The following is a 114,503-nucleotide window of genomic DNA, read 5'->3' on the forward strand; positions in this document are numbered from 1 at the left end:
ACAGCGTCTTGGAGGCGATGTCCCCATCAGCATCCTTCACGGCAAATACAAAATTGTCCGTTCCGCCCACATGCGGCTTGGCCGTGTACACGTAGCTGCCGTCGGCGGCAATCACCAGCGTCCCGTACTGGCCCACGATGGTGTTCACCGCGCCATGGGTCAGCGTCTGATCCACGCCATTGACCGTCACCTTCGCACCGACCCCGGCACCATCATCCGCGCCGAAGCCGAAGTCGAAAGTCCCGCTCGCCGTCGCCGGCGTCGACTGGCCCGAAACGACGCTCAGGTCGCCGCCCACGCTGACGCTGGGGACGCCGTCCTGGATCGTGACCGTCAAATCGCCGCTTGCACTGCCGCTGTGATCATCGGACACCGTGATCGGCACGTCGAAGCCGAGCGCGCCATCGGTGCTGGAGCCCTGGACGCCATGATCGACCGGGCCAAGCAGCGTGACCGTGTAGTGCTGGGTGCCGTCGGAATCCAGGCTGCCCAAGATGATCTTGACGATCTCCTTCCCGCCGGCCGCCCCGACCAGCTCAGTCCCCGCTCCGTTCAGCGCCCACGTAATGTCCACGCCACCAGACTTCAAGCCGGGATCCTTGTCGCCCGACAGATCGCCCAACTTGATGGTCAGCGCGTCGCCGGCATCGGGATCGGTCGCCTTGAACGTACCCGACCAGGACGTCCCGGCATCGCCGGACAAATCGTTCTCAGCGACCAGGGCATTGCTGTCGCTCAGGTCCAGGACCGGCGCGTGATTGAGTTCCGGCAGGCCGATGGTGATCCGACCGACCGACGGATCGCCGTCGGCGTCGGTGACCGTGTAGGAGGCCGGCAGCGCATCCAGGTGGTCGCCGTTCGCATCGGTCAGGGATTTGTACTCGAAGAATTCCCACTTCCCGGTCGCGGGCGACAGGATCAGCTGGAAGGCCAACTCACCGTTGACCATCCCGTTCAGCACGGTACCGTTGCCATCCATCGTCGTCTGGACCGCCTGACCATCCGCATAGATCGTGCCCGCCGCCGGCGCATTCCACTGGGCGCCGCCGGCGCCGTCGGCGCCGTACTGGTAGTCAAGCTGACCCGTGCCGTAGGCCAGGGCCTGCGGCAGTTCGGAACCGCCGAAGGTGATGCTCTTGACGGCGAAGTCACTGTTGTCGCTGAAATTGGTGTTGCCGTTGCTGGTCGCCCGGAACACCAGCGTGTCGAAGCCGCCGAAGCCATTGGCGTTGAAATCCGCCGCGTAGTTGCCGGACCCGGCGTTGGAATCGAAGGCCTGCTCGCCGACCTTTTCACCGCCCCGCCAGAACTCCACGATTCCGGATTCGAGTTCGCCGCCGAACATGACGGAGAATTCCACATGGGCGCTGTAGGCGACCTTGCCGTCCTGCAGGGCGACGGTCAGGGTTTCGGAAGCGCTGCTGCCATCCGCAAAATTCCGGAAATCGACTTCGCCCGGCAGGGCGTGGTAGGGCTCGCCATTGCTCATGACGCCCAAGCCGTTCTCAGTCTGGAGCACATTGGCGCTCGTCAAGGTGGAATCCGTCGCCGTCGAGAAGCCCTGCCCCGTCACCGTGATGGCGCCATCATTGAAGCCCAGCAAGGTGCCAACGGAATCCCCCGTGAAGTCCACCTTCCCGACGTAGACGTCCGGAATGCCGGTCAGGCCGGCGGAGCCCTGCGCGTCGGGGGTGCTCACGTAGGGGCTGTCGTCCTCGACGCGCACGGTGATGGAGGAATCCACCACCCCACCATGGCCATCATCGACCGTGATCGGAACGTTCAGGTTCAGGACGTCTTCGGCCGCGTCGGTCGTGATCGGATGGTCGATGGCGCCCTTCAGCGTCACCGTGTAGTCGTAATGCCCATCGAGGCCGGGCGTCAGGTCGATCTGGATGATTTCACGATAATCGTCCTGGCCGGGCGTGCCGACATAGCCGGTCAGCGCATGGCCGCCAGCGTCGGCGGCCCACTGGATGTCCACGCCATGCGATTGCAGCGCACCGGCATAGCCGGCGGGATGCGTCGGGCTGGCCGCCGTCACGCCCGTACCCAGCGTCACGGTCGGCGTATCCCCATCCACGTCCGCGACGGTGAATGATCCTGACGCCGCGGGGTTGTCGGTCTGGTCGCCGCTGGGGAGATCATTGCCATGGCCGGCGATACCGTCGTCGTAGTTGCCGCCGGCCGCCGTCAGGCCTTCCTCGGAGACGGCCACGTGACCGCCATCCTGGCCGAACGTGATCGTGGGATCGTCGTTGGTGCCCTTGATGTGAATGGTCAGCGCGGCTTGCGACGTGTCGCCGTCATTGTCCGTCAGCGTGTACTTCAGGACGAAGTCCTTGACCTGGCCTTCAGCCAGCGCCTGCGTGGCCGGCTTGGAGCTGTCCAGCACGAAGGTCCAACCTCCGGCGGGACCCAGCACCAGCGTGCCGTACTGCGACAAATCGGCCTGCGTCGCCGCGTTGTCGCCGGCGTTCCAGGCGAAGCCGTCGAGCAGATCGTTCGGGCCGTCCGCGCCCCAGCCGGTGTCATTCAGGAGCACATTGCCCCCCAGGACCGCGGCATGGCCATGCGCGTCCTCGGTCACCGTGCCGCCGTTGTCATTGGCCGCCAGCGGGCTGTCGTCCTCGATGCTGACATTCAGATTGCCCGTGGTCGTGGTGTGGCCATCCGACACCAGGATCGGCACCCCCACATTCAGAGCGTCTTCGATACTCGTATTCGGATGATCGATCGGCGCCAGCAATTTTACGTCGTACGAATAGAAACCATCATGGTTGTCGTGCAGCGTGATCTTGATCACGTCCTCGCCAACCAGTTTGCCGCCCACCCGGCCTGTCAGCGTCTGGCCGTCGCTGGACAGCACCCAATGCACAGTCTGGTCGTTCGAGGTCAGGGTTTCGGACGGCGTACCCAGCTTCACCGTCAGCACATCGCCCGCGTCCGCATCGTGGACCGTGAACGTGCCGCCGTCCGTGGCGCTGTTGGTCGTGTCCGAGGTGCCGGTGCCATCCGGAATGCCATCGCCATGCGGCGGCAGCGGGAACGGGAACAGAGCCCCTCGCAGCCCTTCTTCCGAGACCGCCGCGTTCGCGTTGGCGCCGTTGTCGCCACCGAAGGTGATCGTCGGCACGTCGTTCGCGCCCTTGACGACGACCGTCAGGGTTGCCGTCGAGGTATCGCCGTCCGCATCGGTCAGCGTATAGGAGAAAACATCATTGGCGGTCTTGTCCTGCCCCAGGGCCTGCACGGCGGCATGGCGCTCGTCGGCCGGATCGCTGACCAGGGTATAGGTGTAGGAGCCATCTTCATTCAGGATCAGGTCGCCATAGGCGCCATGAATGACGGCGCCCACGCCACCGCTGACGTCCGCGCCCAGGCTGTCGCCGGCCTGGACTCCCGATACGGGGGTCGGGTCGACGCCCAGCGCATCGGCATTGTCTCCGGGCCCGGTATCGCCCGCTTCGCCATCGCCCTTGACGACGTTCCCCACGGCGACCAAGGCGGCATCCTCGGTCACGTTGGCCGTGTCGGAGACGGCGGCCGGCGCCGTATCCGTGATGGCCGCGACGATGTCGCTGATGACGGAACGGCCCAGGCTATCGACCACGGTGACGCCGATGGAATCGGGCAGGTACTCCCCGATGGACGGGTCCGTGGCCGCGCCCGTGTGATCCTGCCAGCCGTCGGACACGTAGCGATAGGTGACCGTGCCTGTGTCCTGGTTGTAGCCGGTCAAGGTCAGGACGCCCCGATCCGTATTGATGACGATGGGCGCGCCCGGCGTCGCCGCGACGAGTTCGGCCAGGGTCACCGTCAGGGAAGCGGCCGGGGGCGCGGCATCGCCGCCGGCCGTGCCGGTTTCGCCCGCGAAATTGAACACCAAGGCGGCCAGGCCGGCCGGCGCCGAAAAGGAAAAGACTCCCTCGACACCCGTGGTTGTGTCGGCTTCGCCGATGTTGAAGGTGCCCGGCACGATCGTCGGATCCTGGCCGTCACCGCCCGGATTGTCATTACGATCCGGGATGTCCAGCGTCGGCCCCGCCGGAACCAGTGGAGCCGTATCGTCCGCTATGGCGGCGACGCCGCCCAGTTGCACGAATTCAGGCGTCTCCACGCCCGGGCGCGGGTAGGCCAGGCCCAGGGGCGTAGTGGTTTCCGTGATGCTGGCCAGGCGCGTGAAGCTGTCGCCGCCGCCACCGCCGCCGGTCAGCACCGCCGCGGTCGGATCCAGGATGGCGAACGGGTCCTGGCCCGCATCCAGCGCGGCCAGCACCTGGTCGACCACCGGGTCGGCCGGGGGCGTCACGGCGTTGTCCGCCGGCTGCGGCTGCGCCGCGGCCAGGTCGTCGGTGACCAGTATGTCGGTGTTCTGGCCCACGATCACCGGCGGCACGCCGGTGGCCTGCAGGGTCACGCTGGCGCCCTCGTCCGTCATGATGTGCGCGTTGACAGGCACGCGCATGCCTTCGTGCAAGGCGACCATCGTGCCGTCGGATGCGCGCATCCAAGCCTTGCCGGTGACATGGGTGATCAGGACGGTATCGGTAGCCATGGTGGAGTCCCCAGTGGTGAATTCGGTGGCGCCGGCCGGCGCGGAAAGCGCGCAGCGACGGCGATCATGTGTCGGGATACTACGCGCGTGGCGGTGGACTTCGTATTGGCGGAAAAGACAACAAATATCAAGAAACCGCCTAGGGAAAACACGGAGGGTTCCCTAATGGCGAGGCAGAAAAATCCCGCCGTGGCGGGATGGGGAGGCCTACGGGGGAGTCGGCGAAGCCATGGATACGACCGGGCAGCGGTGCTTTGGCGCGGACGACCGGAGCATGGAAATATCTGTGAACGTACCAGAGCTGACGGACGGCTGGTTCCAGCACGCCGAACAGCATGACGGCGATCAGATCGTCCGACGCGGGCGGCCGAAATCAGCTGCGCCCAGCGTGTCCATCAGCCTGCGTATCCCCCCGGACGTGCTGGATCGCAGGAAAAGTTCCGGGCCTGGGTGGCAGACGCGCATGGTGGCATCGTTCAAGAGCCACGCGCCCAAAAGCAAGCACGCCTGACACGGCTGACAGCAGGGCGATCAGTCGCGGAAGACGTCTTCCAGCGTCGTGGCGTCCACGAAGTTCAGCGACCAGGTTTCCAGGTCGGCGGATTGGGCGGACTGGATACGTTGCGTGGTTTTGGCGTCCACCGGGCCGAAGCGGCGCTCGATCTGGCGCAGCAGGAGCTTGGCCTGGCCTTTGACCTCGCCCAGGGCTTCGCCCTTTTCCATCCCCAGACGCTCGATGACTAGCGTATAACCCATCTTTCGCTCCTGTTTGATGCGTTGCAGCGCCGCCGCATAGGCCGGTTCCACGTCCTTGGGCAGCCGCAGCATCCATTCGATCAGCCGCAGCAGCGACCGGATCTGGTCACGCGTATAGCCGTATTCGTACAGCAGCCGCGCCAGCGAAAGGGTCGGCCCGACCCGCTGCGCCCCGTGGTGCCGCAGGGCCTGCAGCTGCGCCATGATCACCACCGCAAACGGATTCGTGCGGGCCAGTGATGCCAGTGCCTTCCAGCGACCCAGCCACTGGGATAAGTGTACGATGGGAAAGGAAAAACTCACACCCTGACCGAGGAATTCGCGCCGGTATTCCAGGTGATCCGGCCCCGAACGGCTGGCGACCAGGATGCACAGGCTGAACAGGGCGGGCGGGGGCTGTCCGGCCTGGGCGCTGAGCATTTCGTGCCGGTCTTCGATACGCGTCCGGTAGCGGTACATGCGATGCGTGATCCGGGCGGTTGCCTGGGGGCCCGTGTCGCCGCCCTGCACCTCGACGTGAACCAGGACCCAGGCGTCGGCGCCGTCCCGGTGGCGGACCTGGACCAATTTGTCAGCATACAGACGGCCGTCGCCGGGGGGACCGTCCGGGACTTCGATCGCCTGCAGTTCCTTGTCCAGGAACACCGGGGCGGCCGTCCAGTCGATGACCGCGTACAGATCGGGGGCCAACAGGATCAGCGCCTCAGAAAAATAGCGCTCGAGCGCGTCCTTCCAGGGACTGTCGTGGTCGTCCTTGACCGGCGCAGCCGGCGATGAGGACGGTTCCGGTAGCAGCGCCTGACCGGGCTGCAGCGACAGCCGCTCTGTGTCAGGTCCGAGGGCACCGTCACACGGCAAGGCCGGGGCTACGGGCGCAACGGCGGATCGCTTGCGAATGGACATGGCGGGCTTCCGGATGCAGGAAGCCCCATTCTGGTGATGATGCGCCAGCCCCGCCAGACTGGAATCTACGGACGGATGGAAAGGTCACGCCAGGACTTTCCCACTCCCGTCAAAGCCCGCCGGCTATGCCGGATCCGTGGAAGCGGTGCTTTCCTGGCCCACGCCGCGCGGCGTCGCCTGCGCGGCGTGCTGGTCGATACCGTGCACCCGCAGGGCCAGCATCAGGCGGTCGGTGACGCCCAGCTTCTCGAAGATGGCGGAGATGTGCGCGCGCACGGTGCGCTCGGTGATGCCCAGGCTGTCGGCGATGGACTGGTTGGAATGGCCCAGGGCGACGTAGCGGGCCACGTCGCGCTCGCGCACGGTCAGGTCGCGCGCCCAATCCTGGCTGGACTCGGGCGAGGCCTGGCCGATCTGGCTGAGCATGCGCGACAGCATGCCCTTGCCCACCCAGATCTCGCCGCCCATGACGTGGCGCAGGACGCGGTCCAGGCCGGTGACCGGCATGTAGGCGTGCACGTAGCCGGCGGCCCCCGCGACCAGGGCGCGCTGGCCCTCGGGGTCTCCGGGGTGGGTGCTGGCGACGACGACCTGCAGGCCCGCCGGCACGTCCGGCACATCCGATCCGGCCTTGGGCAGCAGGCGGGCGTCCATGACGGCCAGCACGCCGCGCCGGCCCCAGGGCACCAGGTCGGACAGGCGGTGCCCGCGCGCGGGCGCCCAATTCATTCCGTCCAGCCCGGCCCAATGCCGGTACAGGGCATCGTCGGCGGTCAACAGCAGAACCGGTATCGTCATTGCGAGTCCTTTCAACGTTCGCGGAAGGCGTTGGAATGCGCGCGCAGCACGGGTTTCAACAGATACTGCATCAGCGTGCGCTTGCCCGTCAGGATGTGGACCTCGGCCATCATCCCGGGGATGATGGGCCGTTCGTCGCTGCCGACGTAGGCGGTTTCCGTGCGGACCTTCACGATGTAATAGGAATTTCCCTTTTCGTCGGTGATGGAATCGGCGCCGATTTCCTCGACGTGGCCCTGCAGGCCGCCGTAGATGGAGAAGTCGTAGGCCGTGAACTTGACTTCGGCCTTCTGACCGGGGTACAGGAAGCCGATGTCGCGCGGGTTGACCTTGACCTCCAGCAGCAGTGAATCGTCGGACGGCACGATTTCCATGATGTCCTTGCCGGGCTGGACCACGCCGCCCACCGTGTTGGCGGTCAGGGTCTTGACGGTGCCGTTGACCGGCGAGCGGATGTTGGACAGCGTCACGCGGTCGGCCAGGGCGACCTGGCTTTCCAGCAGGGCGGACAGCTTGGCGCGGGCGTCGGACAGGTCTGTGCGCGCCTGGTTGCGGAAGGTGACCTCGGTTTCCCTGAGCTTGGCCTCGGCTTCCTGGATGGAGGCCTGGATCTTGTCGATCTGGGCGGCGGCGGCCTTCTGCTCGCCGCAGAAGCGCGCCACGTCGCGCTGCAGGCGCAGCAGGTCCACCTGGGATACCGCGCCGCTGGAGAGCAGCGGCTTGGTCATGGAGTATTCGCGCGAGGCCAGGGCGCAGCTGGTGGCGGCCTGGTCGCGGTTGGCGATGGTGGAACGCAGTTCCTGCTGGCGCTGGTTGAGCTGTTCCTGGGCGACTTCCAGGTTGGCCCGCAGCTCGCGGGTGCGGGCCTGCCAGACGTTGCGTTCCTGTTCGGCCAGGGCCGGGGCCTGCGCCTGGACGTCCTCGGGCGCCTGGTAGGGCGTGTCGTTGGCGATGGCCTCCAGGCGGGCGACCTTGGCCTTCAGGGCCAGGGCTTCGGCGCGGTTTTCCCCCAGGGACGAGGAATAGCGCGTGGGGTCGATGCGCAGCAGGACCTGTTCCTTGACGACCTTGTCGCCGGGGCGCACCAGGATCTGCTGGACGACGCCGCCGTCCAGGCTCTGGATGACCTGGACCTGGCGCGAGGGCACGACCTTGCCCTCGCCGCGCACAACTTCGTCGATGTTGGCGGTCGAGGCCCAGGCGATCAGCACGCCTATCGTCAGCAGCGACATCCAGATCAACAAGCGCGAGCCGCGCGTGCGCTGCTGGCTGAGCGCCCAGGTGGCGTCGCCGATCATGTCGCCGCGCCCGCTCTCGTGCTTGGGGGCGAAAGAGCGCCGCAGGCCGGCGAGGAAATCTGGCAGCATTCCCATCGTCAGCTCCTGCGGGCGCCGCCGATGCGGCCCTGGCGCAAGGCCTCGACGACCTGGGCCTTGGGGCCGTCGGCGACGATGCGGCCGTGGTCGATGACCATCAGGCGGTCGACCAGGTCCAGCAGGGACGTGCGGTGCGTGACCAGGATCAGCGTCTTGCCCTGGCTGGCGGCCCGCAGGCGGGCCTTGAGCTGGGATTCGCTCTGGTGGTCCATGTTGCTGCTGGGCTCGTCCAGCAGCAGGATCTGGGGATCGTTGACCAGGGCGCGGGCGATGGCGATGGACTGGCGCTGGCCCCCGGACAGGGAATCGCCGCGCTCGCCGACGATCATGTCGTAGCCCTCGGGATGGCCGGCGGCGAATTCATCCACGCCCGCCAGAGTGGCGGCGGCCAGGACGTCCTCGTCCGTGGCGAACGGCGAGGCGATGGTCAGGTTGTGCTTGAGGGTGCCGTAGAACAGCACCGGATCCTGGGGCACGTAGCCGATGGCGCGGCGCACGTCGGCCGGGTCGATCTGGTTCAGGTCGATGCCGTCGATCAGGACGGAGCCCGAGGTCGGGGCGTAGAGCTTCAGGATGAGCTTTTCGAGGGTGGTCTTGCCCGAGCCGATGCGGCCGATGATGCCGACCTTCTCGCCGGGCTGGATGCGGAAGCTGATGTTGTCCAGCGCCGCGACGGAGCTGTTGGGATAGGCGAAGGTGACGCCCTGGAACTCGATGCCGCCCTTGAGGACGGGACGCGGCATGAAGGCGCGGTCCGCCGGGCGCTCGACCGGCATGCCCATGTAGTTGTCGATGGATTTCAGGGAAGCCTTGGCGTTGTGGTACTGCATCATCAGGCCCACGACCTGACCCAGCGGCGCGAGGCAGCGCCCGGAAATCATGGAGGCCGCGATGATGCCGCCCATGGTCATGCCTTCCTGGACCAGGTAGACGCCGATGACCACGACGGAGATGTTGACCAGTTGCTGGCAGGTCTGCACGAAGCTGACGGTGACCGACGAGGTGAGCTTGATGTGCGCGCCCAGTTCGGCGAGCCAGCGGGTGGATTCTTCCCACATGCGCTGGGAATGGCTCTGCGCGTTCAGCGCCTTGACGGTTTCCATGCCGTTCAGGGCCTCGATCAGGCCGGCGTTGCGCTGCGCCCCGGCCTGGAAGGATTCGAGGGTCATTTTCTCGACCCGGGCCAGGGAAAACAGCGACACGACCAGGATCACCACGATGGCCACCAGGGGCGGCAGCACCATCCAGGGCGAGATCCAGGCCAGCACGGCCAGGAACAGCAGCACGAAGGGCAGGTCCACCAGCGTGGTCAGGCTGGCCGAGGCGATGAAGTCGCGCACGGACTCGAAGGAGCGCAGGTTGGAGGCGAAGGAGCCCACGGACACCGGGCGGCTTTCCATGCGCAGGTCCAGGACCTGCTCCATGATGCGCGAGGATAGCTCCACGTCCACCCGTTTGCTGGCGATGTCCACGACGTAGGCGCGGATGCCGGTCAGCACCAGGTTGAACACCATGGCCAGGGCGATGCCGATGGTCAGCGCCCAGAGCGTCTCGACCGCGCTGTTGGGGATCACCCGGTCGTAGATGTTCATCGTGTACAGCGGCATGACCAGCGCGAAGATGTTGATCAGCACGGCGGCCGCCACGGCGTCCCGGTAGAGCTTCCAGTTGCCCAGCATCGCGGCCCAGAACCAGTGGCCGCTGCGCGCCCGCATGTGGGCGTCCTGGGTACGGTCTTCGGTCCTGTAGCGCGGCTGCACGAAACAGGCCAGGCCGGAATACTCGGCTTCCAGTTCGGCGCGCGGGACTTCGACGGGCTCGGCCGCTTCGGGGTAGTGGACCAGGTAATGATCGCCGCGTTCCTGGATCAGCACGCAGGCGCGCTGGTTCTTGAGGAGCAGGATGGCGGGCATGACGCTGCGCGACCAGTTGCCCAGGGCGCGGCGCACGATGCGGGCGCCGCACTGGGCACGGCCGGCGGCGCGGCCCAGCAGCGACGGCGTCAGGCGCTGGTCCACCAGGGGCAGGCCCGAGGACAGTTGCTGGGCGGTACAGGGCCGCCCCAGCAGCCGCGTGATCAGGACCAGGCTGGCCAGCAGCGAATCGTCGTGCAGCTGGTGCGGCGTGGCGCCCGGCAATTCCGGCGCCGGCGCGGCGCCGGCCGGATTGGGAATTTCGGGTTGAGCGGCCATGGCGGCAGCGGCCTCAGAGGATGGCATCGTCGTCGGAAATCAGGTTCAGGGCGCCCTGCAGGCGCTGGCGGGTGCGCTTGCGTTCAGCGAGCTTGGCCAGGGCCTGGGGCGGCAGGTCGGTCAGGCGCAGGGAACCGTTGGCGATCAATGCGTCGATCAGATCCTCCAGGACGCGGATGAATCCGGCGTCCAGGTCGGAGAGATCCTGTTTGAAGCGTTCCTGATCAGAGGCCATCGGCATTCCCCCAAGCTGCAGGGAAAGCCGGGGCGCCGCGACGGCGGCTGGCCTCCGGACCTTCACCTTCAGACCGGGCCGCGAGGCCCGGGTATTGCGTTAGTTTCAACGGTGGAGGATTAGTTCCAGCCGCTGGCTTTGCCGGACGAGGCGCCGGACGACTTGCCGGCGGGCGCCAGCACGGGCGGCTTGAGGCCGGACTGGTAATTGACTTGGACGGGCTGCAGGTTGCGGGTGTCCGGCAGCGGCGTCAGGCAGGCCTTGAGGACCTCGTCGGGGAACTCGAGCTTGGCGGCCTCGTCAGGCTGTTCCTGGTAGGGATCGGCCAGCCCCAGGGCCGGCAGCAGCTTGTGGGACAGGGCGAGCCAGCGGTATTCGGCCGTGCGCAGGTCGAAGATCCCGTTGGTGAGCGCCTGGCGGGCGTCGAACAGTTCGTTCTCGGTATCCAGCAGGTCCAGCAGGGTGCGCTGGCCGATCTTGAACTGCTGCATGTAGGCCACGCGCACCTGGGCGATGTCGCGTTCGTGCTGCTGCAGGAAGGGCATCTGCTGGCGCAGGCGCACGACGTTGTTCCAGGCGATGGAGAGTTCCTGCTGGACGTTGCGGCAGGTGTAGTCGCGCACGTCCCGGGCGGCGTAGGTCTGGGCCGCGGTCTGGCGCACGCGGGCCGCGTCCGCGCCGCCGCGGAACAGGTTGAACGTGGCCATCAGCTGGACGTTGGAGCTCTGGGTGGTCTCGTCGTTGATGTAGGGCGGGTCGGAGCGGTCGCGGCCCGTGGCGGCGCGCAGTTCGAGCGTGGGCGAGAAGCGGCCCTGCGCCGAGGCCTTGCCGCGCTCAGCCGCCTGGACCAGCGCCTGCTTCGCCAGCACGGAGGGATTGACGCGCACGGACGGGCTGAAGTCGGTCGGATCCTTCGGCAGTTCGGTTTCGATGCCGGGGGCCTCGGCCAGGGTCTCGGCCGGGACCTTGCCGACGATGCGCTGGTAGCGCTGAGTGACGTCGTTCAGGTTGCCCGATGCGGTCATGAGGTTGGTCTGGGCCAGGGCCAGGCGGGCCTGTGCCTGGACTTCGTCCACCCCGCGGCCGACGCCCGAGGAACTGCGTTCGGAGATCTGGCCCAGGATGTCCTTGTGCAGGTTGTAGTTCTGCTGCGCCAGGGCGACCTGCTCGCGGTAGCGCTGGACGTCCAGGTAGGCCTGGGTCGCCTGCTGGGCCAGGTCGTCGACCGTGGCCTTCAGCGTGTAATAGTCGGCCAGCTTTTCAAAGCCCAGCTGGCGCACGTCGTTGATCGTGGAGAAGCCGTCGAACAGCAGCTGGCGCAGGGACAGGCTGTAGCCGCTGCGCGACCAGTCCGTGGAACCGTTGGTGCTGGTGCTGCCGCGGTATTCGCGGCCCGTCCAGCCCTGCAGGTTGACTTCGGGCAGCAGGGCGCCGCGGCGGACCTTCTGGCCTTCGAGGCCGGACTGGAAGTTGTGGAACTGCGCCCCGACCTCGGGGTTGTTGAGGACTGCGGTCTCGACCGCCTGGGGCAGCGTGGCGTTTTCGGCGAAGGCCGAGGAGGTGAACGCGAGGGCGAGAGCCGCCCAGAGGACGGAAAGTGTTGTTTTTTTACTGGCCATGTTCGAATGCTCCTGAACTCGGAAACCAGGACGGCCGCAAGGACCATCGTGTCTTTATTGAAATTCATGCACCCGGAACCGCCTGAGATGGCCTGAGCCTGAACCAGGGACGGGTGCCGGCACCACGATCGGCGGACTGCGTCCGCGCCGGAGACCGGTGATGCCGTGCCTATGGGTAGGGACGGTGCAACCGCCTCGATCGCATCAGTATCGGGTACGCATGGGAGTAGACAGGGCTTTCACCCAGTGGCAAGTCGGAGCCCCCGGTTTCCGGCCGGAGTTCTTGAAGCATGAACTTGCGTCTTGGTACGTTCCAGAATCAAAACGTGTGGACATTGTACGAATCTAGCTCAACTGTGACTAGTGTTGACATAGATTAAAAGAGAATAATTGACATTGTTTAAGGGTAATTCCCATGACGATCGGCCCCAACCGCCGTCCGCGCGGCCTCCGAAGCCCCGCTCGCGCGCCCGGACGCGCCGCAAGCCACGTACAATCAGGCCAGCCCCGTCCAGGCCCTAGCCGCCCATGTCCGTCATCCCGCTCATCCTGCCCGATTTCCTGCTGATCGCCCTGGGCTGGGTCCTGCTGCACCGGCTGGGATTCGACCGGGCCTTCTTCGCCGGGGCGGAAAAGCTGGTCTATTTCATCCTGTTCCCCGCCCTGCTCTTCCATTCGATCACCCGCACGCCGCTGGACCTGGGCAACACCACGGTGCTGCTGGCCGCCACCGTCGGCGTGATGCTCGGCGGCATCGCCCTGGCCTGGCTGGGCCGCCTGGTGGCGCATCCGGATCCGGCGGCGCACGCCTCGGTCGCCCAGTGCGGCTTCCGCTTCAACACCTACCTGGCCCTGTCCCTGGCCGGCGGCCTGCCCTGGCCCGGCGCGCAGACGACCATGGCGGTGCTCGTGGGTTTCGCCGTGCCCATCAGCAACATCGGCGCGGTGCACGCCCTGGCCACCCGCCATGGCGGAAACGCCCTGCGGGAGATCGCGCGCAATCCCTTCATCCTGGCCACGCTGGCGGCGCTGGCCTGCAATTTCCTGCGGGTACCCATCCCCCACGTCCTCGACGTCGCCCTGGGGCGGCTGGGGTCCTGCGCCCTGGCCATCGGCCTGCTGTGCGTGGGCGCCACCCTGTCCCTGCGGGGCGGGCGCGCCCATGCGCCGCTGATGGCCTGGATGGTGGCGGCCAAGCTGGTCCTGCTGCCGCCGGTCGCGCTGGCACTGGCCTGGGCGCTGGACCTGTCGGCCGGCGAACGGCTGGTGCTGGTCCTGTTCAGCGCCCTGCCCACGGCTTCGTCGGCCCACGTGCTGGCCGCCCGCATGGGCGGCGACGGCCGGCTGGTGGCGGTCACCATGTCGATCGGCACGCTGCTTTCCGCCCTGACCCTGCCGCTATGGCTGGATGCCGTGACCTGACTTCCGAGGATCCCCCGATGACGACCCCGCTCCCCTCCCTGGAATGGCCCCTGCCGGACGAAGACGCCACCGTTGCCCTGGCGCAACGGCTGGCCGAGCTGGCCTGCGGCCGCGCCCCGGGCGGCCCCGCCGCCGGGGGACGCATCCATCTGCGCGGCGAACTGGGCGCGGGCAAGACCAGCCTGGCCCGGGCCCTGCTGCGGGCCGGCGGCGTGACCGGCCGGATCAAGAGTCCCAGCTACGCGCTTCTTGAAAGCTATAACGTTTCTAACTTATACTTCTATCACTTTGATTTCTATAGATTTAGCGATGCGCATGAATGGCGGGACGCGGGATTCGACGAACTGCTCGACGAACACGCGGTCGTCCTGATCGAATGGCCCGAGCAGGCGGGCACGCGCCTGCCGCCTCCCGACCTGGACATCCGCCTGGAATATGCCGGCCCCGGCCGGCACGCCCGCCTGACCGCCTGCAGTGAAAAAGGACAACAATGGCTGACGCATCTGGACCCGTCGCGCCGATGAGCGCCCCCGCCGCCCCCTTGCGGCGCAAGATGATCGCGAGCGGCGGCGCCCTGTTGCTGCTGCCCGTCGTGCCCCGCCTGGCGCGGGCCGCCACCATCCTGGCGGTGCGGACCTGGCCGGCCGACGAATACACGCGCGTGACCCTGGAGATGGACACCGAGCTGAAGGCCGAGCACTTCACGCTCGACAATCCGCACCGGCTGGTGGTGGACATCGAAGGCGTGCAGCTGAGTTCCGCCATCAACGACCTGGTTTCCAAGATCCGGCCCAACGACCCCTACATCAGCACCGTGCGCGCGGGGCAGAACCGCCCCAACGTGGTGCGCCTGGTGTTCGACCTGAAGCAGGACGTCGCCCCGCAGGTCTTCACCCTGAAGCCCATCGGCGAATACAAGTACCGCCTGGTGCTGGACCTGTATCCGAAGGTCGCGCAGGACCCCCTGATGGCCCTGCTGAAGGACTCGGAAAACGATCCGCTCGCCGGCATCCTGGAAAACCTCGCCCAGGACAGCCCCACCGAAGCGCCCATTCCCTCGGTCGAAGGGCAGAAGCTGCCGCCGGTCGCCCGCAAGCAGCCGGACGACACCCCGCCTCCGCAGCCGCGCGCGGCGCCGGGCGCGCCCCGGCCGGGCCGCCCGATCCTGATCGCGCTGGACCCCGGCCACGGCGGCGAGGATCCGGGCGCCATCGGCCAGCGCGGCACACGCGAGAAGGACATCGTCCTGCAGATCGCGCACCGCCTGAAGAAGCTGATCGACGCCCAGCCGAACATGCGCGCCTACCTGACCCGCGACCGGGATTATTTCGTGCCGCTGAATGTGCGGGTGCAGAAGGCCCGCCGCGTCCAGGCCGACCTGTTCATCTCGATCCACGCGGATGCCTGGATCAAGCCGTCGGCGCGCGGCTCGTCGGTCTGGGCGCTGTCGCAGCACGGCGCCACCAGCGCCGCCGCCCGCTGGCTGGCGAAAAAGGAAAACGACGCCGACCTGATCGGCGGGGTGAACCTGGGCGCGCACAACGCGCAGGTGGCCAAGGTGCTGCTGGACCTGTCCACCGGGGCGCAGATCAACGATTCCATCCGGGTCGGCACCCAGGTCCTGAACGAGATCGGCAAGATCAACCAGTTGCACAAGAGCCGCATCGAACGCGCCGGCTTCGCCGTGCTGAAGGCGCCGGACATCCCGTCGATCCTGATCGAGACCGCCTTCATCAGCAATCCCCAGGAAGAACAGCTGCTGCGCACGTCGGCGCACCAGCAGCGCATCGCCAACGCGGTGCTGAGCGGGATCCAGGACTACTTCTCGGCGCACCCCGCGCTGGCGCGGCGCGCTTAAGACGGAGTCGTCTTGCGGCCGCGCAGCAGCTTCCACAGCACGCCGCCGGCCGCCGGCACGGCGGCCGCCCCCACGCCGATCAGCACGATGGTGTTGAGGTGTTCCTTGATGAAGGGCACGTTGCCGAAGAAGTAGCCCAGGGTGATCAGGCCGGCGATCCAGGCCGCGGCGCCCAGGGCGTTGTAGAACTGGAAGGTCACCCAGCGCATGCCCGCGACCCCGGCCACGAAAGGCGCGAAGGTCCGGAACAGCGGCAGGAAGCGCGACAGCACGATGGTCTTGCCGCCGTGCCTTTCATAGAAGGCATGGGTCTTGATCAGGGCCTTGCGGTCCAGAAACCGGTAGTCGCGCGAGAAGACCTTGGGGCCGATGAAGCGCCCGACCTGGTAATTGACGGTGTTGCCCAGGATCGCGGCCGCGATCAGGATGCCGCCCAGCAGGACCGGGTCCAGCAGGCCCGAAGCGCCGAAGGCCCCGGCGATGAACAGCAGTGAATCCCCGGGCAGGAACGGCAGCACCACCAGCCCCGTTTCGCCGAAAATGATGAGCGCCAGGATCAGGTAGATCCAGGCGCCGTATTGCGCCACCCAGACCCCCAGGTACTGGTCGATGTGCAGGACGAGTTGGAACAGTTCAGCCATTTGGCCGCGAGACCTCGCAAAATGGGAAGGGACGCGCCCGGCGATCATGCCGGCGCGCGGAAATTCAGTCCGGTGCGACACGGGCACCCGACGACTTGCTCACTATAATCGTTTTCATGATGCGAACCATTGCCGCCCTGCCCGACGTCCTGATCAGCCAGATCGCCGCGGGCGAAGTCATCGAACGTCCCGCCTCCGTACTGAAGGAATTGCTGGAAAACGCCCTGGACGCCGGCGCCCGGGCCATCGAGATCCGCCTGGACGGCGGCGGCATCCGCCGCATCCTGGTGGCCGACGACGGCCACGGCATCCCGCCCGACCAGATGCCCCTGGCCCTGCAGCGCCACGCGACCAGCAAGATCGCGTCCCTGGCCGAGCTGGAGTCGGTGGCCACCCTGGGGTTCCGGGGCGAGGCGCTGGCCTCCATCGCCTCGGTCGCCCAGTTGACCCTGACCTCGCGCACCGCCGGGGACGCGCAGGCGTGGCAGCTCGCCGCCGGGCAGGCGGAGCCGACCCCCGCGGCGGGCGCCGTGGGCACGCGCGTGGACGTGCGCCAGCTGTTCGACCACATCCCCGCGCGGCGCAAGTTCCTGCGCAGCGAACAGACCGAATACGCCCATTGCCTGGACGCCGTGGAACGCATCGCGCTGGCGCACCCCCAGGTGGCCCTGCGCGTGTTCCACAACGACAAGCCGCAGCGCAACTGGCCGGCCACCGACATCCACGGCCGCATCCGCGACGTGCTGGGCGAGGAATTCACCACCCAGAGCCTGCCGGTGTCGGCCGAGCAGGGGCTGGTGGCGCTGGAAGGCTGCATCACGCGCCCGACCTTCGCCCGCAGCCGGGCCGATCGGCAATACCTGTACGTCAACGGCCGCTACGTGCGCGACCGCACGGTCTCCCACGCGGTGCGCCAGGCCTACGCCGACGTGCTGCACGGCGACCGCCAGCCGGCCTTCGTGCTGTTCCTGACGCTGGACCCGGCCGGGGTGGACGTGAACGTGCACCCGGCCAAGCACGAAGTCCGCTTCCGCGACAGCGGCGCGGTGCACCGCTACGTCGCCCAGGCGCTGGGCGAGGTCCTGGCGGGACGCGGCGGCGCCGCGGTGGACGGTCCGGCCGACGCGCCGCCCGCGCCGACGGATGGCGATGCCGGCGGATGGACGCCGGCCGCGCCGGCGGCCCGGACGGACCCGCCCGACACACCGCAAGGCGCATGGAAACCCGCCCGCCCCGCTTCCCCCTACCCCGCCCGGATCCCCGTCCAGCAGCGGTTTCCGCTGAACGACCGGATCCCGGCCCAGGACTGGCGCAAGCTGTATCAGCCGCTGGACGCCGCCGACGCCTCCATCCCGGGACGGGAGGGCGCGGCAGCGGATCGGCCGGCGCCGGGCGGATCGTCCCCGGACGCCGTTTCCATGCCGGACCTGGCGGCCGGTTCCGGACGGACCGGAAACGCCGGGAACGCCGATCCCCACGCCGTGGACCTGCCCCTGGGCATGGCCCTGGGACAGTTGCACGGCATCTACATCCTGGCCCAGAACGCGCGCGGCCTGGTCCTGGTGGACATGCATGCCGCGCACGAGCGCGTCGTCTACGAATCCCTGAAGCAGGCCCTGGACCAGGCGCCCCTGCCGGCGCAGGAGCTGCTGGTCCCGGTGGTGTTCACCGCCACGGAAATCCAGGTGGCCACCGCCCAGGCGCACCAGGACACGCTCGATGGCCTGGGCCTGCGGATCCGAGCCACCGGCCCGGCCTCGCTGGCTGTGCGCGCCGTACCGGCCCTGCTGGCCCGGGGCGACATCGAAGCCCTGGCGCGCGGCGTGCTGGCCGACGTCGAGCGCATCGGCCACTCGGCCCGTCTGACCGAGCAGCGCAACGAACTGCTGTCCACCATGGCCTGCCACGGCGCGGTGCGCGCCCACCGGCGGCTGACGCTGGACGAGATGAACGCCCTGCTGCGCCAGATGGAGCGCACCGAGCGCGCCGACCAGTGCAACCACGGCCGCCCGACCTGGTTCCAGTGGAGCATGGGCGACCTGGACAAGCTGTTCATGCGGGGGCAATAAGACGCCGCGCGCCCTGAATCGGCGCCGGGCCGCGTCCGGTGCCGCGCGCCGGCCCGGCGGTCGGCGATAATGCCCCCATGTCCACCCACGCCCCCGTCCTGATCTGCCTGGCCGGCCCGACGGCCTCCGGCAAGTCCGCCGCCGCCCTGGCCCTGGCCGAACGCTGGCCGATCGAGATCATCGTCATGGATTCGGCCACCATCTACCGGGGCATGGACCTCGGCACGGCCAAGCCCACGGCCGAGGAACGGGCGCGCGTGCCGCACCACCTACTGGACATCCGCGACCCGGCGCAGGCCTATTCCGCCGCCGAGTTCGCCCGGGACGCCGCCGCGCTGGCGCGGGACATCCGCGCGCGCGGCCGGATTCCCCTGCTGTGCGGCGGCACGATGCTGTACTGCAAGGCCCTGCGCGAAGGACTGAACGACCTGCCCGAGGCCGACCCGGCAATCCGCCGGCAACTGGACGAGGAGGCCCTGGAGCGCGGCTGGCCCGCCCTGCACGCCGAGCTGGCGCGCGTGGACCCCGCCACCGCCGCCCGCCTGGCGCCCAACGACAGCCAGCGCCTGCAACGCGCGCTGGAGGTCTGGCGCGGCAGTGGCCGGACCCTGAGCGACTGGCTGGCCGAGCCGCCGCGGCCCGCGCTGCCCGGCTGGCGCTTCGAGATCATCAGCCTGGAACCTTCGGACCGGTCCGTGCTGCACGCGCGCATCGCGCGGCGCTACCGGACCATGATCGACGCGGGCCTGCTGGACGAAGTCCGCGCCCTGCACGCGCGGCCGGACCTGCATCCGGGCCTGCCGTCGATCCGCTGCGTGGGCTACCGCCAGCTCTGGGACCACCTGGACGGCCGCGCGACCCTGGACGAGGCCATCGAACAGGCCATCGCGGCCACCCGCCAGCTGGCCAAGCGCCAGATCACCTGGCTGCGGTCCCTGCCGCAGCGGACCGGCGTGGATTGCCTGTCGGACCGGGCGGTGGCGGAAACAGCGCGGCACTTCGCCCGGATGCTGGGGGATTGAAGGCGCGCCCGAAGCCGGCATCCGGCTCCGGCGCCTAAAGGACGGGCGCAAGGCCCGCCCCGGATCAGCCCACGATCGTCTGCGCGCCGCCTTCGGCCCGGGCTTCGATCGCGCCCAGCGCGTAGACGGTTTCGCCCTGCGCGCGCAGGGTGGCGGCGATGGCGTCGGCCTGGGCCGGATCCACCACCAGCACCATGCCGATGCCGCAGTTGAACACGCGCGCCATTTCCTGGTCGGCCACGCCGCCCTGGGCCTGCAGCCACTGGAACAGCGCCGGCCACTGCCAGGCGTCGCGGTGCAGGCGGGCGCACAGGCCCGGCTTGAGGATGCGCGGCACGTTTTCCAGCAGTCCGCCGCCGGTGATGTGCGCCAGGCCCTTGATCCCCGCGCCGTGGGCCGCCAGGGCGGCCAGCACGGACTTGACGTAGATGCGGGTGGGTTCCATGACCACGTCGCCCAGGGGGCGGCCGCCCAGGTCCTGGTCGGGACGCGCGCCGGCATGATGCAGGATCTTGCGCACCAGGGAATAGCCGTTGGAATGCGCGCCGCTGGAAGCCAGGCCCAGCACCGCGTCGCCGGCCCGGATGCCGGCGCCGTCGATGATCGCGGATTTCTCGACCGCGCCCACGGCGAAGCCCGCCAGGTCGTATTCGCCGTCCGGGTACATGCCGGGCATTTCCGCCGTCTCGCCGCCGATCAGGGCGCAGCCGGCCAGCTCGCAGCCGCGCGCGATGCCGCCCACGACGCGGGCCGCCGTGTCCACAGACAGCTTGCCGCAGGCGAAGTAATCCAGGAAGTACAGGGGCTCGGCGCCCTGGACCAGGATGTCGTTGACGCTCATGGCGACCAGGTCGATGCCGACCGTGTCGTGGCGCTGCCATTCGAAGGCCAGACGCAGCTTGGTGCCCACGCCGTCGGTGCCGGACACCAGCACCGGCTCGCGCAGGTGGCGCGGGACTTCGAACAGGGCGCCGAAGCCGCCGATCCCCGCCATCACGCCGGGCCGCATCGTGCGGGCCGCCAGGGGCTTGATGCGGTCGACGAGCGCGTCGCCGGCATCGATGTCGACCCCGGCGTCGCGGTAGGTCATGGAGGGAGAGGTGCCTTGTGTCATGAGAAAAACCGCCGAATGTGCAAGAATTGCAGGTTTGGATATTCGCCTGATTTTACGATGAAGTTCCCCCCAGCATGACGCAAGACCGGATACCGCCTTCCACGCAGCCCCAGGCGCAGCAGTTGCTGCTCGACATCCTGCCGGGCACGATGCCGTCGCTGGACGGTTTCGTGGCCGGCGCGAACCAGGCCGCGCTGGAAGCCGTGCGGGGGCTTGCGCCCGGCCGCGCCGTGTACCTGTGGGGCGGCGTCGGCTCGGGACGCAGCCACCTGCTGCGCGCCCGGGCGCAGGGCGCGGGCTGCCATTACCTGGACGCGCGCTCCCCGGCGCAGCGGCTGCACGCCCTGGCCACCGACGAGGACCAGGCCCTGTCCCTGGTGGCGGTGGACGACGTCGCCGACCTGAACCCCGCCGCCCAGGCCGCGCTGTTCGCCCTGTTCAACCGCTGGCGCACCGCCGCCGGCACGCCGGGCGCCTTCGCCCTGCTGACGGCGGGCGACCGCGCGCCCCTGACCATGCCCCTGCGCGAGGACCTGCGCACCCGCCTGGGCTGGGACCTGGTCTACCGCCTGGAGCAGCTGTCCGACGAGGACCGCGCCCAGGCCCTGCGCGACCGCGCCCAGCAGCGCGGGCTGCAGCTGTCCGACGAGGTCCTGCGCTGGATCCTGACCCGCTGCGACCGCGACATGGAACGCCTGGCGGCGCTGGTCGACACCCTGGACCAGTATTCCCTGGCCCGCCACCGCCCCATCACCCTGCCCCTGCTGAAAGACCTGCTGGCCGACGCGCCGGCCACCCCGAGGAACCCATGACCCCGCCGACCCACCTGGCCCTGTTCGACCTGGATCACACCCTGCTGCCCTTCGACAGCGACTACCAATGGGCCGAATTCCTGGCGCGCACCGGCCGGGCCGGCGATCCGGAGCAGGCCCGCCGCCGCAACGACGACCTGATGCGCCGCTACAACGAGGGCACCCTGTCCGCCGAGGAGGCCGCCGATTTCATGCTGGGCTTGCTGCGCCTGGGCCCGCCCGAGGAGCTCGGCCGCTGGCATCTCGACTACATGGCCGAGGTCGTCGAGCCGGGCATCCTGCCCGCCGCGCGCGAACTGGTCGCGGAACACCGGGACCGCGGCGGGCTGTGCGCCATCGTCACGGCCACCAACGCCTTCGTCACCGCCCCCATCGCCCGGGCGCTGGGTGTCGAGCACCTGATCGCCACCATTCCGCAGCGCGACGCGCACGGCGGCTACACGGGCCGCATCGAAGGCACGCCCAGCTTCAAGGCGGGCAAGGTCCTGCGCGTGCGCCAATGGCTGCTGGACCAGGGGCGGCAACTGGAGGACTTCGACGAATCCTGGTTCTACAGCGACTCCATGAACGACCTGCCCCTGCTGGAGGCCGTGACCCACCCGGTGGCCACCAACCCCAGCCCGGCGCTGCGCGAAACCGCCGCCGGCCGGGGCTGGCGCATCCTCGATCTGTTCGGCGACCTGCGGGACACGAAATCCTGAGCGGGGACAGCGGCGATACAAAGCCTTAAAATACGCGCCATGCTCAAGCAGACCATCAAGAATTTCGTCTCGCGCCTGTTCGCGACCCCGCCCAGCGGCCCGGTGCGCCTGTCGCGCGACAAGCACGGCATCGACCGGCGCCTGGTGTCGCGGCACGCCATCAAAGTCTGCGAAGTCCTGAACCAGCACGGTTTCGACGCCTACATCGTGGGCGGCGCGGTGCGCGACCTGATCGTCGGCCTGGAACCCAAGGACTTCGACGTCGCCACCAACGCCACGCCCAACCAGGTGCGGCCGCTCTTCCGGCGCGCCCGGATCATCGGCCGGCGCTTCCAGCTGGTGCACGTGGTGTTCGGCCAGGAAATCATCGAAACCTCGACCTTCCGCGCGCCGTCCTCCGGCAACCAGGAAACCGACGAGCACGGCCGCATCCTGCGCGACAACGAATTCGGCACGCACGAGGAAGACGCCGCGCGCCGGGACTTCACCATCAACGCCCTGTACTACGACCCCCTGAAGGAAGAAGTCATCGACTTCCACCAGGGGGTGGCGGACCTGAAGAACCGCGTGGTGCGCATGATCGGCGACCCGGAAACACGCTTTCGCGAGGATCCGGTGCGCATGCTGCGGGCGCTGCGCTTCCAGGCCAAGCTGGGCGCGCGCATCGACCCGGCCACCGAAGCCCCGATCAGCCGGCTGGCGCCGCTCATCGAGCACGTTCCGGCCTCGCGCCTGTTCGACGAGACGCTGAAGCTGCTGACCTGCGGCCACGCCATGGACTGCCTGCGCGAACTGCGCCGCTCGGGCCTGATGAAGAGCCTGATCCCGCTGATCGACCGGATCTTCGAGGAAGACGGCGGCGAGGCCTTCGTGGAAATCGCCCTGTCGCGCACCGACGCCCGGGTGCGGGCGGGCAAGCCCGTCAGCCCCAGCTTCCTGTTCGCCGCCCTGCTGTGGCGGCTGGTGCAGAAACGCTGGTCCGCCCTGGTCGCCCAGGGCACGCAGCGCAACGAGGCCCTGATCCACGCCGCCGACTCGGTGATCGAGGAACAGATGGACAAGCTCGCCATCCAGCGCCGCCACCAGGCCGACATGCGCGAGATCTGGCTGATGCAGGCCCGCTTCGAGCGCGCCACGGTGCGCTCGATCTGGCGCATGATGGAACAGCCGCGCTTCCGCGCCGCCGTGGATTTCCTGCAGCTGCGGGCCGAGGCGCGCGAAGTCGACAGCGTCCTGGCTCAATGGTGGATGGACCTGTCCGACAGCAACGACGAGCGCCGTTCGCAGATGATCGACGCCTGGCAGGCGGGCCACGCGGGCGCCCGCCGCGCGGGCTCCGGCGCGACCCGCAAGCGCCGCCGCCGGCGCAGTCCGTCCGCGGGCGCGGACGGCCAGTCCGCGCAGGCCGCCTCGCCGGACGGCGGCGACGCCTGAACGGCCTTCATCGATCCGGCGCCCGGCATGCCGGCCGCGGCGCGCCAGCGACCATGAGCCCTTCCGTCCCACCCCTCGTCCTCACGCCCGTCCTGGCCTACGTCGGCCTGGGCGCCAACCTGGGCGAGGCCGCCGGCACCGTGCGCCGGGCGGCGGCCGAGCTGGCCGCCGTGCCGGGCGTGTCCGGCCTGCGGATGTCGCCCCTGTACGGCACCGCGCCGGTGGATTCCTCCGGTCCGGACTACGTCAACGCCGTGGCCGGACTGGAGACGACGCTGCCGCCGCTGGAGCTGCTGGCGGCGCTGCAGGCCATCGAACGGCGCCACGGCCGGGAACGCCCCTACCGCAACGCCCCGCGCACCCTGGACCTGGACCTGCTGCTGTATGGCGGCCAGGCCATCGACCTGCCCTCCCTGACGGTGCCCCACCCCCGCATGCACGAACGCGCCTTCGTCCTGCGCCCCCTGATGGACCTGGCGCCCGGCCTGGTGCTGGCCCAGGGCGGACTGGCCGGATTGCTGGCCCGCTGCGCGGACCAGGCGATCCGGCGGCTAGGGAGCCTCTGAGCAAGTCCTCGCCGCTGCGGCAGCCTGAAACCGCCGCTGCCGGACCCGCCGGCGCGCGTGGTTTACACTGGCGCGCATTGTCTTTACGGAGCCCCTCGCCATGCCGCCCCATCCCCCCATCCGCCTGGTCGTCGCCTACACCGACAACCGCGTGATCGGCCGCGACGGCGCCATGCCCTGGCGCCTGCCGGCCGACCTGGCGCACTTCAAGCGCAGCACCCTGGGCCATCCCATCGTCATGGGACGCAAGACCTGGCTGTCCCTGGGGCGCCCCCTGCCCGGCCGCCGGAACCTGGTGCTCAGCCGCGATCCGGCCTTCGCCGCGCCCGGCGCCGAATGCCACGCCACCCTGGAAGCCGCCCTGGACAGTTGCGCGCGGGCCGATCTCGTCTGCGTCATCGGCGGCGAGCAGATCTTCCGCCTGGCCCTGCCGCTGGCCGACGAGCTGATCGCCACGGAAATCCATGCCGACCTGGACGGCGATACCTGGTTCCCCGAATTGCCCGCCGGGCACTGGCGGGAAACCGAGCGCCTGCCGCAGCCGCCGGAAAACGGCCTGGCCTACGATTTCGTCACCTACCGGCGCGTCCCGGGGACCAAGGCCGCCTGAACGGCGAGCGCCCGCGTCGCGGCGTGCATGCCGCTCCGATTCACCGGATGCGGGCCGGTCCGCGGGGCCCGCGCCCCGCCCGGGGGCTCACTGCCCGGCCGCTTTGGCGCGCGCCCGGATCGTCGTCACCGTCTCGCCCGCGATCCCCCAGTTGTCGGTGTCGACTTCCTCGATCACCACGAAGGTGGTCTTGGGGTTCTTGCCCAGCACGTCCACCAGCAGCTGCGTGGCGCCCTCGATCAGGCGGGCCTTCTGCTCGGCGGTGGCGCCTTCGCGGGTGATCTTGATGTTGACGTAGGGCATGAGGCGGTCTCCGTGGCCATTGAATGAAAAGAGGTGATGCCGAACCATTCGTGCACATTGCGCGAAGCCCTGCACCACATAAGGAACGGTAGATTAGCTCTTTTTTCGAGCCGATTTGTCGTGCAGCGCGCATCGCGAGTCCGACGGCTCACCCGCCGCGTGACTATGGCCCACCCACCTTGTCGGCATGCACGCCGCGAGATTCGAGCTGCCGGCGCGTGTTCTCCAACTCTTTTTGCAACAGCTCCGCATCCGGCAGCACCGTGCGGTAGTTGGCCGCCATCACCTGAGTCGGCAAGCCATCCAGCGCATAACGTGCCAGGGCATGCCCCTTGTCCGCGCACAGGATCAATCCCACCGGCGGATTCTCATCCGGGTAGGCCCAATGCACCTTGGCATAGTTGCAGTACATGTGCATCTGGCCCACGTCGGCATGGGTCAGGCCGCCGAGCTTCAGGTCGACGATGACCAGGCAATGCAACTTGCGATGGAACAACAGCAGGTCCACCCGATACCATGTCTGGTCGATACGCAGACGGCGCTGACGGCCGACAAAGGCAAACCCGCCGGTCGAGCTGGCGCACGCTCCAGCCGCCGCGCAGGGCTTCGGCCTCGTAGAACTGGCGGGCATGGTCATCCTTGACCGACAGCAGCCGGACGTAAGCCGACCACGGCAGCGTGAACGCCTGGGCCAGCTCGGACAGGCTCAAATTCCCAGACACTGTCTGGGAAATCTGGGGCCAGGGGTATGCGAGGAAGAAACGCCGCATGCTTTCCAGGTTGTTGACGCCGAACCCGCGCCCGAATCGAGCCGTCAGATCGACAGACAACCGCTCCATCAACTGCTCGCCGTAGCCGGCCCGCCGCTTCCCTTTCTGCTCGGCCTCGACAATCCGACGACCGACCTCCCAATAGCTGGCCGTCATCAAGGCGTTGACGCTGCGCGCCGCCGCCTGGCGTGTAGCGTCGAGCAACGCGACGATGCCGCCATGGATGCCGACATAGCCGACCGGCAAGGCGGCGGGTTTTCCAGCCACTGAAGGCGTCTTCCTCGTCATGCGGTCATTCCTCCACGAAACGGGGTATCGACGATCATCGAGGCCAACTCGTCACCCGTCCAACCGCCTGGCGCACCAGGCCACCCCCGGCACGAACATAGCGCATGAACCCCACCGAGGTCTTGTGGAGTGAGACAAAAAAACCCGGCGATCCGCGCAATGCGGAACTCGCCGGGTGGGGCAATGCGATCGGCCCCAGCCTGTGAAGGCCGGGCCGGGAACGGCGGTCAGGCCGTGACGGGCTCGGCGGCGTAGGACTCCACCGGCGGGCAGGCGCAACTGAGGTTGCGGTCGCCCCAGGCGTTGTCCACCCGCGCGACCGGCGGCCAGTACTTGCGCGCCGCCATGCCGGGCAGCGGGAAGGCCGCCTGTTCGCGCGTGTACGGATGCTTCCAGTCCTGGACCAGCAGCGTGGCCGCCGGGTGCGGGGCGTTGACCAGCAGGTTGTCGTCGGCCGGCTGCTCGCCGCGCTCGACAGCGGCGATTTCCTGGCGGATGGCGATCATCGCGTCCACGAAGCGGTCCAGCTCGTCCAGGCCCTCGGACTCGGTCGGCTCGACCATCAGCGTGCCGGCCACCGGGAAGCTCATGGTGGGGGCGTGGAAGCCGTAGTCCATCAGGCGCTTGGCGATGTCCTCGGCGCCGATGCCGCTGGCGTCCTTGATCGGGCGGATGTCCAGGATGCACTCGTGCGCCACTCGGCCGTTGGCCCCGGCGTACAGGATCGGATAGTGCGGCGCCAGGCGCGCGGCCAGGTAGTTGGCGTTGAGGATGGCGACCTGGGTGGCGCGGCGCAGGCCTTCGGCCCCCATCATCATGATGTACAGGGTCGAGATCGGCAGGATGCTGGCCGAGCCGTAGGGCGCGGCCGACACCGGGCCGGACTGGCCGGCCGGCAGGCGGCCGTCCTCGCCCACCAGGCCGGGCAGGTAGGGAGCCAGGTGCGCGCGCACCGCCACCGGGCCGACGCCCGGACCGCCGCCGCCGTGCGGGATGCAGAAGGTCTTGTGCAGGTTCAGGTGCGACACGTCGGAGCCGAAGCGGCCCGGCTGGGCGACGCCCACCATCGCGTTCATGTTGGCACCGTCCAGGTAGACCTGGCCGCCGGCCTCGTGGACCAGGTCGCAGATTTCCGTGACCGTGGTCTCGAACACGCCGTGCGTGGACGGATAGGTGATCATCAGGGCGGCCAGCCGGTCGCCCACCTGGGCGATCTTCGCCCGCAGGTCGGCCATGTCGATGTTGCCGTTGTCGTCCGAGGCCACGACCACCACGTCCATGCCCGCCAGGTGGGCCGAGGCCGGGTTGGTGCCGTGCGCCGAGGCCGGGATCAGGCAGACGTTGCGCTGGTGCTCGCCGTTGGCCTGGTGGTAGCCGCGGATCGCCAGCAGGCCGGCGTATTCGCCCTGGGCGCCGGAATTGGGTTGCAGGCTGACGCGGTCGTAGCCGGTGATCTCGCACAGCGCGGCGCACAGGCGCTCGATCATTTCCTGGTAGCCCTGCGCCTGGCCGGCGGGAGCGAACGGATGCATGTGGCCGAATTCGGGCCAGGTCACCGGGATCATTTCCGCCGTGGCGTTGAGCTTCATGGTGCAGGAGCCCAGCGGGATCATGGTGCGGTCCAGGGCCAGGTCCTTGTCGGACAGGGCGCGCAGGTAGCGCAGCATGTCGGTTTCGGACTTCACGCGCGAGAAGGCCGGATGCGCCAGGATGGCGCCCTGGCGGCGCAGGGCCGCCGGGATGCCGTCGGTCCCGGCCGAGAAATCGGGCGCGACGCGCGCCACGCCCATGCCGGCCGCCAGCGCGCCGACCAGGGTCTCGATGTCCTGGGCGCCGACGGTCTCGTCCAGGGACAGGGCGACGTGGGTGTCGTCCACGCGACGCAGGTTCATGCCGCCGTCCACCGCCGCGTCCAGCACCGCCTGGGTGCGCGCGCCGGTTTCCAGGTGCAGGGTATCGAAGAAGGTGTCGTTGCAGACCTTCAGGCCCATGGCGCGCAGGGCGCCGGCCAGCTGGCCGGTGTGCGTGGCCACGCGCCGGGCGATGCGGGCGATGCCCTGGGGACCGTGCCACACGGCGTACATGGCGGCCATCACGGCCAGCAGCACCTGCGCGGTGCAGATGTTGGACGTGGCCTTTTCACGGCGGATGTGCTGTTCGCGGGTCTGCAGCGCCAGACGCAGGGCCGGTTCGCCGCGCGCGTCCTGGGACACGCCCACCAGGCGGCCGGGCAGGTTGCGCTTGTAGGCGTCCTTGCAGGCCATGAAGCCGGCGTGCGGACCGCCGTAGCCCATGGGCACGCCGAAGCGCTGGGCCGAGCCCACCGCGATGTCGGCGCCCCATTCGCCGGGAGGAGCCAGCAGCGCCAGGGCCAGCAGGTCCGTGGCCACGGCGACGATGGCGCCGGCGGCATGGGCCTGCTCGGCCAGGGCGCGATAGTCGGCCACGCCGCCCAGGCTGTGCGGATACTGCAGCAACACGCCGAAGCATTCGGGCAGACCGTCGGCCTCGTCGCCGATCACCAGTTCGATGCCCACCCCGGCCGCGCGCGTGCGCAGGACTTCCAGGGTCTGGGGATGGACGTGGACGGACACGAAGAAGCGGTCGGACTTGGCGCGCGAGACACGGCGCGCCAGGGTCATGGCTTCCGCCGCGGCCGTGGCCTCGTCGAGCAGCGACGAGTTGGCGATGTCCAGCCCCGTGAGATCGGTGATCATGGTCTGGAAGATCAGCAGGGCTTCCAGGCGGCCCTGGGAGATTTCCGGCTGGTACGGCGTGTAGGCGGTGTACCAGGCGGGGTTTTCCAGGATGTTGCGCAGGATCACGTGCGGCACGTAGGTGCCGTAGTAGCCCTGGCCGATGTAGCTGCGCAGGATCTGGTTGCGGCCGGCGACGGCCTTCAGGTCCGCCAGCGCCTCCACCTCGCTCATCGGACCGGGCAGGTCCAGGTACGGGGCTTCGGACAGGATGTTTTCCGGCACGACCTCGCCGATCAGGGCGTCCAGGCTGGATGCGCCGATGGCCGCCAGCATGGCGCGCTGGTCGGCTTCGGACGGCCCGATGTGGCGGGCGATGAATTCGGAATGCGTGGCGGAATCGCGCGGCATGGGGTTCTCCGGGGTGGATCCGAGTGAATCAGGGTGTGGCGGGGATCAGGACTGGGCCTCGTAGGCGGCGGCGTCCATCAGGGTGTCGGCGTCGGCGGCGTTGTCGGGCTTGATCTTGAAGATCCACTGGTCGTAGGCGGCTTCGTTGATCAGGGCGGGCTGGTCGTTCAGGGCCTCGTTGAAGGCGACGATCTCGCCGGCCACCGGCGCGTAGATGTCGGAGGCGGCCTTGACGGACTCGACCACGGCGGCGGTGTCGCCGGCGGCCAGATGCGCGCCGACCTGGACGTCGCCGACGAAGACCAGGTCGCCGAGCTGGTCCTGGGCGTCGTCGGTGATGCCGACCAGGAAGCAGTCGCCGTCGGCCTTGACCCATTCGTGGGAGGCCGTGTATTTGCGGTCGTTGGGAATGGACATGATGTACCCCGTTGTCAGTGGTGGAGAATCGGAAGGGAAAGGGATGGGACGGCGCTTGCGGTCAGACCAGGGCCTGGCCGTTGCGCACGAAGGGCGGGCGCACGATCTCGGCGGGCAGCCATTTGCCGCGGATCTCGACCTCGGCCCGGTCGCCCGGCGCCGAGCCGGCCGGCACGCGGGCCAGGCCGATGGAGAAGCCCAGCGTGGGCGCCATGGTGCCGCTGGTGAGCTCGCCTTCGCCCTGGGCGGTGCGGACCTTCATGTGGCTGCGCATGATGCCGCGCTCGAGCAACTTCAGGCCGACCAGCTCGCGGGCCTTCGAGGCGGATTCCAGGGCGGCGCGGCCGATGAAGCCGCGGGACTCGTCCTTGAACGAAACGGTCCAGGCCAGGCCGGATTCCAGGGGATGGACGGTCTCGTCCATGTCCTGGCCGTAGAGGTTCATGCCGGCTTCCAGGCGCAGGGTGTCGCGCGCGCCCAGGCCGCAGGGCCGCACGCCGGCCTGCGTCAGGGCGTCCCAGAAGGCCTTGACGGCGGTGGCGGACAGGACGATCTCGAAGCCGTCCTCGCCGGTGTAGCCGGTGCGCGCCACCAGGGTGTTCTCGTCGATGAGCGTGCCGGTGAAGGGCTTGAGGTCCTGGGTGGCGGGCTTCCAGTCGGGATGCACGGACCAGACGGCCTCGCGGGCGGCCGGGCCCTGGACGGCCACCATGGCCAGGTCGCGCCGGGGGGTGATCGTGACGCCGAAGGGCTCGGCCTGCTGGCGCATCCAGGCGAGGTCCTTGTCGGCCGTGCCGGCGTTGACGACGATACGCCAACGGTCGGAGGCGAAGAAATAGACGATCAGATCGTCGATGACGCCGCCATCGGGGCGCAGCATGCAGGAATACAGGGCCTTGCCCGGCGCGCCAGCGATCTTGGCCACGTCGTTGGCCAGCAAGTGGCGCAGGAAATCGGGGGCGGACGCGCCCGCGACGTCGACGTTGAGCATGTGGGAGACGTCGAACATGCCGGCGGCGCGGCGCACGGCGTGGTGCTCTTCGAGCTGCGAACCGTAGGCCAGAGGCATGTCCCAGCCGCCGAAATCGACGATCTTGGCGCCCAGGGCGACGTGGGTTTCGTACAGGGGGGTTTGCGCGGGCATGGAAACTCCGGACGAGGAAAAGGGGCGGCATGGGGATGCCGGCAGCGCCCTTCTGTCCTTTTGCCTGAGAGTTGCCCCGCACTGCAGGGGGTTCACCTTCGGCGCCCGCGCCCGGATCGGGGGGCGGGTCTCTCCAGAATGCTGCGATGCGATGACGGCATCATGCGGATGGTACGGGGTGCCTGAGCGATTCCGGGCGAATTGCGCCTTCGGCGGCCGCCCGATGCGCGGGGCGGCGCTCTCCCACCCGCATCGGGTGACAGCAAGGGTGAAGCATACTCTGAAACGGGGCGATTCAACAATCACCCGTTGGCACCCTGCCGACGCCGCGACAGCGCCCCCGGGACGCCCCGCCGGACCCTCAGATGAACCCCTGTTCCCGCCAGCGGGCGCGCGTGCCGGCGTCCACGCCCAGCCGCTCCAGCACCGCGTCGGTATGCTCGCCCAGGGCGGGCGCGCGCGACCGGACATCGCCCGGGGTGGCGGACAGCTTCGGCACGATCCCGGGCACCTGGCAGGGCGTGCCGTCGGGCAGCGGCTGGTCCAGGATCATGTCGCGCGCGCGGTAGTGCGGATCGGCGGCGATGTCGGCGATGTCGTAGATGCGCCCGGCCGGAATGCGCGCCGCGTTGAGGATTTCCAGGACCTCGTCCTGGGTGCGCGACGCGGCCCAGTCGCCGATGGCGCCGTCGATGCGGTCCACCTGGGCCACGCGCCCGGCATTGTGCGCCAGGTCCGGGTCGTTGCCCAGGTCCTCGCGGCCGATGGCCTGCATCAGGCGCCGGAAGATGCTGTCGCCGTTGCCGGCGATCAGCACGTAGCCGTCGCGGCAGGCGTAGGCGTTGCTGGGCGCGATGCCCGGCAGGCTGCTGCCGGCCGGCTGGCGGACCTCGCCGAACACGGCATATTCGGGCAGCAGGCTTTCCATCATGTTGAAGACCGACTCGTACAACGCCACGTCGACCATCTGGCCCACGCCGTCGCGGTCGCGCGCTCGCAGCGCCAGCAGCACGCCGATGACGCCGTGCAGGGCCGACAGGGAATCGCCGATGGACACGCCCACGCGCACCGGTGTGCGGCCCGGCTCGCCGCTGAGATGCCGCAGGCCGCCCATGGCCTCGGCCACCACGCCGAAGCCGGGCCGATCGCGGTAGGGGCCGGTCTGGCCGTAGCCCGAGACGCGCAGCATGACCAGGCGCGGGTTGACCGCGCGCAGGTCGTCCCAGCCCAGGCCCCAGGATTCCAGGGTGCCCGGCTTGAAGTTCTCGACCACCACGTCGCATTCGGCCGCCAGGCGGCGCACCCAGGCCTGGATTTCCGGCTGGCGCAGGTCCAGGGTCACGGACTGCTTGTTGCGCGACTGCACCTGCCACCAGACCGAGGTGCCCTCGTGCAGCAGCCGCCAGTTGCGCAGGGGGTCGCCCTGGCCCGGCGGCTCGATCTTGATGACCTCAGCACCGAATTCGCCCAGGATCTTGGCGGCAAACGGCCCGGCGATGAGCTGGCCCATTTCCAGCACCCGGATCCCTTCCAGGGGTTTGTGCATGTCTGTCCTCCTCGTGCGGGAACCATTCTATCGCCCCCGCGCCGCCCGCTCAGCCCGCCGCCAGCGCCCGCCCGCAGGCCACTCCCGAAGACCAGGCCCACTGGAAGTTGTAGCCGCCCAGCCAGCCGGTAACGTCCACCGCCTCGCCGATCACGTGCAGGCCCGGGCAGCGGCGCGATTCCAGGCTGCGCTGGTCGAGCTCGTCGGTGTCCACGCCGCCGCTCATGACTTCGGCTTTTTTATAGCCCGCGGTGCCCGTGGGCCACAGGGTCCAGCCATGGATGCGCGCGCCCAGGGCGCGCAGGCGGCGGTCGGGCGCGTCGGCCAGGCGCAGGCCGCCCAGGCCCGCCAGCTCGTCCGCGTCCACCCCGCCGCTTGCGGCCGCCCCCTCGCCCGCCGCGTCGGCGGTCCCCAGCCAGGCCTCGGCCAGCCGCCGGGGCCAGACCTGGGCCAGCGCGGCGGCCACGGTCTGGCGGCCGCCGGCCTTGGCGGCCACCAGGGCCTCGGCCATGTCGCGGCCGGGCGACAGGTCGACGCGGATCGGATCGCCGGGACGCCAATGACTGGAAATTTGCAGAATGCCCGGTCCCGACAGGCCGCGATGGGTGAACAGCAGATCCTCCAGGAACTCGGCGCGCATCGGGCGGCGGGACCGCTTCCCGCCCCCTCCGGGCGCGGCGGCCTCGTGCGACAGGCGCACTTCCAGGGACACGCCGGCCAGGGCCGCGTAGGGCCGCCACTGCTCCGCGTCGAAGGTCAGCGGCACCAGCGCCGGACGCGGCTCGACGATGCGCAGGCCGAACTGGCGCGCGATCCGCAGGCTGAAGTCGGTGGCGCCCAGCTGCGGGATCGCCATGCCGCCGGTCGCCAGCACCAGCCGCGCGGCCCGGATCGGCCCCGAGTCGGTGTCCAGCCGGAAGCCGTCCGCTTCCCGGGCCACGGCCCGGACCGCGCAGGGCATGCGCCACCGCACCCCGCCCGCCTCGCATTCGCGGCGCAGCACCTGAATGATGGATTCGCTGGAATCGTCGCAGAACAGCTGGCCCCGGTGCTTTTCATGCCAGGACACGCGATGCGCGCGCAGCAGGTCGAGGAAGTCGCCCGGCCCGTAGGCCCGCAGGGCGGAACGGCAGAAATCGGGGTTGCGCGACAGGAACTGCGTGGGGCTGGCGCCCAGGTTGGTGAAATTGCAGCGCCCGCCCCCGGAGATGCGGATCTTTTCCGCCAGCCGTTCGGCGTGGTCGATCAGGACCACCCGCAGGCCGCGTTGCGCCGCCACGGCGGCGGTCATCATGCCGGCCGCGCCGGCGCCCACGACCGCCGCGTCGAAACGTTCCCCCACGAAGATCAGGCGCCTTCGCGGATGCAGTCCACGTAGTAATGCCGCCGGCCCTGCTCGTCGGTCTCGTAGGCCAGCCCGTGGACGTCGGTCTCGAAGCCCGGGAACTGCTGGTTGAATTCCTGGGTGAACTTCAGGTAATCGACGATGTCGCGGTTGAAGCGCTCGCCCGGGATCAGCAGCGGGATGCCCGGCGGATAGGGCGTCAGCAGCACCCCGGTGACACGGCCTTCGAGCCGGTCGACCGGTACCCGCTCGACCTCGCGGTGGGCCATGCGCGCGTAGGCGTCGGCCGGGCGCATGGCCGGCACCATGTCGCTGAGATACACCCGCGTGGTCAGGCGCGCGAAATCGTAGTGGCGGTAGGCCTCGTGGATCCGCTGGCACAGGTCGCGCAGGCCCATGCGCTCGTAGCGCTTGTGGGCGCGGCTGAATTCGGGCAGCACGCGCCACAGGGGCTGGTTGCGGTCGTAGTCGTCCTTGAACTGCTGCAGGGCGGTCAGCAGCGTGTTCCAGCGGCCCTTGGTGATACCGATGGTGAACAGGATGAAGAAGGAATACAGGCCGGTCTTTTCCACCACCACGCCGTGCTCGACCAGGTAGCGCGAGACCAGCGCCGCCGGGATCCCGGAATCGGCGAAGGTGCCCGAGATGTCCAGCCCCGGCGTCACCACCGTGGCCTTGATCGGATCGAGCATGTTGAAGCCTTCGGCCAGGTCGCCGAAGCCGTGCCATTCGTCGCCCGAGCCCAGCACCCAGTCTTCTCGATTGCCGATGCCCTCGGGCACTAGGCGGTTGGGGCCCCAGACCTTGAACCACCAGTCGTTCTTGCCGAACTCGGACTCGACCTTGCGCATGGCGCGGCGGAAATCCAGGGCCTCGCGGATGGATTCCTCGACCAGGGCCGTGCCGCCCGGGGGTTCCATCATCGCCGCCGCCACGTCGCAGGACGCGATGATGGCGTACTGCGGCGAGGTCGAGGTGTGCATCAGGAACGCCTCGTTGAAGATGTTGCGGTCGAGCCGGCGCGATTCGCAGTCCTGCACCACGATCTGCGAGGCCTGCGACAGGCCCGCCAGCAGCTTGTGCGTGGAGTGCGTGGCGTAGATCATCGTGTCCTTGCTGCGCGGCCGGTTCGGGCCGATGGCGTGCATGTCCTCGTAGAACTCGTGGAAGGCGGCGTGCGGCAGCCAGGCCTCGTCGAAATGCAGGGTGTCGATTTCCGAGCCGAGCTTTTCCTTGATCATCTCGACGTTGTAGATCACACCGTCGTAGGTGCTCTGGGTCAGCGTCAGGATGCGCGGGCGCTTGTTGGCGGCCTCGCGCGCGAAGGGGTTGGCCTCGATCTTCCTGCGGATGTTCTCCGGATCGAATTCTTCCAGCGGGATCGGGCCGATGATGCCCAGGTGGTTGCGCGTGGGGCGCAGGAACACCGGGATGGCGCCGGTCATGGTGATGGCATGCAGGATCGACTTGTGGCAGTTGCGGTCCACCACCACCACGTCGCCCGCGGCCACGTTGGCGTGCCAGACGATCTTGTTGGACGTGGAGGTGCCGTTGGTGACGAAGAAGCAGTGATCGGCGTGGAAGATGCGCGCCGCGTTGCGCTCGGATTCGGCCACCGGGCCGGTGTGGTCCAGCAGTTGGCCCAGCTCGTCGACCGCGTTGCAGACGTCGGCGCGCAGCATGTTCTCGCCGAAGAACTGGTGAAACATCTGCCCCACGGGGCTCTTCAGGAAGGCCACCCCGCCCGAGTGCCCGGGGCAGTGCCAGGAATAGGAACCGTCGGAGGCGTATTCCAGCAGTTCGCGGAAGAACGGCGGCGGCAGGCTGTCCAGGTAGGCGCGGGCCTCGCGGATGATGTGGCGCGCGACGAATTCCGGCGTGTCCTCGAACATGTGGATGAAGCCGTGCAGTTCGCGCAGGATGTCGTTGGGGATGTGCTGCGAGGTGCGCGTTTCCCCGTACAGGTAGATGGGGATGTCCTCGTTGCGGAAGCGCAGCTCGCCGATGAAGGCGCGCAGGTTCTTGATCGCGTTGGCGACGTCTTCCGGGGAATCCTCGTCGAACTCCTCGTCGTCGATCGACAGGATGAAGGCGCTGGCGCGGCTTTGCTGCTGCGCGAAGGAGCTGAGGTCGCCGTAGCTGGTGACCCCCAGGACCTCGACGCCCTCGGCCTCGATGGCCGCCGCCAGGGCGCGGATGCCGAAGCCCGAGGCGTTCTCGGAGCGATAGTCTTCGTCGATGATGACGATGGGGAAACGAAATTTCATGATGGCTAGGTGCGCGGCAGCGTGACCCCTTGCTGGCCCTGGTACTTGCCGCCCCGGTCGGCGTAGGAGGTCTCGCAGACCTCGTCGCTTTCGAAGAACAGCATCTGGGCGCAGCCCTCGCCCGCGTAGATCTTCGCCGGCAGGGGGGTGGTGTTGGAGAATTCCAGCGTCACGTGGCCTTCCCATTCGGGTTCCAGCGGCGTGACGTTGACGATGATGCCGCAGCGGGCGTAGGTGCTTTTCCCCAGGCACACGGTCAGCACGGAACGCGGGATGCGGAAGTATTCGACCGTGCGTGCCAGGGCGAAGGAGTTGGGCGGGATGATGCACACGTCGCCCTGGAAATCCACGAAGGACTTCTCATCGAAGGCCTTGGGGTCGACGATGGTGGAGTTGATGTTCGTGAAGATCTTGAATTCATTGGCGCAGCGCACGTCGTAGCCGTAGCTGCTGGTGCCGTAGCTGACGATCCGCTGGCCGTCGACCGAGCGCACCTGGCCGGGCTCGAAGGGTTCGATCATGCCGGCCTGCGCGGCGCGCCGGATCCAGCGGTCGTTTTTGATGCTCATGGGCGCCCTCTGTTCAAAGTTGCGGTATTTTAAGGCACATCCACGGCACGCGGCGGGCCGGGGCGCCGATCAGTCCATCGAGAACCAGCGATAGACCAGCGCCAGGCCGCTGACGGTGCCCGTGGTCACCTCGGCCTGCAGGCCACGCATCAGTTTGTAGCTCAGCCGCGCCACGGTGCCAGTCTGCGCCAGGGCCTGCTCCAGGCTCAGCCTGAGGTCGTCGGTCAGGGTCTTGCCCGCCAGGACGAAACGCTGCTCGATGGGGCTGGCTCCCGCGTCCAGCCCACCGACCACGCTCTCGACCGGCAGGATGCTGCCGGTGCTGCCCAGCTCGCCCGAGCGCATGCTCAGCTCGTCCAGGCCGAAGCGCTTGTAGAACGGCTCGCCGCCCGACAGGAAGGAACTGCCCACCGAGAACAGCAGCGACATGTCCGCGCCGCCCTGGTCCGGACCGTGGCCCAGCAGCAGCCAGGACAGCTTTTCGGTTTCGCTGACTTCGGGAATCGACATCAGGTCGATGCGCGGGCGCCGGGCGGTGCCGGCCACCCGGACCCCGGCCTGGACCGCCACGTCGGTGCGCAGGGCCTGGATGTCGAGCACGGGGTTGGCCACGTCTCCCTGGAAGGTGATGGTGCCGCGACGCAGCTGCAGGTGCTGGCCGTAGGTGTTGATGGCGCCGCCGCGGGTGCGCAGCTGGCCCAGCGCCGTGAGCTTGCCGTCGCTCAGATGCAGATCCATGCTGCCGACCAGCCCCGAGTCCAGGCCGAAGCCGGTCAGGTAGAAGCGCGGCCCCAGGTCGACGGTCAGGTCGGCCCGCAGGTCCAGCGGCGGCGATGCGTCCAGGCACGGGCCGGCCGGCGTCCCGCGGTCCGCACGCGGCGGATCCGGGCGGGCGGCCGACGGGCGGGCGTCGGACGGGCCGGCGGGCGGCGGGGCGGCCGCACAATCCAGGGAAGCCGCCGTCTCCCCCGGCTTGAGGATCACCACGTCGCCGTCCAGGGACGGGATGGCGTTGAGCATGTCCAGGTCGAACCAGCCGGCGTCGGCCGTGATCTTGCCGCCGATGCGGATTTCCGGCAAGGTCGCCCGGACCTGGAGGCCGCCGCTGATCATGGCGTAGCGATCGGCGCGCTGCAGGATCGGATAGCGCCGGAAGGCGACGTCCGCCTGGCCTTCGCCCTCGATCAGGTCCCAGGCACCCGACAGGTCCAGGTCGCCGCCCTGGGCGTCCGGATTCTCCGCGATCCAGGTGGCGGTGCGCCATTCCTTGGGAACGACCCGGCGCACCGCCGGAAAGCGCAGGTGGTCCAGCAGCACCCGGGTGCCGTCGAAATGGGCCCGCAGGGTCCCGTCCAGCAGCCGCACGCCCTGGTCGGCGATCAGCAGGCGCAGGTCGTCGCCGCGCAGCGGGCCGGACAGCGTCCAGTGCCCATCCGGCCGGCTGCGGCCCTGGATGTCGGCCTGCAGGGTGCCGCCGATTTCCATTTCTCCGCCCAGCAGCAGGTTCACCCAGGCCAGGTCCTCGGACCGGGCCTCGAAGCGCAGGTGGCGCTCGTCCTGCGACCGCAAGGCCAGGCCGCCTCCCGGGGTGGCATGGATCGGCGTGTCGGCCCGCAGGCGCATGCTGCCCATCTCGCGCGTGCGCACCTGGAGGTCGGCGTCGGCGCGGCTGAGGCCGGCGCCGACGCGGCGGATGGCGATGTCCAGGCGGGCGTCTTCCAGGCCCAGTTCGATGGGCACGTCGCCGGGCACGGTCAGGTCGCCGCCCTGGCGGGCCAGGCGGATGTCGCCGCTCAGGGCGCCGTCGAACTTCAGGTTCCAGTCCAGGCTCGCGTCCAGGCGGCTGCGCCGCGCCTGTTCGGACAACTGGGTACGCACCCCGCCCTGCCGCGCGGCGGCGCGGCCCAGCCAGGCCTGCAGCCGGGTGATGCGTTCCGGCGTGACGGTCAGCGGATCGATGCGGCCGCGCGTTTCCCAGCGCCCCGGTCCGCCGGCCGAGGCCTGGTGATGCACGCTGAGCAGGGATTCCCCGTCCAGCGCCAGCCCGAGGTCCGCCTGGCCGACCTGCCAGCCGCCTTCGGCATCGAGCGCCAGCGGCACCGCCGCCTTGCTTTCCAGGACCAGGCCGGCGTGCTCGGCCCGCAGGGCGGTGAGCCGGCCGCGCCAGCCCTGCGCCTGCGTCCAGCCGCCCCCGAAAGCCAGGTCTAGGCTCATGGGGGCCCGGCCGGGAATGCCGTCGCGGGCGTCCGGCGGCGCATAGCGGGCTTTCAGGCGGCCCCGGTGATCAGCCAGGGGGCCGGAAACGTCGAGATCCAGCTCCGCCCCGCCCGGCAGGCCGGGCCACAGCGCCGCCAGGGCCGGCAGCCGGGCCTGCAGCGCCAGCCGGTTGGCGTCCGCCGCCGCGTCCCCGCCGGCGCGGATGCGGTCCGGCCCCAGGGTCAGGTCCACGTCCAGGCCCGCCGCCCGCAGGCCGAGCAGATCCGCCGGTCCCGCCGCGCGCGCGTCGAACAGCGCGCCGCCCGCCCGCGACAGGCGCTCCAGCCGGATCTTCCCCGACAGGGGCTGGCCGTTCCAGCGGTTGGGGCCGTCGAACACCAGATCCAGGCCCAGGTCCTGCAGCCGCTGCCCGGCATCCAGGCGCGCCCGCAGTTCGCCCTTCAGGTTGAGCAGCGCCGGCCCCAGGCCCGAGGGCAGCCAGGGATCCGGACGCAGCTGCCGCACGGACCATTGCGCGCGGACCGGCCGCAGGCCGTCCGCCCCCGGCGCTTCCGGACGGACGTCGAGCGTCACGCGGGTGTCGCCCGGCAGGCGCAGATCGGCCTGCGCCGCGCCCAGGGGGAAGGACTGGTTGGGCCGGATGTCGGCCTGGGCCTGCAGTTCCAGGCCTTCGCCCCGTCCGCTGGCCTGCAGGTGCAGGGCCTGCAAGGTCCCGGCCAGGCGCAGCTCCAGATCGATCCGGCAGTCCGCCCCGGGCGGTTCGCCGCCGGATTCCCCGCTGCCGGCTCCCAGCAGCCGCCGCAGGCAGACCGGCGACTGCGCGCTGCGGTCCTGGGCGGACCCGTGCAGATTGAGCTCGAAGGGCCAGGGCGCCGCCAGCCCGCGCAGGGCCAGGTTGCCGTCGAACTTCAGCAGCGTGTCCCGATGCGCGGCCTGCAGGTGATCCAGCGTCACGGTGGCCGTATGGGCATCCAGCGTCAGGGCGGTCGATACGGACAGCAGATCGACGGGCAGCGGCTCCCCGTCGATGCGCAGGCCCAGGCCCCCCAGCGCCAGCCGGTCCACCCGCAGGCCCAGCGGCAGCGCCGGCATCCGGAAAGGTTCATCGGAGGCGGGCTCGGCGGCGGACGGCGCGGTGCGCAAGGCCACGTCCACGCGCACGGCCGACAGGTCGTTGATGTGCAGGCGGCGGTCCAGCAGTTCCGGCCAGAGCGCCTTGAGGTGCAATCCGGTCACGCGCACATCCACGTCGGGCAGGGCGATCGACAGGCCTTCGACGTACAGCCCCCGGGCCAGGGTGCCGCGCACGCCATGGGCCTCGCCGCCCAGCTGGACGGCCGCCGTGCGCAACAGCCAGCGGGTGCCCGTGGCGCTGGAGACGCACCAGGCGGCGAAGCCCATGGCCAGCAGCAGCGCCAGCACGATGGGCGGCAGCCCCCAGAGTCCGAAGGCCCGCAGGCCGCGCCAGATACGCCCCCTCAAAACGCGATCCCCAGGGAGAACTGCAGCCGCAGGCGACGGTCCTTCTGCGCCCAGGCCAGGTCGACGAAGAACGGTCCGGCCGGGGTGCGCACCGCCAGGCCGGCCCCGTAGCCCAGGTGCCAGTCGAACTGGCCGAAGGATTCGGCCGCGTCCCCGGCGTCGACGAACAGGTTGGCGCCCAGGACGTCGGTGAAATAGTGCGTGTATTCGACGCTGGCCACGCCCAGCACGGGGGCGCCGATGACGGCGTCGCCGCGCTCCAGGCCGATGCTCTGGTAGCGATAGCCCCGGATGCTGCGCGATCCGCCGGTGCGCCAGGAGAAATCCTGCGGCAGGCGGTCGGTGCGCGACCAGACCTTGCCGACCTCGCCGCGCACGGTCAGCACGTCGCGCTCGCCAATCGGCCACCACCGCTGGGCGCGCAGGCTGCTGCGATAGAAGGCCTTGCCGTCATCCAGGGTCGTGCCCGCGCCCAGGCCGAATTCGATCAGGTTGCCTTCGCGCGGGTTGTATTTCGAGTCCACGTCGCGGCGCAGCCACTGCCAGGTGGCCGCCCAGCTGGGGACCTCGTAGCGCGAGTCGCCGGAAATGCGGGTCTTGTCATAGGACGCCAGCGCGCCCCAGCGGACCTCGTATTCGACGCGGCTGTCGCCGGCCGCCTTGCGCGTCTGGCTGCGCTTCCAGCCCACGCCCGCGCGGCTGGTTTCCAGGCCCTCGACGTCCGAATGGTCGTACAGCAGGCCGAAACTGTCCTCGCTGCCGTCCATGCCGGGCGGCAGGTGCACGTCGAAGAAAGCGCGCTGCCGCTTCGTGTCGACCCCGGCGCCGGTCTCGATCCAGACCGGCAGGCCGTAGACGACGTTCTGGCGGTACAGGCCTTCCACCCGCACGCCGTAGTCGCTGTCCACGCCCAGCGAGCCGCTGGCGTAGCGGGCGGGGCCTTCGGTCACCTGGACGCGCACGGGCAGCGTGACGGGACCGTCGCCCTCGGGGCGCGGAGGCTGCGCGGCGGCTTGCGGGGCCGTGTCGGAGCCGGCGGACGCCCCGGCCGGCGCGGCGTCCGTTCCCTGCGCCCGCTGCGTCCCGTCGGCCAGCGTGACGAAGGCGCCGCGGAAGAAGGTGGTGGACTGCAGGGCCTGCTGCCAGTCCTCCAGGCGCGTCTGGTCGTAGGCATCGCCCGGGTCATAGCGCACGTAGCGCCGGATCAGGGATTCGGGCACCCGCTTCAGGCCGACGATCTGCAGCTCGCCCAGGCGCACCGGCGGCCCGCTGTCGAGCGCGACGTCCAGGTCGGCCTTGGCGGCCTCGGGATCGACCGCCGCCCGGGTCTGCGCGTAGCGCGCGTAATAGAAGTCCTGCCGCGAGGCGGCGTCCAGCAGCTCGGTCTTGGCCCGGTTCCAGTCGTCGTTGATGAAGGGCATGCCCTGCTTGAGCAGCCAGGCGTCCCGCAGGGACTGGCGCCGGGACGCGTAGGCCTCCCCCGCGAGCGCGCCCTCGAAGCGCAGGCCGAGCTGGCGCACCCGGGCACGCTCGCCGGGGTCGATCGTGATGTCCCAGAACTCGCCGCCGTTCGCCGCGCCCGGCGTCACGTCCAGCGTGACGGTCGCCCCGAAGTAGCCCTGGGTCCGCAAGGCCGCCTGGGCCGCCTCCCAGGCCCGCCGCCGCAGCCGCGAGACCTCGCGCACGTCCTGGTCCTCGGTCAGGCGCGTGATGGCGCCGACCGCATCGGTAATGGCCTGTAACACCTTGGGCGGGGCGCCGCCGGGGTCGATGATGACTTCCGGGGGCACGGCCAGCGCGGGGGCGCAGATGAAGACCCCCAGGCCAAGCAGCGCCCGGCGCATCCCGGGAATGCTCCGAACGAACCGCCCGGCCGGCATCAGCTCGTGCGCGCCACGACCCGTGGCCGTGAGCCGGAATCGTCCAGCGGCTGCCCCGCCACGTGGATGGCCAGCTGGCGGGCGATGTCCTGGTAGCGGCGCGCGGCCTCGCCGTCGGGCGAAGCGACGACGCTGGGCCGGCCGGAGTCGGTTTCCTGGCGGATGTCGAGCTGCAGCGGCAGGGCCCCCAGCCAGGGCAGGTGATAGGTCGCCGCCAGCTGGCGGCCGCCGTCCTGGCCGAAGATCGGCTCGGCATGCCCGCAGTTGGAGCACACGTGGACGGACATGTTTTCAACGATCCCCAGCACCGGGACATCCACCTTCTGGAACATGATCAGGCCCTTGCGGGCGTCGGCCAGGGCCAGGTCCTGGGGGGTGGTGACGATGATCGCCCCCGTGAGCGGAACCTTCTGGGCCATGGTGAGGGCAATATCGCCCGTTCCCGGGGGCATGTCCACGATCAGGTAATCCAGATCGTTCCAATTCGTAAGCGACAGCAACTGGGTCAGGGCCTGCGTCACCATGGGGCCGCGCCAGATCGCCGGGCCGTCGTCGTCCATCAGGAAGCCGATGGAGTTGGCCTGCAGGCCGTGGCCGATCATGGGTTCCATGCTCTTGCCGTCGACGCTCTTGGGCTTGCCCGACAGGCCCAGCATGATGGGCACGCTGGGGCCGTAGATGTCGGCGTCCAGCAGGCCGACGCGCGCGCCCTGGCTGTGCAGCGCCAGGGCCAGGTTGACGGCCGTGGTGCTCTTGCCCACCCCGCCCTTGCCGGAGGCCACGGCGATGATGTTGCGCACGTTGTCCAGGGTGCGCAGCCCGCGCTGCACCGCGTGGGCGACGATCCGGGACTGGAATTCCAGCTTGCCGAGACGCGCCCCGGCCGCGTCCAGCGCGGCCCGGATGGCGGCGTCCAGGGCCTGCTCGCCATTGAACAAGGGATAGCCCAGGGTTACAGTGATGTCGAAGGCGTCGCCCGAGGCGGCGATCCGCAGGTCGGGTTCGGTCACCGCCAGCGTTTTCCGGGTATCGGGGTTGATGACCCTGGACAGGATCGTGCGGATGTCCTGTATCGTGGTAGCCATGATGAGAGATCGGGGTGAAAACAGTCGAAACCACAAGCATAGCGGATTCCCCTGGAAATCCGCCGATTGACCCCAATATGGATGTGATGGACGCGCCTCCCGGATCCGGCCGGCTGCCGCTTTCATCCGCCCGGCGCCCGACCGCGCCCCGCACGCAACCTTTTCCGGCTCCGGGAGTCCAAGCCTTATGAACCTGATCCAGCAAACCCTGCGCGCCGTCCTGTTTCTGATCCTCGCCTTCTTCGGCCTGGTGATGGCCTTCATCTTCATGGCCTCGACCGCCCTGGCGATCGGCGTGCTGTACATCGTCGCCCGGCTGCAAGGCCGGCCTTTTGGTGTGAAAGCCTACTGGGCGGAGCGCCGTCGGCCGTCCATGGCGCCGGGGGCCTGGTCCCGGACCGCCGGCCAGCCTGCGCGGGAGCGGGACGTGACGGATATCGAGATGCGCGAGATTCCGTGATTGACGGGCGCCTCCCTCGTCATTGCCTGTAGACGCCAAATTCAGAGGCTGAGACGAACGATCACTGTCGTGATCGAAACGGCCCCTTCAGAATGCTTCTGAAGGGGCCGTCGCATTCAGGGGCCGTGCCGCCAAAACGCGCCCACAGCCAAGTCGGCAGGAGGCTTACTTGTCGGAGCCCTGCTCTTTCTGGTCTTGCTTATTCTCGCCGGATTCGGAGTCTTGATCGGATATCTTTGGGGCCGTCCAGTCAAGCGGCGGCGCGACGATATCCTTCCAGGCGACACGTTTAGGTGTGGTCATGGTTTCCTCCAAAAGCAACGTGGCAGCACAGTGTGCGCCGCCACTGATGCTGTATAAAATACCAGTATCATTATATTATGTCAAATCGACGGGATAGATTGAGAGTGCAGCCGATAGCTGTCACCCCCCACGCGCAGGCTCAAGACAATCCACCGGCTGCACCGCCAACCTCAACCCCATCGCTTTCAAGATCGCCGTCAGGCTGCTCAGCGCCGGATTTCCCTTCGGGGACAGCGTCCGATAAAGCTGCGTCGGATTCAGATGCGCTTGCTCCGCCACCGCCTGCACGCCGCCAAACGCCTGCGCAAGCTGACGCAGCACCGTCAGCAGTTCCGCCTGATCGCCCTCTTCCAGGATGCCGTTGATCACCTCCAGCGCCAGCGCCGGATCGCTGCGATACAGCTCGGCCATCGCCTCGTCATGTCCTCTGCTTCTCATCGTCATTTCTCCATTGCCAGTCCCGCCAATAAGCTACAGCTCGATCGATGTCGGTGTCCTGTGTGCGCTTGTCGCCACCGCCAAGCAGCAGCACGATGCGCTGTCCCGCCCAGGCGTAGTACACGCGATAGCCTGGCCCGACATCGACACGCAATTCCCAGAAGCCATCCCGGCAGAATTTGTGGTCGCCAAAGTTGCCCTGCTCGATCCGGTTCACGCGCCGGATCACCGCCACCTTGGCCTGGAGGTCACGCACGCGACGAAGCCAGTTCAGATAAACATCGTCCTGCCCATCCGCCGTCAGGTAGTGTTCAATCCGGTAGGGAATCATTTTCGTTTATTGACGAATAAAAATCAATCGGATCATCGACCGGAGCAGTATGGACACAGAACATCAGCATCGCCAGGCGAGGTGCGCCATCCATGTCACACCCATCTTCATGGGGGACAGGACCTCATGACGAGCATCACGGACTGATAGAATCAATCCTTTGCCTTTTCCCCTCTTCCCTCCCCCATGTCGCGCACGATCTTCGTCACCACCGCCCTGCCCTACGCCAACGGTTCCTTCCACATCGGCCACATCATGGAATACATCCAGGCCGACACCTGGGTGCGCGCCATGCGCATGGCGGGCCACACCGTGCATTTCGTGGGGGCGGACGACGCCCACGGCGCGCCCATCATGCTCAAGGCCCAGGCCGAGGGCATCACGCCCCAGGAACTGGTGGGCCGCTACGCCGCCGAGCGGCCGAAGTACCTGGACGGTTTCCACATCCGCTTCGACCACTGGCACAGCACCGACACGCCGGAAAACGTCGAGCTGTCCCAGGACATCTACCGCGCGCTGAAGGCGGCCGGTTTCATCGACAGCCGCGAGATCGAGCAGTTCTACGATCCGGTCAAGGGCATGTTCCTGCCCGACCGCTACATCAAGGGCGAATGCCCGCGCTGCCACGCCAAGGACCAGTACGGCGATTCCTGCGAGTCCTGCGGCGCCGTCTACAGCCCGACCGAGCTGATCGAGCCCTATTCCACCCTGACCAAGGCGCGGCCGGTGCTGCGTACGTCCGAACACTTCTTCTTCCGCCTGTCGGACCCGCGCTGCGTGGCTTTCCTGCAGGAATGGACCACGGGGACGCGCGCCGACGGCACCGCCCGGCTGCAATCCGAGGTCCTCGCCAAGACGCGCGAATGGCTGGGCACGGCCGAGGGCGCCGAGGCCAACCTGGCCGACTGGGACATTTCCCGCGACGAACCCTACTTCGGCATCCCCATCCCGGACGCGCCGGGCAAGTACTTCTACGTCTGGCTGGACGCCCCGGTCGGCTACCTGGCCTCGCTGAAGGCCTACTGCCGCAAGAACGGCCTGGACTTCGACGCCCTGCTGGCGCCGGACGGCGACACCGAGCAGGTGCACTTCATCGGCAAGGACATCGTCTATTTCCACGCCCTGTTCTGGCCCGCGATGCTGAAGTTCTCCGGCCGCAAGATCCCCGACATGCTGCACGTGCACGGCTTCATCACCGTCAGCGGCGAAAAGATGTCCAAGAGCCGCGGCACGGGGATTTCCCCGCTGCGCTACCTGGACATCGGCATGGACGCCGAATGGCTGCGCTACTACATCGCCGCCAAGCTCAACGCCCACGTCGAGGACCTGGACTTCAATCCGGACGACTTCGTCGCCCGCGTCAACAGCGACCTGATCGGCAAGTACGTCAACATCGCCAGCCGGGCGGCCACCTTCATCACCCGCCACTTCGACGGCGCCCTGGCCTACTCTGGCGACACCGACACGATGCGCGCCGAACTGCGCGACTGCGCCGGACAGGTGCGGGCCGACTTCGAGGCGCGCGAATACGGCCGCGCCATCCGCCGGATCATGGCGCAGGCCGACAAGATCAACCAGGCCTTCGACGCGGCCCAGCCCTGGGTGCTGGCCAAGGGCATCGCCCAGGCCGAACCCGCGCAAAAGGCCGCGCTGCAGGACATCTGCTCGCGCGCCCTGGCCGGCTTCCAGGCCCTGTCGGTGATGCTGACGCCGGTGCTGCCGGCGCTCACCGAACGCGTCGCCCGCGAACTGTTCGGCCGCGACCGGACCTACGCCTGGGCCGACGCCGGCGAACTACCCGCGCGCATCGCCGCGTTCAAGCACCTGATGCAGCGCGTCGATCCGGCCCTGCTCGACGATCTGTTCGAGCCGCCCCAGGCGCCGGCCGCGATCCCGGGCGGCGAACCCATCGCCGACGTCATCGACATCAAGGACTTCGGCCGCATCGACCTGCGCATCGCGCGCATCGTCGAATGCGCGGAGGTCGAGGGCTCCGACAAGCTGCTGCGCCTGTCATTGGACGTGGGCGAAGGCCGGCTGCGGCAGGTGTTTTCCGGCATCAAGTCGGCCTACAAGCCCGAGGACCTGGCCGGCAAGCTGACCGTGCTGGTGGCCAACCTGGCGCCGCGCAAGATGCGCTTCGGCGTATCCGAGGGCATGGTGCTGGCAGCCAGCCACGCTGACGAGGGCGTGGACGCCGGGATCTACGTCCTGGAACCCTGGGAAGGCGCCCAGCCGGGCATGCGCATCCGCTGAGCGGGGACCCGGTCAGGCCGGGTCGGGCGTCTTCTCGCCGAACAGCAGGCGCGTGATCAGCGCCTCGTCGATGGATTCGCCGCTCAGGGTGCGAGCCAGGATCTCGCTGCCCAGCGCCTGCGGCGAGATCAGGATGTCGGGATTCACCCGCCGGATCTTGGCCAGGTGCTGGGGCGAGTTCGCCAGGGCGACCAACTTGGTGTCCGGACCGCCAGCCTCGCGGCCCGCCATGACGATGAAGGCGTTCTCCGCGTCGTCCTGGCGCAGGGCCAGCACGTAGCGGGCGTGCGCCGCGCCGGCCTGCAGCAGGACGCCGGTTTCCGAGGCGTCGCCCGCCAGCACGTCGGCGTCGGCCGGGTACGGATGGCCTTCGGCCGACGGGACGATGACCGTGACGTCGTGGCCGCGCTGGCGCAGCGCGCCGTACAGGCTCTGGGCCAGGGGGCCGAGCCCCGCCAGGATGATGTGGTTCTTTCGCATGGCGCGTGGTTTCCTTCCGTGCATCAGCCGGCGGATGTTGCCGCCGATCAAGGGTCCGACCACGGCGCTGATGGACGTGGCGAAGACCGTGATTCCCAGAATGATGATGGAAATCGTGAACAGGCGCGCCGCGTCGGTCTTCGGGCCGATGTCCCCATACCCCACCGTGGACATGGACACGATGGAGAAATACAGGGCCGTGACCGGGTCGCGCACGGGCGGCGAGAATTCCTCGCCCAGGTAGAGGACGCCGAACACCGCGTAGACCAGCAGGCTGACCACGCTGAGCGCGGCGAACAGGCTGCCCGCCGTCAGGCTGGCCCGGTCGAAATGGCGCCAGTAGCCGATCAGCGCCCCGGCCAGCACGGCCGTATAGGCCAGCAGGCCGAAATGCCCCTGGCCGTGCCACAGGGACACCGTACCCACCGCCGCGAGCAGCAGCAGGGTGATGGTCCAGGCGATGCGGGCGCGGTACAGCAGCCCGATCGCCATCACCTGCACGCCCAGGCCCAGCATCAGCCGCGACATCTGGGCGATGCCGCCCGAATCCAGGAAGGCCGCGACGCCGGCGCCGTCACGGATCTGCAGGGTCTGCAGCAGGCCCTGGCTGCCGATGGCCTGCCAGAGCGGCCGCAGGAACAGGTAGCCATCGGCCGCGACCAGCGCGGCGATCAGCCAATGCCAGGGAAATCGATGCACCAGGCGCGCGCCGCGCGCCAGGACGGAACGAAGAGGAAGCCGCATGCGGACCGCGATCCTGTATGGCCGACCGGGTTTTCAGTGTACCGCACGCATCCGCCATGACCGCCCGCCGTATACTTGCGGGCATGTCTTCCCCGCCCGATACCCGCGTCGAAACGCCGGACCGCCAGGCCGCCGCCCGGCGCAGCACCTGGGTCAGCGTCTGGGTGAACCTGCTGCTGACCGCCGTCCAGATGGCGGTCGGCCTGTTCGCGCAATCCCAGGCCCTGGTCGCCGACGCCATCCACTCCCTGTCGGACCTGGTGTCCGACGGCCTGGTGCTGTTCGCCAACAAGCACAGCGCCAAGGGCCCGGACGCCGACCACCCCTACGGGCACCTGCGCTTCGAGACGGCCGCCACGCTGGGCATCGGCGTGCTGCTGGCCGCCGTCGGCCTGGGCATGCTGTGGGGCAGCTTCCAGCGCCTGCAGGCGCCCGAGCTGATCCCCGTCGTCCATCCGGCCGCCTTCTACGTCGCCCTGCTGGCCCTGCTCTCCAAGGAAATGCTGTTCCGCTACCTGCTGCGCGTCGCGCGCCGCGTGCGCTCCACCCTGCTGGTGGCCAACGCCTGGCACGCCCGCTCGGACGCGGCCTCGTCGCTGGTGGTGGCGATGGGGGTGGGCGCCAACCTGGCGGGCCTGCCCCTGGCCGATCCCCTGGCCGCCCTGGTGGTGGGCCTGATGATCGTGCGCATGGGCTGGAAATTTTCCTGGCAGGCCTTCAACGACCTGGTGGACCGGGCCGCCGACACCGACACCGAGCGCGCCATCCGCGAACGCATCCTGGGCACGCCCGGCGTGCGCGGCATCCACGACCTGCGCACCCGTAAGATGGGCGACATGGTCTGGGTGGAGGTCGACATCGAAATGGACGGCCGGCTGACGATCGAGGCCGGCCACGCCATCGCCGTCGAGGCCCGGCGCCGCGTCATGGCGGACCTGCCGGTGCTGGATGTGATGACGCACTTCGATCCGGTCTAGGACGGGCCGGCATTCGGCCGTCTCATGATCAACCGATGTGCGTGTTGCGCGCGGGGCCGTCGGCCGTCTCCATGCGCGCCAGGCCCTGCACGATGCCGCAGGCGTCGACCGCCTGCTCGGCGCGGCACTGCTCCCGCAGCCCCACCAGTTGCCGCTGCAGGTCCTGCAGTTCGCGCAGGCGCACGTCGACGTGGGCGATGTGCTCATCCAGCAGGTGGTTGATCGGGCCGCAGTCGCGGGCGGGATGGTCGATCATGCCCAGCAGCGCCCGGATCTCGTCGTGCGCCATGTCCAGCCCCCGGCAGTTGCGGATGAAACGCAGGCGCTCCAGGTGCGCGGGGCCGTACTGCCGGTAGTTGCCCTCGCTGCGGGCGGGCGCGGGCAGCAGGCCGGCCTTTTCGTAGAAGCGGACGGTCTCGGTGGAACAACGGGCGGCGCGGGCCAGTTCGCCGATCTTCATGCGGGGTCCTCCGGAGGGAAACAGCGGCCGGGGGACCTTTTCAGAAGGGCGTCCCGGGCGCTTGACCTTGTAGCGGCTACAAGGTGTGTACTGCCATCATAGATCGCAGCACAGGAATCCGCCATGCCCCACGCACACTGCCACGACGCCCACGGACATCCCGCCGCCGGCCCCGATCACGGCCCCGATCACGGCCCCGATCACGGCCACACGCACGGCCACGATCACGGCCATGCCCGGGCGCCCGACCTGTGCGGCCATGGGTGCGGCGCGGCCGATCCCCGCCCGCACGGCCGGCCGGACGCCGCCCCGCTGGCGCCCTCCGTCGAACAGGGCGCCGACCTGCGGACCGAGCTGCGCATCCTGCAGATGGACTGCCCCACCGAGGAAGCGCTGATCCGCAAAGCGCTGTCCGCCCTGCCCGCCGTGCGCTCGCTGGAATTCAACCTGATGCGGCGCGTCCTGACCGTCGTCCATGCGCCGGACGCGCTCGAATCCATCCTGCGGGCGATCCGCGACCTGGGCTTCGCGCCGGAACAGGCCGACAAAGCCGCCGCGCCGGCCGGCATGACGCCCGAGGCACCCGGATCCTGGTGGCCGCTGGCGGCCTCGGGCGCCGCCGCCCTGGCGGCCGAGGCCGCCCATTGGGCCGAGGCGCCCTGGGCCGTCCCGGCGGTCCTGGCGGTCCTCGCGATCGCGGGCTGCGGCCTGGGCACCTACCGCAAGGGCTGGACCGCGCTGCGCCACGGCCAGATGAACATCAACGCCCTGATGAGCATCGCCGTCACCGGCGCCCTGTTCCTGGGCCAATGGGCCGAGGCGGCGATGGTGATGGTGCTGTTCACCCTGGCCGAGCGCATCGAGGCGCGCTCGCTGGACCGCGCCCGCCGCGCCGTGCAGGGCCTGCTGCAGCTCGCGCCCGAGCGGGCTTCGGTCCGCCAGGCGGACGGCGGCTGGCGCGACGTCCCCGCGCGCGACGTGTCCCCCGGCACCCTGGTGCGGGTCCGACCGGGCGAGCGCATCGCCCTGGACGGCCGGGTCGAGGCCGGCCGCTCGGCCGTGGACCAGTCCCCCATCACCGGCGAAAGCCTGCCCGTGGACAAGACGGCCGGCGACCCGGTCTACGCCGGCACCATCAACGGCGCGGGCGAGCTGGAATACCGCGCCCTGGCGGCCGCCGGCGATTCGACCCTGGCGCGCATCATCCGGGCCATCGAGTCGGCGCAGTCGGCGCGCGCGCCCACGCAGCGCTTCGTGGACCGCTTCGCCCGAGTCTACACCCCCCTGGTGGCGCTGCTGGCCCTGGCCATCGCCATCCTGCCGCCCCTGCTGGGTCTGGGCGGCTGGTACGAATGGGTCTACAAGGCGCTGGTCCTGCTGGTGATCGCCTGCCCCTGCGCCCTGGTGATCTCGACACCGGTGTCCATCGTCAGCGGCCTGGCGGCGGCGGCCCGCCACGGCGTCCTGGTCAAGGGCGGCGTCCACCTGGAACAGGGCCGCCTGCTGCGCTGGATCGCGCTGGACAAGACCGGCACCGTCACGCACGGCCGGCCCGCGCTGACCGACGCGATGGCGCTGGGCTCGGCCGATCCCGCGCGCAGCCACGCCCTGGCCGCCGCGCTGGCGGCCCGTTCCGACCATCCCGTCTCCCGCGCCGTGGCGCAGGGCCTGGACGCGGGACCCGCCGCGCCGGTCGAGGCCTTCGAGGCCCTGGCCGGGCGCGGGACCCGCGGCCTCGTCGACGGCCGCCCGCACCTGCTGGGCAACCACCGGCTGATCCACGAACGCGGCCTGTGCTCGCCCGACCTGGAAGCCCGCCTGGAAGCCCTGGAACGCCAGGGCAAGACCGTCGTCCTGCTGGCCGACGAGCACCGCGCCCTGGCGCTCTACGCCGTCGCCGACACGATCAAGCCCGACAGCGCCGCCGCGATCCAGGCCCTGCACGCGCTGGGCGTGCGCACCGCCATGCTGTCGGGCGACAACCCGCACACCGTCGCGGCCATCGCCGCCCAGGCCGGCATCGACCGCGCCGAAGGCGATCTGCTGCCCGAGGACAAGCTGCGGATCGTCGGCGGCCTGACCGCGCCGGGCACCGCCGTGGGCATGGTGGGCGACGGCATCAACGACGCGCCCGCCCTGGCGCGCGCCGACGTGGGCTTCGCCATGGGCGCGATGGGCACGGACGCGGCGATCGAGACCGCCGACGTCGCCCTGATGGACGACGACCTGCGCAAGATCCCCTGGTTCATCCGGCTGTCGCGCGCCACCCACCGGATCCTGGTGCAGAACATCGTCATCGCCCTGGGCATCAAGGCGGTGTTCCTGGTCCTGACGGTCGCCGGCCTGGGCACCCTGTGGATGGCGGTATTCGCCGACGTGGGCGCCAGCCTGCTGGTGGTGGGCAATGGCCTGCGGCTGCTGCGGCGCTGACTCCCGGGCCGGCGCCCGCTCGTGCCCGAATGCGGGATAATCCACGCATCAAACGGATGACGGCATGGAATCCAGCATGAAACCCGATGGGCCGAACCGGCCGCTCCTCGATCCGGACCTGCTGAAGGCGATCGTCGCCGTGGTGGACTGCGGCGGCTTCACCGCCGCCGCGGCCCGCCTGCACTCCACCCAATCCACCGTCAGCCAGAAGATCCGCCGGCTCGAGGACCTGGTCGGCCATCGCCTGCTGGAACGCGGCGGCCGCGAGATCCTGCCGACCGACGCCGGCCAGGCGCTGCTCGGCCACGCCCGCCATCTGCTGGCGCTGAACGACCAGATCCTGGACGTGATGGCGGGCGCGGCGGTCGGCGCCATCGTCCGGCTGGGCGTACCGGAGGATTTCGTCGCCAGCCGCGCGACGCGGGTCCTGGCGGACTTCAGCCGGCGCCATCCCCAGGTCAAGCTGGAAATCACCAGCGGCCTGTGCTCCGGCCTGGTGTCCAGCTACGACCGGGGGGAACTGGACCTGATCCTGGTCAAGCAGCGCCGCCACAGCCGCGCGGCCGTCGCCTGCCGCCCGGAAACCCTGGCCTGGATCGACAGCGCGAAGCATCCGTGCCTGCGGGCCGATCCGGTGCCGCTGGTGACCTTTCCGCCCCGGGGCCTGTACCGTGAGGACATCATCCGCGCCATCGAGGCCATGGGCCGAAACTGGCGCATCGCCTATACCTGCTCCAGCCTGAACGGCATCCAGCACGCGGTGGCGGCCGGCCTGGGCATCAGCCTGCTGCCCCTGCGCACCGTGACGCGGGACCATGCCGTCCTCGGAGCCCGCGAAGGCCTGCCGACCGTCGACGACTACGAGATCGGCCTTTTCCACCGCCCGACGGCGGACGCCACCGTCCAGGCCCTGGCGCGGGCCCTGGCGGACATGCTGGATGAGGAGGGACACGGGACAGGCCACCGCGGACTGTCCTGAGCCGGACGAATCCGCGTGCCTTGCAAGGCACGCGATGGGGAGACACCGCTCAACGGCCCAGATTCCCCAGCGTCAGGGAAGCGTGGCGATTGACGTCCTTGTACAGCAGATAGCGGAAGGGGCCGGGACCGCCCGCGTAGCAGGCCTGCGGGCAGAAGGCGCGCAGCCACATGAAATCCCCGGCCTGGACCTCGACCCAGTCCTGGTTCAGCCGGTACACCGCCTGACCTTCCAGCACGTACAGGCCGTGCTCCATCACGTGGGTCTCGGCGAAGGGGATGATGCCGCCGGGCTGGAAGGTGACGATGTTCACATGCATGTCGTGGCGCATGTCGGCCATGTCCACGAAACGCGTGGTGACCCAGCGGCCCTCGGTGCCCGGCATGGCGATGGGCTCGACGTCCTGCTCGTTGGTGACGAAGGCCTCCGGAAGGGGCACGCCGTCCACGGCCTGGTAGCGCTTGCGGATCCAGTGGAAGCGGGCGGCCTCGGCGCCGCGGTTGCGCAGGGCCCAGTCCGAGGCCGGCGGGATGAAGGCGTAGCCGCCCGGCTTCAGGACGTGCTTCGCACCGGCCAGGGTCAGCTCGATCCCGCCCTCGACGACGAACAGCACGCCCTCGGCCTCGGGGTCCTGTTCGGGCCGCTCGCTGCCGCCGCCCGCGCCGACCTCGACGATGTACTGCGAGAAGGTTTCGGCGAAGCCCGTCAGCGGGCGCGCCAGGACCCACAGCCGGGTGTCGTCCCAGAACGGCAGGTGGCTGGTGACGATGTCGCGCACCACGCCTTTCGGAATGACGGCGTAGGCTTCGGTGAACATCGCGCGGTCGGTCAGCAGGTCGGTCTGCGGGGGATGGCCGCCGTGCGGCGCATAGTAGGTCCTGGACATGGAAACTCCACGGGTCGTGCGTTGCGGCCCCCTGCGCGGGGGCCGTGGATGGGATATCCGGAAGCGGATGCCCCACCTTAACGGGCGGCCGTGATATTTACCAATTAAATATTTGAATCCATGTCATCCATTTTTCAAATATATTGAAAAATACCGGCCGCTCGGCATGGCGCCGCGCGGCAGGGGCGGGGCGGGCCGCGTTGCCGCCCACCTCACCGCTGGACGACCAGATCCAGGATGTAGACCCGGGACGAGCGATCGGTCGGGGGATGCGGGTCCGTGAACCGCTTGACCCGCAGGATGGCGTGTTCGCCGTCCCGGTGTTCGTAGCCCTCGATCGGCTGGTACAGCGTCTGCCAGTCGGCGGCGGGCGGCTGCAGCACGCCCGCGGCGTCGTAGCGGCGCTCGCGCACGCGCAGGCAACGGTGATCGGGGATCAGCGGATGGCTGCAGGCCACGCGCTCGGGCGCGATTTCCAGGAACACGGTCTCGCCCGGGCCGCCGTAGCGCGTCTCGGGCGTGGGCACGCCCGCGAAGGCCAGCGCGTCCCCCCCGGCCGTGGTCAGGACCAGCCGGGGCGCTTGCGCCCCGCCCTCGATCCGGGCGGCCAGGCGGCCCTTCAGGCGCGCGGCGATCCCGGCGTCCAGCCGCATGAGTTCCGGCGCACAGGCCTTCATCGTGGCGGCCAGACCCTCGACCCGCAGGGCGCCGGACTCGAGCGCATAGCCGCCGAACTGGGTGTTGCAGCCCCCCTGCACGCTCAGGGACCTTCCGGAGAACGACAGGCGCAGCGGCCGTTCCAGCCCCACCCGCAGGGCCTCGATCGGCTTGCCGTGACGGTCCACGGCCCCGGTCAGGCGCCAGTCGTAGGCGGACAGGGTGGCCTCGTCCAGGGCGGGCGCGGCGCGGTCGGCGGTCACGGCGGCGGATCCCGGGGCGGGTTCATGCGGCGCCTGAGCGCAGGCGCCGAGCGCCAGGGCCAGGACGGGAACGGCAAACAGTTTTTTCATAGGGTAAACACTGAGTCGCATCAAACCCCATGATAACAACAGGATGCGCCCGTCCCGGCGCCCGGAGCGTCAAGAAAGGTCAATGCCCGGACGGCTGCCCGCCCGGGCGCCCGGACCGCTCAAGCTCCGCGCGCCTGCAAGGCGGCGACGGCGGGCAGCGTCTTGCCTTCCAGGAATTCCAGGAAGGCGCCCCCGCCGGTCGAGATGTAGCCGACCCGGTCGGCGATGCCGAACTTGGCGATCGCCGCCAGGGTGTCGCCGCCCCCGGCGATGGAAAAACCGTCGGATTCCGCGATGGCCTGGGCGATGGCCCGGGTGCCACCGGCGAAGGCCTCGAACTCGAACACCCCGACCGGGCCGTTCCAGACGATGGTGCCGGCCTTGCGCAACTGGGCGGCCAGGGCGGCGGCCGTGCGCGGCCCGATGTCCAGGATCAGGTCGTCGGGACCGACGTCGGCCGCGTCCTTGACGGTGGCCGGCGCGTCGGCGGCGAAGGCCGGTGCCACCACCACGTCCACGGGGATGGGGACTTCGACGCCGCGCGCCCGCATGGCGTCCATGACGGCCTTCGCCTGATCGACCTGGTCGGGCTCGGCCAGCGACTTGCCGATGGGCAGGCCGGCGGCCAGCATGAAGGTGTTGGCGATGCCGCCGCCCACGATCAGCTGATCGACCTTTTCGGCCAGGGACTGCAGGATGGACAGCTTGGTGGAGACCTTCGAGCCGGCGACGATGGCGACCATCGGGCGGCGGGGGGACCGCAGCGCCCGGCCCAGGGCGTCCAGCTCGGCTTCCAGCAGCGGGCCGGCGCAGGCCACCGGGGCGTAGCGGGCGATGCCTTCGGTCGTGGCCTCGGCGCGGTGCGCCGTGCCGAAGGCGTCATTGACGTAGACGTCGCACAGCGCGGCCATGCGGCGCGCCAGTTCGGGATCGTTCTTCTTTTCGCCGGGGTTGCAGCGGCAGTTTTCCAGCAGCACGACCTCGCCGGGGGCCAGGTCCACGCCGCCGACCCAGTCGGCGACCAGCCGCACCGGCCGGCCCAGCAGCTCGGCCATGCGCTCGGCGACGGGCCGCAGGGTGTCGTCCGGACCGACCGTGCCTTCCTTGGGGCGGCCCAGGTGCGAGGTCACCATCACGGTGGCACCCGCATCCAGCGCCAGCCGGATGGCCGGCACCGAGGCCCGGATGCGGGTGTCCTCGGTGATGCGTCCCTGTTCCAGGGGCACGTTCAGGTCGGAGCGGATGAAGACGCGCTTGCCCTTCAGGGCGCCGGACCGCGCCAGTCCGGAGAGTGTCTGTATGGTCATGGAGTATTGCCTCGGAAGTCGGTTCAGGGGCGAAACGCCCAGGCTGGGTGCCCGGCCGGAGCGTCCGCCTTCGCGCGCTCCGGATACGACGCGGGGCGGGTTGCCCCGCCCCGCGTCGCCATGCGCCGGATGCCTTACTTGGCGGCCATCAGGGCCACGGTGGTGTCGAGCATGCGGTTGGAGAAGCCCCACTCGTTGTCGTACCAGGAGCCGACCTTGACCAGGGAGCCGGACACCTTGGTCAGCGCGGCGTCCACCGTGCTGGAGGCCGGATCGTGGTTGAAGTCGATCGAGACCAGCGGTTCGGTGGTGTAGGCCAGGATGCCCTTGAGCGGGCCTTCGGAGGCGGCCTTGAGGATGCCGTTGACTTCCTCGACCGTGGTTTCACGCGCGGCCACGAAGGACAGATCGACGATGGACACGTTGATCGTCGGCACGCGGATCGCGTAGCCGTCGAGCTTGCCGTTCAGTTCGGGCAGCACCAGGCCCACGGCGGCGGCGGCGCCGGTCTTGGTGGGGATCATGCTGTGCGTGGCCGAGCGCGCGCGGCGCAGGTCGGAGTGGTAGACGTCGGTCAGCACCTGGTCGTTGGTGTAGGCGTGCACGGTGGTCATCAGGCCGTTGACGATGCCCAGCTTCTGGTGCAGCGGATGGACCAGCGGCGCCAGGCAGTTGGTGGTGCACGAAGCGTTGGAGATGACCGTGTCGGAGGCCTTCAGGACCTGGTGGTTGACGCCGTAGACGATGGTGGCGTCGACGTCCTTGCCGCCCGGGGCGGAGATGATGACCTTCTTCGCGCCGCCCTTCAGGTGGGCCGAGGCCTTTTCCTTGGAGGTGAAGAAGCCCGTGCATTCCAGCACCACGTCCACGCCCAGTTCGCCCCAGGGCAGCTTGGCCGGATCGCGGTCGGCCAGCACGCGGATGCGGTCGCCGTTGACGACCATGTAGTCGCCGTCGACCTCGACCGTGCCGGGGAAGCGGCCGTGGGCCGTGTCGTAGCGGGTCAGGTGGGCGTTGGTCTTGGGATCGCCCAGGTCGTTGATGGCGACGATCTGGATGTCGTGCTTCTTGCCGTCTTCGTAGTGGGCACGCAGGATGTTGCGGCCGATGCGGCCGTAGCCGTTGATGGCGACGCGGATGGTCATGAAGGAGCTCCTTTACAAAATCTGCTCGACGACGGCGGCCACGTGGTCGGCCGTCAGCCCGAAATGTTTGAACAGCTCGCCCGCGGGCGCGGATTCGCCGTAGGTGTCGATGCCCACGACGGCGCCCGTCGTGCCCACGTATTTGTACCAGGTGGCCGTGCCCCCGGCCTCGACGGCCACGCGCGGCAGGCCCGCCGGCAGTACCGAGTCGCGCCAGGCGGCGTCCTGGGCGTCGAAGACCTGGGTGCAGGGCATGGACACCACGCGGGTCGCCACGCCGCGCGCGGCCAGGCGGTCCTGGGCCTGCAGGGCGAGCTCGATCTCGGAGCCCGTGGCGATCAGCACGGCGCGCGCGCCCACCATGTCACGCAGCACGTAGCCGCCCCGGGCGATGGCCTCGGTGGTGGCGGCGTCGCGGGCCACGAAGGGCAGGTTCTGGCGCGACAGCAGCAGCGCCGAGGGCCCGCCGGCGTGGACGGCCATGCCCAGGCTGGCGGGCCGCGCCAGGGCGGACTGCCAGGCGACCGCCGTTTCGGTCGTGTCGCAGGGCCGCCAGACGTGGAGATTGGGGATCAGGCGCAGGCTGCCCGCGTGTTCGATCGACTGGTGGGTGGGGCCATCCTCGCCCAGGCCGATGGAGTCGTGGGTGAAGACGTGCACCACGCGCTGCTTCATCAGCGCCGCCATGCGCAGGGCGTTGCGGGAATAGTCGGAGAAGGTCAGGAAGGTGCCGCCGAAGGGCAGGTAGCCACCGTGCAGGGCGATGCCGTTCATGATGGCCGCCATGCCGAATTCGCGCACGCCGTAGTTGATGTGGCGTCCGGACCGGGGGCCGCCGGCCGCGCGGCGCACGGCCTCGACGCCCTTCCAGTCGGTGAAGTTGGAACCGGTCAGGTCGGCCGAGCCGCCCAGGAGTTCCGGCAGGATTTCCGCGAAGGCCGCGATGGCCTGCTGCGAGGCCTTGCGCGACGCGATGGACTCGGCCTTGTCCTGGGTGGACAGGACGTAGGCGCGGGCGCGTTCAGCGAAATCGGCCGGCAGCTCGCCCGCCATGCGGCGGCACAGTTCCGCGGCCAGTTCGGGGTGGGCTTCGGCGTAGCGGTCGAAGCGCGACTGCCATTCGGACTGCAGGTCCGCGCCGCGCGCGCGGCCGTCCCAGTAGTCGTAGACTTCGCGCGGGATTTCGAAGGGCGGATGGTTCCAGCCCATGGCCTTGCGCGCGGCGGCGATCTCGTCGGCCCCCAGGGGCGCGCCATGGACCTTTTCCGTGCCGGCCTTGGTCGGGGCGCCGCGGCCGATCACGGTGCGGCAGCAGATCAGGGTCGGCCCCCGGCCGGCGGCGGCGTGCGCGCGCGCCTGCACGATGGCGGCGTCGATCGCGTTCATGTCATGGCCGTCGACCCCGCGCAGGACGTTCCAGCCGTAGGCCTCGAAGCGCGCCGGGGTGTCGTCGGCGAACCAGTCCCGGACCTCGCCGTCGATGGAGATGCCGTTGTCGTCGTAGAACACGATCAGGCGCGACAGGCCCAGGGTGCCGGCCAGCGAGCAGGCTTCGTGGGAAATGCCTTCCATCAGGCAGCCGTCGCCGACGAAGGCGTAGGTGTCGTGGCCGATCAGTTCGTGTCCCGGGCGATTGAATTCGCCCGCCAGCAGCGCCTGGGCGAGCGCCATGCCGACGGCGTTGGCCAGGCCCTGGCCCAGCGGACCGGTGGTGGTCTCGACGCCCGGCGTGACCCCGACTTCGGGGTGGCCGGGCGTGCGCGAATGCAGTTGCCGGAACCGGCGCAGTTCGCCGATCGGCAGGTCGTAGCCGGTGAGGTGCAGCAGGGCGTAGAGCAGCATCGAGCCGTGGCCGTTGGACAGCACGAAGCGGTCGCGGTCGATCCAGGCCGGGTCGGCCGGGTTGTGGCGCAGGTGCCGCGTCCACAGCACGTGGGCGATGTCGGCCATGCCCATGGGCGCCCCGGGGTGCCCTGAATTGGCTTGTTGGACGGCATCCATGGCCAGGACGCGAATGGCATCGGCCATGGACGGATCGGGGGCGGGCAAGGCGCTCATAGGGGTCTTGGGGGCAAGTGCTGCACGACCGAAGCCATGGCCTCACCGCATACAGAATCACAAAGCCATGGATTTTACCACCCCGCCCGATCCGGTTTATATTCCACGGCACCCGCACAATGGTCATTGCCATGCCGCCTCCCCGCTTCTTCTGCGAGACACCGCTGGATGCCGGCCGGCGCGTCGAGCTGCCGGACGCCCTGGCGCATCACGCGCTGCGCGTGCTGCGGCTCGCGGACGGCGCCCCCATCGTCCTGTTCGACGGCCGGGGCGGCCAGTATCCCGCCACGCTGCGGGCCGAAGGCCGGCGCGCCCTGGCCGAACTGGGCGCGCACGAAACCGTCGAAAGCGAACTGCGCGGGCGGCTGGTCCTGATCCAGGGGCTGGCCTCGGGCGACAAGATGGACTGGGTCGTGGAAAAGGCGGTCGAGCTGGGCGTGGCCGAACTGCGCCCCGTCGCCGCCGAGCGCAGCGTCCTGCGCCTGTCCGGCCCCCGGCTGGACAAGCGCCTGGACCATTGGCGCGCCATCGCCCGGGCGGCCTGCGAGCAATGCGGCCGCAACCGGCTGATGGCCGTCCACCCGCCCGCGCCGCTGGCGGCCTGCCTGGAGGCGATCGACGGCCCCGCGCTGTTCTGCCATCCGGACGGCCCCCTGGACTTCCGCGCGGCCCTGTCCGGGGTGCGGGACAGCCTGGCGCTGATGGTCGGCCCCGAGGGCGGCTGGTCGCCGGAGGAACTGGCCCTGGCGCGGCGCCGGGGCCTGCTGGGCGCGCGCTTCGGGACGCGGGTGCTGCGCACCGAGACGGCCGGCCTCGCGCTGGCGGCGGCGGCCACGGCCCTGCTGGACTGGTAGAAAAAACGGCGCCCGAAAGGGCGCCGTGTCATTTCCGGGCCGACAAGAAATCAGGCTTCCTCGCGCCCGGAATACGGCGTGGGGTCGACGCCCGGCTCGGGGTCGGGATGCGCGCCGGCGTGCTGGATGGCGTAGGCGAAGCGGCGTTCGTTGTTCTGGCCGAATTCCACCACGTCGTCGCATACGGCCTGGATGGCCCGGGCATCCTCGGCCAGGGCGGGGTCGCCGGAATGCAGGTGCCGGAACCACAGGAACAGGCCTTCCTTCTGGTCCGTCAGGGTATCGCACAGGCCGTCGTACAGAGCGTCCAGGTTGCCGCCGAAATACTCCGGATAGTCGATGGCCTTGACCACGGCCCGCAGCACGGCGGAACGGTTGCGGGCCCGGTCGCAATCGACGACGAAAGCCGCCAGGCCGGCCTCGGACGCGGCCGCCAGGGCTTCCTGCTCGCTCACCGCCCGGGCATCCACCACGCCCTGCGTAAGCATTTTCTTTATCTGGGCCGGACTCATGCGGACCACTCCTTGAAAAAAGCGATGACTTTTTCAGCCTGGTTCAGACTGTCTGCCCTGCCCAGCGCGATGAGGCTGCGGGTGTAGCCGGATTCGAACAACAAATAGGACGCCAGCGCGCCGCCCCCCGGCTCGATCCTGCGCGGCGAAACGCCCAGCACGCGAAACAGGGTGCGCACGGCGCCCGGCAATTCATCCAGATGCTCCAGCGCCAGCTCGTCCAGGGATCGGCTGGGCGCGATCATCAGGGTATGGATGGGTCGCAGTGAATCGCTTTTTAAACGATTTGCGGGGATTCGTGCAAGCAGCTCATTGATCCGCTCCATGCGCTCCATGTCCATGGACACGCCGTCGAGAAAAATGTTCGACAGCGTATGCCCGGCGACCTGGGCCAGATTGGGATACGGCGGGTCCAGCTCGCGGACGTCGGGACTGGTTTCGTCCCTGTAGTTGGTGCCGATGACGAAGACGCGCTCGGCCCCCAGGTGGATGGCCGGGCTGATCGGCGCCAGCTGGCGCATCGAGCCGTCCCCGCACCAGAGCGTGTGGCCGCCCATCAGAATGGCGCGGGCGGGGAAGACGAAGGGGATGGCGCTGGAGGCCATCAGGTGGTCCACGCCGATGGAGCACGCCACGGCCCGCCGCAGGGTGCGCGACCAGGGCTGGATGCACTGCCTGGCCTGGTAGAAAGTGAGGTGCTCGCCCGTGGTGTAGGCCGTCGCCGTGATGGCCAGGGCGCTCAGGTGGCCGCGGTCCAGGTTGGTCTGCAGGCGGGGAAAGCTGAGCGAGCAGCCCAGCAGGCCGGCCAGGGGCTCGTTGTCCAGCAGGGAATGCGGCGCGTAGCGGGACAGCTGCGGCCGGATCCAGCCCAGGCTCAGCATGCCCAGCCATTGCAGGCCGGTGCGCATCAGCCGCGGAGCGTCCGAGTAATAGATGTCCCGGGTATGCAGCGCCTGCCACAGGGCGCACAGGTGCTCGACGGCGCGATGCGGCTGGTGGGCGCGGCAGGCCAGGGCGGCGGCGTTGATGGCCCCCGCCGAGGTGCCGCAGACGATGTCGAAGGGATTGCGGAAGCCCGGCCGGCGGTCCGGATTCAGCAGTTCCAGCACGCCCGAGAGCACGCCGGCCTGGTAGGCGGCGCGGGCGCCGCCCCCGGTCAGGACCAGCCCGATCCGGGGCCGCCCGCCCGCCACACCGCCAGGAACGGCGGGCGGCGCGCCGGGCACGGGCCGCTGGCCGGGCGCTTCCCTAGGCGTGGCGCGGCTTGTTGGCATCGACCACGGTCAGCGCGGTCATGTTGACGATCCGCCGCACGGTGGAACTGGAAGTCAGGATGTGCACCGGGGCGTTGGCGCCCAGCAGGAACGGCCCCACCGCCACATTGCCGCCCGCCGCCGTCTTGAGCAGGTTGTAGGCGATGTTGCCGGCATCCACGCTGGGGCAGATCAGCAGGTTGGCCTCGCCGTGCAGGGTGGTGGACGGCAGGATGCGCTCGCGCAGCGCCGGGTCCAGGGCGCAGTCGCCGTGCATCTCGCCGTCGATCTCCAGGCTGGGATCGCGCTCGCGCACCAGGGCCAGGGCCTGACGCATTTTCTCGCCGGAGGACGAACTGCCGGTGCCGAAATTGGAGCGCGACAGCAGCGCGGCCTTGGGCTCGATGTTGAGGCGGCGCATCTCGGCCGCCGCCATCAGGGTGATCTCGGCGATCTGGGCGGCGTCGGGATTATCGTTGACGTGCGTGTCCGCCAGCGCCAGGGTGCGCTCTTCCAGGAGCAGGATGTTCATGGCGGCATAGGTGCGGGCGCCGGGCTGCAGCCCCAGGACCTCGTCGACGAAGCGCAGGTGGTTGCCGTAGGACCCCACGGTGCCGCAGATCATGCCGTCGGCGTCGCCCAGGCGCACCATCATGGCGCCGATCAGGGTCAGGCGGCGGCGCATTTCGACGCGCGCCATTTCCTTGGTGATGCCCCGGCGGCACATCAGTTCCCAGTACGTGTTCCAGTACTTGTGGAAGCGCTCGTCGTGCTCGGGGTTGGTGACCTCGACGTCGACCCCCAGGCGGATGCGCAGGCCGTATTTCTCGATGCGGTCGGCCAGCACGGCGGGGCGGCCGATGAGGATGGGCTTGGCCAGGCGCTCGTCCACGACGATCTGCACGGCGCGCAGCACACGCTCGTCCTCGCCCTCGGCGAACACGATGCGCGCCTTGCCGCCCTCGCGGATCATGGCGCGCGCCGCCGAGAACAGCGGCTTCATGAAGGCGCCGGAATGGTAGACGAACTGCTCCAGCTGGCCCGCGTAGCCTTCCAGGTCGGCCAGGGGCCGGGTGGCCACGCCATCGTCCATGGCGGCCTTCGCCACGGCGGGCGAAATGCGCACGATCAGGCGCGGGTCGAAGGGCTTGGGAATGAAGTAGTTGGAGCCGAAGGACACGTCGTACAGGCCGTAGGCGGCCGCCACGATGTCGTTCTGCTCTTCCCGGGCCAGCTTGCAGATTGCCATGACGGCGGCCTTTTCCATGCCGCGCGTGATGGTGGTCGCCCCCACGTCCAGCGCCCCGCGGAAGATGTACGGGAAGCACAGCACGTTGTTGACCTGATTGGGAAAGTCCGACCGTCCGGTGGCGATCACGGCGTCGGGCCGCACCGTCAGCGCGTCGGCCGGCAGGATTTCGGGATTGGGGTTGGCCAGCGCCAGCACCAGCGGGCGCTCGGCCATTTTCTCGACCATGTGGGGCTTGAGCACGCCGCCGGCCGACAGGCCCAGGAACACGTCGGCCCCGCCGATGATGTCGTCAAGCGTGCGCGCGTCGGTCTTCTGCGCGAAACGGGCCTTCTTTTCGTCCATCAGGACCGTGCGGCCCTCGTAGACCACGCCCTCGATGTCGGACACCCAGATGTGCTCCAGGGGCAGGCCCATGTCCATCATCAGTTCCAGGCAGCCCAGCGCCGCCGCGCCCGCGCCGGAGACCACGACCTTGACCTTGGAGACGTCCTTGCCGACGACTTCCAGCCCGTTGATGAAGGCCGCGGTCACGCAGATGGCGGTGCCGTGCTGGTCGTCGTGGAAGACGGGGATGTTCATGCGCTCGCGCAGCTTCTGTTCGACGTAGAAGCATTCCGGCGCCTTGATGTCTTCGAGGTTGATGCCGCCGAAGGTGGGTTCCAGGCCCGCGATGATGTCCACCAGCTTGTCCGGATCCTGCTCGTTGATCTCGATGTCGAAGACGTCCAGGCCGGAGAATTTCTTGAACAGCACGGCCTTGCCTTCCATCACGGGCTTGGACGCCAGGGGGCCGATATTGCCCAGCCCCAGCACGGCCGTGCCGTTGGTGATGACGCCGACCAGGTTGCCGCGCCCCGTGTAGCGGAAGGCGTTGTGGCTGTCGGTGACGATTTCCTCGCACGCGGCGGCGACCCCTGGGGAATAGGCCAGGGCGAGATCCCGCTGGTTGGAGAGCTGTTTGGTGGGGGTGACCGAGATTTTCCCGGGACGGCCGTGCTCGTGATATTCGAGCGCCGCGGCGCGCAAGGATTCGTCCATGGTGAGGCAGCCTTGATACGTAATGAGGAGGAGGGTGTGCTGCCAGCCATTCTAGCCGCTTGCGCCAGCCCGCGGTATGGCGCGGGGCGCATGCGGACCATATGGCGGAATCAGAACCGCTGGCCCTGTTCCGGGAAGACGCCGTCGGGGTCGAACAGGGCGCGCACGGCGCGGTCCGTGTCCTCCCCCGCTTCGCCGGGACCCGGCCGGCGCCCATAGCGCAGTTCGTAGGGGCGCTCGGCCGGGCGTCCGGCGCGTTCGTCGAACACCAGCCATTCGACCCAGCCCAGCTCGCCGCCATGGCCCAGCAGCAGATGGGCCAGGTTGACGGTGCCGCCGGCCGCCGGCCGCAGGGCGTCCAGCCGGTAGCGCCCGTTCCACAGGCCGCCGGCCCGCAGGCCGTCGGCGGCCGGCGCCGAAGCGAGCTCGAACAGCCGGGGAATCATGCCCTGGACGCGCAGGTTGTCCAGCGGCTTGCGGTTGTCCACCCCGAAGGCGCCCAGGTTGGCCTGGGTGCCGTCGGCCAGCAGCACCAGCGCGTGCGCCAGGCCGCTGGCGGCCGTGTCGCCGAAATCCCAGTCGCAGCCGCGCCTGTCGGCCAGCCAGGCCGCCACCGTCAGGTGCGGCGGCTGGTCGCGGAACTGCGGCAACCCCGCCTGCTCCAGCTCGCCGATCAGGCAGCCGGGCTGCACGAACCAGCGCGGATCGTCCGGCCCCAGGCGCTCGCAGCGCGCCATCGCGGCCCCCGGCTCGACCCACAGCACGGGGCCGTCGTCCAGCCGCGCCGCCGACGGCACGCCGTCCAGGGCCAGCGTGACGCCGTGCTCCAGGCACAGGGACCGGGCGTGGTAGACGTCCTGCATGTGCCCCGGCACCAGCCGGGCGCTGCCCGCCTCCGTGGAGAAATCGTGCACCGTGCCCTGCGCGGTGCGGCGCAGGCGCGCCAGGAAGGTTTCCCAGGGGGATCGTTCCGTACGGCGGCCGACCAGGAATGCGCGGCGCGAAGGGGACTGCATGGCGGGGCTCCGGAGGCTGGGGACGACGGACTACAATCGGGCTTTCATTCCGAACAGCATTGCAGGGTTGCACGATGGTCCGACTGGCCGACAGAACCGAACGCACGGCGCCATTCTACGCCGTGGAAGTCCTGAAACAGGCCCAGGCCCTCGCGGCCCAGGGGCGCGACATCATCAGCCTGGGAATCGGCGAGCCCGACTTCACCGCCCCCGCGCGCGTGCTGGAAACCCTGAACCGGGCGGCCGACGCCGGCCTGAGCGGCTACACCGCGCCCGCCGGCATCCCGGCGCTGCGCGAGGCCATCACCCACTACTACCACACGCATTTCGGCGCGTCCGTGGACCCGGCCCGCGTCCTGGTCACCTCGGGCGCCTCGGGCGCCCTGCTGCTGGCGGCGATGGCCCTGGTCGATCCGGGCGACGAAGTCCTGATGCCCGACCCGTCCTACCCCGCCAACCGCAATTTCATCACCGCGGCCGGCGGCGTCACGCGCCTGGTGCCGACCACGGCGGAACACCGCTACCAGCTGCGCCCGGAAGACATCGACGCCCATTGGGGGCCGGCCACGCGCGGCGTGCTGATCGCCTCGCCCAGCAACCCCACCGGCACCTCCATGCCGCGCGAGGCCCTGCGCGACCTGGTCGCCGCCGTACGCGCGCGCGACGGCTTCGTCATCCTGGACGAGATCTACCTGGGCCTGTACTACGACGAGCCGCCGCGCAGCGGCCTGACGCTGGACGACGACCTGGTGGTCATCAACAGCTTCTCGAAATACTTCCACATGACGGGCTGGCGCCTGGGCTGGCTGATCGCGCCCGAGGCCATGATGCCCGCCCTGGAGCGCCTGGCCGCCAGCCTGGCGATCTGCGCCCCGGCGCTGGCCCAGCACGCGGCGCTGAGCTGCTTCGAGCCCGAGGTCATGCAGGTCTACGAACACCGGCGCCTGTCGTTCAAGGAACGCCGCGACTTCCTGCTGCCCGCCTTCGAGCGCCTGGGCCTGCGCGTGCCCGCCGCCCCGGACGGGGCCTTCTACATCTTTTCCGACATCCACGGCCTGGGGATGGACAGCGCGGAGTTCTGCCGCCGCCTGCTGCACGAGGCCGGGATCGCCGCGGTGCCGGGCCTGGACTTCGGCCAGGCCCACGCGAACCGCACCGTGCGCTTTTCCTATGCCACCGGCCTGGACCGCCTGCGCGAGGCCGTCGACCGGATGGCGGCGTTCCTGGAAAGCCGCTAGCGCCGGGGCTCAGTCCTTGGGCGGGATACCCGAAGCCAGGGCGATGCGGCGGCGTTCCGCCAGCACCCGGGCGCCGTAGCCGCCGTCACTCGGGCCGGTCGCGCCGACATAACAGGCCAGGCCGCCCTCGAGGCCGCCCCGCCGGCGGATGCAGTCCGCCAGGATCTGCGCCCCGACCCGGATGTTGACCACCGGATCGAAGGCCGCCGCCGCGCCGCCGCTGGGCCGCAGCTTGGCCCGGTGCACGCTGGCCATGACCTGCATCAAGCCCTGGGCGCCCACGGCGCTCTCGACAAAGGGGTTGTAGCGCGATTCGATGGCAATCACGGCCAGCAGCAACTGCGGGTCCAGCTTCTGCTCGCGCCCCACCTCGAACGCCGTCCGGATCAGGGCACCCGCCACGCTGCTGGCGATGCGGTACTTGCGCGCCAGGTAGCTGCGCAAGGCATGCGCCTGGGCCTGGGTCACGCCCTGGATGGGCTGGTCGCGCAGGCTGGCGGCCATGGCGCTGGCGAAGCTCAGGCGTCCGGTCCCGGCGCCGTCGGGCGGTTCCGCCTGCGCCGCCGCCTGTTCCGTGCCCGCGGCCGCCTCGTCGGCGCCGCCACCGGCCGGATTGGCGGGCGGCGCGGCGCCCTCGTCGGGTGCCTGGGCCGCCTGCGGCAGCGACCAGTCCGACACTTCGCCCTCGTCGTCGGTCCCATAGCCGGCCCCGTCGGCCTGGAACATCGCCAGGACGACCTCGTGCAGCTGCTGCGACTGCTGGCGCATGGACGGCAGCACCAGGCTCAGGCCCAGCGTGGTGAGCACGGCCAGCCCCAGGTAGATGGCGCTGACGTGGACGAACTCGCCGACGGGCCTCAGCACGGCGAGCACGCCCCGCCTCAGCCGTTCAGGAACGGACCGCATGGGCACCTCCGGAAACCGCCCGGACTGGGGGAATGGTAATCTTTGGCACGACGCCACTGTAACCGATCGACGATACTGCCGTGAAATACCGCGACCTCCGGGACTTCATCGCCCAACTGGAACGCCAGGGCCAGCTCAAGCGCATCGCGCACCCCGTTTCCACCGCCCTGGAAATGACCGAAATCAGCGACCGGGTCCTGCGGGCCGCCGGCCCCGCCCTGCTGTTCGAACACCCGGAGCACGCCGGACGCCCCTGCGGCACCCCGGTGCTGACCAATCTGTTCGGCACCCCGCGGCGCGTCGCCTGGGGCATGGGCGCCGAGGACGTCTCCGCCCTGCGCGAGACCGGCGAACTGCTGGCCTCGCTGCGCGAGCCCGCGCCGCCCCAGGGCATGCGCGACGCCCTGTCGAAAGTCTCCATGCTGAAGTCGGCCCTGTGGGACATGAACCCCCGGCAGATGCGCGCCCCGCCCTGCCAGGAAGTCGTCATCGAGGCCGGCGACGTGGACCTGGACGCGCTGCCCCTGCAAAGCTGCTGGCCGGGCGACGTCGCCCCGCTGCTGACCTGGGGCCTGGTCATCACGCGCGGCCCGCGCGCGCGCCGCCAGAACCTGGGCATCTACCGCCAGCAGCTGATCGGCCGCAACAAGCTCATCATGCGCTGGCTGTCGCACCGCGGCGGCGCATTGGATTTCCGCGATCATTGCCTGGCCCATCCCGGCGAGCCCTTCCCGATCGCGGTGGCGCTGGGCGCCGATCCCGCCACCACCCTGGCGGCCGTCACTCCCATCCCCGACAGCCTGTCGGAATACCAGTTCGCCGGCCTGCTGCGCGGCTCCCGCACCGAACTCGCGCCCGCGCTGGGCAGCGGCCTGTCGGTGCCCGCCCATGCCGAAATCATCCTCGAAGGACACATCCTGCCGGCCTCCGACCCGCGCGCACGGCACCCCGACGTGCCCGAGGGCGTCGCCCCGCCGCCGGACACCGGCTACGAGATGGCCCTGGAAGGCCCCTATGGCGACCACACCGGCTACTACAACGAACAGGACTGGTTCCCGGTCTTCACGGTGGAACGCATCACCCACCGGCGCAACCCCATCTACCACAGCACCTACACCGGCAAGCCGCCCGACGAGCCCGCCGTCCTGGGCGTGGCCCTGAACGAAGTCTTCGTGCCCCTGCTCAAGCGCCAGTTCCCGGAAATCGTCGATTTCCACCTGCCGCCCGAAGGCTGCAGCTACCGCCTGGCCGTCGTGTCCATCCGCAAGCAGTACCCCGGCCACGCCAAGCGCATCCTGTTCGGCCTGTGGAGCGTGCTGCGCCAGTTCATGTACACCAAGTTCATCGTGGTGGTGGACGAGGACATCGATCCCCGGCAATGGTCCGAGGTCATCTGGGCCATGACCACGCGCATGGATCCGGTGCGCGACACCCTGCTGGTGGACAACACGCCGATCGACTACCTGGACTTCGCCTCGCCCGTCTCCGGGCTGGGGGGCAAGATGGGGCTGGACGCGACCAACAAGTGGCCGGGCGAAACCCAGCGCGAATGGGGCCGGCCGATCAGCATGACGCCCGAGGTCAAGGCGCGCGTGGACGCGATGTGGGGGAAACTGGGGTTGTAGGCCAGTCCGCGGGGACTGGCCCATGACCGGGTTCGTCCCGGCGGTAAAAATTCAGGCGTCCGCGTCGCGGTGCCGGCGCTTGCCTAGCCAGACCAGGCCGGCGATCAGGGCGGTCTTCAGGGCGATGCCGCGCCGATGGGGGTTGGACACCACCGAGGTCAGCAGCGACAGCAGGACTGGATAGCGGCGCAGCGCCCGCAGCCCGCCGCCCAGCCAGCCCAGTCCGACCGCGCCCAGGCGGTCGCGCGCCTGGGCGGCCAGGGCTTCGGGCCGTAATTCGCCAGCCAGCCGGCAGGCGCCGCGCCGGACGGCCAAGCGCTCGTAGCCAGCGCGCATGCGCAGCAGCTCGATGCGCAGGCGGCGGTCGGCCGCGGTCGAACGACCGGAACGGTCGTCGGGCGCGCTCATGGCACATCCTCCGGAATCGGATCATCCTGCGGGGCGGACGAAGCGGCTGGCCGGACCGCCGGATCGCCGCCGCGCACCGCGGGTTCCGCCGTGCCGGCCAGCGCCCGGGCATCCTCGCGCAGCACCTCGGCCGTCACGGCGAACGGATCGGGATCCTGCCTCAGGCGGCGGACCAGCCAGCAGGCCAGGCCGGCGCCCAGCGCCGCGTACAGCAGCGCCAGCAGGCCCAGGGCCAGGAAGCGGTATTCGGTGGGCCAGAAGTACAGGGCCAGGGCCAGCGTGGCCACCAGCAGCGCCAGCAACAGGAAGACCGCCGCCGCCAGCAGCGCCGCCAGGCGGCCCAGCAGGCGCTCGCCGGCGTCCCGGGCTTCCAGCCCGAAGAGCTCCAGGCGCGTGCCGCCCAGGGCCGCCAACTGGGCGGCCAGGTCGGAGAACGCGCGGCCGAGCGGTCCCATCAGGATCAGCGGCGGGACAGCAGCGCGCCCAGCAGCAGGCCGGCCACCCCGGCGATCCCGACGGCCTTCCAGGGGTTGGACTGGACGTATTCGTCGGTGTCATGCACGACCCTGCGCCCCTGCTCCAGCAGGTTGGCCTGGGTTTCGGACAGGGCCTCGCGTCCCTGGTCCAGCGCCTTCAGCGCCCGGGAGCGCAGGTCGGCGGCCTTGTCCCCGGTGGCTTCGGCGGCTTCGCGCAGGAGCTTCTCGGCCTGGTCCAGGCTGGACTTCAGGTCTTCGATCAACGCGTCCCCCGCGGATTGCGTGGCGATTTGCTTGCGAGTGGCCATGAACGGCTCCTGTGAAAAGGGAATGAAGAACCTTCATCCTACCTTAGCGGGGAAAACCCGATGTATCAAAACATGAGAAAGCTGACGGAAATCAAGGAGAAAACCGGCCGCGCAGCGTCAATCCGTCTTTTGCCGCGTGCCGAAGATGCGGTCGCCGGCGTCGCCCAGACCGGGGATGATGTAGCCGTTCTCGTTCAGGTGGTCGTCGATGGAGGCGGTGTAGATGTGCACGTCCGGATGGGCACGCTCGACGGCGGCGATGCCCTCGGGGGCGGCCACCAGCACCAGGGCGCGCACGGTGCGGGCGCCGGCCTGCTTGAGCATGTCGATCGTGGCCACCATGGAACCACCCGTGGCCAGCATGGGATCGACGATCAGCGCCAGGCGCTGGTCCAGTTGCCCGACGAGTTTTTCCAGGTAGGGCTGGGCCTGCAGGGTTTCCTCGTTGCGCGCGATGCCCACCGCGCTGACCTTGGCGCCCGGGATCAGCGTGAGCACGCCGTCCAGCATGCCGATGCCGGCGCGCAGGATGGGCACCACGGTGACCTTCTTGCCGGCCAGCTTCTCGACGTCGACCTCGCCCGCCCAGCCGGCGATGCGCGCGGGTTCCAGCGGCAGGTCCTTGGTGGCCTCGTAGGTCAGCAGGGCGCCGATTTCCTGGGCCATCTCGCGGAAATTCTTGGTGCTGAGGTCCGCCCGCCGCATCAGGCCCAGCTTGTGGCGGATCAGGGGGTGGCGGATTTCATGGATGGGCATGGCGGCTCGGTCGTCGAGGACAGGTTGGGGTGCAGTGTAACTCGCCGCGCCTAGAAAACCTCGAACAGCGCGGCCGCCCCCATGCCTCCGGCGACGCACATCGTCACGACGGCATGGCGCGCCTTGCGGCGCCGGCCCTCCAGCAGCACATGGCCGGCCAGCCGGGCTCCGGTCATGCCGAAGGGATGGCCGAGCGCGATCGCCCCGCCATCGACGTTCAGCCGTTCCGGGGGAATGCCCAGGCGCCGCTGGCAATGCAGGGCCTGGGAAGCGAAGGCTTCGTTGAGCTCCCACAGGTCGATGTCCTCGACCTTCAGTCCATGCCGCTCCAGCAGGCGGGGGACGGCGAAGACGGGGCCGATGCCCATTTCGTCCGCCTCGCAGCCCGCGACGGCGAAGCCCCGGAATGCCCCCAGGGGCGACAGGCCCAGGCGCTCGGCCTCCCGGGCCTCCATCAGCACGCAGGCCGAGGCCCCGTCCGACAACTGGGACGCGTTGCCCGCCGTGACGAACCGGCCCGGCCCCCGCACCGGCGCCAGGGCGGCCAGGGCCTCGTAGGTCGTACCGGGCCGGTTGCAGGTGTCGGCGGCGACCGTGATCTCCCGGTGGCACACCGCCCCGGTCGCCTTGTCGGTCACGGCCATGGTCGTCGCGCAAGGCACGATTTCCTCGTCATACCGGCCCGCCCGCTGGGCCGCATGGGCGCGGCGCTGGCTTTCGAGGGCGAACCGGTCCTGGTCCTCGCGGCCGACGCCGTAGCGCGCCGCCACGATGTCCGCGGTTTCCAGCATGCTCATGTACAGCGCCGGATAATGCCCTTCGATCCAGGGATCCCGCGTCGGGTCCGGCTCGCCCGGGGCGGGCCGGCGCAGCAGCGAAATGCTTTCGGCGCCGCCGGCGACCACCGCCTGGGCGCCCCCGGCGATGGCACCGGCCGCGGCGGCGATCGCCTGCAGGCCCGAGGCGCAGAACCGGCTCACGGTCTGGCCCGCCGCCGAGACGGGCAGGCCCGCCCGGACGGCGGCCTGGCGGCCGAGATTGCGGCCCGTGGCGCCCTCGGGATAGCCGGTGCCCAGGATCACGTCCTCGATCCGTCCCGGATCGATCCCGGCGCGCTCCACGGCCGCCCGGACGGCGAAAGCGGCCAGCGTCGGGCCCGGCGTCAGGTTGAACTCGCCGCGGTGCGATTTGGTGAGCGGCGTGCGCGCGGTGGAAACGATGACGGCTTCACGCATGGGAACTCCTTCAGCGCTGGTTCAGGCTGGCGAAATCGCGCCCTTGCCCGGCCAGTCGGACCAGCAGCGGCGAAGGCCGCCAGAACAGGGGATCGTCCCGGACGTACGAACGGATGTCGGCCAGGACCGCCGCCAGCCCCACCGCGTCGCCGTAGTGCATGGGTCCGCCCCGGTGGCGCGGGAAGCCGTAGCCGTGCAGCAGCACGACGTCGACATCCAGCGGGCGCAGCGCGATCCCCTCGTGCACGATGTTCGCGCCCTCGTTGACCATCGCCGCCATGCAGCGGCGCACGATCTCCTCCTCGTCGAAGGTCCGCGGGACCACGCCCGCGCGGACGCGCTCGGACTCGACGATGGCCAGCACCTCGGGATCCTCGGTCCCGGCGCGCCAGCCCGGCGCGTAGCGGTACCAGCCGCGCCCCGTCTTCCGCCCGAACCAGCCGCGCTCGCACAGGCGGTCGGCGACCTGCACGTAGCGGGCGTGGGGATCCCGCGTCGCCGCCTGGCGCTTGCGCATGGCCCAGTTGATGTCGCCGCCCGCCAGGTCGTAGACCTGGAACGGCCCGATGGGAAAGCCGAAGCGGCGCAGGGCGGCGTCGATGGCGTAGGGCGAGGCCCCGTCCTCCATCATGACGTTGGCCGCCTGGCGGTAGGCGGCGAGCATCCGGTTGCCGATGAAGCCGTCGCACACCCCGGCCCGCACGGGGATCTTGCCCAGCCGCTTCGCCAGGGCGAAAGCGCTCGCCACCACGTCGGCGCCGGCCTGCGCGGGCACGACGATTTCCAGCAGCTTCATCACGTGGGCGGGCGAGAAGAAGTGCAGGCCGATGACGTCCGCCGGCCGCGAGGTGCCGACCGCGATGGCGCCCACGTCCAGGTAGGACGTGTTGGTCGCCAGGATGGCGCCCGGCCTGCAGACGCGGTCCAGTTCCGCGAAGACGGCCTGCTTGACGGCCATGTCCTCGAACGCGGCCTCGATCACCAGGTCGGCGTCCCGCAGCGACGCGGTGTCCGCCGAACCGCCGAACCGCGCCAGCGCGGCATCACGCTCCCCGGCCGACAGGCGCTGCCTGGCGACCAGGCCCTCCAGGATCGCCTCGACATTGGCCCGGCCCCGGGCCACCCCGGCGTCGTCGCGCTCCACCATGCCAACCCGGCAGCCGGCCCGCAGGGCCGCCACGGCGATGCCCGCGCCCATGGTGCCGCCCCCGACCACCCCGATCGCCTCGACGGCGCGGGGCGCCGCCGCGGAGGCCTCGGGCACATTGGCCGCCTCGCGTTCGGCGAACAGCGCATGGGCCAATCCCGCGCGCGCCGCATCGTCCATCTCTTCCGGGAAAGTCGGCTCGGACATGATCGGCCTCAGTCGGGAATCACGGCCGTGACTTCGATCTCGACCTTGGCGCGGTCCTCGATCAGCGCGGCGACTTCGACGGCGGTCATCGCGGCGTTGAAGCTGCCAATGAGCTCGCGGAACGCCTTGCCGATCTCCGGATAGGCCGCGACGTATTCGTTCTTGTCGGTCACGTACCAGGTCATGCGCACGATGTGCTCGGGCCGGGCGCCGCCCTCATGCAGCACCTCGACGATGTTCCGCAGCGCCTGGCGCACCTGGCCCGCCAGGTCGTCCGTATGGAACACGCCCTGGGCGTCCCAGCCGATCATGCCCGCCACGAACACCATGCGGCCGCGCGCGGCCACGCCGTTCGCATAGCCCTTGGGACGCGGCCAGCCGGGAGGAAGTAGGACTTGCATGGGAATTCTCCTTATCGAAAAAACGAAACGAAGGCCGCGCCGGGGCCCGGCCCTAGACGGCCGCCAGGGCGGCGCGCACGTCCTCGGGCAGACCGATGGCGCGATGGGTCTTCAGGTCCGTGAACACCAGGACCTGGCGCGAGGCGACCCGCAGGCCCCCGTCCCCGCTGGCGTCCAGCGCCAGCGTCAGCGACTTGCCGCCGACCCGCTCGACGTCCAGGCCGAAGGTCAGCGTCTCGCCCATGCGGCCGATGGCGCGGAAATCGCATTCCAGGCGGACGATGGGCAGGCCGATGCGGCGCGGCCCCAGCAGGCGCGCGTAGGAAATCCCCAGGCCTTCGGTGAACCAGTCCTCGACCAGTTGGTTGAACAGCACCAGGTACTGCGGGAAGAACACGATGCCGGCCGGGTCGCAGTGCGAGAAGCGGATCTGGTAATCCCGCTCGAAACGCACGAGGGGCGGGGGCGCGGCGGCGTCGGCCATCGTCAGGCCTCCGCCGGGCGCAGCAGTTCGCGCGCGATGATGAGCTGCTGCACTTCGGTCGCGCCTTCGTAGATGCGCAGGGCACGGATGTCCCGATACAGCCGTTCCACCGGCTGCCCGCTGACCACGCCCAGCCCGCCGAACAGCTGCACCGCGTCGTCGATCACCCGCTGGGCGTTCTCCGTCGCCGTCATCTTCGCCATCGCCGCCTCGCGCGTCACCCGGCCGCCCCGGTCGCGCTGCCATGCCGCCCGGTAGGTCAGCAGGGCGGCGGCGTCGATCGCCGTGGCCATCCGCGCCAGCTTCGACTGCGTCAGCTGGAAGTCCGCCAGCACGCCGCCGAACATCCGCCGTGAGGTGGACCGCGCGAGCGCCTCGTCCAGCGCGCGCCGGGCGAACCCCAGCGCCGCCGCCGCCACGGACGTGCGGAACACGTCCAGCGTGCGCATCGCCACCTTGAAGCCCTCGCCCGCCGCGCCCAGGCGCCGGGACGCGGGCACGCGGCAGGCGTCGAACCGCAGCCGCGCCAGGGGATGCGGCGCGATCACTTCGATGCGCTCGGCGATTTCCAGGCCCGGCGTATCCGCATCGACGATGAAGGCGGTGATGCCGCGCGCGCCCGGCGCCTCGCCCGTGCGGGCGAAGACGACGTAGAAATCGGCGATGCCGCCATTGGAAATCCAGGTCTTCTCGCCATCGAGGACATAGTCGTCGCCTTCGGCGCGCGCCGCGCAGGCCAGCGCGGCCACGTCCGAGCCCGCGTCCGGTTCGGACAGGGCGAAGGCGGCGATCGCTTCGCCCGCGGCCACCGGCGCGAGGTAGCGCGCGCGCTGCCCGGGCGTGCCGTGCAGCGAAATGGCGCCCGACCCCAGGCCCTGCATGGCGAAGGCGAAATCCGCCAGGCCCGAATGCCGGGCCAGCGTCTCGCGAATCAGGCAGACGGCCCGGGTATCGATGACTTCGCCCGCGCCGCCGTGGGCCGCGCCCGCGACGGCATGGCGCAGCCAGCCGTCGCGCCCCAGCGCGCGCACCAGCGCCCGGCAATCGTCATCCACGTCCGCGCCATGCCCGTGCGGCACATGCGCGCCCGCCCAGGCATCGAGCGCCAGGGCCAGTTCGCGATGGCGCGGCTCGAAGAAGGGCCATTCCAGGTAGGACCGGTCGGCCATCTCAATTCCCCTCGAAGACCGGCTGCCGCCTGGCCACGAAGGCCTCGTAGGCGCGCGTGAAATCCTGGGTCAGCATGCACAGCGCCTGGGCCTGGGCCTCGGCCTCGATCGCCTGCTCGATGGTCATGGCCCATTCCTGGTGCAGCATGGTCTTGGTGATGCCGTTGGCGAAGCTCGGACCCTGGGTCAGCTGCGCCGCCAGCGCCCGCGCGTCGGCCAGCAGGGCATCGGGCTCGCACAGGCGGTTGAAGAACCCCCAGCGCTCGCCTTCCTCGCCGCCCAGGCTGCGGCCGGTGTAGAGCAGCTCGCTCGCGCGGCCCTGGCCGACGATGCGCGGCAGGATGGCGCAGGCGCCCATGTCGCAGCCGGCCAGGCCGACGCGGTTGAACAGGAAGGCCGTCTTGCTGCGCGCGGTGCCCAGGCGCAGGTCCGAGGCCATGGCGATGATGGCGCCCGCCCCGGCGCACACGCCGTCCACCGCCGCGACGATGGGCTGCGGGCAGGCGCGCATGGTCTTGACCAGTTCGCCCGTCATGCGGGTGAACAGCAGCAGTTCCGGCGCCGCGAGCCGCACCAGCGGACCGATGATGTCGTGGACGTCGCCGCCCGAACTGAAATTGCCGCCGGCGCCGGCGATCACCACGGCCTTCACGTCGTCGGCCCATTTCAGGCGGTGGAACAGGTCCCGCAGCTCGGCATAGCTGTCGAAGGTCAGCGGGTTCTTGCGCTCGGGGCGGTTCAGCGTGATCGTCGCCACGCCCTCCTCCACCGTCCACAGGAAATGGGTCGCGCTGTAGCCGGCCAGGGGGCGGCGGTTGCCGGCCAGCAGCCGGGGATCGATCGGGTCGTCACTCATCGGAAATCTCCTCGTCGTTTGCGCGCATCGCGCGTCACTGCATGACCTCGCCGCCGCAGACGGGGAGCGACAACCCGGTCACCGCGCCCGCCCCCTCGCCGCACAGCCAGGACACGGCGTCGGCCACCTCCCCGGGCGTCACCAGGCGGCCCTGGGGATTGGTCTTCGCGAATTCGGCACGCACGTCGCCCGGATCGCGTCCGGTCTTCGCCGCCACGCGCGCGACGCTCTCGCGCACGAGATCGGTGTCGGTGTATCCGGGGCAGACGGCGTTCACGGTGACGCCGCGGGCGGCCAGTTCGAGGGCGAGCGCGCGCGTCAGGCCGACCACGCCGTGCTTGGCGGCGCAATACGCCGACACATAGGCGTAGCCCGCCAGCCCGGCCGTGCTGGCCACGTTGACGACGCGGCCCCAGCCGGCCTCCAGCATCCCGGGCAGGACGGCCTGCGTGCAGACCATCGTCCCCGTCAGGTTCACCGCCAGCATGCGCTGCCACAGGCCGGCGTCGGTCTTCAGGAAAGGCGCGCTTTCCGCCTGGCCGGCGTTGTTGACCAGCACCTGCACCGGTCCGAAGCGCGCCTGGGCGTCGGCCAGCGCGCGGGCGACCTGCGCCGCGTCGGCCACGTCGGCGGTCACGGCATGCAGGCGCCCGGAATCCCGGGCCGCCAGGGCCTCGACCGGCCCCCGGTTCCGCCCCAGGACCGTCACCCGCAGGCCGTCGGCCGCCAGGCGCAGGGCGATGGCCGCGCCGATGCCCCGGCCGCCGCCGGTCACCAGCGCATGGCGGACGATCGTCTTTCCGGCGTCCATTCAGTGCCCCTGCGCGGCCGCGGCCTGGAGGGCCTTTTCCCGCGCGAAGTTGCTTTCCATCTGCTGCTTGGCCGAGCGGTACTGCCTGGGCCACTCGGCGCCGATATAGCCGATCCGGGCGGCCTCGGTCAGCGTCCAGGCCGGATTGGCCAGGTGCGGCCGCGCCACCGCGCACAGGTCCGCGCGGCCCGCGGCCAGGATGCTGTTGACGTGGTCGGCCTCGCTGATCGCTCCCACCGCGATCGTGGCGATGCCCGCCTCCTGGCGGATCCGGTCGGCGAACGGCGTCTGGAACATGCGCCCGTAGACCGGCTTTTCCCGCTTGCTCACCTGCCCCGAGGACACGTCGATCATGTCCGCGCCGGCCTGCTTGAAAGCGCGGGCGACCTCCACGGCATCCGCGGGCGTGATGCCGCCCTCGACCCAGTCATGCGCGGAAATGCGCACCGACATCGGCTTGTCCCGGGGCCAGACCGCGCGCACCGCCTCGAACACCTCCAGCGGATAGCGCAGCCGGTTGGCCAGCGAGCCGCCATACTCGTCCGTCCGGTGATTGGTCAGCGGCGAGATGAAGGACGACAGCAGGTAGCCGTGGGCGCAGTGCAGTTCCAGCCAGTCCGCGCCGGCCTCGTCGGCGGCGCGCGCGGCCGCCACGAACTGCGCCTTGACCTCGTCCATGTCGTCCCGCGTCATGGCCCGCGAGACCTGGCTCACGCCTTCCAGGTACTGCTGCGGCGAGGCGGAGATCAGGGGCCAGTTGCCCTCCGGCAGCGGCTGGTCGATGCCGTCCCAGGCCCGGCGCGTGGACGCCTTGGCCCCGGCGTGGCCGATCTGGATGCCGAACTTGGCGTCGGTATTGTCGTGGATCCAGTCGGCGATGCGCTTGAACGCCGCCGTGTGCCCGGGCTTGTACAGCCCGGGGCAGCCGGGGGTGATGCGGCCTTCGGCGCTGACGCAGGTCATCTCGGCGAACACCAGGCCGGCGCCGCCCTGGGCGCGCGCGCCCAGGTGCACCAGGTGATAGTCGCCCACCGTGCCGTCCACCGCCGAATACTGGGCCATGGGCGAAACCACGACACGGTTCTTGAGCGTCAGGCCCCGCACCGTCCAGGGCGTGAACATGGGCGGCGTGGCGCGGCCGTCCGGCGCGGTCGCGCGGGCGCGCTCGGCGAACCAGCGTTCGTAGCCTTCCAGCCATTCCTTGTCGCGCAGGCGCAGGTTTTCATGGCTGATGCGCTGGCTGCGCGTCAGCATGGAATACATGAGCTGCTCGGGCTCGAACTGGTCGCAATAGCGCTCGCCGCAGACCTCGAACCATTCCATCGCGTTCCAGGCCGCGTTCTGCAGGCGCAGGGTCTCGATGCGGCGCGCTTCCTGGTAGGCGGCCAGCACCTCGGGGATGTGCGCCGCGTCGTCGCCCAGCAACTGGAACTGGCGCGTGAGCTCGATGGCGTCCTCGATCGCCAGCTTGGTGCCCGAGCCGATCGCGAAGTGCGCCGTGTGCACCGCGTCGCCCATCAGCACGACGTGGCTGCCGTGCGCGTTCTTCAGCCACCACTGTCCGCACACCACGCGCTGGAAATTCAGCCATGCCGCCCCGCGCAGGTGGCGCGCGTTGGTCATCAGCTTCGCGCCTTCCAGGTTGCCCTCGTCGAACAGTTTTTCGCAGAAGGCGATCGACTGCTGCTGGTCGGCCTTGTCCAGGCCGTGCGCCAGCCAGACATGCTCGGGGCACTCGACGATGAACGTGGTGGTCTTTTCGTCGAACTTGTAGATGTGCGCCTGGAACCAGCCGTGCCCGGTCTTGCGGAAGTCGAAGGTGAAGGCGTCGTAGAGCTTGTTCGTGCCCAGCCAGATGTAGCGGTTCGGGCGCGTGACGATGTCCGGCTGGAAGGTGTCGGCGTACTTGCCCCGGATCTTGGAGAAGATGCCGTCGCTGGCGATGATCAGGTCCGCGTCCGGATAGTCCTCGTCGGACTCCACCTCGGTCTCGAAGACCAGTTCGACGCCCAGCCGCTCGCAACGGGCCTGCAGGATGTTCAGCAGCTTCTTGCGGCCGATCCCCACGAAACCGTGCCCCCCCGAGCGGATGGCGCGCCCCTTGAAGCGCAGCTCGATGTCGTCCCAGTGGTTGAAGGCTTCCTGGATCTCGTCGGCCGTCTCGCGGTCCCACTGCCGCATGTTGTCCATGGTGGCGTCGGAGAACACCACGCCCCAGCCGAACGTGTCGTAGGGCCGGTTGCGCTCGACGACGACGACCTCGTGCCGCGCGTCCAGCTTCTTCATGAGCAGGGCTAGATACAGGCCGGCCGGCCCGCCCCCGATGCAAACGATCTTCATCTCATGTCTCCTCGTATCATCGTATGGGTTTAGTTTATTTATATTTAATTTATTTGTAAAGTAAATGCGGGCAGGATGCCGAATCGGACGGCGGCATCCCCGCCGGATCAGTCGAACGGCTTGCCGCCCTTTTGCTTCGAGACACGCGGCGCGGCCTCGGCTTCGACCTCGACCCGGCGGTTCGCCAGATGGACCCGCAGGTGACCCAGGTGCTCGTACAAGGCGTCCCGGCTCTCCGCGGGCAGGCCCTTGAACATTTCGACCAGCCAGCGTTCGTGCTCGGCGGCCATCTCCGCGAACTCGGCGCGCCCCTTGTCGGTCAAGGCCACCCGCCAGGATCTGCGGTCCTCCGGATTCACGATGCGGCGCACCAGTCCTTCCTTGACGAGCTGGTCCGTCAGGCCGGTCACGTTGCCGCCGGTCACCATCAGGTAGCGAGACAGCACGTTCATGCGCAGGCCCTCCGGATGCCGGTCCAGTTGGGCCAGGTAGTCGAACCGGGGCAAGCTGGTCGCGAAACGCACGCGCAGCAGGTCGCGGATCTGATGCTCGATCTGCGTACTGCAGGCCAGCAGGCGCAGCCAGATCTTGGTTTCCATGTGATCATCGATCTGCGCGCGCGCCTCCAGGCCGATTTGATCATCGCCCAGGGACTGCACCAGACGGAAATGTTTGGCATGAGCGGTCACGCGCGCCCTCTCCTTTCGATCGAATTGTTGGCCATACCGGATCCCGCCGCCTCGCGCCGGTGGAAACCATCGGCCTCAAGCATAGAACAAACCCTTCCGGACATCGCCCGGCGGCCCCGCTCAATCCATCTCGTGCAGCCTGAAACGCTGCAGCTTGCCGGTCTGGGTGCGGGGAAGCGCATCCATGAACTGGACGGCGCGCGGGTACTTGTAGGGGGCGACCGTCGCCTTCACGAAATCCTGCAGCGTCTTGACCATCGCCTGGTCCCGCGCATGCCCGGGCCGCAGGACCACGAAGGCCTTGACGATCTGGCCGCGGTCCGCGTCGGGCACGCCGATCACGGCGCACTCCGCCACGGCGGGATGCTGCATCAGGACCTCCTCGACCTCGGGCGCGGCGATGTTGTAGCCCGACGAGACGATCATGTCGTCCGTGCGCGCCTGATAGAAGAAGTAGCCGTCGGCGTCCATCAGGTAGGCGTCGCCGGTCAGGTTCCAGCCGTCCCGCACGTAGGTCTTCTGGCGCGGGTCGGCCAGGTAGCGGCAGCCCGTGGGGCCCCGCACGGCGAGCCTGCCGACGGTGCCCGGGGGCACTTCCCGGCCGGCGTCGTCCACCACCTTGGCGCGGTAGCCGGGCACGGGCTTGCCGGTGGCGCCGGGCCGGGCGTTGCTTTCGTCGTGCGAAATGAAGATGTGCAGCATTTCGGTGGCGCCGATGCCGTCGATCAGCTCGATGCCGGTGGCCTCTTTCCAGAGGGCGCGCGTGGCGGCCGGCAGCGCCTCGCCCGCCGACACGCACTTGCGCAACGGGGTGCGCCGCAGTTCGGCGCCGTGGGCCGCCAGCGCCCGGTACGAGGTGGGCGCGGTGAACACCACCGTGGCGCCGAACTCGCGGATGCCTTCGAGCAGCAGCGGCGGGCCGGCCTTCTCCAGCAGCGCCACGGAAGCCCCCACGCGCAGCGGAAACAGCAACAGTCCGCCCAGGCCGAAGGTGAAGGCCAGCGGCGGGCTGCCGATGAACACGTCGTCGGCCACGGGCCGCAGCACGTACTTGGGCCAGCAGTCGCAGATCGCCATCACGTCGCGGTGGAAATGCATGGTGGCCTTGGGCACGCCCGTGGTCCCGGACGTGAAGCCCAGGATGCAGGTGTCGTCGGCGGCCGTCTCGACGTTCCGGAATTCGGCCGGCATCCGCGCCATGGCGGCCTCCAGGCCGTCCGGGCCGTCCTGCTTGAAATACCGCAATTGCCGCAGCACGGGGCATGCCCGCGCCGCGAGGTCCATTTCCTCGGCCAGGGTGGCGTCGCACAGGGCGTGCGTGATCCGGCCGATCTCCAGGACGGCCTTCAATTCCTTGGCCCGCAGCAGCGGCATCGTCGCCACCGCGATGCCTCCCGCCTTCATGACGGCGAACCAGCAGGCCGCCAGCATGGGGTTGTTGGGCGCGCGCAGCAGCACGCGGTTGCCCGGCACCAGGCCCATGTCCCGGACCAGCACGTGGGCGATGCGGTTCGCGCGCTCCTGCAGATCCGCGTAAGTCCAGGTGACGCCCGGCGCGCGGATGCAGACGCGGCCGCCCCGCCCCTCGGCGACGTGGCGGTCGAGCAGTTCGGTGGCGCAGTTCAGGCGCTCGGGAAAGCGCAGTTCGGGCAATTCGAACAGGAACACGGGCCACTGTTCGGGCGGCGGCAGGTTGTCGCGGGCGAAGGTGTCCAAATGCGCGGTGGTCATGTTGTCTCCTCTGTCAAGACGAATCGTCCCGGGCTCGATCGGCACGACTCCGCCTCACGCGCTCATTAATTTAGTTCATATTAATTTAGAAATAAACTAATAGGATGTCAACAGTGCCGGGCATCCGCCCGGCGCCAAGGACAGGGAGAAAGGGCGCGGCTCAGCGCGCCGCCAGCCATTCGACGAGGGCGTCGTCGAATGGCCGCACGGCGGCCGCGCCCGGATTATTGACCAGGCTGACCAGGATGTAGCGCTTGCCGCTGGCGCCGCGTACGTAGCCGGCCAGCGCGCGCGAATCGCGCAGGGTGCCGGTCTTCAGGTGCGCCTGGCCGCGCGTGTCTTCCGAGCGCAGGCGGCGGCGCACCGTGCCGTCCACCCCGGAGATCGCCAGCGAGGAAACGAATTCTGGCATCAGGGGAGAGCGCCAGGCCGCGTCGAGCATCTGCGCCAGGCCGCGCGCCGTGATGCGGCCCTGGCGCGACAGGCCCGAACCGTTGTCCAGCACCCAGCCCGCCGTGTCCACGCCCTGGTTCTTCAGGATCTGCCGGACCGCCCGGCCGCCGCTGTCGGGCGTGGCGCCCGGGCCGTTGAGTTCCGCGCCCAGGGTCAGCAGGGTCATGCGGGCCATGACGTTGTTGCTGTACTTGTTGATCTGGCGGATCACGTCGGCCAGCGAGGGCGAATCGTGCCAGGCCAGCGTCGCGGCCCGCGCGGGCGCGCGGCCGTCGCGGATGCCGCGCGACAGCGTGCCGCCCAGTTCGCGCCAGAGCAGGCGGAACAGCGCCTCGAAATGGTCGCCCTGGTTCCCGGCCAGGCGGTACACGCTGAATTCGCCGCATTCGCCGACCGCCTTGCCGGAAACGCGGATGACCGACTGGGGCCCCTCGGGCCGCACGTCGGCCGCCACGACGGGCGAGCCCTTGCAGGCGCCATCCAGCCACTCGAGCCGGCCCTCGACGCGCACGTCGCGGGTCGGCGGATCGAGCAGGGGAATCCACTGGCGCGACTTGGCGTCGGGCAGGAACACCACCCGGGTCGCGCCGAAGTTGACCATCATCGCATCGGGGCTGGCGTTATAGGGGCGATCCGGCGAATCGTCGAAATCGCCCGGATCGATGGCCACGTCGCCGAAGCGGCTGCGGTCCACGATGACCTCGGACAGGTTCTTCACCCCCCGCAGGCGCAGTTCGCGCAGCATGTTCCAGAGGTCTTCCTGGCGGAACCAGGGGTCTCCGGCCGCCTGGACGTAGAGCGGTCCCTGCAGGGTACCCTGCTCGTCGACCCGGGCGCCCGGATCGGACAGGAAGCGGGTGCGCCAGACGTAGTCCGGCCCCAGGGCCGAGAGCGCGGTCCAGGTGGTGACGGTCTTCATCACCGAGGCCGGGTTGCGCGGCTCGTCGGCCTGGACGCGGGCGATCACCGGCCCGCCGGCCTCGCGGATTTCCAGCGACAGGGACGACAGCGGCAGCTTCGTGGCCCTCCAGGCCTTCTGCAGTTCCGGCGGCAGGGCCTGCGCGCCGGCCCCCAGCGACGCACCCGCGAGCAGGCACGCCGCCAGTCCCGCGCCCAGGCGCCGCAGCCACCCCGATCCCCGCACCATCCATCCCGCCAGCCGCATGCCATCACCCGCTCAAAGAATGCCCCGCGCCGCGCCCTCGGTTCGCGCCCACCTCGCAGCTTGCATGCTGCCCGGATGCGTCTGGCTCGAAATAGTCCGCAGGAACTCTTTCGTGCCCCGGCTCATCCCCGGGGGGACGCTTCCGCCTCGGGGCGGCCCGGCGTCAAAAAACGCCAGCATAATCCAAAGCGGGCGTCCCCGATGCGCCGGCCGGCCGGCATGCCGGCGCATCGGACTAAAATACCCCCGGTTTCCATCCCCCTGACCTTTTCCTTCCCCGGACGCCCTCGCCCGCGCCCGGCCCGCCCGTGACCGATTCCCTCGACATTTCCCAGTTCGACTACGCACTGCCCCCCGAACTCATCGCCCAGCATCCCGCCGCGCGGCGCGACGCCAGCCGGCTGCTGCACCTGGACGGCGCCGGCGGCCTGCACGACCGGCAATTCACCGACCTGCCCGGCCTGCTGCGGGCCGGCGACCTGCTGGTCTTCAACGACACCCGGGTCATCAAGGCCCGGCTGCGCGGCCGCAAGGACAGCGGCGGACAGGTCGAAGTCCTGGTCGAGCGCATCACCGAACCCCGGCGCGCCCTGGCCCACGTGCGCGCCAGCAAGTCGCCCCATCCCGGCACGCGGCTGGCGCTGGCCGACGGCGCCTTCGAGGCCGAGGTCCTGGGCCGCCGGGACGAACTGTTCGAGCTGGCCTTCCCCGCCCCCGTGCTGGAACTGCTGGAACGCCACGGCAGCGTGCCCCTACCGCCCTACATCACGCACGGCGCCGACGGCGAGGACGAGGCGCGCTACCAGACCGTCTACGCCGACAAGCCGGGCGCCGTGGCCGCGCCGACCGCCGGCCTGCATTTCGACCAGGCCATGCTCGACCGCCTGGAGGCCATGGGCGTGGAACGGGCCTTCGTCACCCTGCACGTGGGCGCCGGCACCTTCCAGCCGGTGCGCGTCGCACGCATCAGCGAACACGTCATGCACGCCGAACGCTACGTCGTGCCGGCCGACACCCTGCGCCGCATCCGCGAGACCCGCGCGCGCGGCGGCCGCGTGGTCGCCGTGGGCACCACCAGCGTGCGGTCCCTGGAAGCCGCCGCCCACGACGGCGACGGCGAGCACGCCTGCGAGGGCGACACCCGGCTGTTCATCACGCCCGGCTACCGCTTCGCCCACGTCGACGCCCTGATCACCAATTTCCACCTGCCGCAATCGACGCTGCTGATGCTGGTGTCCGCCCTGGCGGGCATGGAGCCCATCCGCCGCGCCTACGCCCACGCCGTACAGTCGCGCTACCGCTTCTTCAGCTACGGCGACGCCATGTTCATCGAGGCCGCCCAGGGCCTCGCCGACGCAGACCAGCCCAAGGCCCCGACCCCATGACCGGACTCCGATTCGAACTGCTGCACACCGACGGCGCCGCCCGGCGCGGCCGCCTGACGCTGAACCATGGCGTCGTCCAGACGCCGATCTTCATGCCCGTGGGCACCTACGGCAGCGTCAAGGCCATGCTGCCGCACGAACTGGAGGAGATCGGCGCCCAGATCGTGCTGGGCAACACCTTCCACCTGTGGCTGCGCCCCGGCACCGACATCCTGGACCGCCACGGCGGCCTGCACGGCTTCATGCGCTGGGACCGCCCGATCCTGACCGATTCCGGCGGCTTCCAGGTCTTCAGCCTGGACGGCATGCGCAAAATCACCGAGGAAGGCGTGCGCTTCGCCTCGCCCATCGACGGTTCGCGCCTGTTCCTGACGCCCGAGGAATCGATGCGCATCCAGCGCAGCCTGAATTCCGACATCGCCATGGTGCTGGACGAATGCACGCCCTACCGCATCGGCGAGCGCCCCGCCACCCACGAGGAGGCCGCCGCCTCGATGCGCATGTCGCTGCGCTGGGCGCGCCGCTCGCGCCAGGCCTTCCTGGACCTGGGCAATCCCAACGCCCTGTTCGGCATCATCCAGGGCGGCATGTACGAGGACCTGCGCGACGAGTCCCTGGCCGGGCTGACGGAGATCGGCTTCGAGGGCTACGCCATCGGCGGCCTGTCGGTGGGCGAGCCCAAGGAAGACATGATGCGCGTGCTGGCCCACGTGGCCCCGCGCATGCCGGCGCAGGCGCCGCGCTACCTGATGGGCGTGGGCACGCCCGAGGACCTGGTCGAGGGCGTGAGCCGGGGCGTGGACATGTTCGACTGCGTCATGCCCACCCGCAACGCGCGCAACGGCTGGCTGTTCACGCGCCACGGCGACATCAAGATCCGCAACGCCCGCTACCGCGACGACACCCGTCCGCTGGACCCGGAATGCGGCTGCCACACCTGCCGACATTTCTCGCGCGCCTACCTGCACCACCTGCAGCGCGCCGGGGAAATCACCGGCGCCCGCCTGAACACCCTGCACAACCTGCATTTCTACCTGCATCTGATGGAAGACATGCGCGCGGCCATCGAGGAGGACCTCTTCGAGTCCTGGCGCGAGGCCTTCCACCGGGACCGGGCGCGCGGCATCGAATGAGGACGGGAACGCGGGCAGGCGGATATCCCGCTACAATCAAGAGTTAATTTCATTCATGCGCCGGATGTCGTCCGGCCCATGTCCATCCATCGAACCCCACCGACACCGCAGGAGCCTCCATGTCCCTCGTCGACACCCTGACCCTGATCCCGGCCCAGGCCGCGGGCGAAGCGAACCCGCTGATGAGCATGCTGCCCATCATCCTGATGTTCGTGATCCTGTACTTCCTGATGATCCGTCCGCAGATGAAGCGCCAAAAGGACCACAAAAAGATGGTCGAAGCCCTGGCCAAGGGGGATGAAATCATCATGACGGGCGGCATGCTGGGCAAGATCAGCAAGGTCAGCGACAACTACCTGACCGTCGAAATCGCCCAGTCGGGCGACAAGGCCGTGGAAACCATCGTGCAGCGCAGCGCCGTCACGGCCGTGCTGCCCAAGGGCACGATCAAGTCGCTCTAGGACCTGTTCACCCTCATCAAGGGGTCGCGAAGGCATGAAAAATTTGGCTGAACAAGGCGCCCGGCGCAGCGCGTATGTCCATACGCGCAAGATGGGCAACGCAGGGCAGGCGGATTTTTCATGCCTTCCCGTAGGGTTGGGCCTGAGCGCCGCCGCCCGCTGCGTTGTCCATCCTCGCAAGACATCGAGTCTTGCTGCGGTGGACGCCTTGCGCTCGACAGCGCTCAGGCCCAACGCGATCCCCTTGATGAGGGTGAACAGGTCCTAATCCGCCCGGCGGGCGCCCCACCGGGCGCCTCGTCTCTCCAGACCCGCCCCACCTGATCGACCATGAACCGCTACCCTCTCTGGAAATACCTCATCGTTCTGGCCGCCGTCCTGATCGGCGTGCTCTACACGCTGCCCAACCTCTACGGTGAATCGCCGGCGGTCCAGATCGCGGGAGCCAAGACGGCCGTCAAGGTCGATCAGAACACCCTGGCCCGGGCCGAGCAGGTCCTGGACCAGGCCGGGCTGCATCCGACCGCCGGCTCGTTCGAGATGAACGGCCCGGTCGGCACGGTGCGGCTGCGCTTCGACTCCACCGATACGCAGCTCAAGGCCAAGGACCAGCTCGAAAAGGTCCTGAACCCGGACCCGCAGAACCCCGACTACACGGTCGCCCTGAATCTGATGTCGGCCTCGCCGAACTGGCTGACGGCCCTGGGCGCCCACCCCATGTACCTGGGCCTGGACCTGCGCGGCGGCGTGCATTTCCTGCTCCAGGTGGACATGCAGGGCGCCCTGACCGGCCGCTACGACTCCATGGCCGGAGAGGCCCGGACCACCCTGCGCGACGCCAAGATCAAGGCCGAGGACGTCGAACGCAACCAGCAGTCGGTGCGCGCGACCTTCGCCACCCAGGCCGACCGCGACGCCGCCGTCGACACGCTGCGCCGCGCCATGCCCGAAATGGTCTTCACGACCGGCCAATCCGGCGACCAGTGGCTGGTGGACGGCACGCTCAGCCCGGCCGCCATCACCCAGGTCCAGGACAACGCCCTGAAGCAGAACATCCAGACGCTGCACAACCGGATCAACGAGCTCGGCGTGGCCGAGCCCGTGATCCAGCAGCAAGGCGGCGACCGCATCGTGGTCCAGCTGCCCGGCGTCCAGGACGTGGCCAAGGCCAAGGACATCCTGGGCCGCACCGCCACCCTGGAAATCCACATGGTGGACGACTCGCCCACCGCCATGGCCGCCCTGGCCTCGGGCCGCGTGCCCTTCGGCCTGGAACGCTACAACGACCGCGACGGCCGTCCGCTGCTGCTGCGCCGCCAGGTGATCCTGACGGGCGAGAACCTGCAGGACGCCCAGCCCGGCCGCGACCACCAGACCCAGCAGCCCACCGTCAACCTGACGCTGGACTCCAAGGGCGCGCGGATCTTCCGCGACGTGACGCGCGACAACATCGGCAAGCGCATGGCCATCGTGCTGTTCGAGAACGGCAAGGGCGAGGTCGTCACCGCCCCGGTGATCCGTTCCGAGATTCCCGGCGGCCAGGTGCAGATCTCCGGCAGCATGACCGCCCAGGAAGCCGCCGACGTGGCCCTGCTGCTGCGCGCCGGATCGCTGGCCGCGCCGATGCACATCATCGAGGAACGCACCATCGGCCCCAGCCTGGGCGCCGCCAACATCCGGCAGGGCTTCGACTCGACGCTGTACGGCTTCACCGCCATCGCGATCTTCATCATCCTGTACTACCACCTGTTCGGCCTGTTCTCGACGCTGGGCCTGAGCTTCAACGTGCTGCTGCTGCTGGCCGTGCTGTCCATGCTGCAGGCCACGCTGACCCTGCCCGGCATCGCCGCCATCGCCCTGACGCTGGGGATGGCGATCGACGCCAACGTGCTGATCAACGAGCGCATCCGCGAGGAACTGCGCGCGGGGCTGCCGCCCCAGCAGGCCATCCACCTGGGCTTCGACCGCGCCTGGGCGACGATCTTCGACTCCAACCTGACCAGCCTGATCGTGGGTGTCGCCCTGCTGGCCTTCGGCACCGGGCCGGTACGCGGCTTCGCCGTGGTGCACTGCATCGGCATCCTGACCTCGATGTTCTCGTCGGTGGTCGGCGTGCGCGCCCTGGCGAACCTGTGGTATGGCCGCAAGCGCAAGCTGAAGACGATCTCCATCGGCCAGATCTGGAAACCCAAGCAGGACTGACGGGCTCAGGGCCTGTTCACACCGCACCCCAGGACACATCATGGAATTCTTCCGCATCCATCGCACCATCCCGTTCATGCGGCATGCGCTGATCCTGAACATCATCAGCCTGCTGACCTTTCTGGCCGCCGTCTTCTTCATCGCCACCCGGGGATTCCACCTGTCGATCGAATTCACCGGCGGCACGGTGATGGAAGTCCACTACGAGCAGTCCGCACCGGTGGCCGAGATCCGCACGGCGATCGACGCGCTGGGCTATTCGGACTTCCAGGTGCAGAACTTCGGCACCTCGCAGGACGTGATGATCCGCCTGCCGGTGCGCCCGAACGAGGACACCGCCGCCCAGAGCCGCACCGTGCTGTCGGCCCTGCAGGCCCAGAACGCCGACGTGCAGTTGCGCCGGGTGGAATTCGTGGGACCGCAGGTCGGCCAGGAACTGCTGCACAACGGCCTGATGGCGTTGCTGTTCGTGGTGGTGGGCATCATGGTGTACTTGGCCGTGCGCTTCGAGTGGAAGCTGGCGGCCTCGTGCGCGCTGGCGAACCTGCACGACGTGGTGATCATCCTGGGCTTCTTCGCCTTCTTCCAGTGGGAATTCTCGCTGTCGGTGCTGGCGGGGGTGCTGGCGGTGCTGGGCTATTCGGTCAACGAATCCGTGGTGGTGATGGACCGGATCCGCGAAAACTTCCGCAAGCAGCGCAAGGCCTCGGTGCGCGAGATCATCAACGCGTCGATCACGCAGAACATCTCCCGGACGGTGATCACGCACGCCTCGACGCAGATGATGGTGCTGTCGATGTTCTTCTTCGGCGGGCCGACGCTGCACAATTTCTCGCTGGCGCTGACGATCGGGATCTGGTTCGGGATCTATTCGTCGGTGTTCGTGGCCGCCGCCCTGGCGATGTGGATGGGCATCAAGCGCGAGGACCTGGTCAAGCCGGTGAAGAAGGACGGGCCCGAGGTCGAACTCGGGTAAGGCGGGACGCGCCCTACCCGGCGCTCCGCGGGCCCGGCGCGTCGCCGTGCCGCACGAAACACCCCCGGCCGCATGCCTTGGCGCGGTACAGCGCCTCGTCCGCGCACTGGAGCAGCTCATCCGGTCCGTCCATGGCCGGCCGGGCCTGGGCGACCCCGATGCTCAATGACCCGCTCCAGCCCCGCGCGCCCTCCGCGCGGCTGCCGGACAGGCCATCCAGGATCTTGCGGGCGACCAGGGCCGCTCCATCTTCCGGAGTGCCGGGGCAGATGATGAGGAACTCGTCCCCGCCCATGCGGCAGACGATGTCGCCACCACGCACGATCTTGCGCAGGCAGGCGCCCACGTGACGCAGCAGGTCGTCCCCCGCGGCATGGCCGAACTGGTCGTTCACCGGCTTGAAGTGGTCGATGTCCAGCGCCAGCACGGACACCGGCGTGGCGGCGCTGCACATCCGCTCCCACGCATCGTCCAGGGCCGCGAGCGCAAAGCGGCGATTGGGCAGGCCCGTGAGGTCATCGTGGGTGGACAGCCGTTCCAGCCTGCGGTTGGTGGCGTGCAAGTCGGCGGTGCGGGCCCGTACGCGGGCCTCCAGGTCCCGATTGGTTTCCCGCAGTTCCTCGTTGCGCCGCATGAACAGATGCATCAGGCTGCTCAGGGCCTTGAGCAAGGGGTCGGCGCGGCTCTCCAGCATGAACCGGAAATCCTCGTCGTAGGCCTCCGCCGGATGCCTGCCCGCCTGGATGGCCCGGCATTGCCGCGCCATGCTCATGTCCACGCTCAGGACGTGGTAGCTGATCCAATTGGTCAGAAAACCCAATAAGTAATTCAGATGGCGCCCCGACATCTCGCGGTCGCAGGCCCCCAGCGATTCGACTTCGTGGACGAAGGCATGGTGCGCCTCGCGGTGCTGCTCCACATGCCGGGGATCGCAGCCGATGGACTCCATCCATTCCTCTTCCTCGCGGAAATGGACCCGCGCATACGCCAGCACGGCGGCACGGGCCGACTCCAGGTCGCAGGGCCGGACATCCTCGGTGGACATGCACAAGGCGATCAGGCGATTGATCAAGTCGATCAACTGCCGGTGCTGCGCATCGACGGTCTCGATCCGGGTTTCGAACGCATCGCTCCAGGTGAACAATTCCATGACGACTTCTCCTACGGCTTCCGCCACGCAGTCCCGGCGTCCTCCGGGGGCCCGCCGGCGGAGGCGCCGCGCAGCCAGGCCCGCGCCGCATCCTCGGGCATCGGCCGGCTGATCAGATAGCCCTGGCCGACGTCGCAACCCATGTCACGCAGCAGCTCCAGCGCTTCGGGTGTCTCGATCCCTTCGGCGATCACCTTCAGCCCCAGGGCGTGCCCCATCTCGATGATGGATTGCACGATCAGCCGCATGCTGGCGCTGGTCGTGATGGGCGTGACGAAGGAGCGATCGAGCTTGAGCGCATCCACCGGCAGCCGGTTCAGGCAGGCGAACGAGGAATAGCCTGTACCGAAGTCATCGACCGACAGCCGCACGCCCAGGGCGCGCAGTTCATACAGTATTTCCAGCGCGCGCACCGGATCGGCCATGATCGCGCTCTCGGTGACCTCCAGTTCCAGCAGGCCGGGCTCCACCCCGTGGCGCGCCAGCGCATCGCCGATCTGCCGGGCGAAGCCGGCATCCAGCAGATTGCGCGCCGATACGTTCGCCGCCATGCCCACCCCCGGCTGTATGGCCTGCAGGCGGGCGCAGCAGGCCACGGCCTGGTCGGCCACCCAGCGCGTGAAGGGATGGATCAGGTCGCTGACTTCGATCGTGGGAATGAACCGGGCCGGGGGAATCAGGCCGTGCCTGGGATGCCGCCAGCGCGCCAGGGCCTCGAAGCCCACCACCGGCCGGCCCCCGGAGGCGCTTCCACGGTCCAGGACCACCTTGGGCTGCAGATGCAGCAGGAACTGGCCCTGGGCCAGGGCCGTCCGCAATTCGCCGCGCAGCAGCACCCGGTGCCTCATGTGCTCGCGATCCTGGGCGCTGAGGACGGCGAGTCCCAGGCCGTCGCGCTTGGCCCGGCGCATCGCCGCGTCCGCGCAGCGGATCAGCTCATCGGGGTCCCGGGCATGATCCGGGTACAGGGCCAGGCCGAAGCTGCTGCTGATGCGCACCTGAAGCTCGTTGAGCTGGAACGGTTCGCGAATGGCCGCCAGCAGGCCGCGGACCTGCCCGGCGACCCGATCGGCGTCGACCGTGGTCAGCACGAAGACGAATTCGTCCCCGCCCCACCGGGCCAGCGGACAATCGTCCCCCAGGACCGCCTGGAAGCGCCGGGCGGCTTCCTGCAGCACCTGGTCGCCGACATCCTGCCCCAGCACGCTGTTGACTTCCTTGAAGCCGTCCAGGTTGGAAATCACCAGGGTCCAGGGCGCCGTCGCGCACGCATGCGCGCGCTCTCCCAGCCGCCGCAGGAATTCCCCCCGGTTCAGCAAGCCCGTGAGCGAATCCCGCGTCGCCTGGTAGGCCAGCGCCCGCTGCTGGGCGCGGCGCTCGCTGATGTCCAGGAAGGTCACCAGGATGAAGGCCAGCCTGCCGTCGCGCAGGATCGGATAGGACCAGTATTCCACCGGGAAACAGGTGCCGTCCCGGCGCCACAGGACCTCGTCGTCGACGTGCGCGACCTCGCCCGCCGACGCCCGCTGGCGCATGCGGCATGCTTCCAGGGGATAGGGCCGGCCATCCTCATGCCGGTTATGGACCAATTCGTGGAAATTCTTGCCGATCAGCTGGCGAGGATGCTCGTAGCCCAGCAACTGCACGCAAGCCCGGTTGACGAAGATGCAGCGGCCCGATTTCTCCAGCCCGCAAATGGCTTCGACCGTGGTGTCCATCAGCCGCGCGACCAGGCTTTCGTATTCTTCGACCCCCAGGTTCAGGCCGTGGTACCGGGCGGGATGACCGTCCTGGGCCGCTTCTCCGGCGGCTGAGCCGGAGGGAGACAGCGGAAACGTTGAAACAAGCATGTGCACAATTTACAAAAATCTACGAATGCGCGACTTGATGTAGATTCAGCAATCCCGCGACAGGGGTGGCCGGGACGCGATGCCGCGCCAGTTCCCGGAACACCTCCCTCCAACACCAGCACGGCCGGCGGCGGCCAGTGCGCGGGCCCCGCCCCGGGGCTTCGAGTAAAATGAAACACTCGCCACTTCACGCCCCCGGGATGTAAACCCGTCACGGCAGCCATCATGCAAGAAACCACCCTGCGGCGCCCCGGCGCCGCGCCCGCTTCCACGAACGTCCCCGCCGACCCCGCCCAGGACCGGGCCCTGGCCGCCCTGCTGCGGCCCACGGAGCCCGGTCGCGTGAAGAAGCTGTTCATCCGCACCTTCGGCTGCCAGATGAACGAATACGACTCCGAGAAAATGGCCGACGTGCTGCACGCGGCCAAGGGCGTGGAACTGACCCAGACCCCGGACGACGCCGACATCATCCTCTTCAACACCTGTTCGGTGCGCGAAAAGGCCCAGGAAAAGGTCTTTTCCGACCTGGGCCGCGTGCAGCACCTGAAACGGCAAAACCCCGACCTGGTGATCGGCGTGGGCGGCTGCGTGGCCAGCCAGGAAGGCGAGGCCATCGTGCGCCGCGCGCCCTACGTGGACGTGGTGTTCGGCCCGCAGACCCTGCACCGCCTGCCGGAACTCATCGACCGGCGCCGCGCCACCGGCCAGTCCCAGGTGGACATTTCCTTCCCGGAAATCGAGAAGTTCGACGCCATGCCCCCCGCCCGTGTCGATGGGCCGGCGGCCTTCGTCTCCATCATGGAAGGCTGCAGCAAGTACTGCAGCTTCTGCGTCGTGCCCTACACCCGGGGTGCGGAAGTCTCGCGGCCGTTCGACGACGTGCTGGTGGAAATCGCCGACCTGGCCGACCAGGGCGTGCGCGAAGTCACCCTGCTGGGCCAGAACGTCAACGCCTACCGGGGACCGGCCGGCGAGCACGGCGAGATCGCCGACTTCGCCATGCTGCTGGACTACGTCCACGACATCCCCGGCATCGAACGCATCCGCTACACCACCTCGCACCCCAAGGAAATGACCGCGCGGCTGATCGAGGCGCACGGCCGGCTGCCCAAGCTCGTCCCCTTCCTGCACCTGCCGGTCCAGGCCGGCAGCGACCGGGTGCTGGCCGCCATGAAGCGCGGCTACACGGCCCTGGAATACAAGTCCATCATCCGCCGCCTGCGCGCCGCGCGGCCCGACATGACGCTGTCCTCGGACTTCATCGTCGGCTTCCCCGGCGAGACCGAGGCCGATTTCCAGAAGACGCTGGACCTGGTGCGCCACGTGGGCTTCGACCAGTCCTTCTCCTTCGTGTATTCGCGCCGCCCGGGCACCCCGGCCGCCGACCTGCCCGACGACACGCCGGAAGCCGAAAAGCTCGACCGGCTGCACCGCCTGCAGGCCCTGATCAACGACCAGGCCGCCGCCATCAGCCGCTCCATGGTCGGCGGCGTCCAGCGCCTGCTGGTCGAAGGCCCCTCGAAAAAGGACCCCCGCGACATGAAAGGCCGCACGGAAAACAACCGCATCGTCAATTTCGCCGGCCAGCCGCGCCTGATCGGCCGGATGGTCGACGTGCGCATCACCGAGGCCCTGGCCAACACCCTGCGCGGCGAAATCGTCACGACCGATTCGGCCGAGACGAGCGCCGCCCGGGGAGCGGCATGAGCACGAAAGGCAGTCCGATGGCCACGGCCCGCCGCGCCACCGGGACGGCCCCGGAAGCCCCCTCGAAGGCCGCGCGGCCGGTGACCCTCCACCTGGAGGCCGACAACGACCACCTGTCCAGCCTGTGCGGCCCGCTGGACGAGAACCTGCGCCAGATCGCCCAGGCCTACGGGGTGGAGATCGGCCGGCGCGGCACCCGCTTCACCGTCCGGGGCGCCCAGGCGCGCCCGGCCGCCCGGGCACTGCGCTGGTTCCACGAACGCGCCGCCCAGACGCCGCTGTCGCTGGACACGCTGCAGCTCGGCCTGGTGGAACTGGGCGCCCGCGCGGGCGGGGCCCCCGACGGCGCGCCGGATCTGCCCGAACTGCCGCCGGTGGACGACGCCAGCCTGAACCTGCGCACCCGCAAGTCCGACCTGCGGCCGCGCACCCCGCGCCAGCGCGACTACCTGAACGCCATCCTGAAGCACGACGTGACCTTCGGCGTCGGGCCGGCCGGCACCGGCAAGACCTGGCTGGCCGTGGCCTGCGCCATCGACGCCCTGGAACGCGAATCGGTGTCCCGGCTGGTGCTGACGCGACCGGCCGTGGAGGCCGGCGAGCGCCTGGGCTTCCTGCCCGGCGACCTGGTCCAGAAGGTCGATCCCTACCTGCGGCCGCTCTACGACGCGCTGTACGACCTGCTGGGCTTCGAACGCACGCAGCGCCTGTTCGAGAAACAGACGATCGAGATCGCCCCGCTGGCCTACATGCGCGGACGCACCCTGAACCACGCCTTCATCATCCTCGACGAGGCGCAGAACACCACGCCGGAACAGATGAAGATGTTCCTGACGCGGATCGGCTTCGGCAGCAAGGCCGTCATCAACGGCGACCCGTCCCAGGTGGACCTGCCCAAGGGCCACCAGAGCGGCCTGCTGCATGCCCTGGACGTGCTCGACGACGTGCCGGGCATCGCCCAGACCCGCTTCACCAGCCGCGACGTGGTGCGCCACCCGCTGGTGGGCCGCATCGTCGAGGCCTACGAACGGGCGGGCGACCATGTATCCTGAGTTCGCCCTGTCGGTCCAGTACGCGGCCGAGGCCCCGGCGCTGCCGCGCTGGCGCCTGCGGCGCTGGGTGGGCCGCGCGCTGGCCTTCGCCCTGGCGCCCCCGGACCCCCGCGCCGGCAGCCCCGTGGCCCTGACCCTGCGCATCGTCGACGCCGAGGAAGGCCGCGAACTGAACGCCGCCTGGCGCGGCCGGGACTACGCCACCAACGTCCTGACCTTCGAATACGGCGCGGATCCGGGCGGCCTGATCAGCGGCGACATCGTGCTCTGCCTGCCGGTGCTGGAGCGCGAGGCGGCCGAACAGGGCAAGCCCCTGCTGCATCACGCCGCCCACCTGGTCACCCACGGCGTGCTGCACGCCCTGGGCCACGACCACATCGAAACCGGCGAGGCCGAACGCATGGAAGCCCTGGAGGCCCGCATCCTGGCCGCCCAGGGCATTGCCAACCCTTATCAGGAAGACCGGCCATCCTGAAGCAGCCCGTTTATCGGTTATGCTACAGAATCCGTCACTCGTCCCCAGGACAATGCCAGACCCCCACGCCTCCGACCCGGAGCCTCGACCTCCCCGGCCCGCACGTTCCCTTCTTTCCCGCTTCAAGGCCCTGCTGCGCCCCGCTCCGCCCGCGGACCGCGACGACATCCGCGCCGTCCTCGAAGCCGCCCATGACCACTCCGTCCTCGACGGGGAATCGTACGCCATGATCTCCGGGGCCCTGGCGGTCGCGGACAAGACCGTGGCCGACATCATGGTGTCGCGCTCGCGCATGGACCTGCTCGACATTTCCCGGCCGCTGCCGGAACTGATGCCGGCCATCACCGAAACCGGCCACTCGCGCTTTCCCGTCTACGAAGGCGACCGCGACAACATCATCGGCGTGCTGCTCGCCAAGGACCTGCTGCTGGCGCTGGCGGACCACGCGCTGGACATCCGCGCCCTGGTGCGCCCGCCCGTCTTCATCCCCGAATCCAAGCGCCTGAACGAACTGCTGCACGAGTTCCGCGTGAGCCGCAACCACCTGGCCATCGTCATCGACGAGCACGGCGGCATCTGCGGCCTGGTGACCATGGAGGACGTGCTGGAACAGATCGTCGGCGACATCGAGGACGAGTTCGACGACGAGGGCGAGAAGACCATTTTCCGTACCGGCGAAAACAGCTGGCGCGCGATGGGCACCGCCGAGATCGAGGACGTCAACGAAACCTTCGGCGTCCAGTTGCCCGACGAGGACGCCGACACGCTCAACGGCTGGCTGGCCGCCGAGCTGGGCCACATCCCGCGCCGCGGCGAGCGCCTCGAACGCCACGGGCTGGCCTTCACCGTGGTGGGGGCCGACGGCAAGCGGGCGCGCTGGCTGCACATCCAGCGGCTGGATCCGCCCTCGCCCGCCCCGGAACATGCCGCCTGAGGCCACGTCCGCGCCGCGGGACCGGGCGCCGGCCGCGCACCGCCCCTGGCGCGGCCGCTGCGCGGCGCTGCTGGCCGGCGGCCTGCAGGCGCTCTGCTTCGCGCCCGGTCCGCTGCCGGCCTGGAGCCTGCCCTTCGCGCAGATCGCCACGCTGGCCGTCCTGGCCGCCCTGACCTTCCAGGCGTCCGGCCCGCGCCGGGCGGCGGGCCTGGGCTGGCTGTTCGGGCTGGCCCAGTTCGGCGTCGGCGTCTACTGGCTGACCATCAGCATGCACGAATACGGGGGCCTGTCCCTGCCGCTGGCCATCGCGGCCCTGCTGCTGTTCGCGGCGGCCATGGCCGCCTACGCGGCGGGCGCCTGCGCCCTGACCGCCTGGCTGTGCGCCGGCCACGGGCACCCCGAGCGGCGCGCGCCGCGCCAGATCCTGAACGCCGTCGCCTGGGCTTCGGCCTGGACGCTGGCCGAATGGCTGCGCGGCACGCTGTTCACGGGCTTCACCTGGCTGAACGTCGGCTACGCGCACGCCGAGGGCATGTTCGCCGCCTGGGCGCCGTTCGCCGGGGTCTACGGGCTGGCCTGGCTGGCGGCGTTTTCCGCCGCCGCCGTCGCGCTGATGGCCCGCGCCAAGGACACCGCCTACGACCGCAGCGCGGCCGCCGTGGTGGGCCTGGCGCTGCTGGCCGGGCTGCTGGGCATCGCCTGGGGGCACATCGACTGGGCCCGCCCCCTGGGCGAACCCCTGATGGTGCGCCTGGTCCAGCCGGCCACGCCCCAGTCCGACAAGTTCCAGCCCGAGCTGTTCCTGCCCACCCAGGCGCGCATCCAGCGCCTGGCCTCGCTGGCGCCCAAGAGCGAGGCGGACCGTCCCGCCGTGGTCATCCTGCCGGAAACCGTGCTGCCGGTCTTCCAGGACCAGGTGCCCGAATCCGTCTGGCACCAATGGCGCGACGCCGCCGAATCGATGCGCGCGACCTTCGTGCTGGGGGCGCCGCTGCACGTCGCCACCCCGGCCGGCGACCGCTACACCAACGGCGCCATCGCCCTGCACCCGCAGGATGCGGACGCGCCCCGGGCCGGCCACGCCTGGCACTACGACAAGCGCCACCTGGTGCCCTTCGGCGAATTCATTCCCCCCGGCTTCCACTGGTTCGTGCGCGCGCTGCGGATCCCCCTGGGCGACTTCGACCGGGGCACGGAACGCCAGCCGCCGCTGGCGGTCGGCGGCCAGCTCCTGGCCGTCGACATCTGCTACGAGGACACGTTCGGCGAGGAGATCGCCGCCACGGTGGCGCCCGACGGTCCCGACGCGCCGGGCGCCAGCATCCTGGTCAACCTGAGCAACCTGGCCTGGTTCGGCGACGGCTGGGCGCTGCGGCAGCACCTGTGGATCGCCCGCATGCGGGCCCTGGAGACCGCGCGCCCCGTGGTGCGCGCCACCAACACCGGCGCCACCGCCTTCATCGACGCCCGCGGCCAGGTGCTGGGCGCGCTCGATCCCGGCCGGCCGGGCGTCCTGGACGCCGAGGTCCAGGGCACCCGGGGGCTGACGCCCTACGTGCGCTGGGGCAATGCGCCGATCCTGGCCTGGACGCTGCTGGGCCTGCTGCTGGCCGCCCTGGCGCGCCGCTACCCGGCCTGCTCCCGCAGCCGCCGCTCGAACGCTTCCTGATCCAGGGGCTCGTCGAACCAGTATCCCTGGCCTTCGTCGCAGCCCGCGTCGCGCAGCAACTCGTACTGGGCCTGGCGGGTGATGCCCTCGGCGGTCACCCGCAGGCCCAGCCGATGCGCCAGGGTGATGATGGCTTCGCTGACCATGGCGGCATGCTCGCCGTCCAGCAGCCGCTCGGTCGTCGCGCGCTCCAGCTTGAGGGTCTCGAACGGCAGCTCGTGCACCGCCAGCAGGGCCGGCATGCCGATCGACACGGCCCCCACGCTGAAGCGCAGCCCGGAATCATGCAGGCGCCGCAGCCGGTCCCGCACCTGGGGATCCTCGGCGATGAGCATGTGCTCGCTGAGTTCCAGCACCAGGCAATCCGGAGACAGGGCGAGCGCATCGAACAGCCCGAAGGCGACGTCCAGCCCGGCGTCCTCCAGGCCGAGCTGGCCGGGCGAGACGTTGATCGTCAGGCGCAGGTCCGGCGCCAGGTCCCTGCGCCAGCGGGCCAGTTGCCGGATCGACTCGCGGAACACCCAGTCGCCCAGCGGCCGGATCAGCAGGCGCTCCTCCGCGAAGGGAATGAAGTCCGCCGGGGCGATCACGCCGAATTCCGGATGCCGCCAGCGCAGCAGGACCTCGGCCTGGACGATGCGCCCCGTCCGGAAGGCATGGATCGGCTGGAACAGGAGGAAGAACTGCCCGTCCTCGATGGCCTGCGGCAGGGCGTACATCAGGTCGCGCTGCATGCGCGCGCGTTCGCGCATGCTCCGGTCGAAATAATGGAAGCAGTTGCGGCCCGAGTCCTTGGCGACGTACATCGCCATGTCCACGTGGCGCATCAGGGCCTCGGCATCCTCGGCATCCTGGGGATACAGGGCCACCCCCAGGCTGGCCGAGATCCGCAGGGGATCGCCGCCCAGGCGGTAGGGTTCGGTGATCCGGTCGAGAATGGCCCGGCACAGCGCGTCGATCCGCGCCTTGTCGGGCGTATCGCCCACGAGGACGACGAATTCGTCCCCCCCGAGGCGCGCCACGAAGCTGGTCTCGGGGGCCGCACAGGCCTGCAGGCGGCGGGCGACCTCGACCAGCAGCCGGTCGCCCGTCGCATGGCCCATGGAATCGTTGATTTCCTTGAACAGGTCGAGATCCAGGAACAGCAGCGCCAGGGACTGCCCCGACTGGTCCGCGGACTGGACGGCGGCCCGCAGCCGCTCGTTGAAATACTGGCGGTTCGGCAGGCCGGTCAGGGGATCGTGATGCGCCTGGTTCCAGATCTGGGCTTCGATCTGCTTCTTCTGGGTCACGTCGCTGAGCATCGCCACCCGGCAATTGACGGAGCCGTCATGGTTCCAGGCCGTGTCCATGACGACGCGCTCGGCGTAGTCCTCGCCCGACTTGCGCTGGCCCCAGTATTCGCCTTCCCAGCGCCCCTGGGTGTTGATGGCGTGCCACATGTCGTCGTAGAAGTCGCGGTTGTGGCGGCCGGGCCGCAGCAGGGGCAGCAGCTCGCCCGCGATCTCGTCGGGCCAGAAGCCTGTCATGCGCGAATAGGCGGGATTGACGTCGATGACCACCCCGGCCGAATCGGTGATGGCGATGGCCTCGCTGCTGTTCTCGTAGGCGATGGCGGCCAGCTGGGCCGAGGATTCGGCCTGCTTGCGCTCGGTGATGTCCTGGACGATGCCGATGATGGAGACCTGCTCGCCCACCCGCACGGTCGAGCTGAACACCTCGATGTCGATCTCCGAACCGTCCTTGCGGCGGCCGTGGCGCTCGAAGCGCAGCGTGCCGTCCCGGCGGCTCTGGCTGGCCTTGATCGATTCGGCCATCAGGAAGCGCTCGCGCGGGGCCACGATGCTCAGCAGCGTCATGGCGTCGATCATCTCGCGCGGCTCGTAGCCGAAGATCTCGGCCATCTTGTGGCTGACGAAGGTGAAGCGCTCGTTCTCGACCAGGAAGATCCCCACGATGGAGTTCGACGCCAGGCCCTGGAAGATGGTGTCGGCCCGCAGCAGGCCGGCCTGGTCCTCGCGCATCTTGGCCAGCAGGTCGTGGACCTGCCGGATGCCGTCGTTGAAATCCCGGGCCACCTGGCCGAGCTCGCCCCGCCCCCGGTAGCCGATCCGGACGTCGTAATGCCCCTGGACCAGTTCGCGGCACGCGATCCGCAGTTCGCGCAGCGGCCGGACCAGATGGCGGCGCAGCATCAGATACAGGCCCAGCAGGAGGATCAGGTCCAGCAGCGCCAGCCCGCCGCTCGCCAGCAGCGCGCGGTCCTTGCCCTCGCGCAGCAGCGGCATCAGGACATCGGCGCAGGCGTCGAGCGTGCCGAGCAGGGTTTCGGCGTCGTCGGCCACCCACTGGCGCTGGACGACCTGCGGCAGTTCCTGCGCCTCGGCCGCGCGTTCGTCGCGCACGTAGGTGCCCAGCAGCACGGTCTGCACCCGGCCGCGCAGGGTGGCCCAGTCGCGCCGGATCCGGGGCAGGAAATCGCGCGCGGCGGCTTGCGCCAGGGCGGGAACCTCGCGGCCGTCGATGACACCGCCCTGGTCCAGGGCCTGCAAGGCGCGGTCCATGAGGTCCATTTCCTGGCTGAGCTGCCCGGCCTGCACCAAGGCGCCATCCGACAGGCGCATCGCCCGGACCGCCAGTTGCTGGCTGGAGACGCGCATGCGGTCCAGGGTGACGGCCTGGTCGAGCGCGCTCTCGTAGCGCGACAGCAGGGAATGCACGGCGGCGGCATTGCCCAGCACGAAGACCAGCATGAACAGGAAGAAGACGGCTGACGCCGTCCCCGGTCCGAAGGAGGATCGGACCGCCGGCCATGCCGCGCGCGATGTGTGAGGGCTCATGCCTTCCCTGTCAGATGAACGGCGGCGACGTCGGGCCGATGTGCGGCCCGGGGCGCCATCCTCTGGCATGTTACCGGATGAGAGAAAAAGGACAACACGCTAACAACCGGAATCCACGGGCGGATATCGGGGTTTTGGTTCCGCGCGGCCGGACCGGCGGGCCGCAAAGGACGAAAGCCCTGCCGGCGTGGGCCGGCAGGGCTTCGTGGAATCTTGTGGCGGAGCGGACGGGGCTCGAACCCGCGACCCCCGGCGTGACAGGCCGATGCCGGAACCTAGCAAACATGCGGGTTTTCGGCCATTTTCAATTCCAAAAAGACGCAAATACTGTACCAGTTCATGCGGGTTTGCGCGGTTCAATTCCAAAAAAAAGATGTAAATTAGCGATGGCTAATTAGTGTTGGCTATTGACTTAACATTAGTCATGGCTAATAATCCTCTTGAAGCCACACCTATTCGAGAGGAAATATGACCACCACCACCGCTTCCACCGCCGCCGACCTGTTCGCCGCGTCGGTTGCCCGTATCCAAGCTCAATTGGCCCGCCTGCAGGCCGCCGCCGACAACCACTTTGGTGCTGACCCCGATCAGATCAACTGGGGGCATGTCGGGGATCTGGATCGCATCGAGGGCGCCCTGAAAATCGCCACCGACGCCGCCTTCAACGAAGCCGAGTGATCCCGCACCCTGTCTCTGCTGGCGCGGGGACATGAGCGGGGCCATTCGGCCTCGGCTGGCCATGCCAGCCCATCGCATCCAGAGGAGTTTCTCCATGTCCATCATCGGCATCGCCTTCGGCAAGCACCACGATAAAAAGTGGAAGCGCATCGACGAGGACGGCAGCGTCCTGTCGCCCTCGCGGCACCAGTTCAACGATCATCCGATCTTCTCCGGCATCACGGAAGAGGAAATCAACGGCCAGTCCATGGTGCGCGTCCCAGCTTTCTATTACCGCCACGGCACTATCGTCGACGGTGATCTCGCTGGGAAAAAGGCGCTGTGGATCAGCCCGACCCCGGCCAACGGCTTTGAACGCCACCCCGCATTCATGCACCTCGGCGCGCCCATCGACGAGTTCTGGATCGGGAAGTACCAGGGCGTCGAGGATCAGGGGCGCCTGGCATCAAAGCCAGGTCGCAAGCCATTCACCAACATCGATTTCGACGACATTAAAAGCGCCGCCGCGCGCAATGGCGACGGCTGGATGCTCTGGAGCATCTATCAGTTGGCGGCGATCCAGATCCTGGCCCTGATTGAGCACGGCACGCCTGACCTGGCGTCGGTTGTGGGCGCTGGCTATGTGGATGGAGACGGCGTGCGCGCCGTCGACGATGAGTTGGTCGCCCAGGCCGCGTATCGCGGGATCACGGGCCTGTGGGGCAACGTGTGGCAGATGCTGCAAGGCCTGCAGACGAACGGCGACCGCGAATGGCGGATCTGGGACAAGGCCGGACGGCAGGATTTGATCGACACCGGCATTGCTGCGCCCGAGAACGACTGGTTCCACCGTCGTCAGCGAAAGGCCGGCGCCGACTTCGATCTGGGGGCCGTGTTCCTGCCGAAAAAGACGCGCGACGCCCAGGGGGATTCAGGCTTCGGCGACTATTTCTGGGCCTGGCCGGACGGCGAGGTGGCCTACCACGGCGGGAATTGGAGCAGCGGCGCGATCTGCGGGCTGTTCTGCTTGTACGTCAGCAACGCCGCGTCGGGCTCCAGCACGAATGTCGGCGGCCGCCTCGCAAAGGTGTAAGGCATCAAGTTTTTTGCGTCATGCAATCGGGCGCGCCCGCCGAGCGGGCCGCTCTCTGAACAGGAGCCGCCATGTCCGCCACCCCCATCATCCCAGGCCGTCTGTACCGCGTGCGCGGTCAGGGGCTGGACGTCACCGTAATCGCCACCGACCCCGTGACGGCGATCATCATCATGCTGCCGGAGGTTGCGTCATGTGCGGCCTGATGAGCCGTGCCCGCGTGGCGGTCAGATTGTACCGAGATCGCGCTCTGCGCTTGTCCTGGCGGGCAAGCTGGCGCATTGCCGGAGAGATGCAGTGAGTCCCGCCCGAGGCGCCGCGCACGTTGAGGTCTTTCTGTCCGACGACGACCTGATCGCCTTCAACGTGCTGCTGGAAAAGCTGATCGTCGCAAACTACGGCGGCCAGCGCGACCTGTTCCTGTCGTTGGCTGATGGTGACCAGTCCATGGCCTCCGACATGCTCACCGGAGCCTGCCTGTTTCACATGGCGTCGCGGCGCGTCATGCGCGAGCGCAACATGCCGGAGGCTGCGTGAAAAAGGACAGCCCGGCCCGGCCCTTTACGGACGAACAGCTTGAGCACGCGCGCGCCGCCGCGCGGCTGGATATATCGCTCGACGATGCGCTGCGCTCCCCGGCCCTGGCCCGCTGCCTGGAAATCACGGCGGAGGTCATGGCCGTCGATCCGGGTCTCGTCCGTGGCCGCAACGAGCGCCGGGTGCCGGAAGTCGCCCAGACCAGAAGCGTCGCCGCCGCGCCAGTCATCGATGTGAAGCGTGTTGCTGCGGGCGACAGGGACGACTGATCATGAAATCGAAACGCCGCATACCACGCCCCGTGCGCATCCCCGTCACGCGCGCCCTGCGCGATGAGTTCGCCATGCTGCTTTACACGTCGCTCTGGAGCCTGGAGCACACCCCCGGCGTTGATCCATTCGACAACCTCGCCGGCGTTTTCAACGTGGTGCAGCTTGCGCTCGAGCACGATGCAAAGCACAGCCATGAGGCGCGCCTCATCACAGGCGGCGCCGCTGCGCTGAACCAGGCGATGAGCCGGGTCATGTCCGGCAAGCCTCCCGCCGACCACGAAATTTTGCCCATCCGCGTGGGCGTCAGAACCATAGATACCCTGCTCGGCCGCCTGGACGTGTCCGTCCTGTACGCCGCCATGCAGCGCCTGCGCCGATTGCGCGCCACAACCCAAAAAAGAGAGCCATGAAAGACCAGAGCCAGATCGCCCTGCCGTTTCCGGGAGAACTCATCATCGACAACTTCGCCGGCGGCGGAGGCACCAGCACCGGCCTCGAGGCGGCCTTCGGCAGGCCCGTCGATATTGCGATCAACCATGACCCCGAGGCGCTTGCCATGCACGCGCTCAACCATCCGTACACCCGCCACCTGTGCGAGTCCGTGTGGGACGTTGACCCGATCAAGGTGACGCGCAATCAGCCGGTTGGCCTGGTCTGGCTCTCGCCCGATTGCAAGCACTTCAGCAAGGCCAAGGGCGGCACGCCTGTATCCAAGGAAATCAGGGGCCTGGCCTGGATCGCCATGCGCTGGGCAGCGCTGTGCCGCCCGCGCGTCATCATGCTGGAGAACGTCGAGGAATTCCAGACCTGGGGGCCGGTGATCGCCGACCGAGATGGCGCGCTGCGCCCAGACCCCGCCCGGAAGGGACAGACGTTTCGCAGCTTCGTCCGGCAGATCCGCCAGCATGGCTACGCTGTCGACTGGCGCGAGTTGCGGGCCTGCGACAACGGCGCGCCCACGATCCGCAAGCGCCTGTTTCTGGTTGCCCGCCGCGACGGCCTACCGATCACCTGGCCCGACGCCACGCACGCGGAACCCGCCGACCGGCGTGTGCTGGCTGGGCTGCTCGCACCGTTTCGCACGGCGGCGGAATGCATCGACTTCGACCTGCCCGCCGTCTCGATTTTCGAGCGCAAGAAGCCGCTGGCGGCCAATACTCAACGGCGCGTCGCAAAGGGCCTGTGGCGCCACGTCTTGACCAGCCAACGGCCCTACATCGTCACGAACACCACCGGGCATTCCGGGGCTGGTGTCGATCAGCCGATGTCGACCGTCACGACCGGCGGGCACCACATGCTGGCCCAGCCAGTCTTGGCGCCTTACCTGACGGAGCATGCCAATGCGAGCAACCAGCGCACCATGCCGGCAGATGAACCCCTGCGTACCATCTGCGCGCAGGTCAAGGGCGGACATTTCAGCGTCGTGGCCCCGGCGCTTGCCCCTTTGCGTGGCACCAGCGAAGGGCACATGGGCGGACACAGCGTCGCGCAGCCTCTTTCCACGGTGTCGGCTGGCGGCACGCATCACGCTTTGGTGGCAGCACACCTCGCCCACCTGACGCATCACGGCGACCGGGCCGGATCTACGCCGGCAGAGCCGCTTCCGACCGTGACGGGCGCGCATCGAGGCGAGCAGGCCCTTGTGGTCGCCAACCTGGTGGATATGGGTCATGGTGAGTCCTGCAGCACGGGCGCCAGGCGCTGGAGCAGCGGCGTGCGGTCGCTCGAGACGCCGCTGAACTCGGTTACGGCCAGCAGTTCGCCCAGCGCCCTCACGGCAGCGTTCTTCGAACAAGCGAACGGCGGATTCTACGACGGCGACGGGCGCGCCGCCGGCGCGCCACTGTCCACGATTACGTCCAGTGGCAGCAATCAGCGCCTGATCACGGCCTACCTGGTGAAGTACTACAGTTCAGGCGGGCAGTGGCAGGGCATAGGTGAGCCGATGCATACCCTGCCCACAAAGGGCCGCATGGGCCTGGTGCAGGTGGTGCAGATCCCCGCCGACAGCCTGTTGCCAAAACATCGCGCCAAGGCGCGCGCCTGCGCTGCGCTGCTGCACGATCACCTGCCCGATCACTTCGCAGCGCCGGCAGAAATGGTGCTGATGGCCTATGGCGGCGTCTGGTGGGTGCTGGTCGATATCACGCTCCGAATGCTCAAGGCCCGCGAGCTTTATCGCGCGCAGTCCTTTCCGGACAGCTACATCATCGACGAGATCCCTGATCCGAAGCTGCTATTCCGCGATGGTGTCCAAGTGCCGGGCGACCCGCGCCTGCTGCCCAGAATCCCGCTTTCCATCACCGCCCAGATTCGCATGTGCGGCAACAGCGTGTCGCCCGCCCAGGCCCAGGCCCTGATCGCGGCCAATTTCCGCCACGAAGCCCTTTTCATGGATCGCGTCGCCTGACGCGCACGCCCCTCGGAGAAATCACTATGTCAATCGAAGACCTTATTGATACGGGCCGCCACCCCCGCGCCGTCAACTCCCCGGTGGTGTCGCGCATGATCGGCAGCGCCGACCGGCTGGCCCGCGTTGCCAAGCGTGCAGTCATCACCCTGGACGAACTGATCGCCGAGCACGGCGACATGCCCATCAGCGACGACCTGGCGGATCGTCTCACCGAGATCATCAACACGATGGAGGCAGCAGCCAGCGAAGTGTCCGCCACGACCAGAAGGGCGGCGCGCCATGCCTGAAACCGGAATTTTGCTGACTCGCGCGCAGCTTGAGGAATTGACGGGCACGAAGCAGCCCGCGCGCATGGCCGACTGGCTCGAGCAGAGGCATTGGGTGTATGAACCCGCCACGCGCCGGGGGGAAATCCCGCGCGTGTCTCGCCAGCACTTCGAGGCGCGCATGTCGGGCAAGTCGAACACGCCGCGCCGCAACGGCCCGCGCCTTGATTTTCTCACTGCGCGATGAGCCGCCAGCGCGCCCACCAGGATGGCTTGCCGTACCGCGTCTACGAGCGCAAGGGCACCATCACCTATTCAATCGGCTACAAGCTGCCAGATGGCCGCTGGGCGTTCCGATTGAAGTGCCCGGTGAAGGATCGGGCGAAGATGGCGGAGATCCGCGCCGAAGCCATCCGGCGCGCCGGAGAGATTGGCCTGGGACGCCCAGCCGACGACTCCGTCGACGCCCTGATCACCGTCTGGCTGGAGTGGCAGGAGTCGCTGCCGATGAGCAGCCCGCAGCGGCGTGCAGAGTCCACGTTGTCCGAGAACAAGCGCGAGATCGTGCGCCTGCGTAAGGCCTTCGGGCACATGCCGGTGCGCGACCTCACCAAGACGGATGCCTATGCCTACCTGGACGCGTGCGTCACGGCAAACAGGGCCGAGAAGGGCAACAAGGAAATCTCGCTGATGCGGCGCATCCTGGAGTATGGGGTGCGCCTGGGCCTGATCCCCATCAACTCGTTCGATGGTGTCGAGAAAAACGAGACAGCTACATACGACCGTCTGGTGACTGATGCCGAGATCGCGCTGGCCGAGCGCGTGGGCAGGAAAATGGGCGGCCCGCAGTTGATCGTCGCACTGGCCCTGAAGACCGCCTGGCTGTGCTTGAAGCGATCCGTCGAGGTGCGCGCACTCACCCGCCCACAGATCACGGACGCGGGCATCGAGTGGACGGCGGCAAAGCGCCGGCGCGGCGCCGTGCCGAGGGTCGGCATCATCGAATGGAGTCCAGAATTGCGCGCCACCATCGACGATGCCCTGGCTATCAAGCGCTACGACCTTGCCGGCGACTGGTATGTGTTCGGAAACTTGCGGGGCGAGCGATACACAAAGGGCGGCTGGAAAAGCACTCTTTCAAGGCTCATGGTGGAATGCGTCGAGGTGGCCACGAAAGAGGGTATCCCATTCAAGCCATTCAGCCTGCAGGACTGCCGCCCGAAGGGCGTATCCGACAAGCTGGCGCGCGGCGACAAGGATGTGATGGAGGCGACGCTGCACACGTCCGAGCGGATGATCCGCAAAACCTACGACCGGCGCCGCGTGCGGCGCGCCAAGCCTGCGGAATAAGGGTTACGCGCCGTGGCCCGCGCCGACGATAAAGCCCGAGACCACCTTATCGAGGGCTTTTTTCTCGGCCGTCGACAGCTTGGTGTAGGACTCATACGAGGCGGAAAACGGCCAGCCATTCGCGCGCCCCTGGACGTGAGGCTGGTGGCTGTCGATCTCGCCGTCCTTCAGGCGCTTCGGCCCCTCGCCGGTGGCCAGCCACCATGTGTGGACACGAAAGAAGGCGGCCGCCCGGATTGCGTTCGAGGCTTCGAGTTGCTTTGTTTTCCCCGACAGCCAGCCGTTCACGGACGGCGGCCTCACGCTGCAGAACCGCGCAAGGTCGACGGGCCTGGCCTCTGGGCGCTCGGCAAAGAGTTCGGCGAACCGTTCGGAGAGTGTAGACATATTAGGCAATCCTAACAATTTAATGATTAGCTGTGGCTTGCTTTTTCTCGATAGCTATGGCTAAATAGGCGCTGTTAAGACCCTGGAGGCCAAACATGAGCAGGAAGCTACTGACCGACCACCCGGATTCCGCGATCATCGAGAGCCTGGGCGGAACCACCGCCGTTGCTCGCATGTGCGACATCAAGATTCCGTCCGTGTCGGGATGGAAAAGGAAAGGAATCCCGCAGGCGCGGCGCATGTACCTGCGCCTACTGCACCCCGAAGCGTTCCAGTCCGCGCCGTCTGATCGCGCGGCTGCGTGCGACTCGCTCCCGGCGGAGCGGTGATGGTGCGCGTTTCATATTCCACCTCTCTTTTTCTGACGTTGCCCCATTGTGCGGGCATGAAGGGGGCGAGTCATGCGTAGCATGTCGCAAACCACGATCACGATCCTGCGCGACGAGATCACCGATTACCGACGTGGCGCGCGTCTGTCGCGCGAGACCGTGGCGGCAAGCATTGTCGACGCGCACGAAAACCTGGGCGCCGACGTAACCACCGGCATCCGCTTCGAGCCGAAGACGGTGGATGCGTTCGAGCGCACAAAGGTGAACGCCGACCGGATCTTCCGCTGGCTGGACGATGCCACCAAAGACGGCGTACTGCTGCCAGCGAATTTCCTGGTTTCGGTGCTGGCGGGCCTGCCAGAGGACGTGCGTCGACGGGCACTGGATCGAATTCTGTTGCCCCTGGGCTTTGCGGCCCGCTCCCTCGGCGACGGGCGCGGCGTCTCAGCCGTATCGGCCAGCATGGTGGCGACGCTGATCCGGGAGCAAAGCGAGGCGGCCGCCGCAACCACGAACCTGCTGGGCACGGCAGATCGGGCCGCACTACTGGACGCGCGCCGCGAGATGGCCGAGGCCGTCGACGTCGGCCAGAACCTGCTCGCCCACCTGGATGCGCAGATCTCGGAGGGGCAGGCCGCATGAAACCCACCGCGAAACCCGCCCCGCGCTCCGTCCGTCCTGCGCAGCGGTCCGAAGGCCGTAAGGCGCGGAATGCCCAGCCCAACCACAACACCCGCGAGAACCCGTACCGCCTGCCGTGCGGCCGCTTGGTCGTCGGGCCTGGAGACGTCTGATGGCTGACGAATTCGACCGCGCAAGCGAGCGCGAACAGCAGGCCCGCGACGCCGCTCTGGACGCCACCCGCCGCGCCGCCGCCGCAATGCCCAAGGGCGAACCGGGCGAGTGCGACCGCTGTGGCGAGTACTTCGTCCGCCTGGTCGGCGGCCTGTGCGGCTTCTGCCGCGATGGCAGGACGCGCCCATGATGCAGCAGCCGGTCGCCCGCCTGCTTTTTTTCACGCCCGCGTGCGCCGGGGTGATCCCCGTTCCCCCAGGGAGAGCAGCAGGCCGCGCGGTTGCGTTGCGGGGAGGGTTGCGCTTCGGTCGGGTTCGTTGTTTTTTCGCAACCAAGGCGGGGACCCTGGCGGATTCCTGGCCTTGCGGGGGCGCGCACCCGCGAGAAATCGCTAGGCTGCGGGCCTGCCACATAGGCAACCCCCTGGGGGCCGTCGTATGAACTGGAAGAATTACGACGACGTGCTCTCGCAGCTTCGGGCCGCTGGCCTGGATGTTGATATTGAAAAGTTCGACGTAGGCACCGCCAGCCCCATCCGCTGCCGCGAGTTGAACGGCGACCTTGAGCGGCGTGGCTGGTACTGGCTGAACGAGATCCTGCTGGATGAAACGCAGCCAGACGGAAGCACCCACAAAGAGAGCTACATCGTGGGCAGCTATGGCGTGTTTCGCGGCACGGATTCCGGCAAACAGAAAATCCGCCTAAGCCGATCCGGCGTGCGCATGAGCGCCGAGCAGGCCGCAGCCATGCGGGCGCGGCACGCGGAAAACGTCAAGCGGGCAAAGGCCATACGCATTGCAGAGCAGGAGCGGGTCGCCCAGCGGGCCGCCGCCGCCTGGGCGAGGTACACAACCACCAGCGACAAGCCGTCATCCTACCTGCAGCGCAAGGGCGTGGGCGCGCACGGAGTGCGCTGGTCGCCCTCCGGCAACGGCACCATCGCCATCCCGATCAGCGACGATACGGGGAAAATATGGGGCCTGCAGATTGTGCGTGGTGCCGACCGGGGCAGGAAGCTGGAAAAGGAGTACTGGCCCAAGGGCTTTGCCAAGCAGGGTCACTACCACATGATCGGCACGCCGGGTTTTGTCATCCTGGTGGGCGAGGGTTATGCCACCTGCGCCACGATTTATGAAGCCACCGGGCTATGCACGGTAGTGGCCTGGGATGCAGGCAACCTGATGCCGGTGTGCCAGGCGCTGCGCAAAACCTACCCCAAGGCGCACATCATCATCTGCGCCGATGACGACTATCTGAGGAAAGATAACCACGGCAACCTGGAGAACCTTGGCGTGGAGGCCGCGATGAACGCGGCCACCGCTGTCAGGGGGTCGTGGGTCAAGCCCGAGTTCCCCGGTGACCGCAAGGGCGAAAAGCTGACCGACTTTAACGACCTGATGCATTTCCCGGCCGGCGGCCTGCAGATGGTGCGCGTCCAGATCGAGGCGGCCTGCACCGCTGCTGGATTTCCTCCGGGCGGCGGACACGCCGGCGGTGGTCATATGGGAAGGCTGCGCGTGAGCCTGGAACCCAGCAAGGGGGAAGGGGAAAGAGGCAAGCGCCGGGCCGAAGCCGTCATGCAGCTTGATGACCTGGTCGAGCGCTTCGTGCCGGTCGACGATGGCACGGGCGACACCGTGTTCGACCTCTGGACGAACCGTATAGCGCGGCGTGCGCAGATGGTCGCGCTGCTGCCCGCCGGCGTGCGTGCCGACGATATCAAGCGCCACCCGCTGTGGGTCGAGCGCGGGGCCTACTTCATCGACCAGATCGGCTTCGATCCGGCGGGCTGCGACGATGGCGTGGCCCTCAACACCTGGCGCGGCTGGCCGATGACGCCGCGCGACGGGTCGTGCCGCGAACTGCTGGATCTGCTGCACTACCTGTGCAGCGGCGAGAGCAATGCCGACGACGTCTACCAGTGGATGCTGCGCTGGATGGCGTACCCGCTGCAGAACCCCGGCGCGAAGATGGGCAGCGCGATCATCATGCACGGCCCCCAGGGCACCGGCAAATCGACCGTGTTCCAGACGCTGGCAAAGATTTATGGCGACTACGCCACGGTGCTGAACCAGCGCGGGCTGGAGGATCGGTTCAATGCCGATTGGGTGGACAGCAAGTTGTTCCTGCTGGCCGAGGAAGTCGTGACGCGCGCCGAAATGTGGCACATCAAAAACGAGTTGAAAGAGCTTGTCACCGGCGAGTGGATTCGCGTCAACCCGAAAAACGTGGCGGCCTACCGGCAGCGCAACCACGTCAACATCGTGTACCTGTCGAACGAGGGCCAGCCCCTGCCCATCGATAACGACGACCGACGCCACCTGGTGGTCTACACGCCGCCGGCGCTGTCAGAGTCATTCTATGACGCCGTCCAGATCGAACTCGAGCGCGGCGGCGTCGAGGCGTTCTACCACTTCCTGATGGCCCTGGATCTGGACGATTTCCACCCGAAGAAGCGCCCGCCGATGACGGAGTCGAAGCAGAAGCTCATCGACCTGTCGCTGCCTTCGGAGGCCGTGTTCGTGCGCGAGTGGCAGGCCGGGCAGCTTGAGGTCGACGAGAACAAGGGGCCGATGCCGTTCTGCCCCTGCCTGGGGCGGCACCTGTACACCGTGTACAAGAAATGGTGCGGCCTGACGGGCGTCGTGCGTCCACGCGATGAAACGCAGTTCATCGGGTACGTCGGGCGCTTGCCAGGCTGGCAGGCGGGTAAGCCGGTGTCCACGCTGGAGAACCTGAACAGCACTAGCTACAAGAGCCGCAAGATGGTCATACCCAGCCCGGAGGCGACCGCCGAGGCCCAGGCCGCCGGCGCCACCGTCATCAGCGATGGCGATGGGTCGAAGACGCGCGGGCGCTGGCTCACTGAATGTTTTTTCGCCTTCAACAACGCAATGGGAGGCGGCCTGTGATAGTACGCCTTGTTACCCGTTATTACCCCGTCAAAATCGCACCATGCGGGGATATGACTTATATGACGCCTGTGACCCCGTTCGTGCGCACGCGTAACGTGAAACTGGAATGCGGCGCGTGCATGTGTACCTCACATGAGGCGCGTAACCCCGTCATAGGCGTAACAATAGTATTAGTCTTGCTTGAAAAGATTTTAGGGGTAACAAGATCAGTAATAAGTGGGGTAATAAGGTTTGAGGCTGTCGATTTCGGCGGGGTTCTGTCATGACCCTGGAATCGAAAGCCGCTTTTGCCCGCCGCCTCGGCGTCAATAAATCCACGATCACCCGCGCTGCCCAGGCCGGTCGCCTGGTCATGGAGGGTGGCGAGGTGAACGTCGAGGCCAGTCTTGCGCGCTGGCACGCCACGCAGGGGGGGCGCCCAGATGTCGCGGAGCGTTTCGCCGAACAGCGCGGCCAGGCCATCCCGGACGTATCCACCCCCTACAGCGCCGCCGCCAGCGCCACAGCGGCCGATTCTGGCCCGTTGCCGGGGGCAGTTGCGGGCGAGTTGCACACGCAACCCTACGCGCAACCGGCCCCCGATGCGGGCAGCGCGGATCGCACCCACTACAAGGCGCTGACCCTGCGCTTTGAAAACGAAACGATCAAGCTGGAAATGGCCTTGCGCCGGCACATGCGCTACCCGCTGCCGTCCGTGCGCCGCGAGGCCTACGGCCTGGGCCTGGCCCTGCGGGCGTCCGTCGAGCGCATGGTCGATCAGACCGCGCCGCGCCTGGCCGCCGCCCAGACGCCGGAGCGCCGCGCGCTGCTGATCGCCGAATGTCACGCGCTCACGCGCGCCATGCACGTCGAGTTCGTGCGCGCGCTGCGTCGCCTGCGCGCTTCGGAGAAAAAATCGTGATGCCGCGCGAACTTCTGATTTCCACCCTCCGGGCTTATAATGGCCGTGCGCTGGTAGACAACCGGCGCACGGGTTTGGAAGCCCGGATCACAAAGGCGCGCAGCCGCCTGGAAACCGTTCACGCGGCTTTTTCTGTCGATGCGCGCAGCATGGCACCTCTATGGGCGGGCCATGCGGGAGGGCTTCGGCCCTGCCGGTTCCTTTGTGCCGGTCTTCCAACCTGCATGTGCCCGCCCACCTCGTTTGGAAGCGAGGCGGCGGCTCCCGACCACCACAAAGGAGTCATGCCATGACTGGTAAATCCTGGCGCGCGCCCGCGCTTGTCGCCCCACCTGGAAGCATCCAGGCCACCACCACCCAAGAAACCCCGTTCTGCCTGGCCGATGCCAGCGGCTACTCGCTGTTCGCCGTGCGCGAGGGCGTGCGCGCCGATACCGCGCTGGCCCAGGCCGCCAGCATGCTGCGCACGGCCCATGGCCTGCTGGTCAATTCCAGCGAGATGGGCGACGACGACCAGTATGCCGCCGGCCTGTTCCTGCTCGAGGGCGCCAGCGCCCTGATCGATTCCATCAACGGGGGCCAGCCATGAACAGCCTGATCCCCTTTGATTTCGATCAGCACCCCGTGCGCGCCGTGGCCGGTGATGACGGCAGCGCCTGGTTCGTCGGTCGTGACGTGGCCGAGGCCCTGGGGTATGCCGACACCGTCAATGCCATCAAGCAACACTGCAGGGGGGTGGCGAAACACCACCCCCTTCCGACCGCCGGCGGCATCCAGGACGTCCGTCTGATCTCCGAGCCGGATCTGTACCGCCTGGTGGTGGGCAGTCGTCTGCCCGCCGCTGAACGGTTCGAGCGCTGGGTGTTCGAGGACGTCCTGCCCACCATCCGGCGCACCGGCAGCTACTTCGCCCAGCCGGCCGCCGCCGACATGCGCGGCGTGAACACCGCCTTCTGGCTGATCCCGCCCGCCGTGCGCGCGGCACGCAGCCTGGGCCTGCAGCGTGAAGCCGCCATCGTCGCGGCAAACCGTACCGTCGCCAGCCTGACCGGCG

Annotated in this window: 99 protein-coding genes, 2 pseudogenes and 2 riboswitches (1 of these 103 running past the window's edge); of the genes and pseudogenes, 46 read left to right on the forward strand and 55 right to left on the reverse strand. The window is 69.1% G+C overall.

The genetic code is table 11. The annotated features are described in order from the left end of the window. The coding region (locus ACFO27_RS06090) for a retention module-containing protein (protein WP_376816531.1) at positions 1-4,558 on the reverse strand (4,558 nt) is incomplete at its 3' end. A gap of 286 nt (positions 4,559-4,844) precedes the next feature. Between ACFO27_RS06090 and ACFO27_RS06095 the strand changes: the two genes are divergently transcribed. After that, entirely contained in the window at positions 4,845-5,069 is a 225-nt protein-coding gene (locus ACFO27_RS06095) for a BrnA antitoxin family protein (RefSeq protein WP_376816532.1), read from the forward strand. 20 nt (positions 5,070-5,089) lie between these two features. On the opposite strand, the gene ACFO27_RS06100 is transcribed toward ACFO27_RS06095, so the two are convergent. The 6 genes from ACFO27_RS06100 to ACFO27_RS06125 form a co-directional block, all read right to left on the reverse strand. Further along, complete coding sequence (locus tag ACFO27_RS06100) at positions 5,090-6,004, reverse strand: DUF4351 domain-containing protein (protein WP_376816533.1); 915 nt, start codon at positions 6,002-6,004, stop codon at positions 5,090-5,092. A gap of 336 nt (positions 6,005-6,340) precedes the next feature. Continuing rightward, positions 6,341-7,015 carry a helix-turn-helix transcriptional regulator gene (locus ACFO27_RS06105; RefSeq protein WP_376816534.1) on the reverse strand — a complete coding sequence of 225 codons (675 nt, stop codon included), beginning with the start codon at positions 7,013-7,015 and terminating at the stop codon, positions 6,341-6,343. An 11-nt stretch (positions 7,016-7,026) separates the two neighbouring features. After that, positions 7,027-8,313, reverse strand: coding sequence for an HlyD family type I secretion periplasmic adaptor subunit (locus ACFO27_RS06110; protein ID WP_376816880.1), 1,287 nt, complete (start codon positions 8,311-8,313; stop codon positions 7,027-7,029). Between the two features lie 77 nt (positions 8,314-8,390). After that, entirely contained in the window at positions 8,391-10,583 is a 2,193-nt protein-coding gene (locus tag ACFO27_RS06115) for a type I secretion system permease/ATPase (RefSeq protein ID WP_376816535.1), read from the reverse strand. Positions 10,584-10,596: 13 nt separating this feature from the next. Beyond that, positions 10,597-10,818 (reverse strand): hypothetical protein, encoded by a 222-nt coding sequence (locus tag ACFO27_RS06120; protein WP_376816536.1) that lies wholly within the window; start codon positions 10,816-10,818, stop codon positions 10,597-10,599. Between the two features lie 119 nt (positions 10,819-10,937). After that, on the reverse strand, positions 10,938-12,437 hold the full coding sequence (locus tag ACFO27_RS06125; RefSeq protein ID WP_376816537.1) for a TolC family outer membrane protein: 1,500 nt from the start codon (positions 12,435-12,437) through the stop codon (positions 10,938-10,940). Between the two features lie 528 nt (positions 12,438-12,965). Between ACFO27_RS06125 and ACFO27_RS06130 the strand changes: the two genes are divergently transcribed. Genes ACFO27_RS06130 through ACFO27_RS06140 form a run of 3 tightly spaced genes read left to right on the forward strand, consistent with a single transcriptional unit; the run spans position 12,966 to position 15,717 of the window. Further along, the gene (locus tag ACFO27_RS06130; RefSeq protein WP_376816538.1) at positions 12,966-13,859 is read left to right on the forward strand and encodes an AEC family transporter; all 894 of its coding nucleotides are present in this window, start codon (positions 12,966-12,968) and stop codon (positions 13,857-13,859) included. Between the two features lie 17 nt (positions 13,860-13,876). Further along, positions 13,877-14,383 (forward strand): tRNA (adenosine(37)-N6)-threonylcarbamoyltransferase complex ATPase subunit type 1 TsaE, encoded by a 507-nt coding sequence (gene tsaE / locus ACFO27_RS06135; RefSeq protein WP_376816539.1) that lies wholly within the window; start codon positions 13,877-13,879, stop codon positions 14,381-14,383. Continuing rightward, entirely contained in the window at positions 14,380-15,717 is a 1,338-nt protein-coding gene (locus ACFO27_RS06140) for an N-acetylmuramoyl-L-alanine amidase (protein ID WP_376816540.1), read from the forward strand. The genes tsaE and ACFO27_RS06140 overlap by 4 nt, the downstream gene beginning before the upstream one ends. Here ACFO27_RS06140 and ACFO27_RS06145 read toward each other — a convergent pair. Continuing rightward, complete coding sequence (locus ACFO27_RS06145) at positions 15,714-16,358, reverse strand: VTT domain-containing protein (protein WP_376816541.1); 645 nt, start codon at positions 16,356-16,358, stop codon at positions 15,714-15,716. The two genes, ACFO27_RS06140 and ACFO27_RS06145, sit on opposite strands and share 4 nt — an antisense overlap. A gap of 116 nt (positions 16,359-16,474) precedes the next feature. Here ACFO27_RS06145 and mutL point away from each other — a divergent pair, with 116 nt between their 5' ends. Further along, positions 16,475-18,427: a DNA mismatch repair endonuclease MutL gene (gene mutL, locus ACFO27_RS06150; RefSeq protein WP_376816542.1), complete on the forward strand. Its 1,953-nt coding sequence runs from the start codon at positions 16,475-16,477 to the stop codon at positions 18,425-18,427. Positions 18,428-18,504: 77 nt separating this feature from the next. After that, entirely contained in the window at positions 18,505-19,449 is a 945-nt protein-coding gene (gene miaA / locus ACFO27_RS06155; protein ID WP_376816543.1) for a tRNA (adenosine(37)-N6)-dimethylallyltransferase MiaA, read from the forward strand. Between the two features lie 64 nt (positions 19,450-19,513). Here miaA and purM read toward each other — a convergent pair whose 3' ends face one another. After that, on the reverse strand, positions 19,514-20,563 hold the full coding sequence (gene purM / locus ACFO27_RS06160; RefSeq protein ID WP_376816544.1) for a phosphoribosylformylglycinamidine cyclo-ligase: 1,050 nt from the start codon (positions 20,561-20,563) through the stop codon (positions 19,514-19,516). Positions 20,564-20,637: 74 nt separating this feature from the next. On the opposite strand from purM, the gene hda reads away from it, so the two are divergent. The 5 genes from hda (at position 20,638) to ACFO27_RS06185 (ending at position 24,686) form a co-directional block, all read left to right on the forward strand. Further along, positions 20,638-21,375, forward strand: a complete 738-nt coding sequence (gene hda, locus ACFO27_RS06165; RefSeq protein ID WP_376816545.1) for a DnaA regulatory inactivator Hda — start codon at positions 20,638-20,640, stop codon at positions 21,373-21,375. After that, positions 21,372-22,076 carry an HAD family hydrolase gene (locus tag ACFO27_RS06170; protein ID WP_323025402.1) on the forward strand — a complete coding sequence of 235 codons (705 nt, stop codon included), beginning with the start codon at positions 21,372-21,374 and terminating at the stop codon, positions 22,074-22,076. The genes hda and ACFO27_RS06170 overlap by 4 nt, the downstream gene beginning before the upstream one ends. A gap of 39 nt (positions 22,077-22,115) precedes the next feature. Then, a complete protein-coding gene (gene pcnB / locus ACFO27_RS06175; RefSeq protein WP_323025401.1) occupies positions 22,116-23,510 on the forward strand; it encodes a polynucleotide adenylyltransferase PcnB in 1,395 nt (464 codons plus the stop codon). A gap of 53 nt (positions 23,511-23,563) precedes the next feature. Further along, the gene (locus ACFO27_RS06180) at positions 23,564-24,076 is read left to right on the forward strand and encodes a 2-amino-4-hydroxy-6-hydroxymethyldihydropteridine diphosphokinase (RefSeq protein ID WP_376816546.1); all 513 of its coding nucleotides are present in this window, start codon (positions 23,564-23,566) and stop codon (positions 24,074-24,076) included. 100 nt (positions 24,077-24,176) lie between these two features. Further along, entirely contained in the window at positions 24,177-24,686 is a 510-nt protein-coding gene (locus tag ACFO27_RS06185) for a dihydrofolate reductase (protein WP_376816547.1), read from the forward strand. A gap of 87 nt (positions 24,687-24,773) precedes the next feature. On the opposite strand, the gene ACFO27_RS06190 is transcribed toward ACFO27_RS06185, so the two are convergent. From ACFO27_RS06190 to apbC, 12 genes and pseudogenes are all read right to left on the reverse strand, one after another. Then, positions 24,774-24,989 carry a tautomerase family protein gene (locus tag ACFO27_RS06190; RefSeq protein ID WP_323025398.1) on the reverse strand — a complete coding sequence of 72 codons (216 nt, stop codon included), beginning with the start codon at positions 24,987-24,989 and terminating at the stop codon, positions 24,774-24,776. A 163-nt stretch (positions 24,990-25,152) separates the two neighbouring features. After that, positions 25,153-26,047 (reverse strand): annotated as a pseudogene (locus ACFO27_RS06195) (PDDEXK nuclease domain-containing protein). A gap of 227 nt (positions 26,048-26,274) precedes the next feature. Continuing rightward, the gene (gene gcvP, locus ACFO27_RS06200) at positions 26,275-29,154 is read right to left on the reverse strand and encodes an aminomethyl-transferring glycine dehydrogenase (RefSeq protein ID WP_376816548.1); all 2,880 of its coding nucleotides are present in this window, start codon (positions 29,152-29,154) and stop codon (positions 26,275-26,277) included. 45 nt (positions 29,155-29,199) lie between these two features. After that, entirely contained in the window at positions 29,200-29,571 is a 372-nt protein-coding gene (gene gcvH / locus ACFO27_RS06205) for a glycine cleavage system protein GcvH (protein ID WP_376816549.1), read from the reverse strand. Positions 29,572-29,632: 61 nt separating this feature from the next. Then, complete coding sequence (gene gcvT, locus ACFO27_RS06210; RefSeq protein WP_376816550.1) at positions 29,633-30,715, reverse strand: glycine cleavage system aminomethyltransferase GcvT; 1,083 nt, start codon at positions 30,713-30,715, stop codon at positions 29,633-29,635. A gap of 42 nt (positions 30,716-30,757) precedes the next feature. Continuing rightward, a riboswitch (glycine riboswitch) is annotated at positions 30,758-30,862 on the reverse strand. A gap of 12 nt (positions 30,863-30,874) precedes the next feature. Continuing rightward, positions 30,875-30,971: riboswitch (glycine riboswitch) on the reverse strand. Positions 30,972-31,076: 105 nt separating this feature from the next. After that, positions 31,077-32,261, reverse strand: a complete 1,185-nt coding sequence (locus ACFO27_RS06215; RefSeq protein ID WP_376816551.1) for a CaiB/BaiF CoA transferase family protein — start codon at positions 32,259-32,261, stop codon at positions 31,077-31,079. A gap of 49 nt (positions 32,262-32,310) precedes the next feature. After that, positions 32,311-33,603: a BaiN/RdsA family NAD(P)/FAD-dependent oxidoreductase gene (locus ACFO27_RS06220; protein WP_376816552.1), complete on the reverse strand. Its 1,293-nt coding sequence runs from the start codon at positions 33,601-33,603 to the stop codon at positions 32,311-32,313. A 5-nt stretch (positions 33,604-33,608) separates the two neighbouring features. Further along, a complete protein-coding gene (locus ACFO27_RS06225) occupies positions 33,609-35,873 on the reverse strand; it encodes an Orn/Lys/Arg family decarboxylase (RefSeq protein WP_376816553.1) in 2,265 nt (754 codons plus the stop codon). 5 nt (positions 35,874-35,878) lie between these two features. After that, positions 35,879-36,442 carry a dCTP deaminase gene (dcd, locus tag ACFO27_RS06230; RefSeq protein ID WP_269357875.1) on the reverse strand — a complete coding sequence of 188 codons (564 nt, stop codon included), beginning with the start codon at positions 36,440-36,442 and terminating at the stop codon, positions 35,879-35,881. A gap of 69 nt (positions 36,443-36,511) precedes the next feature. Then, positions 36,512-40,141 (reverse strand): translocation/assembly module TamB domain-containing protein, encoded by a 3,630-nt coding sequence (locus tag ACFO27_RS06235; protein WP_376816554.1) that lies wholly within the window; start codon positions 40,139-40,141, stop codon positions 36,512-36,514. Next, entirely contained in the window at positions 40,138-41,985 is a 1,848-nt protein-coding gene (locus tag ACFO27_RS06240; protein WP_376816555.1) for an autotransporter assembly complex protein TamA, read from the reverse strand. The genes ACFO27_RS06235 and ACFO27_RS06240 overlap by 4 nt, the downstream gene beginning before the upstream one ends. A gap of 35 nt (positions 41,986-42,020) precedes the next feature. Continuing rightward, complete coding sequence (apbC, locus tag ACFO27_RS06245; protein WP_376816556.1) at positions 42,021-43,106, reverse strand: iron-sulfur cluster carrier protein ApbC; 1,086 nt, start codon at positions 43,104-43,106, stop codon at positions 42,021-42,023. Positions 43,107-43,293: 187 nt separating this feature from the next. Here apbC and ACFO27_RS06250 point away from each other — a divergent pair, with 187 nt between their 5' ends. Further along, positions 43,294-43,566 (forward strand): hypothetical protein, encoded by a 273-nt coding sequence (locus ACFO27_RS06250; protein WP_376816557.1) that lies wholly within the window; start codon positions 43,294-43,296, stop codon positions 43,564-43,566. Between the two features lie 165 nt (positions 43,567-43,731). On the opposite strand, the gene ACFO27_RS06255 is transcribed toward ACFO27_RS06250, so the two are convergent. The 3 genes from ACFO27_RS06255 to ACFO27_RS06265 form a co-directional block, all read right to left on the reverse strand. Next, positions 43,732-43,869 (reverse strand): hypothetical protein, encoded by a 138-nt coding sequence (locus ACFO27_RS06255; RefSeq protein WP_170288520.1) that lies wholly within the window; start codon positions 43,867-43,869, stop codon positions 43,732-43,734. 120 nt (positions 43,870-43,989) lie between these two features. Further along, a complete protein-coding gene (locus ACFO27_RS06260; protein WP_151025452.1) occupies positions 43,990-44,307 on the reverse strand; it encodes a helix-turn-helix domain-containing transcriptional regulator in 318 nt (105 codons plus the stop codon). Then, positions 44,288-44,638: a type II toxin-antitoxin system RelE/ParE family toxin gene (locus ACFO27_RS06265; protein WP_376816558.1), complete on the reverse strand. Its 351-nt coding sequence runs from the start codon at positions 44,636-44,638 to the stop codon at positions 44,288-44,290. Before ACFO27_RS06265 ends, ACFO27_RS06260 begins: the two co-directional genes overlap by 20 nt. A gap of 186 nt (positions 44,639-44,824) precedes the next feature. Here ACFO27_RS06265 and metG point away from each other — a divergent pair, with 186 nt between their 5' ends. Then, positions 44,825-46,894 (forward strand): methionine--tRNA ligase, encoded by a 2,070-nt coding sequence (metG, locus tag ACFO27_RS06270; RefSeq protein ID WP_376816559.1) that lies wholly within the window; start codon positions 44,825-44,827, stop codon positions 46,892-46,894. Between the two features lie 12 nt (positions 46,895-46,906). Here metG and kch read toward each other — a convergent pair whose 3' ends face one another. Continuing rightward, positions 46,907-48,118: a voltage-gated potassium channel protein gene (kch, locus tag ACFO27_RS06275; RefSeq protein ID WP_376816560.1), complete on the reverse strand. Its 1,212-nt coding sequence runs from the start codon at positions 48,116-48,118 to the stop codon at positions 46,907-46,909. Between the two features lie 83 nt (positions 48,119-48,201). Between kch and ACFO27_RS06280 the strand changes: the two genes are divergently transcribed. After that, positions 48,202-49,095 carry a cation diffusion facilitator family transporter gene (locus ACFO27_RS06280; protein WP_376816561.1) on the forward strand — a complete coding sequence of 298 codons (894 nt, stop codon included), beginning with the start codon at positions 48,202-48,204 and terminating at the stop codon, positions 49,093-49,095. Between the two features lie 28 nt (positions 49,096-49,123). Here ACFO27_RS06280 and cadR read toward each other — a convergent pair whose 3' ends face one another. Beyond that, a complete protein-coding gene (gene cadR, locus ACFO27_RS06285; protein WP_323025370.1) occupies positions 49,124-49,555 on the reverse strand; it encodes a Cd(II)/Pb(II)-responsive transcriptional regulator in 432 nt (143 codons plus the stop codon). Between the two features lie 123 nt (positions 49,556-49,678). On the opposite strand from cadR, the gene ACFO27_RS06290 reads away from it, so the two are divergent. Together ACFO27_RS06290 and ACFO27_RS06295 are read left to right on the forward strand one after the other, a co-directional pair. Next, a complete protein-coding gene (locus ACFO27_RS06290) occupies positions 49,679-51,985 on the forward strand; it encodes a heavy metal translocating P-type ATPase (RefSeq protein WP_376816562.1) in 2,307 nt (768 codons plus the stop codon). A 64-nt stretch (positions 51,986-52,049) separates the two neighbouring features. Further along, positions 52,050-52,964: a LysR substrate-binding domain-containing protein gene (locus ACFO27_RS06295; RefSeq protein ID WP_376816563.1), complete on the forward strand. Its 915-nt coding sequence runs from the start codon at positions 52,050-52,052 to the stop codon at positions 52,962-52,964. A gap of 49 nt (positions 52,965-53,013) precedes the next feature. Here the strand turns inward: ACFO27_RS06295 and ACFO27_RS06300 are convergent, their stop codons facing one another. The 5 genes from ACFO27_RS06300 to tkt form a co-directional block, all read right to left on the reverse strand. After that, the gene (locus ACFO27_RS06300) at positions 53,014-53,850 is read right to left on the reverse strand and encodes a bifunctional allantoicase/(S)-ureidoglycine aminohydrolase (protein WP_151025283.1); all 837 of its coding nucleotides are present in this window, start codon (positions 53,848-53,850) and stop codon (positions 53,014-53,016) included. Positions 53,851-54,062: 212 nt separating this feature from the next. Then, positions 54,063-54,860, reverse strand: coding sequence for an META domain-containing protein (locus ACFO27_RS06305; RefSeq protein WP_376816564.1), 798 nt, complete (start codon positions 54,858-54,860; stop codon positions 54,063-54,065). Between the two features lie 119 nt (positions 54,861-54,979). Beyond that, complete coding sequence (locus ACFO27_RS06310) at positions 54,980-56,167, reverse strand: phosphoglycerate kinase (RefSeq protein ID WP_376816565.1); 1,188 nt, start codon at positions 56,165-56,167, stop codon at positions 54,980-54,982. A gap of 134 nt (positions 56,168-56,301) precedes the next feature. Beyond that, complete coding sequence (gap, locus tag ACFO27_RS06315) at positions 56,302-57,312, reverse strand: type I glyceraldehyde-3-phosphate dehydrogenase (RefSeq protein ID WP_376816566.1); 1,011 nt, start codon at positions 57,310-57,312, stop codon at positions 56,302-56,304. A gap of 12 nt (positions 57,313-57,324) precedes the next feature. Then, entirely contained in the window at positions 57,325-59,370 is a 2,046-nt protein-coding gene (gene tkt / locus ACFO27_RS06320; RefSeq protein ID WP_376816567.1) for a transketolase, read from the reverse strand. Positions 59,371-59,501: 131 nt separating this feature from the next. Between tkt and ACFO27_RS06325 the strand changes: the two genes are divergently transcribed. Further along, the gene (locus ACFO27_RS06325) at positions 59,502-60,224 is read left to right on the forward strand and encodes a 16S rRNA (uracil(1498)-N(3))-methyltransferase (RefSeq protein WP_376816568.1); all 723 of its coding nucleotides are present in this window, start codon (positions 59,502-59,504) and stop codon (positions 60,222-60,224) included. A 50-nt stretch (positions 60,225-60,274) separates the two neighbouring features. Here the strand turns inward: ACFO27_RS06325 and ACFO27_RS06330 are convergent, their stop codons facing one another. The 4 genes from ACFO27_RS06330 to ACFO27_RS06345 form a co-directional block, all read right to left on the reverse strand. After that, positions 60,275-60,712 carry a barstar family protein gene (locus ACFO27_RS06330; RefSeq protein WP_376816569.1) on the reverse strand — a complete coding sequence of 146 codons (438 nt, stop codon included), beginning with the start codon at positions 60,710-60,712 and terminating at the stop codon, positions 60,275-60,277. Positions 60,713-60,732: 20 nt separating this feature from the next. Beyond that, positions 60,733-62,010: a patatin-like phospholipase family protein gene (locus tag ACFO27_RS06335; protein ID WP_376816570.1), complete on the reverse strand. Its 1,278-nt coding sequence runs from the start codon at positions 62,008-62,010 to the stop codon at positions 60,733-60,735. Next, positions 61,985-64,279, reverse strand: coding sequence for an NADP-dependent malic enzyme (locus tag ACFO27_RS06340; RefSeq protein ID WP_376816571.1), 2,295 nt, complete (start codon positions 64,277-64,279; stop codon positions 61,985-61,987). The genes ACFO27_RS06335 and ACFO27_RS06340 overlap by 26 nt, the downstream gene beginning before the upstream one ends. Before the next feature lie 110 nt (positions 64,280-64,389). After that, the gene (locus tag ACFO27_RS06345) at positions 64,390-65,295 is read right to left on the reverse strand and encodes a hypothetical protein (RefSeq protein ID WP_376816572.1); all 906 of its coding nucleotides are present in this window, start codon (positions 65,293-65,295) and stop codon (positions 64,390-64,392) included. 74 nt (positions 65,296-65,369) lie between these two features. Here ACFO27_RS06345 and ACFO27_RS06350 point away from each other — a divergent pair, with 74 nt between their 5' ends. Further along, the gene (locus tag ACFO27_RS06350; protein ID WP_376816573.1) at positions 65,370-66,533 is read left to right on the forward strand and encodes a pyridoxal phosphate-dependent aminotransferase; all 1,164 of its coding nucleotides are present in this window, start codon (positions 65,370-65,372) and stop codon (positions 66,531-66,533) included. A 9-nt stretch (positions 66,534-66,542) separates the two neighbouring features. On the opposite strand, the gene ACFO27_RS06355 is transcribed toward ACFO27_RS06350, so the two are convergent. Continuing rightward, positions 66,543-67,439 carry a lytic transglycosylase domain-containing protein gene (locus tag ACFO27_RS06355; protein WP_376816574.1) on the reverse strand — a complete coding sequence of 299 codons (897 nt, stop codon included), beginning with the start codon at positions 67,437-67,439 and terminating at the stop codon, positions 66,543-66,545. A gap of 80 nt (positions 67,440-67,519) precedes the next feature. Between ACFO27_RS06355 and ubiD the strand changes: the two genes are divergently transcribed. Next, positions 67,520-69,064 carry a 4-hydroxy-3-polyprenylbenzoate decarboxylase gene (gene ubiD / locus ACFO27_RS06360; RefSeq protein WP_376816575.1) on the forward strand — a complete coding sequence of 515 codons (1,545 nt, stop codon included), beginning with the start codon at positions 67,520-67,522 and terminating at the stop codon, positions 69,062-69,064. A gap of 51 nt (positions 69,065-69,115) precedes the next feature. Here ubiD and ACFO27_RS06365 read toward each other — a convergent pair whose 3' ends face one another. The 15 genes and pseudogenes from ACFO27_RS06365 to dacB all read right to left on the reverse strand — a co-directional run bounded on the left by ACFO27_RS06365 (position 69,116) and on the right by dacB (position 83,700). Further along, positions 69,116-69,472 carry a hypothetical protein gene (locus tag ACFO27_RS06365; protein WP_376816576.1) on the reverse strand — a complete coding sequence of 119 codons (357 nt, stop codon included), beginning with the start codon at positions 69,470-69,472 and terminating at the stop codon, positions 69,116-69,118. Beyond that, a complete protein-coding gene (locus ACFO27_RS06370) occupies positions 69,469-69,927 on the reverse strand; it encodes a phage holin family protein (RefSeq protein ID WP_376816577.1) in 459 nt (152 codons plus the stop codon). Before ACFO27_RS06370 ends, ACFO27_RS06365 begins: the two co-directional genes overlap by 4 nt. 5 nt (positions 69,928-69,932) lie before the next feature. Next, on the reverse strand, positions 69,933-70,256 hold the full coding sequence (locus ACFO27_RS06375; RefSeq protein WP_323025352.1) for an ElaB/YgaM/YqjD family protein: 324 nt from the start codon (positions 70,254-70,256) through the stop codon (positions 69,933-69,935). A gap of 117 nt (positions 70,257-70,373) precedes the next feature. Next, on the reverse strand, positions 70,374-71,012 hold the full coding sequence (gene upp / locus ACFO27_RS06380; protein WP_376816578.1) for a uracil phosphoribosyltransferase: 639 nt from the start codon (positions 71,010-71,012) through the stop codon (positions 70,374-70,376). A 50-nt stretch (positions 71,013-71,062) separates the two neighbouring features. Further along, entirely contained in the window at positions 71,063-72,247 is a 1,185-nt protein-coding gene (locus ACFO27_RS06385) for an acetyl-CoA C-acyltransferase (RefSeq protein ID WP_376816579.1), read from the reverse strand. A 10-nt stretch (positions 72,248-72,257) separates the two neighbouring features. After that, positions 72,258-73,586: pseudogene (locus ACFO27_RS06390) on the reverse strand (3-hydroxyacyl-CoA dehydrogenase); the annotation flags it as partial. Between the two features lie 23 nt (positions 73,587-73,609). Next, complete coding sequence (locus tag ACFO27_RS06395) at positions 73,610-74,002, reverse strand: RidA family protein (protein WP_376816580.1); 393 nt, start codon at positions 74,000-74,002, stop codon at positions 73,610-73,612. Positions 74,003-74,054: 52 nt separating this feature from the next. Further along, the gene (locus tag ACFO27_RS06400; protein WP_376816581.1) at positions 74,055-74,486 is read right to left on the reverse strand and encodes an acyl-CoA thioesterase; all 432 of its coding nucleotides are present in this window, start codon (positions 74,484-74,486) and stop codon (positions 74,055-74,057) included. Between the two features lie 2 nt (positions 74,487-74,488). Next, complete coding sequence (locus tag ACFO27_RS06405) at positions 74,489-75,655, reverse strand: acyl-CoA dehydrogenase family protein (RefSeq protein WP_376816582.1); 1,167 nt, start codon at positions 75,653-75,655, stop codon at positions 74,489-74,491. A 1-nt stretch (position 75,656) separates the two neighbouring features. Then, positions 75,657-76,511: an enoyl-CoA hydratase family protein gene (locus ACFO27_RS06410; protein ID WP_376816583.1), complete on the reverse strand. Its 855-nt coding sequence runs from the start codon at positions 76,509-76,511 to the stop codon at positions 75,657-75,659. Between the two features lie 34 nt (positions 76,512-76,545). After that, the gene (locus ACFO27_RS06415; RefSeq protein WP_376816584.1) at positions 76,546-77,322 is read right to left on the reverse strand and encodes an SDR family NAD(P)-dependent oxidoreductase; all 777 of its coding nucleotides are present in this window, start codon (positions 77,320-77,322) and stop codon (positions 76,546-76,548) included. Then, a complete protein-coding gene (locus tag ACFO27_RS06420; RefSeq protein ID WP_376816585.1) occupies positions 77,323-79,662 on the reverse strand; it encodes a bifunctional salicylyl-CoA 5-hydroxylase/oxidoreductase in 2,340 nt (779 codons plus the stop codon). 107 nt (positions 79,663-79,769) lie between these two features. Next, positions 79,770-80,351, reverse strand: a complete 582-nt coding sequence (locus ACFO27_RS06425) for a MarR family winged helix-turn-helix transcriptional regulator (protein ID WP_376816586.1) — start codon at positions 80,349-80,351, stop codon at positions 79,770-79,772. A gap of 120 nt (positions 80,352-80,471) precedes the next feature. Then, positions 80,472-82,082, reverse strand: a complete 1,611-nt coding sequence (locus ACFO27_RS06430; RefSeq protein WP_376816587.1) for an AMP-binding protein — start codon at positions 82,080-82,082, stop codon at positions 80,472-80,474. Between the two features lie 160 nt (positions 82,083-82,242). Then, entirely contained in the window at positions 82,243-83,700 is a 1,458-nt protein-coding gene (gene dacB / locus ACFO27_RS06435) for a D-alanyl-D-alanine carboxypeptidase/D-alanyl-D-alanine endopeptidase (RefSeq protein WP_376816588.1), read from the reverse strand. Between the two features lie 308 nt (positions 83,701-84,008). Between dacB and queA the strand changes: the two genes are divergently transcribed. From queA to secF, 5 genes are all read left to right on the forward strand, one after another. Continuing rightward, positions 84,009-85,085, forward strand: coding sequence for a tRNA preQ1(34) S-adenosylmethionine ribosyltransferase-isomerase QueA (queA, locus tag ACFO27_RS06440; RefSeq protein ID WP_376816589.1), 1,077 nt, complete (start codon positions 84,009-84,011; stop codon positions 85,083-85,085). Then, positions 85,082-86,218, forward strand: a complete 1,137-nt coding sequence (gene tgt / locus ACFO27_RS06445; RefSeq protein ID WP_376816590.1) for a tRNA guanosine(34) transglycosylase Tgt — start codon at positions 85,082-85,084, stop codon at positions 86,216-86,218. The genes queA and tgt overlap by 4 nt, the downstream gene beginning before the upstream one ends. Before the next feature lie 119 nt (positions 86,219-86,337). Then, positions 86,338-86,679 carry a preprotein translocase subunit YajC gene (gene yajC / locus ACFO27_RS06450; protein ID WP_376816591.1) on the forward strand — a complete coding sequence of 114 codons (342 nt, stop codon included), beginning with the start codon at positions 86,338-86,340 and terminating at the stop codon, positions 86,677-86,679. A gap of 330 nt (positions 86,680-87,009) precedes the next feature. Further along, positions 87,010-88,881, forward strand: a complete 1,872-nt coding sequence (gene secD / locus ACFO27_RS06455) for a protein translocase subunit SecD (RefSeq protein ID WP_376816592.1) — start codon at positions 87,010-87,012, stop codon at positions 88,879-88,881. 40 nt (positions 88,882-88,921) lie between these two features. Further along, positions 88,922-89,857, forward strand: coding sequence for a protein translocase subunit SecF (gene secF, locus ACFO27_RS06460; RefSeq protein ID WP_376816593.1), 936 nt, complete (start codon positions 88,922-88,924; stop codon positions 89,855-89,857). 13 nt (positions 89,858-89,870) lie between these two features. Here the strand turns inward: secF and ACFO27_RS06465 are convergent, their stop codons facing one another. Both ACFO27_RS06465 and ACFO27_RS06470 read right to left on the reverse strand, forming a co-directional pair. Further along, positions 89,871-91,007 (reverse strand): GGDEF domain-containing protein, encoded by a 1,137-nt coding sequence (locus ACFO27_RS06465; RefSeq protein ID WP_376816594.1) that lies wholly within the window; start codon positions 91,005-91,007, stop codon positions 89,871-89,873. Positions 91,008-91,018: 11 nt separating this feature from the next. Beyond that, complete coding sequence (locus ACFO27_RS06470; RefSeq protein ID WP_376816595.1) at positions 91,019-92,857, reverse strand: sensor domain-containing protein; 1,839 nt, start codon at positions 92,855-92,857, stop codon at positions 91,019-91,021. Between the two features lie 225 nt (positions 92,858-93,082). On the opposite strand from ACFO27_RS06470, the gene miaB reads away from it, so the two are divergent. The 5 genes from miaB to lnt are packed head-to-tail and all read left to right on the forward strand — an operon-like array spanning position 93,083 to position 98,694. Further along, positions 93,083-94,564 carry a tRNA (N6-isopentenyl adenosine(37)-C2)-methylthiotransferase MiaB gene (gene miaB, locus ACFO27_RS06475; RefSeq protein WP_376816596.1) on the forward strand — a complete coding sequence of 494 codons (1,482 nt, stop codon included), beginning with the start codon at positions 93,083-93,085 and terminating at the stop codon, positions 94,562-94,564. A 17-nt stretch (positions 94,565-94,581) separates the two neighbouring features. After that, positions 94,582-95,616: a PhoH family protein gene (locus ACFO27_RS06480; protein WP_376816881.1), complete on the forward strand. Its 1,035-nt coding sequence runs from the start codon at positions 94,582-94,584 to the stop codon at positions 95,614-95,616. Then, the gene (ybeY, locus tag ACFO27_RS06485; RefSeq protein ID WP_376816597.1) at positions 95,606-96,091 is read left to right on the forward strand and encodes an rRNA maturation RNase YbeY; all 486 of its coding nucleotides are present in this window, start codon (positions 95,606-95,608) and stop codon (positions 96,089-96,091) included. Before ACFO27_RS06480 ends, ybeY begins: the two co-directional genes overlap by 11 nt. 52 nt (positions 96,092-96,143) lie before the next feature. Continuing rightward, positions 96,144-97,025, forward strand: a complete 882-nt coding sequence (locus tag ACFO27_RS06490; RefSeq protein ID WP_376816598.1) for an HlyC/CorC family transporter — start codon at positions 96,144-96,146, stop codon at positions 97,023-97,025. Next, a complete protein-coding gene (gene lnt / locus ACFO27_RS06495) occupies positions 97,015-98,694 on the forward strand; it encodes an apolipoprotein N-acyltransferase (protein ID WP_376816599.1) in 1,680 nt (559 codons plus the stop codon). The genes ACFO27_RS06490 and lnt overlap by 11 nt, the downstream gene beginning before the upstream one ends. Here lnt and ACFO27_RS06500 read toward each other — a convergent pair. Further along, positions 98,652-101,534 carry a bifunctional diguanylate cyclase/phosphodiesterase gene (locus tag ACFO27_RS06500; RefSeq protein ID WP_376816600.1) on the reverse strand — a complete coding sequence of 961 codons (2,883 nt, stop codon included), beginning with the start codon at positions 101,532-101,534 and terminating at the stop codon, positions 98,652-98,654. The two genes, lnt and ACFO27_RS06500, sit on opposite strands and share 43 nt — an antisense overlap. 468 nt (positions 101,535-102,002) lie before the next feature. Here ACFO27_RS06500 and ACFO27_RS06505 point away from each other — a divergent pair, with 468 nt between their 5' ends. The 10 genes from ACFO27_RS06505 (at position 102,003) to ACFO27_RS06550 (ending at position 108,122) form a co-directional block, all read left to right on the forward strand. Then, on the forward strand, positions 102,003-102,212 hold the full coding sequence (locus ACFO27_RS06505) for a hypothetical protein (RefSeq protein ID WP_376816601.1): 210 nt from the start codon (positions 102,003-102,005) through the stop codon (positions 102,210-102,212). Between the two features lie 94 nt (positions 102,213-102,306). After that, positions 102,307-103,284: a hypothetical protein gene (locus ACFO27_RS06510; protein ID WP_376816602.1), complete on the forward strand. Its 978-nt coding sequence runs from the start codon at positions 102,307-102,309 to the stop codon at positions 103,282-103,284. A 71-nt stretch (positions 103,285-103,355) separates the two neighbouring features. Beyond that, positions 103,356-103,490: a hypothetical protein gene (locus tag ACFO27_RS06515; RefSeq protein ID WP_376816603.1), complete on the forward strand. Its 135-nt coding sequence runs from the start codon at positions 103,356-103,358 to the stop codon at positions 103,488-103,490. A 91-nt stretch (positions 103,491-103,581) separates the two neighbouring features. Further along, positions 103,582-103,821, forward strand: coding sequence for a hypothetical protein (locus tag ACFO27_RS06520; RefSeq protein WP_376816604.1), 240 nt, complete (start codon positions 103,582-103,584; stop codon positions 103,819-103,821). Continuing rightward, entirely contained in the window at positions 103,818-104,090 is a 273-nt protein-coding gene (locus ACFO27_RS06525) for a hypothetical protein (protein WP_376816605.1), read from the forward strand. The genes ACFO27_RS06520 and ACFO27_RS06525 overlap by 4 nt, the downstream gene beginning before the upstream one ends. 2 nt (positions 104,091-104,092) lie before the next feature. Then, entirely contained in the window at positions 104,093-104,503 is a 411-nt protein-coding gene (locus ACFO27_RS06530) for a hypothetical protein (RefSeq protein ID WP_376816606.1), read from the forward strand. Beyond that, entirely contained in the window at positions 104,500-106,503 is a 2,004-nt protein-coding gene (locus tag ACFO27_RS06535; RefSeq protein WP_376816607.1) for a DNA cytosine methyltransferase, read from the forward strand. Before ACFO27_RS06530 ends, ACFO27_RS06535 begins: the two co-directional genes overlap by 4 nt. Before the next feature lie 26 nt (positions 106,504-106,529). Next, positions 106,530-106,793, forward strand: a complete 264-nt coding sequence (locus ACFO27_RS06540; RefSeq protein WP_376816608.1) for a hypothetical protein — start codon at positions 106,530-106,532, stop codon at positions 106,791-106,793. Beyond that, positions 106,786-107,019 (forward strand): DUF4224 domain-containing protein, encoded by a 234-nt coding sequence (locus tag ACFO27_RS06545; protein ID WP_376816609.1) that lies wholly within the window; start codon positions 106,786-106,788, stop codon positions 107,017-107,019. The genes ACFO27_RS06540 and ACFO27_RS06545 overlap by 8 nt, the downstream gene beginning before the upstream one ends. Further along, positions 107,016-108,122, forward strand: a complete 1,107-nt coding sequence (locus ACFO27_RS06550; RefSeq protein ID WP_376816610.1) for a hypothetical protein — start codon at positions 107,016-107,018, stop codon at positions 108,120-108,122. The genes ACFO27_RS06545 and ACFO27_RS06550 overlap by 4 nt, the downstream gene beginning before the upstream one ends. Positions 108,123-108,125: 3 nt before the next feature. Here the strand turns inward: ACFO27_RS06550 and ACFO27_RS06555 are convergent, their stop codons facing one another. Continuing rightward, positions 108,126-108,509, reverse strand: a complete 384-nt coding sequence (locus ACFO27_RS06555) for a hypothetical protein (RefSeq protein WP_376816611.1) — start codon at positions 108,507-108,509, stop codon at positions 108,126-108,128. A gap of 95 nt (positions 108,510-108,604) precedes the next feature. Between ACFO27_RS06555 and ACFO27_RS06560 the strand changes: the two genes are divergently transcribed. From ACFO27_RS06560 to ACFO27_RS06590, 7 genes are all read left to right on the forward strand, one after another. Then, entirely contained in the window at positions 108,605-108,838 is a 234-nt protein-coding gene (locus ACFO27_RS06560; protein ID WP_376816612.1) for a hypothetical protein, read from the forward strand. Between the two features lie 81 nt (positions 108,839-108,919). Further along, positions 108,920-109,480, forward strand: a complete 561-nt coding sequence (locus ACFO27_RS06565) for a hypothetical protein (protein ID WP_376816613.1) — start codon at positions 108,920-108,922, stop codon at positions 109,478-109,480. A gap of 151 nt (positions 109,481-109,631) precedes the next feature. Next, entirely contained in the window at positions 109,632-109,823 is a 192-nt protein-coding gene (locus ACFO27_RS06570) for a conjugal transfer protein TraR (RefSeq protein ID WP_376816614.1), read from the forward strand. 247 nt (positions 109,824-110,070) lie between these two features. Next, the gene (locus tag ACFO27_RS06575) at positions 110,071-112,545 is read left to right on the forward strand and encodes a DUF5906 domain-containing protein (RefSeq protein WP_376816615.1); all 2,475 of its coding nucleotides are present in this window, start codon (positions 110,071-110,073) and stop codon (positions 112,543-112,545) included. Positions 112,546-112,810: 265 nt separating this feature from the next. Further along, complete coding sequence (locus ACFO27_RS06580; RefSeq protein ID WP_376816616.1) at positions 112,811-113,449, forward strand: hypothetical protein; 639 nt, start codon at positions 112,811-112,813, stop codon at positions 113,447-113,449. A 289-nt stretch (positions 113,450-113,738) separates the two neighbouring features. Beyond that, the gene (locus ACFO27_RS06585) at positions 113,739-114,038 is read left to right on the forward strand and encodes a DUF3077 domain-containing protein (protein ID WP_376816617.1); all 300 of its coding nucleotides are present in this window, start codon (positions 113,739-113,741) and stop codon (positions 114,036-114,038) included. Beyond that, positions 114,035-114,503 carry the 5' portion of a BRO-N domain-containing protein gene (locus tag ACFO27_RS06590; RefSeq protein ID WP_376816618.1) on the forward strand. The gene runs 446 nt beyond the window's last position, so only the first 469 of its 915 coding nucleotides appear in the window; its start codon is at positions 114,035-114,037; its stop codon lies off the right edge, out of view. The genes ACFO27_RS06585 and ACFO27_RS06590 overlap by 4 nt, the downstream gene beginning before the upstream one ends.

This window comes from Castellaniella denitrificans (genome assembly GCF_042653765.1).
GTDB classification, from domain to species: domain Bacteria; phylum Pseudomonadota; class Gammaproteobacteria; order Burkholderiales; family Burkholderiaceae_B; genus Castellaniella; species Castellaniella denitrificans.

Coding starts and splice junctions, on each gene's coding strand:
- ACFO27_RS06105 (WP_376816534.1), bottom strand. CDS start 7,015: ATGACGATACCGGTTCTGCTGTTGACCGCCGACGATGCCCTGTACCGG.
- ACFO27_RS06110 (WP_376816880.1), bottom strand. CDS start 8,313: ATGATCGGCGACGCCACCTGGGCGCTCAGCCAGCAGCGCACGCGCGGC.
- ACFO27_RS06115 (WP_376816535.1), bottom strand. CDS start 10,583: ATGGCCGCTCAACCCGAAATTCCCAATCCGGCCGGCGCCGCGCCGGCG.
- ACFO27_RS06120 (WP_376816536.1), bottom strand. CDS start 10,818: ATGGCCTCTGATCAGGAACGCTTCAAACAGGATCTCTCCGACCTGGAC.
- ACFO27_RS06125 (WP_376816537.1), bottom strand. CDS start 12,437: ATGGCCAGTAAAAAAACAACACTTTCCGTCCTCTGGGCGGCTCTCGCC.
- ACFO27_RS06130 (WP_376816538.1), top strand. CDS start 12,966: ATGTCCGTCATCCCGCTCATCCTGCCCGATTTCCTGCTGATCGCCCTG.
- tsaE (WP_376816539.1), top strand. CDS start 13,877: ATGACGACCCCGCTCCCCTCCCTGGAATGGCCCCTGCCGGACGAAGAC.
- ACFO27_RS06140 (WP_376816540.1), top strand. CDS start 14,380: ATGAGCGCCCCCGCCGCCCCCTTGCGGCGCAAGATGATCGCGAGCGGC.
- ACFO27_RS06145 (WP_376816541.1), bottom strand. CDS start 16,358: ATGGCTGAACTGTTCCAACTCGTCCTGCACATCGACCAGTACCTGGGG.
- mutL (WP_376816542.1), top strand. CDS start 16,475: ATGATGCGAACCATTGCCGCCCTGCCCGACGTCCTGATCAGCCAGATC.
- miaA (WP_376816543.1), top strand. CDS start 18,505: ATGTCCACCCACGCCCCCGTCCTGATCTGCCTGGCCGGCCCGACGGCC.
- purM (WP_376816544.1), bottom strand. CDS start 20,563: ATGACACAAGGCACCTCTCCCTCCATGACCTACCGCGACGCCGGGGTC.
- hda (WP_376816545.1), top strand. CDS start 20,638: ATGACGCAAGACCGGATACCGCCTTCCACGCAGCCCCAGGCGCAGCAG.
- ACFO27_RS06170 (WP_323025402.1), top strand. CDS start 21,372: ATGACCCCGCCGACCCACCTGGCCCTGTTCGACCTGGATCACACCCTG.
- pcnB (WP_323025401.1), top strand. CDS start 22,116: ATGCTCAAGCAGACCATCAAGAATTTCGTCTCGCGCCTGTTCGCGACC.
- ACFO27_RS06180 (WP_376816546.1), top strand. CDS start 23,564: ATGAGCCCTTCCGTCCCACCCCTCGTCCTCACGCCCGTCCTGGCCTAC.
- ACFO27_RS06185 (WP_376816547.1), top strand. CDS start 24,177: ATGCCGCCCCATCCCCCCATCCGCCTGGTCGTCGCCTACACCGACAAC.
- ACFO27_RS06190 (WP_323025398.1), bottom strand. CDS start 24,989: ATGCCCTACGTCAACATCAAGATCACCCGCGAAGGCGCCACCGCCGAG.
- gcvP (WP_376816548.1), bottom strand. CDS start 29,154: ATGCCGCGCGATTCCGCCACGCATTCCGAATTCATCGCCCGCCACATC.
- gcvH (WP_376816549.1), bottom strand. CDS start 29,571: ATGTCCATTCCCAACGACCGCAAATACACGGCCTCCCACGAATGGGTC.
- gcvT (WP_376816550.1), bottom strand. CDS start 30,715: ATGCCCGCGCAAACCCCCCTGTACGAAACCCACGTCGCCCTGGGCGCC.
- ACFO27_RS06215 (WP_376816551.1), bottom strand. CDS start 32,261: ATGCACAAACCCCTGGAAGGGATCCGGGTGCTGGAAATGGGCCAGCTC.
- ACFO27_RS06225 (WP_376816553.1), bottom strand. CDS start 35,873: ATGAAATTTCGTTTCCCCATCGTCATCATCGACGAAGACTATCGCTCC.
- dcd (WP_269357875.1), bottom strand. CDS start 36,442: ATGAGCATCAAAAACGACCGCTGGATCCGGCGCGCCGCGCAGGCCGGC.
- ACFO27_RS06240 (WP_376816555.1), bottom strand. CDS start 41,985: ATGCGCCGGGCGCTGCTTGGCCTGGGGGTCTTCATCTGCGCCCCCGCG.
- apbC (WP_376816556.1), bottom strand. CDS start 43,106: ATGGCTACCACGATACAGGACATCCGCACGATCCTGTCCAGGGTCATC.
- ACFO27_RS06250 (WP_376816557.1), top strand. CDS start 43,294: ATGAACCTGATCCAGCAAACCCTGCGCGCCGTCCTGTTTCTGATCCTC.
- ACFO27_RS06255 (WP_170288520.1), bottom strand. CDS start 43,869: ATGACCACACCTAAACGTGTCGCCTGGAAGGATATCGTCGCGCCGCCG.
- ACFO27_RS06260 (WP_151025452.1), bottom strand. CDS start 44,307: ATGAGAAGCAGAGGACATGACGAGGCGATGGCCGAGCTGTATCGCAGC.
- ACFO27_RS06265 (WP_376816558.1), bottom strand. CDS start 44,638: ATGATTCCCTACCGGATTGAACACTACCTGACGGCGGATGGGCAGGAC.
- metG (WP_376816559.1), top strand. CDS start 44,825: ATGTCGCGCACGATCTTCGTCACCACCGCCCTGCCCTACGCCAACGGT.
- kch (WP_376816560.1), bottom strand. CDS start 48,118: ATGCGGCTTCCTCTTCGTTCCGTCCTGGCGCGCGGCGCGCGCCTGGTG.
- ACFO27_RS06280 (WP_376816561.1), top strand. CDS start 48,202: ATGTCTTCCCCGCCCGATACCCGCGTCGAAACGCCGGACCGCCAGGCC.
- cadR (WP_323025370.1), bottom strand. CDS start 49,555: ATGAAGATCGGCGAACTGGCCCGCGCCGCCCGTTGTTCCACCGAGACC.
- ACFO27_RS06290 (WP_376816562.1), top strand. CDS start 49,679: ATGCCCCACGCACACTGCCACGACGCCCACGGACATCCCGCCGCCGGC.
- ACFO27_RS06295 (WP_376816563.1), top strand. CDS start 52,050: ATGGAATCCAGCATGAAACCCGATGGGCCGAACCGGCCGCTCCTCGAT.
- ACFO27_RS06300 (WP_151025283.1), bottom strand. CDS start 53,850: ATGTCCAGGACCTACTATGCGCCGCACGGCGGCCATCCCCCGCAGACC.
- ACFO27_RS06305 (WP_376816564.1), bottom strand. CDS start 54,860: ATGAAAAAACTGTTTGCCGTTCCCGTCCTGGCCCTGGCGCTCGGCGCC.
- ACFO27_RS06310 (WP_376816565.1), bottom strand. CDS start 56,167: ATGACCATACAGACACTCTCCGGACTGGCGCGGTCCGGCGCCCTGAAG.
- gap (WP_376816566.1), bottom strand. CDS start 57,312: ATGACCATCCGCGTCGCCATCAACGGCTACGGCCGCATCGGCCGCAAC.
- tkt (WP_376816567.1), bottom strand. CDS start 59,370: ATGAGCGCCTTGCCCGCCCCCGATCCGTCCATGGCCGATGCCATTCGC.
- ACFO27_RS06325 (WP_376816568.1), top strand. CDS start 59,502: ATGCCGCCTCCCCGCTTCTTCTGCGAGACACCGCTGGATGCCGGCCGG.
- ACFO27_RS06330 (WP_376816569.1), bottom strand. CDS start 60,712: ATGCTTACGCAGGGCGTGGTGGATGCCCGGGCGGTGAGCGAGCAGGAA.
- ACFO27_RS06335 (WP_376816570.1), bottom strand. CDS start 62,010: ATGCCAACAAGCCGCGCCACGCCTAGGGAAGCGCCCGGCCAGCGGCCC.
- ACFO27_RS06340 (WP_376816571.1), bottom strand. CDS start 64,279: ATGGACGAATCCTTGCGCGCCGCGGCGCTCGAATATCACGAGCACGGC.
- ACFO27_RS06345 (WP_376816572.1), bottom strand. CDS start 65,295: ATGCAGTCCCCTTCGCGCCGCGCATTCCTGGTCGGCCGCCGTACGGAA.
- ACFO27_RS06350 (WP_376816573.1), top strand. CDS start 65,370: ATGGTCCGACTGGCCGACAGAACCGAACGCACGGCGCCATTCTACGCC.
- ACFO27_RS06355 (WP_376816574.1), bottom strand. CDS start 67,439: ATGCGGTCCGTTCCTGAACGGCTGAGGCGGGGCGTGCTCGCCGTGCTG.
- ACFO27_RS06365 (WP_376816576.1), bottom strand. CDS start 69,472: ATGAGCGCGCCCGACGACCGTTCCGGTCGTTCGACCGCGGCCGACCGC.
- ACFO27_RS06370 (WP_376816577.1), bottom strand. CDS start 69,927: ATGGGACCGCTCGGCCGCGCGTTCTCCGACCTGGCCGCCCAGTTGGCG.
- ACFO27_RS06375 (WP_323025352.1), bottom strand. CDS start 70,256: ATGGCCACTCGCAAGCAAATCGCCACGCAATCCGCGGGGGACGCGTTG.
- upp (WP_376816578.1), bottom strand. CDS start 71,012: ATGCCCATCCATGAAATCCGCCACCCCCTGATCCGCCACAAGCTGGGC.
- ACFO27_RS06385 (WP_376816579.1), bottom strand. CDS start 72,247: ATGCGTGAAGCCGTCATCGTTTCCACCGCGCGCACGCCGCTCACCAAA.
- ACFO27_RS06395 (WP_376816580.1), bottom strand. CDS start 74,002: ATGCAAGTCCTACTTCCTCCCGGCTGGCCGCGTCCCAAGGGCTATGCG.
- ACFO27_RS06400 (WP_376816581.1), bottom strand. CDS start 74,486: ATGGCCGACGCCGCCGCGCCCCCGCCCCTCGTGCGTTTCGAGCGGGAT.
- ACFO27_RS06405 (WP_376816582.1), bottom strand. CDS start 75,655: ATGGCCGACCGGTCCTACCTGGAATGGCCCTTCTTCGAGCCGCGCCAT.
- ACFO27_RS06410 (WP_376816583.1), bottom strand. CDS start 76,511: ATGAGTGACGACCCGATCGATCCCCGGCTGCTGGCCGGCAACCGCCGC.
- ACFO27_RS06415 (WP_376816584.1), bottom strand. CDS start 77,322: ATGGACGCCGGAAAGACGATCGTCCGCCATGCGCTGGTGACCGGCGGC.
- ACFO27_RS06420 (WP_376816585.1), bottom strand. CDS start 79,662: ATGAAGATCGTTTGCATCGGGGGCGGGCCGGCCGGCCTGTATCTAGCC.
- ACFO27_RS06430 (WP_376816587.1), bottom strand. CDS start 82,082: ATGACCACCGCGCATTTGGACACCTTCGCCCGCGACAACCTGCCGCCG.
- dacB (WP_376816588.1), bottom strand. CDS start 83,700: ATGCGGCTGGCGGGATGGATGGTGCGGGGATCGGGGTGGCTGCGGCGC.
- tgt (WP_376816590.1), top strand. CDS start 85,082: ATGACCGGACTCCGATTCGAACTGCTGCACACCGACGGCGCCGCCCGG.
- yajC (WP_376816591.1), top strand. CDS start 86,338: ATGTCCCTCGTCGACACCCTGACCCTGATCCCGGCCCAGGCCGCGGGC.
- secD (WP_376816592.1), top strand. CDS start 87,010: ATGAACCGCTACCCTCTCTGGAAATACCTCATCGTTCTGGCCGCCGTC.
- secF (WP_376816593.1), top strand. CDS start 88,922: ATGGAATTCTTCCGCATCCATCGCACCATCCCGTTCATGCGGCATGCG.
- ACFO27_RS06465 (WP_376816594.1), bottom strand. CDS start 91,007: ATGGAATTGTTCACCTGGAGCGATGCGTTCGAAACCCGGATCGAGACC.
- ACFO27_RS06470 (WP_376816595.1), bottom strand. CDS start 92,857: ATGCTTGTTTCAACGTTTCCGCTGTCTCCCTCCGGCTCAGCCGCCGGA.
- miaB (WP_376816596.1), top strand. CDS start 93,083: ATGCAAGAAACCACCCTGCGGCGCCCCGGCGCCGCGCCCGCTTCCACG.
- ACFO27_RS06480 (WP_376816881.1), top strand. CDS start 94,582: ATGGCCACGGCCCGCCGCGCCACCGGGACGGCCCCGGAAGCCCCCTCG.
- ybeY (WP_376816597.1), top strand. CDS start 95,606: ATGTATCCTGAGTTCGCCCTGTCGGTCCAGTACGCGGCCGAGGCCCCG.
- ACFO27_RS06490 (WP_376816598.1), top strand. CDS start 96,144: ATGCCAGACCCCCACGCCTCCGACCCGGAGCCTCGACCTCCCCGGCCC.
- lnt (WP_376816599.1), top strand. CDS start 97,015: ATGCCGCCTGAGGCCACGTCCGCGCCGCGGGACCGGGCGCCGGCCGCG.
- ACFO27_RS06500 (WP_376816600.1), bottom strand. CDS start 101,534: ATGAGCCCTCACACATCGCGCGCGGCATGGCCGGCGGTCCGATCCTCC.
- ACFO27_RS06505 (WP_376816601.1), top strand. CDS start 102,003: ATGACCACCACCACCGCTTCCACCGCCGCCGACCTGTTCGCCGCGTCG.
- ACFO27_RS06510 (WP_376816602.1), top strand. CDS start 102,307: ATGTCCATCATCGGCATCGCCTTCGGCAAGCACCACGATAAAAAGTGG.
- ACFO27_RS06515 (WP_376816603.1), top strand. CDS start 103,356: ATGTCCGCCACCCCCATCATCCCAGGCCGTCTGTACCGCGTGCGCGGT.
- ACFO27_RS06530 (WP_376816606.1), top strand. CDS start 104,093: ATGAAATCGAAACGCCGCATACCACGCCCCGTGCGCATCCCCGTCACG.
- ACFO27_RS06535 (WP_376816607.1), top strand. CDS start 104,500: ATGAAAGACCAGAGCCAGATCGCCCTGCCGTTTCCGGGAGAACTCATC.
- ACFO27_RS06540 (WP_376816608.1), top strand. CDS start 106,530: ATGTCAATCGAAGACCTTATTGATACGGGCCGCCACCCCCGCGCCGTC.
- ACFO27_RS06545 (WP_376816609.1), top strand. CDS start 106,786: ATGCCTGAAACCGGAATTTTGCTGACTCGCGCGCAGCTTGAGGAATTG.
- ACFO27_RS06550 (WP_376816610.1), top strand. CDS start 107,016: ATGAGCCGCCAGCGCGCCCACCAGGATGGCTTGCCGTACCGCGTCTAC.
- ACFO27_RS06555 (WP_376816611.1), bottom strand. CDS start 108,509: ATGTCTACACTCTCCGAACGGTTCGCCGAACTCTTTGCCGAGCGCCCA.
- ACFO27_RS06560 (WP_376816612.1), top strand. CDS start 108,605: ATGAGCAGGAAGCTACTGACCGACCACCCGGATTCCGCGATCATCGAG.
- ACFO27_RS06565 (WP_376816613.1), top strand. CDS start 108,920: ATGTCGCAAACCACGATCACGATCCTGCGCGACGAGATCACCGATTAC.
- ACFO27_RS06570 (WP_376816614.1), top strand. CDS start 109,632: ATGGCTGACGAATTCGACCGCGCAAGCGAGCGCGAACAGCAGGCCCGC.
- ACFO27_RS06575 (WP_376816615.1), top strand. CDS start 110,071: ATGAACTGGAAGAATTACGACGACGTGCTCTCGCAGCTTCGGGCCGCT.
- ACFO27_RS06580 (WP_376816616.1), top strand. CDS start 112,811: ATGACCCTGGAATCGAAAGCCGCTTTTGCCCGCCGCCTCGGCGTCAAT.
- ACFO27_RS06585 (WP_376816617.1), top strand. CDS start 113,739: ATGACTGGTAAATCCTGGCGCGCGCCCGCGCTTGTCGCCCCACCTGGA.